The organism is Nocardia sp. NPDC051900 (assembly GCF_044452545.1).
Taxonomy (GTDB): Bacteria; Actinomycetota; Actinomycetes; order Mycobacteriales; family Mycobacteriaceae; genus Nocardia; species Nocardia sichangensis.
This window is the reverse complement of record NZ_JBITBU010000023.1, coordinates 1-113665: the sequence shown is the minus strand read 5'-3', so window position 1 is coordinate 113665 and position 113665 is coordinate 1. Positions and strand designations below refer to the sequence as shown.

At 66.6% G+C, this 113665-nt stretch carries 103 protein-coding genes and 8 pseudogenes; 71 read left to right on the top strand and 40 right to left on the bottom strand.

Annotated features, from left to right (window positions below; translation table 11 throughout):
* Positions 1–510: 510 nt before the first annotated feature.
* The 14 genes and pseudogenes from ACIA5H_RS31760 (at position 511) to ACIA5H_RS31695 (ending at position 15046) form a co-directional block, all read left to right on the top strand.
* Positions 511–1013 (top strand): annotated as a pseudogene (locus ACIA5H_RS31760) (general stress protein).
* 3 nt (positions 1014–1016) lie between these two features.
* Positions 1017–2900, top strand: a complete 1884-nt coding sequence (gene dnaK / locus ACIA5H_RS31755; protein ID WP_397079436.1) for a molecular chaperone DnaK — start codon at positions 1017–1019, stop codon at positions 2898–2900.
* Positions 2901–2908: 8 nt separating this feature from the next.
* Positions 2909–3436 (top strand): nucleotide exchange factor GrpE, encoded by a 528-nt coding sequence (locus tag ACIA5H_RS31750; protein ID WP_379252335.1) that lies wholly within the window; start codon positions 2909–2911, stop codon positions 3434–3436.
* A 6-nt stretch (positions 3437–3442) separates the two neighbouring features.
* Positions 3443–4348, top strand: coding sequence for a DnaJ C-terminal domain-containing protein (locus ACIA5H_RS31745; RefSeq protein WP_397079433.1), 906 nt, complete (start codon positions 3443–3445; stop codon positions 4346–4348).
* Positions 4345–4673, top strand: a pseudogene (locus ACIA5H_RS31740) (chaperone modulator CbpM). The gene ACIA5H_RS31745 and the pseudogene ACIA5H_RS31740 overlap by 4 nt, the downstream one beginning before the upstream one ends.
* Positions 4655–7288, top strand: coding sequence for an ATP-dependent chaperone ClpB (gene clpB / locus ACIA5H_RS31735; RefSeq protein ID WP_397079431.1), 2634 nt, complete (start codon positions 4655–4657; stop codon positions 7286–7288). The pseudogene ACIA5H_RS31740 and the gene clpB overlap by 19 nt, the downstream one beginning before the upstream one ends.
* Positions 7289–7302: 14 nt before the next feature.
* Entirely contained in the window at positions 7303–7755 is a 453-nt protein-coding gene (gene trxA / locus ACIA5H_RS31730) for a thioredoxin (RefSeq protein WP_397079429.1), read from the top strand.
* On the top strand, positions 7752–8018 hold the full coding sequence (locus tag ACIA5H_RS31725; RefSeq protein ID WP_379252339.1) for a UBP-type zinc finger domain-containing protein: 267 nt from the start codon (positions 7752–7754) through the stop codon (positions 8016–8018). Before trxA ends, ACIA5H_RS31725 begins: the two co-directional genes overlap by 4 nt.
* Complete coding sequence (locus ACIA5H_RS31720) at positions 7996–9720, top strand: FAD-dependent oxidoreductase (protein ID WP_397079426.1); 1725 nt, start codon at positions 7996–7998, stop codon at positions 9718–9720. The genes ACIA5H_RS31725 and ACIA5H_RS31720 overlap by 23 nt, the downstream gene beginning before the upstream one ends.
* Before the next feature lie 13 nt (positions 9721–9733).
* On the top strand, positions 9734–10174 hold the full coding sequence (locus ACIA5H_RS31715; RefSeq protein ID WP_379252536.1) for a DUF1931 family protein: 441 nt from the start codon (positions 9734–9736) through the stop codon (positions 10172–10174).
* The gene (locus ACIA5H_RS31710; protein ID WP_397079491.1) at positions 10135–10425 is read left to right on the top strand and encodes a hypothetical protein; all 291 of its coding nucleotides are present in this window, start codon (positions 10135–10137) and stop codon (positions 10423–10425) included. The genes ACIA5H_RS31715 and ACIA5H_RS31710 overlap by 40 nt, the downstream gene beginning before the upstream one ends.
* A gap of 510 nt (positions 10426–10935) precedes the next feature.
* Complete coding sequence (locus ACIA5H_RS31705; RefSeq protein ID WP_397079424.1) at positions 10936–12033, top strand: hypothetical protein; 1098 nt, start codon at positions 10936–10938, stop codon at positions 12031–12033.
* A gap of 716 nt (positions 12034–12749) precedes the next feature.
* Positions 12750–13178 carry an SRPBCC family protein gene (locus ACIA5H_RS31700; RefSeq protein WP_397079422.1) on the top strand — a complete coding sequence of 143 codons (429 nt, stop codon included), beginning with the start codon at positions 12750–12752 and terminating at the stop codon, positions 13176–13178.
* A gap of 524 nt (positions 13179–13702) precedes the next feature.
* Complete coding sequence (locus ACIA5H_RS31695) at positions 13703–15046, top strand: amidohydrolase family protein (protein WP_397079420.1); 1344 nt, start codon at positions 13703–13705, stop codon at positions 15044–15046.
* A gap of 57 nt (positions 15047–15103) precedes the next feature.
* On the opposite strand, the gene ACIA5H_RS31690 is transcribed toward ACIA5H_RS31695, so the two are convergent.
* On the bottom strand, positions 15104–15814 hold the full coding sequence (locus tag ACIA5H_RS31690; protein ID WP_397079418.1) for a TetR/AcrR family transcriptional regulator: 711 nt from the start codon (positions 15812–15814) through the stop codon (positions 15104–15106).
* 112 nt (positions 15815–15926) lie between these two features.
* Between ACIA5H_RS31690 and ACIA5H_RS31685 the strand changes: the two genes are divergently transcribed.
* From ACIA5H_RS31685 to ACIA5H_RS31660, 6 genes are all read left to right on the top strand, one after another.
* Positions 15927–16781, top strand: a complete 855-nt coding sequence (locus ACIA5H_RS31685) for an alpha/beta fold hydrolase (RefSeq protein ID WP_397079416.1) — start codon at positions 15927–15929, stop codon at positions 16779–16781.
* The gene (locus ACIA5H_RS31680; RefSeq protein ID WP_397079414.1) at positions 16778–17674 is read left to right on the top strand and encodes an alpha/beta fold hydrolase; all 897 of its coding nucleotides are present in this window, start codon (positions 16778–16780) and stop codon (positions 17672–17674) included. The genes ACIA5H_RS31685 and ACIA5H_RS31680 overlap by 4 nt, the downstream gene beginning before the upstream one ends.
* Positions 17671–19260, top strand: coding sequence for an FAD-dependent oxidoreductase (locus ACIA5H_RS31675; RefSeq protein ID WP_397079412.1), 1590 nt, complete (start codon positions 17671–17673; stop codon positions 19258–19260). Before ACIA5H_RS31680 ends, ACIA5H_RS31675 begins: the two co-directional genes overlap by 4 nt.
* Positions 19257–19625: a hypothetical protein gene (locus ACIA5H_RS31670; RefSeq protein WP_397079410.1), complete on the top strand. Its 369-nt coding sequence runs from the start codon at positions 19257–19259 to the stop codon at positions 19623–19625. Before ACIA5H_RS31675 ends, ACIA5H_RS31670 begins: the two co-directional genes overlap by 4 nt.
* Positions 19626–19924: 299 nt before the next feature.
* Positions 19925–21109, top strand: coding sequence for a cytochrome P450 (locus tag ACIA5H_RS31665; RefSeq protein ID WP_397079408.1), 1185 nt, complete (start codon positions 19925–19927; stop codon positions 21107–21109).
* A 12-nt stretch (positions 21110–21121) separates the two neighbouring features.
* Positions 21122–21319 (top strand): ferredoxin, encoded by a 198-nt coding sequence (locus tag ACIA5H_RS31660; protein ID WP_397079406.1) that lies wholly within the window; start codon positions 21122–21124, stop codon positions 21317–21319.
* A gap of 70 nt (positions 21320–21389) precedes the next feature.
* On the opposite strand, the gene ACIA5H_RS31655 is transcribed toward ACIA5H_RS31660, so the two are convergent.
* Positions 21390–22499: an MCE family protein gene (locus ACIA5H_RS31655; RefSeq protein ID WP_397079404.1), complete on the bottom strand. Its 1110-nt coding sequence runs from the start codon at positions 22497–22499 to the stop codon at positions 21390–21392.
* 543 nt (positions 22500–23042) lie between these two features.
* Between ACIA5H_RS31655 and ACIA5H_RS31650 the strand changes: the two genes are divergently transcribed.
* Positions 23043–23540, top strand: a complete 498-nt coding sequence (locus tag ACIA5H_RS31650; protein WP_397079402.1) for a TetR/AcrR family transcriptional regulator — start codon at positions 23043–23045, stop codon at positions 23538–23540.
* Positions 23541–23634: 94 nt separating this feature from the next.
* Here the strand turns inward: ACIA5H_RS31650 and ACIA5H_RS31645 are convergent, their stop codons facing one another.
* Together ACIA5H_RS31645 and ACIA5H_RS31640 are read right to left on the bottom strand one after the other, a co-directional pair.
* Complete coding sequence (locus ACIA5H_RS31645; RefSeq protein WP_397079400.1) at positions 23635–24795, bottom strand: DUF3500 domain-containing protein; 1161 nt, start codon at positions 24793–24795, stop codon at positions 23635–23637.
* Positions 24782–25795, bottom strand: coding sequence for a zinc-binding dehydrogenase (locus ACIA5H_RS31640; RefSeq protein WP_397079398.1), 1014 nt, complete (start codon positions 25793–25795; stop codon positions 24782–24784). The genes ACIA5H_RS31645 and ACIA5H_RS31640 overlap by 14 nt, the downstream gene beginning before the upstream one ends.
* Before the next feature lie 110 nt (positions 25796–25905).
* Between ACIA5H_RS31640 and ACIA5H_RS31635 the strand changes: the two genes are divergently transcribed.
* From ACIA5H_RS31635 to ACIA5H_RS31625, 3 genes are read left to right on the top strand one after another with little or no spacing between them, the layout of a single operon-like run.
* Complete coding sequence (locus ACIA5H_RS31635) at positions 25906–26892, top strand: SDR family oxidoreductase (RefSeq protein WP_397079396.1); 987 nt, start codon at positions 25906–25908, stop codon at positions 26890–26892.
* A gap of 27 nt (positions 26893–26919) precedes the next feature.
* A complete protein-coding gene (locus ACIA5H_RS31630) occupies positions 26920–27855 on the top strand; it encodes a dihydrodipicolinate synthase family protein (RefSeq protein WP_397079394.1) in 936 nt (311 codons plus the stop codon).
* A 49-nt stretch (positions 27856–27904) separates the two neighbouring features.
* The gene (locus ACIA5H_RS31625; protein WP_397079392.1) at positions 27905–28810 is read left to right on the top strand and encodes a LysR family transcriptional regulator; all 906 of its coding nucleotides are present in this window, start codon (positions 27905–27907) and stop codon (positions 28808–28810) included.
* Positions 28811–29144: 334 nt separating this feature from the next.
* On the opposite strand, the gene ACIA5H_RS31620 is transcribed toward ACIA5H_RS31625, so the two are convergent.
* Together ACIA5H_RS31620 and ACIA5H_RS31615 are read right to left on the bottom strand one after the other, a co-directional pair.
* On the bottom strand, positions 29145–29498 hold the full coding sequence (locus ACIA5H_RS31620) for a DoxX family protein (RefSeq protein WP_397079390.1): 354 nt from the start codon (positions 29496–29498) through the stop codon (positions 29145–29147).
* 582 nt (positions 29499–30080) lie between these two features.
* Positions 30081–30728 carry a TetR/AcrR family transcriptional regulator gene (locus tag ACIA5H_RS31615; RefSeq protein WP_397079388.1) on the bottom strand — a complete coding sequence of 216 codons (648 nt, stop codon included), beginning with the start codon at positions 30726–30728 and terminating at the stop codon, positions 30081–30083.
* Positions 30729–30823: 95 nt separating this feature from the next.
* On the opposite strand from ACIA5H_RS31615, the gene ACIA5H_RS31610 reads away from it, so the two are divergent.
* The 3 genes from ACIA5H_RS31610 to ACIA5H_RS31600 all read left to right on the top strand — a co-directional run bounded on the left by ACIA5H_RS31610 (position 30824) and on the right by ACIA5H_RS31600 (position 33304).
* Positions 30824–31666: an alpha/beta hydrolase gene (locus ACIA5H_RS31610; RefSeq protein ID WP_397079386.1), complete on the top strand. Its 843-nt coding sequence runs from the start codon at positions 30824–30826 to the stop codon at positions 31664–31666.
* A gap of 5 nt (positions 31667–31671) precedes the next feature.
* Complete coding sequence (locus ACIA5H_RS31605) at positions 31672–32358, top strand: VOC family protein (RefSeq protein WP_397079384.1); 687 nt, start codon at positions 31672–31674, stop codon at positions 32356–32358.
* Between the two features lie 85 nt (positions 32359–32443).
* Positions 32444–33304, top strand: a complete 861-nt coding sequence (locus tag ACIA5H_RS31600; RefSeq protein WP_397079382.1) for a fumarylacetoacetate hydrolase family protein — start codon at positions 32444–32446, stop codon at positions 33302–33304.
* 237 nt (positions 33305–33541) lie between these two features.
* Here ACIA5H_RS31600 and ACIA5H_RS31595 read toward each other — a convergent pair whose 3' ends face one another.
* Positions 33542–34180, bottom strand: coding sequence for a polysaccharide deacetylase family protein (locus ACIA5H_RS31595; RefSeq protein WP_397079380.1), 639 nt, complete (start codon positions 34178–34180; stop codon positions 33542–33544).
* Positions 34177–34845, bottom strand: a complete 669-nt coding sequence (locus tag ACIA5H_RS31590) for a TetR/AcrR family transcriptional regulator (RefSeq protein WP_397079378.1) — start codon at positions 34843–34845, stop codon at positions 34177–34179. The genes ACIA5H_RS31595 and ACIA5H_RS31590 overlap by 4 nt, the downstream gene beginning before the upstream one ends.
* A gap of 100 nt (positions 34846–34945) precedes the next feature.
* Here ACIA5H_RS31590 and ACIA5H_RS31585 point away from each other — a divergent pair, with 100 nt between their 5' ends.
* A complete protein-coding gene (locus tag ACIA5H_RS31585; RefSeq protein WP_397079376.1) occupies positions 34946–35575 on the top strand; it encodes a hypothetical protein in 630 nt (209 codons plus the stop codon).
* Positions 35576–35928: 353 nt separating this feature from the next.
* On the top strand, positions 35929–36876 hold the full coding sequence (locus ACIA5H_RS31580; protein ID WP_397079374.1) for an anti-sigma factor RsbA family regulatory protein: 948 nt from the start codon (positions 35929–35931) through the stop codon (positions 36874–36876).
* A 227-nt stretch (positions 36877–37103) separates the two neighbouring features.
* Here the strand turns inward: ACIA5H_RS31580 and ACIA5H_RS31575 are convergent, their stop codons facing one another.
* The 3 genes from ACIA5H_RS31575 to ACIA5H_RS31565 all read right to left on the bottom strand — a co-directional run bounded on the left by ACIA5H_RS31575 (position 37104) and on the right by ACIA5H_RS31565 (position 44330).
* Positions 37104–39485, bottom strand: coding sequence for a SpoIIE family protein phosphatase (locus ACIA5H_RS31575; RefSeq protein WP_397079372.1), 2382 nt, complete (start codon positions 39483–39485; stop codon positions 37104–37106).
* Positions 39485–44014, bottom strand: coding sequence for a HAMP domain-containing protein (locus tag ACIA5H_RS31570; RefSeq protein ID WP_397079370.1), 4530 nt, complete (start codon positions 44012–44014; stop codon positions 39485–39487). Before ACIA5H_RS31570 ends, ACIA5H_RS31575 begins: the two co-directional genes overlap by 1 nt.
* A 121-nt stretch (positions 44015–44135) precedes the next feature.
* Complete coding sequence (locus tag ACIA5H_RS31565; protein ID WP_397079368.1) at positions 44136–44330, bottom strand: hypothetical protein; 195 nt, start codon at positions 44328–44330, stop codon at positions 44136–44138.
* 459 nt (positions 44331–44789) lie between these two features.
* On the opposite strand from ACIA5H_RS31565, the gene ACIA5H_RS31560 reads away from it, so the two are divergent.
* Positions 44790–45341 carry a VanZ family protein gene (locus ACIA5H_RS31560; protein WP_397079366.1) on the top strand — a complete coding sequence of 184 codons (552 nt, stop codon included), beginning with the start codon at positions 44790–44792 and terminating at the stop codon, positions 45339–45341.
* A gap of 219 nt (positions 45342–45560) precedes the next feature.
* On the opposite strand, the gene ACIA5H_RS31555 is transcribed toward ACIA5H_RS31560, so the two are convergent.
* Positions 45561–46313: a hypothetical protein gene (locus ACIA5H_RS31555; protein ID WP_397079364.1), complete on the bottom strand. Its 753-nt coding sequence runs from the start codon at positions 46311–46313 to the stop codon at positions 45561–45563.
* A 238-nt stretch (positions 46314–46551) separates the two neighbouring features.
* Between ACIA5H_RS31555 and ACIA5H_RS31550 the strand changes: the two genes are divergently transcribed.
* The 5 genes and pseudogenes from ACIA5H_RS31550 to ACIA5H_RS31530 all read left to right on the top strand — a co-directional run bounded on the left by ACIA5H_RS31550 (position 46552) and on the right by ACIA5H_RS31530 (position 51547).
* Positions 46552–46776: a hypothetical protein gene (locus ACIA5H_RS31550; protein WP_364425536.1), complete on the top strand. Its 225-nt coding sequence runs from the start codon at positions 46552–46554 to the stop codon at positions 46774–46776.
* Positions 46777–47161: 385 nt separating this feature from the next.
* A complete protein-coding gene (locus ACIA5H_RS31545) occupies positions 47162–47830 on the top strand; it encodes a GntR family transcriptional regulator (protein WP_379252362.1) in 669 nt (222 codons plus the stop codon).
* 63 nt (positions 47831–47893) lie between these two features.
* A pseudogene (locus ACIA5H_RS31540) lies at positions 47894–49157 on the top strand (amidase family protein).
* Positions 49157–49908: pseudogene (locus tag ACIA5H_RS31535) on the top strand (cysteine hydrolase family protein). Before ACIA5H_RS31540 ends, ACIA5H_RS31535 begins: the two co-directional pseudogenes overlap by 1 nt.
* Positions 49883–51547, top strand: coding sequence for a regulator (locus tag ACIA5H_RS31530; protein WP_397079361.1), 1665 nt, complete (start codon positions 49883–49885; stop codon positions 51545–51547). The pseudogene ACIA5H_RS31535 and the gene ACIA5H_RS31530 overlap by 26 nt, the downstream one beginning before the upstream one ends.
* Positions 51548–51647: 100 nt before the next feature.
* On the opposite strand, the gene ACIA5H_RS31525 is transcribed toward ACIA5H_RS31530, so the two are convergent.
* Together ACIA5H_RS31525 and ACIA5H_RS31520 are read right to left on the bottom strand one after the other, a co-directional pair.
* The gene (locus tag ACIA5H_RS31525) at positions 51648–52304 is read right to left on the bottom strand and encodes a hypothetical protein (RefSeq protein ID WP_355079521.1); all 657 of its coding nucleotides are present in this window, start codon (positions 52302–52304) and stop codon (positions 51648–51650) included.
* Positions 52305–52365: 61 nt separating this feature from the next.
* Positions 52366–52776 (bottom strand): helix-turn-helix domain-containing protein, encoded by a 411-nt coding sequence (locus ACIA5H_RS31520; protein ID WP_355079519.1) that lies wholly within the window; start codon positions 52774–52776, stop codon positions 52366–52368.
* Positions 52777–52856: 80 nt separating this feature from the next.
* On the opposite strand from ACIA5H_RS31520, the gene ACIA5H_RS31515 reads away from it, so the two are divergent.
* Complete coding sequence (locus ACIA5H_RS31515; protein WP_397079358.1) at positions 52857–53765, top strand: NmrA family NAD(P)-binding protein; 909 nt, start codon at positions 52857–52859, stop codon at positions 53763–53765.
* Positions 53766–54202: 437 nt separating this feature from the next.
* Here ACIA5H_RS31515 and ACIA5H_RS31510 read toward each other — a convergent pair whose 3' ends face one another.
* A complete protein-coding gene (locus tag ACIA5H_RS31510; RefSeq protein WP_397079356.1) occupies positions 54203–55909 on the bottom strand; it encodes an FAD-dependent oxidoreductase in 1707 nt (568 codons plus the stop codon).
* Positions 55910–55920: 11 nt separating this feature from the next.
* Positions 55921–58167: a molybdopterin-dependent oxidoreductase gene (locus ACIA5H_RS31505; protein WP_397079354.1), complete on the bottom strand. Its 2247-nt coding sequence runs from the start codon at positions 58165–58167 to the stop codon at positions 55921–55923.
* A 38-nt stretch (positions 58168–58205) separates the two neighbouring features.
* Between ACIA5H_RS31505 and ACIA5H_RS31500 the strand changes: the two genes are divergently transcribed.
* Positions 58206–58913: a TetR/AcrR family transcriptional regulator gene (locus ACIA5H_RS31500; protein ID WP_397079352.1), complete on the top strand. Its 708-nt coding sequence runs from the start codon at positions 58206–58208 to the stop codon at positions 58911–58913.
* Positions 58914–59112: 199 nt separating this feature from the next.
* Here the strand turns inward: ACIA5H_RS31500 and ACIA5H_RS31495 are convergent, their stop codons facing one another.
* A complete protein-coding gene (locus ACIA5H_RS31495) occupies positions 59113–59772 on the bottom strand; it encodes a TetR/AcrR family transcriptional regulator (protein WP_397079350.1) in 660 nt (219 codons plus the stop codon).
* Positions 59773–59905: 133 nt separating this feature from the next.
* Between ACIA5H_RS31495 and ACIA5H_RS31490 the strand changes: the two genes are divergently transcribed.
* From ACIA5H_RS31490 to ACIA5H_RS31465, 6 genes are all read left to right on the top strand, one after another.
* Positions 59906–61039 carry a VOC family protein gene (locus tag ACIA5H_RS31490; protein ID WP_397079348.1) on the top strand — a complete coding sequence of 378 codons (1134 nt, stop codon included), beginning with the start codon at positions 59906–59908 and terminating at the stop codon, positions 61037–61039.
* The gene (locus tag ACIA5H_RS31485; protein WP_397079346.1) at positions 61036–61974 is read left to right on the top strand and encodes a fumarylacetoacetate hydrolase family protein; all 939 of its coding nucleotides are present in this window, start codon (positions 61036–61038) and stop codon (positions 61972–61974) included. Before ACIA5H_RS31490 ends, ACIA5H_RS31485 begins: the two co-directional genes overlap by 4 nt.
* Positions 61971–63887, top strand: coding sequence for an acyl-CoA synthetase (locus ACIA5H_RS31480; protein ID WP_397079344.1), 1917 nt, complete (start codon positions 61971–61973; stop codon positions 63885–63887). Before ACIA5H_RS31485 ends, ACIA5H_RS31480 begins: the two co-directional genes overlap by 4 nt.
* Positions 63884–64240 carry a DoxX family protein gene (locus ACIA5H_RS31475; protein WP_379252377.1) on the top strand — a complete coding sequence of 119 codons (357 nt, stop codon included), beginning with the start codon at positions 63884–63886 and terminating at the stop codon, positions 64238–64240. The genes ACIA5H_RS31480 and ACIA5H_RS31475 overlap by 4 nt, the downstream gene beginning before the upstream one ends.
* A complete protein-coding gene (locus ACIA5H_RS31470) occupies positions 64237–65871 on the top strand; it encodes a bifunctional 3-(3-hydroxy-phenyl)propionate/3-hydroxycinnamic acid hydroxylase (protein ID WP_397079342.1) in 1635 nt (544 codons plus the stop codon). The genes ACIA5H_RS31475 and ACIA5H_RS31470 overlap by 4 nt, the downstream gene beginning before the upstream one ends.
* A 254-nt stretch (positions 65872–66125) precedes the next feature.
* Positions 66126–66263, top strand: a complete 138-nt coding sequence (locus ACIA5H_RS31465; protein WP_397079485.1) for a hypothetical protein — start codon at positions 66126–66128, stop codon at positions 66261–66263.
* Positions 66264–66443: 180 nt separating this feature from the next.
* On the opposite strand, the pseudogene ACIA5H_RS31460 reads toward ACIA5H_RS31465, so the two are convergent.
* The 3 genes and pseudogenes from ACIA5H_RS31460 to ACIA5H_RS31450 form a co-directional block, all read right to left on the bottom strand.
* A pseudogene (locus ACIA5H_RS31460) lies at positions 66444–66767 on the bottom strand (pyridoxamine 5'-phosphate oxidase family protein); the annotation flags it as partial.
* A 153-nt stretch (positions 66768–66920) separates the two neighbouring features.
* Positions 66921–67709 carry an IclR family transcriptional regulator gene (locus tag ACIA5H_RS31455; protein ID WP_397079340.1) on the bottom strand — a complete coding sequence of 263 codons (789 nt, stop codon included), beginning with the start codon at positions 67707–67709 and terminating at the stop codon, positions 66921–66923.
* Between the two features lie 52 nt (positions 67710–67761).
* The gene (locus ACIA5H_RS31450; protein ID WP_397079337.1) at positions 67762–68223 is read right to left on the bottom strand and encodes a MarR family winged helix-turn-helix transcriptional regulator; all 462 of its coding nucleotides are present in this window, start codon (positions 68221–68223) and stop codon (positions 67762–67764) included.
* A gap of 103 nt (positions 68224–68326) precedes the next feature.
* Between ACIA5H_RS31450 and ACIA5H_RS31445 the strand changes: the two genes are divergently transcribed.
* The 5 genes from ACIA5H_RS31445 to ACIA5H_RS31425 are packed head-to-tail and all read left to right on the top strand — an operon-like array spanning position 68327 to position 74292.
* Positions 68327–69415 carry an NAD(P)-dependent alcohol dehydrogenase gene (locus ACIA5H_RS31445; RefSeq protein WP_397079335.1) on the top strand — a complete coding sequence of 363 codons (1089 nt, stop codon included), beginning with the start codon at positions 68327–68329 and terminating at the stop codon, positions 69413–69415.
* Positions 69412–70842, top strand: a complete 1431-nt coding sequence (locus tag ACIA5H_RS31440) for an aldehyde dehydrogenase family protein (protein WP_397079333.1) — start codon at positions 69412–69414, stop codon at positions 70840–70842. The genes ACIA5H_RS31445 and ACIA5H_RS31440 overlap by 4 nt, the downstream gene beginning before the upstream one ends.
* A 21-nt stretch (positions 70843–70863) precedes the next feature.
* A complete protein-coding gene (locus ACIA5H_RS31435; protein ID WP_397079331.1) occupies positions 70864–72453 on the top strand; it encodes a bifunctional 3-(3-hydroxy-phenyl)propionate/3-hydroxycinnamic acid hydroxylase in 1590 nt (529 codons plus the stop codon).
* A 31-nt stretch (positions 72454–72484) separates the two neighbouring features.
* A complete protein-coding gene (locus tag ACIA5H_RS31430; protein WP_397079329.1) occupies positions 72485–73357 on the top strand; it encodes a fumarylacetoacetate hydrolase family protein in 873 nt (290 codons plus the stop codon).
* An 8-nt stretch (positions 73358–73365) separates the two neighbouring features.
* Complete coding sequence (locus tag ACIA5H_RS31425; protein ID WP_397079327.1) at positions 73366–74292, top strand: VOC family protein; 927 nt, start codon at positions 73366–73368, stop codon at positions 74290–74292.
* A gap of 58 nt (positions 74293–74350) precedes the next feature.
* Here ACIA5H_RS31425 and ACIA5H_RS31420 read toward each other — a convergent pair whose 3' ends face one another.
* Both ACIA5H_RS31420 and ACIA5H_RS31415 read right to left on the bottom strand, forming a co-directional pair.
* Positions 74351–75154 carry a DUF3533 domain-containing protein gene (locus tag ACIA5H_RS31420; protein ID WP_397079483.1) on the bottom strand — a complete coding sequence of 268 codons (804 nt, stop codon included), beginning with the start codon at positions 75152–75154 and terminating at the stop codon, positions 74351–74353.
* 215 nt (positions 75155–75369) lie between these two features.
* Positions 75370–76053 carry a hypothetical protein gene (locus tag ACIA5H_RS31415; protein ID WP_397079325.1) on the bottom strand — a complete coding sequence of 228 codons (684 nt, stop codon included), beginning with the start codon at positions 76051–76053 and terminating at the stop codon, positions 75370–75372.
* A gap of 336 nt (positions 76054–76389) precedes the next feature.
* Between ACIA5H_RS31415 and ACIA5H_RS31410 the strand changes: the two genes are divergently transcribed.
* The 9 genes from ACIA5H_RS31410 to ACIA5H_RS31370 are packed head-to-tail and all read left to right on the top strand — an operon-like array spanning position 76390 to position 84445.
* On the top strand, positions 76390–77988 hold the full coding sequence (locus ACIA5H_RS31410) for a bifunctional 3-(3-hydroxy-phenyl)propionate/3-hydroxycinnamic acid hydroxylase (protein ID WP_397079322.1): 1599 nt from the start codon (positions 76390–76392) through the stop codon (positions 77986–77988).
* The gene (locus tag ACIA5H_RS31405; RefSeq protein ID WP_397079319.1) at positions 77981–78910 is read left to right on the top strand and encodes a VOC family protein; all 930 of its coding nucleotides are present in this window, start codon (positions 77981–77983) and stop codon (positions 78908–78910) included. Before ACIA5H_RS31410 ends, ACIA5H_RS31405 begins: the two co-directional genes overlap by 8 nt.
* A gap of 1 nt (position 78911) precedes the next feature.
* Positions 78912–79745, top strand: coding sequence for a fumarylacetoacetate hydrolase family protein (locus ACIA5H_RS31400; protein ID WP_397079317.1), 834 nt, complete (start codon positions 78912–78914; stop codon positions 79743–79745).
* Complete coding sequence (locus ACIA5H_RS31395; RefSeq protein ID WP_397079314.1) at positions 79742–80713, top strand: TAXI family TRAP transporter solute-binding subunit; 972 nt, start codon at positions 79742–79744, stop codon at positions 80711–80713. The genes ACIA5H_RS31400 and ACIA5H_RS31395 overlap by 4 nt, the downstream gene beginning before the upstream one ends.
* Before the next feature lie 20 nt (positions 80714–80733).
* The gene (locus ACIA5H_RS31390) at positions 80734–81732 is read left to right on the top strand and encodes a hypothetical protein (protein ID WP_397079312.1); all 999 of its coding nucleotides are present in this window, start codon (positions 80734–80736) and stop codon (positions 81730–81732) included.
* A complete protein-coding gene (locus tag ACIA5H_RS31385) occupies positions 81729–82826 on the top strand; it encodes an alcohol dehydrogenase catalytic domain-containing protein (RefSeq protein WP_397079310.1) in 1098 nt (365 codons plus the stop codon). Before ACIA5H_RS31390 ends, ACIA5H_RS31385 begins: the two co-directional genes overlap by 4 nt.
* 32 nt (positions 82827–82858) lie before the next feature.
* Positions 82859–83533, top strand: coding sequence for an MBL fold metallo-hydrolase (locus ACIA5H_RS31380; protein WP_397079307.1), 675 nt, complete (start codon positions 82859–82861; stop codon positions 83531–83533).
* A 2-nt stretch (positions 83534–83535) separates the two neighbouring features.
* Complete coding sequence (locus ACIA5H_RS31375) at positions 83536–83697, top strand: hypothetical protein (RefSeq protein WP_397079304.1); 162 nt, start codon at positions 83536–83538, stop codon at positions 83695–83697.
* Between the two features lie 16 nt (positions 83698–83713).
* Complete coding sequence (locus ACIA5H_RS31370) at positions 83714–84445, top strand: class II aldolase/adducin family protein (protein ID WP_397079302.1); 732 nt, start codon at positions 83714–83716, stop codon at positions 84443–84445.
* A gap of 174 nt (positions 84446–84619) precedes the next feature.
* On the opposite strand, the gene ACIA5H_RS31365 is transcribed toward ACIA5H_RS31370, so the two are convergent.
* Positions 84620–85018 carry a chromate transporter gene (locus ACIA5H_RS31365; protein WP_397079300.1) on the bottom strand — a complete coding sequence of 133 codons (399 nt, stop codon included), beginning with the start codon at positions 85016–85018 and terminating at the stop codon, positions 84620–84622.
* 108 nt (positions 85019–85126) lie between these two features.
* Here ACIA5H_RS31365 and ACIA5H_RS31360 point away from each other — a divergent pair, with 108 nt between their 5' ends.
* From ACIA5H_RS31360 to ACIA5H_RS31350, 3 genes and pseudogenes are all read left to right on the top strand, one after another.
* Complete coding sequence (locus ACIA5H_RS31360; protein ID WP_397079297.1) at positions 85127–85708, top strand: YncE family protein; 582 nt, start codon at positions 85127–85129, stop codon at positions 85706–85708.
* Positions 85709–85879: 171 nt separating this feature from the next.
* Positions 85880–86008 (top strand): annotated as a pseudogene (locus tag ACIA5H_RS31355) (peptidase M23); the annotation flags it as partial.
* 91 nt (positions 86009–86099) lie between these two features.
* Positions 86100–86591 carry an RDD family protein gene (locus tag ACIA5H_RS31350; protein WP_397079295.1) on the top strand — a complete coding sequence of 164 codons (492 nt, stop codon included), beginning with the start codon at positions 86100–86102 and terminating at the stop codon, positions 86589–86591.
* Positions 86592–86810: 219 nt separating this feature from the next.
* Here ACIA5H_RS31350 and ACIA5H_RS31345 read toward each other — a convergent pair whose 3' ends face one another.
* From ACIA5H_RS31345 to ACIA5H_RS31330, 4 genes are all read right to left on the bottom strand, one after another.
* Positions 86811–87182, bottom strand: coding sequence for an ArsR/SmtB family transcription factor (locus ACIA5H_RS31345; protein WP_397079293.1), 372 nt, complete (start codon positions 87180–87182; stop codon positions 86811–86813).
* A gap of 3 nt (positions 87183–87185) precedes the next feature.
* The gene (locus ACIA5H_RS31340) at positions 87186–88430 is read right to left on the bottom strand and encodes an MFS transporter (protein WP_397079291.1); all 1245 of its coding nucleotides are present in this window, start codon (positions 88428–88430) and stop codon (positions 87186–87188) included.
* 158 nt (positions 88431–88588) lie between these two features.
* Positions 88589–88774, bottom strand: coding sequence for a hypothetical protein (locus tag ACIA5H_RS31335; protein ID WP_397079289.1), 186 nt, complete (start codon positions 88772–88774; stop codon positions 88589–88591).
* Entirely contained in the window at positions 88771–89430 is a 660-nt protein-coding gene (locus ACIA5H_RS31330; RefSeq protein ID WP_397079287.1) for a class I SAM-dependent methyltransferase, read from the bottom strand. The genes ACIA5H_RS31335 and ACIA5H_RS31330 overlap by 4 nt, the downstream gene beginning before the upstream one ends.
* 86 nt (positions 89431–89516) lie before the next feature.
* Between ACIA5H_RS31330 and ACIA5H_RS31325 the strand changes: the two genes are divergently transcribed.
* Positions 89517–90155, top strand: coding sequence for a TetR family transcriptional regulator (locus ACIA5H_RS31325; RefSeq protein WP_397079285.1), 639 nt, complete (start codon positions 89517–89519; stop codon positions 90153–90155).
* A 691-nt stretch (positions 90156–90846) separates the two neighbouring features.
* On the opposite strand, the pseudogene ACIA5H_RS31320 reads toward ACIA5H_RS31325, so the two are convergent.
* Together ACIA5H_RS31320 and ACIA5H_RS31315 are read right to left on the bottom strand one after the other, a co-directional pair.
* Positions 90847–91296: pseudogene (locus tag ACIA5H_RS31320) on the bottom strand (alpha/beta hydrolase fold domain-containing protein); the annotation flags it as partial.
* Between the two features lie 152 nt (positions 91297–91448).
* A complete protein-coding gene (locus ACIA5H_RS31315) occupies positions 91449–91721 on the bottom strand; it encodes a hypothetical protein (RefSeq protein WP_397079283.1) in 273 nt (90 codons plus the stop codon).
* Here ACIA5H_RS31315 and ACIA5H_RS31310 point away from each other — a divergent pair.
* Positions 91720–92262: a hypothetical protein gene (locus tag ACIA5H_RS31310; RefSeq protein WP_397079281.1), complete on the top strand. Its 543-nt coding sequence runs from the start codon at positions 91720–91722 to the stop codon at positions 92260–92262. The genes ACIA5H_RS31315 and ACIA5H_RS31310 overlap by 2 nt on opposite strands.
* 18 nt (positions 92263–92280) lie before the next feature.
* On the opposite strand, the gene ACIA5H_RS31305 is transcribed toward ACIA5H_RS31310, so the two are convergent.
* Both ACIA5H_RS31305 and ACIA5H_RS31300 read right to left on the bottom strand, forming a co-directional pair.
* The gene (locus ACIA5H_RS31305; RefSeq protein ID WP_397079279.1) at positions 92281–92421 is read right to left on the bottom strand and encodes a hypothetical protein; all 141 of its coding nucleotides are present in this window, start codon (positions 92419–92421) and stop codon (positions 92281–92283) included.
* Positions 92422–92878: 457 nt separating this feature from the next.
* Positions 92879–93784: a class I SAM-dependent methyltransferase gene (locus ACIA5H_RS31300; RefSeq protein WP_379252405.1), complete on the bottom strand. Its 906-nt coding sequence runs from the start codon at positions 93782–93784 to the stop codon at positions 92879–92881.
* Positions 93785–94150: 366 nt separating this feature from the next.
* Between ACIA5H_RS31300 and ACIA5H_RS31295 the strand changes: the two genes are divergently transcribed.
* Complete coding sequence (locus tag ACIA5H_RS31295; RefSeq protein ID WP_397079277.1) at positions 94151–94492, top strand: hypothetical protein; 342 nt, start codon at positions 94151–94153, stop codon at positions 94490–94492.
* 1256 nt (positions 94493–95748) lie between these two features.
* Here ACIA5H_RS31295 and ACIA5H_RS31290 read toward each other — a convergent pair.
* Positions 95749–96027: a hypothetical protein gene (locus ACIA5H_RS31290; RefSeq protein ID WP_397079275.1), complete on the bottom strand. Its 279-nt coding sequence runs from the start codon at positions 96025–96027 to the stop codon at positions 95749–95751.
* A gap of 208 nt (positions 96028–96235) precedes the next feature.
* On the opposite strand from ACIA5H_RS31290, the gene hxsA2 reads away from it, so the two are divergent.
* The 4 genes from hxsA2 (at position 96236) to hxsC (ending at position 99825) form a co-directional block, all read left to right on the top strand.
* Positions 96236–96832: a His-Xaa-Ser repeat protein HxsA2 gene (gene hxsA2 / locus ACIA5H_RS31285; protein ID WP_397079273.1), complete on the top strand. Its 597-nt coding sequence runs from the start codon at positions 96236–96238 to the stop codon at positions 96830–96832.
* 81 nt (positions 96833–96913) lie between these two features.
* Complete coding sequence (gene hxsD, locus ACIA5H_RS31280; RefSeq protein ID WP_397079271.1) at positions 96914–97210, top strand: His-Xaa-Ser system protein HxsD; 297 nt, start codon at positions 96914–96916, stop codon at positions 97208–97210.
* Positions 97211–97213: 3 nt separating this feature from the next.
* The gene (gene hxsB / locus ACIA5H_RS31275) at positions 97214–98668 is read left to right on the top strand and encodes a His-Xaa-Ser system radical SAM maturase HxsB (protein WP_397079269.1); all 1455 of its coding nucleotides are present in this window, start codon (positions 97214–97216) and stop codon (positions 98666–98668) included.
* Positions 98656–99825: a His-Xaa-Ser system radical SAM maturase HxsC gene (hxsC, locus tag ACIA5H_RS31270; protein ID WP_397079267.1), complete on the top strand. Its 1170-nt coding sequence runs from the start codon at positions 98656–98658 to the stop codon at positions 99823–99825. The genes hxsB and hxsC overlap by 13 nt, the downstream gene beginning before the upstream one ends.
* 117 nt (positions 99826–99942) lie before the next feature.
* Here the strand turns inward: hxsC and ACIA5H_RS31265 are convergent, their stop codons facing one another.
* The 3 genes from ACIA5H_RS31265 to ACIA5H_RS31255 form a co-directional block, all read right to left on the bottom strand.
* Positions 99943–100098, bottom strand: a complete 156-nt coding sequence (locus ACIA5H_RS31265; protein WP_397079265.1) for a transposase — start codon at positions 100096–100098, stop codon at positions 99943–99945.
* A 749-nt stretch (positions 100099–100847) separates the two neighbouring features.
* Positions 100848–101465 (bottom strand): hypothetical protein, encoded by a 618-nt coding sequence (locus tag ACIA5H_RS31260; protein WP_397079263.1) that lies wholly within the window; start codon positions 101463–101465, stop codon positions 100848–100850.
* 553 nt (positions 101466–102018) lie between these two features.
* Positions 102019–102699, bottom strand: a complete 681-nt coding sequence (locus ACIA5H_RS31255; protein WP_364425593.1) for a TetR/AcrR family transcriptional regulator C-terminal domain-containing protein — start codon at positions 102697–102699, stop codon at positions 102019–102021.
* Between the two features lie 69 nt (positions 102700–102768).
* On the opposite strand from ACIA5H_RS31255, the gene ACIA5H_RS31250 reads away from it, so the two are divergent.
* Positions 102769–104139 carry an FAD-dependent monooxygenase gene (locus ACIA5H_RS31250; RefSeq protein ID WP_397079260.1) on the top strand — a complete coding sequence of 457 codons (1371 nt, stop codon included), beginning with the start codon at positions 102769–102771 and terminating at the stop codon, positions 104137–104139.
* A gap of 279 nt (positions 104140–104418) precedes the next feature.
* Positions 104419–104625, top strand: a pseudogene (locus tag ACIA5H_RS31245) (recombinase family protein); the annotation flags it as partial.
* 299 nt (positions 104626–104924) lie between these two features.
* On the opposite strand, the gene ACIA5H_RS31240 reads toward ACIA5H_RS31245, so the two are convergent.
* The gene (locus tag ACIA5H_RS31240; protein WP_397079258.1) at positions 104925–106034 is read right to left on the bottom strand and encodes a tyrosine-type recombinase/integrase; all 1110 of its coding nucleotides are present in this window, start codon (positions 106032–106034) and stop codon (positions 104925–104927) included.
* A 354-nt stretch (positions 106035–106388) separates the two neighbouring features.
* On the opposite strand from ACIA5H_RS31240, the gene ACIA5H_RS31235 reads away from it, so the two are divergent.
* The gene (locus ACIA5H_RS31235) at positions 106389–106874 is read left to right on the top strand and encodes a hypothetical protein (RefSeq protein ID WP_397079256.1); all 486 of its coding nucleotides are present in this window, start codon (positions 106389–106391) and stop codon (positions 106872–106874) included.
* Positions 106875–108265: 1391 nt separating this feature from the next.
* On the opposite strand, the gene ACIA5H_RS31230 is transcribed toward ACIA5H_RS31235, so the two are convergent.
* The 3 genes from ACIA5H_RS31230 to ACIA5H_RS31220 form a co-directional block, all read right to left on the bottom strand.
* Entirely contained in the window at positions 108266–108706 is a 441-nt protein-coding gene (locus ACIA5H_RS31230) for a hypothetical protein (RefSeq protein ID WP_397079254.1), read from the bottom strand.
* A 42-nt stretch (positions 108707–108748) separates the two neighbouring features.
* The gene (locus tag ACIA5H_RS31225) at positions 108749–109210 is read right to left on the bottom strand and encodes a hypothetical protein (protein ID WP_397079252.1); all 462 of its coding nucleotides are present in this window, start codon (positions 109208–109210) and stop codon (positions 108749–108751) included.
* Positions 109211–109444: 234 nt separating this feature from the next.
* Positions 109445–110380 carry a tyrosine-type recombinase/integrase gene (locus tag ACIA5H_RS31220; RefSeq protein WP_397079250.1) on the bottom strand — a complete coding sequence of 312 codons (936 nt, stop codon included), beginning with the start codon at positions 110378–110380 and terminating at the stop codon, positions 109445–109447.
* A 563-nt stretch (positions 110381–110943) separates the two neighbouring features.
* Between ACIA5H_RS31220 and ACIA5H_RS31215 the strand changes: the two genes are divergently transcribed.
* On the top strand, positions 110944–112782 hold the full coding sequence (locus tag ACIA5H_RS31215) for a serine/threonine-protein kinase (RefSeq protein WP_397079248.1): 1839 nt from the start codon (positions 110944–110946) through the stop codon (positions 112780–112782).
* A gap of 268 nt (positions 112783–113050) precedes the next feature.
* Here ACIA5H_RS31215 and ACIA5H_RS31210 read toward each other — a convergent pair whose 3' ends face one another.
* Positions 113051–113623: an FHA domain-containing protein gene (locus tag ACIA5H_RS31210; RefSeq protein WP_397079246.1), complete on the bottom strand. Its 573-nt coding sequence runs from the start codon at positions 113621–113623 to the stop codon at positions 113051–113053.
* Positions 113624–113665: the final 42 nt, after the last annotated feature.

Below are 113665 nucleotides of genomic sequence, written 5' to 3'. Positions count from 1 at the left end.
CCGCGAACTTTGGTACGCGAGTCCGCCGAACCTGTCGGATTCTCGGTGCGCAACGACGAGGTGAGCGCAACAGATGACGATGCCTCGTCGGTGAAGTCCTCGCGCAGGCGACCGCTGTTCTTGGCGCGACCGGGCACGGAGCCGTGACTCCCGGTGCTCCCGTGGCTACACTGTGTGGCGTAGTTGGCTTCCACTTCCGACCTGCTGGGAGCTTGTCACACCGCTCAGCAGTCCCGATCTTTCGTATCGGAGTTCTACTCGTGGAAGCACCGAAGTAGTGGCTGATGCCCGGAGTGCGCGCACCGGCCGCCTCGAGCGGGTTCCGGCACTCCTATGCCCCAGCCGGGGTGTGGACGCCACCGCCTCCCGTTCTGTCGACGCCTACAGGCGGATGAAGAACTTTCAGCGGTTGAGCCGTCCGTGAGTTCGAGCGGTTGACCGACCGGCCAGACGCCGAACTGGTTCACGCAGGCTCGGCGAACACCGAATCATCGACGCCCAGGGGGCGTGATGTCAGAGTCCAATCGCGGAGCCTCGCCGATACGTCTGAACCAACCTGCCCGCCAGGTAATGGCAACGTTCGACGACTACGCCGACGCTGAAAGCGCCGTCGACTACCTCTCCGACCAGCATTCAGCAGTCGACGAACTGGCCGTCGTCGGACGCGATATCGAGCTGGCCGAGCAGGTCGTCGGCCGATTGAACTACGGCTGGGCCGCTTTGCGAGGCACCGCCGCGGGCGCGCTGACGGCGCACTGTTCGGCTGGATCTTCGGATTACTCGACTGGGTCCAGCCGTTGCTCACCGGCCTCGTGCTCGCCTGCTACGGGCTGGTGTTCGGCGCTGTTGTCGGCGTCCTGCTCGGCCTATTCATGTACGCGCTGCGGGGCGGTCGGCGCGACTTCACCTCAATCCAGTCATTACAACCACGTCACTACGAAGTCCTTGCCGACGTCGAGGTCACGGACGAAGCCGTTCGCCTGCTCACCGGCCGGACCGATCGAAAGGAATGAGTCATGGCGACCGCTGTAGGTATCGACCTGGGCACCACGAACTCGGTCATCGCAAGCTGGCAAGGCGGCGAGCCGGGGGTGATCTCCAATGCCGAGGGAGCGCGGACGACGCCGTCGGTGGTGGCCTTCACCGAGAGCGGGGAGCGGCTGGTGGGTCAGCTCGCCCGACGGCAGGCGATCTTGAATCCGAAGGGCACAATATACTCCGCGAAACGCTTCATCGGACGTCACTACGACGAGGTCTCCGAGGAGGCCAAAGCGGTCAGTTTCGACGTCGTGCCGGGCGACAACGGCGAGGCTCGATTCGACGTGCGGGGCAAGAAGTACGCGCCGGAGGAGATCAGTGCCCTCGTGCTGCGCAAGCTCGTCGACGACGCGAGCAAGTTCCTCGGTGAGAAGGTCAAAGAAGCGGTCATCACCGTTCCCGCGTACTTCAACGACGCACAGCGCAACGCCACCAAGGACGCCGGCCGGATCGCAGGCCTCGAGGTTTTGCGGATCATCAACGAGCCGACCGCCGCGGCACTGGCATACGGCATGGACAAGCAGACCCACGAGACCGTACTGGTCTTCGACCTCGGCGGCGGCACCTTCGATGTGAGCCTGCTCGACGTCGGCGAGGGAGTGGTCGAGGTTCGTGCCACGGCCGGCGACTCCCACCTCGGCGGCGACGACTTCGACCGACGTCTGGTGGACTACCTCGCCGACGAGTTCCAACGGGCGGAGAACATCGATCTGCGCAAGGATGCCCAGGCGTTGCAGCGCCTCTTCGAGGCAGCGGAGAAAGCCAAGGTCGAGCTGTCCTCGGTGACACAGGCCCAGGTCAACCTGCCCTTCGTCACCGCTGATGCGAACGGTCCCAAGCACCTCACCACCACGATCATGCGATCGAAGTTCGAGGATCTGACGGCGGATCTGGTGGAACGCTGCCTCGGCCCGGTGAAGCAGGCGATGAGTGACGCCAAGGTCACCGCCAACGACATCGACGAGGTGATTCTGGTCGGTGGTTCGACACGTATTCCGGCGGTGCAGGCGCTGGTTCGCCGGCTCACCGGCGGCAAGGACCCCAACATGAGTGTCAACCCGGACGAGGTCGTGGCGCTCGGTGCCGCAGTCCAGGCGGGTGTGCTCAAGGGCGAGGTCTCCGATGTGCTGTTGCTCGATGTCACCCCGCTGTCCCTCGGCGTCGAGACCCAGGGCGGGGTGATGACCAAGATCATCGAGCGCAACACGACGATCCCGGTCCGGCGCAGTGAGGTGTTCGCGACCGCGGAAGACAATCAGCCCGCAGTGGATGTCGTGGTCCTGCAGGGCGAACGCGAACGGGCCGCCGACAACCGGGTGCTCGGTCGCTTCCGGCTGGAAGGCATCCGGCCCGCACCCCGTGGCGAGGCCCAAGTCGAAGTCACGTTCGACATCGACGCCAACGGCATCCTCCACGTCACCGCCCGCGACAAGGACACCGGTAAGGAGCAGAGCATCACGATCAGCGAGCAGAGCAACCTGGACCAGAGTGAGGTCGAGCGCATGCTCGCGGAGGCCGAACGGAACCGGGCCGAGGATGAGGCGCTGCGAAAGGCGGTCGACGCGCGCAACGCGCTGGATTCGGTTGCCTATCAAGTGGAACGGCGACTCGCCGAACTCGGTGACAGTGCTCCGCCGCACGACAAGGCACGCGCCGAGATGCTGATCGCCGACGCCAGGAAAGCCGTGGAAGACAATGCTCCCCCCGCCGAGGTAGAGCCACTCGCCTCCGAGTTGCAGCAGCTGCTCTACGGGCTCGCGCCGGTCCAGTCCGGCGGCGGAGACGGACACAGGGCAGGCGGCGGAGACGCTGCGTCGTCGGATGACGACGACGTGATCGACGCCGAATTCGATCGAAGCTGAGGCACACGATGGAAAGGTCCGCAGATCATTCGACGACCGAGTCGGCTGCCGAGTCGGCTACCGACGGGGATCAGACCGAGACGGCGCCGGATCGCACCGACACGGGGGCCGAGCTGGCTCAACTCGAGGACCGCTGGCGCAGGGCCCTTGCAGATCTGGACAACCTGCGCAAGCGGTTTGCCAAGGATCTGGACCGTGCCCGCGCCGCGGAGGTGGCGAAGGTTTCCGCTGCGTGGCTCCCGGTGCTGGACAATTTGGAGCTCGCGCTGGCCCATGCGGGCAGCGATCCCCAGGCCGTCGTCGAGGGCGTGAAGGCGATCCGAGACCAAGCGGTGCAGGTGCTGGCGCAGTTCGGCTTCGAGCGCCACGACGAGGTCGGTGTGCCGTTCTCCCCGGAGCTACACGAAGTAGTCAGCGTGGTGGCCCAACCGGACGTTCCCTCCGGGACCGTGATCGAGGTCTTGCGCCCAGGCTATGGAGAGGACGGTCGGCAGTTGCGTCCCGCCTCGGTGGTCGTCAGCCGACCCGAGGGGTGAGCACCGATGGCGCGTGACTACTACGAAGTGCTCGGTATCCCGAGCGGCGCGGGCACCGACGAAATCCAGCAGGCGTACCGCAAGCTGGCGCGCAAGTATCACCCCGACGTGAATAAGGACCCCACTGCGGAGGACAAGTTCAAGGAGGCCAACGAGGCCTACCAGGTGTTGTCCGACCCGGACACTCGGAAACGTTACGACCGATTCGGTGAGGACTTCCGGCGTGTGCCCGAGGACTACGACGAACGGGTCCGGGCCGGCGCCGGTGGGTACGGCGGCGGGGGCAGAAGGGTGCACTTCGGTCGAGGTTTCGGTGGCGAGGGCGCCGTCGACTTCGAGGATCTCTTCGGGCAGATGTTCGGCGGCGCCGGCGGGTACGGGCCGATTCCCGGTGCCGACCAGGAAGCGGAACTGGAACTGACTCTGGAACAGGCGTATCGGGGCGGCAAACGCACACTCAGACTGGACGGACGCCAGTACGACGTCGACATTCCCGCCGGTGTCCTGGACGGCCAGAGAATCCGGCTGGCCGGGCAAGGCGGGCGGAGCAACGGTGACGCGCCGCCCGGGGATCTGTACCTCGTGGTGCGGATCAAGCCGCATCCCCGGTTCCGGGTACAGGGCCGGGACATCTATGTGGACCTGCCCGTATCGCCATGGGAGGCGGTGCTCGGGTCGACCGTCGTCGTTCCCACCCCGGGTGGCGAGGCGAAAGTCAAAGTGGTACCGGGCTCGTCGACGGGAAGGAAGCTGCGGCTGCGCGGAGAAGGAATGCCCAATCCGCGTGGCCCCGACGGCAACCTCTACGCCGAGATCAAGGTGATGGTGCCGTCGAAACCGACAGCACGCGAGCGCGAGCTGTTCGAGCAGTTGGCCACCGAATCGAACTTCGATCCGAGGAAAGAGACATGAGCACCCCGAGCCCGGTCACCCGGTACGTATTGGTTCGCCGTCCCGGATTGTCGCCAGATGCCTTCGCCGAACGTACCGGGCTGCACCCGGACCTGGCACGAAGGCTTGTGGCGCTCGGCCTGCTCGACGCCCACCGAGACGCCGGCGGCGAGATGTCGTTCCAGCCATCCGAAGTGGCCCACGCCGCCCGCATCCAACGGCTGCGGACCGGTCTGGGCCTGAACTACTCGGCAATCGGGCTCGTACTCGATCTGCTGGATCGAATCGAGAAACTCGAAGCAGCTTCCCGCGGAAGGAGGGCACCCCATGGACACCGGCAGCCTGACTGAAAGGTCACGAGAAGCCCTGCAGGAAGCCCAGAATGTAGCGACCAGAATGAGTCACACCGAGGTCGACGGAGAGCACCTGCTGCTCGCGTTGATCGATCAGCGGGAAGGGCTGGTACCCCGACTGCTCGAGCAGGCCGGCGCCAACGTCGATGCCCTGCGATCCGATCTGGAACGTGAACTGTCGCATAGGCCGAAGGTCAGCGGCCCCGGCGCGACGCCCGGACAGGTGATGATCACCCAGCGCCTGGCCAGGCTGCTCGACGCCGCGGAACGGGAGGCGAAGCGACTCAAGGATTCCTACGTGTCGGTGGAGCATCTCGTGATGGCGCTCTCCGAGGAGGGGTCGGCCACTGCGGCAGGCAGGGTCCTCGCCAATCATGGGGTCACGCGAGAGTCCTTCCTCGCCGTATTGACCAAAGTGCGCGGCCATCAGCGCGTCACATCGGCGACCCCGGAAGGGGCCTACGAGGCGCTGGAGAAGTACGGACGCGATCTCGTCTCCGAGGCCCGGGTAGGCAATCTCGATCCGGTCATCGGCCGAGATGCCGAGATCCGCAGGGTAACGCAGATCCTGAGCCGGAAGACGAAGAACAATCCGGTGCTGATCGGCGACCCCGGCGTCGGTAAGACCGCGATCGTCGAGGGACTCGCCCAGCGGATAGTCCGCGGCGACGTGCCCGAGGGCCTGCGCGACAAGACGATCTTCTCGCTCGACATGGGTTCCCTGGTGGCCGGCGCGAAGTATCGCGGCGAGTTCGAGGAGCGACTGCAGGCGGTGCTGTCGGAGGTGAAGGCGGCCGAGGGGCGCATCCTGTTGTTCGTCGACGAGCTACATACCGTTGTGGGCGCGGGATCAGTCGGCGGCGACGGGTCTCTCGACGCAGGCAACATGCTCAAGCCGATGCTCGCCCGCGGCGAACTACACATGATCGGCGCCACCACTCTCGACGAATATCGCAAGCACATCGAATCCGATGCGGCACTGGAGCGTCGCTTCCAGACCGTTCTCGTCGACGAGCCCAGCGTCGAGGATGCGATCTCGATTCTCCGCGGACTTCGGGAACGCCTCGAGGTGTTTCACGGCGTGAAGATCAAGGACGGCGCCCTGGTCGCCGCCGTGACCCTCTCGCACCGGTACATCACCGACCGCTTCCTTCCGGACAAGGCGATCGACCTGGTCGATGAGGCATGCGCTCGGCAACGCACCGAAATCGACTCGATGCCCGCCGAACTCGACGAGCTCACCCGGAAAGTGACCCGGCTGGAGATCGAAGAGGCCGCGCTGTCCAAGGAAACGGACGCGGCCAGCAAGGCGCGCCTCGAAGAGCTGCGCAAGGAGCTGGCCGACCTACGGGCCGAGGCCGACGCCAGGCACGCTCAGTGGGAGGCCGAGCGGCAGGCGATCCGGCGGGTGCAGGAGCTGCGGGGAGAGCTGGAACGGTTGCGCCACGAGGCCGAGGAGGCCGAGCGCAACTACGACCTCAACCGGGCCGCCGAGTTGCGATACGGCGAGATCACCGAGCTGGAACGCAGACTCAGGGCGGCGGAGGAGCAACTGGCCACCAGGCAGGGCCGGAATCCGTTGCTGCGTGAGGTCGTCACCGAAGACGAGATCGCAGAGATCGTGGCCGCATGGACGGGTATCCCGGTCGCCCGGCTGCAGGAAGGCGAGCGGGAGAAGCTGTTGAAGCTCGACGAGATCTTGCACGAGAGGGTCGTCGGTCAGGACGAGGCGGTGCAACTGGTCGCAGACGCGGTGATCCGGGCGAGGTCGGGTATCCGTGACCCACGCCGGCCGATCGGTTCGTTCATCTTCCTGGGCCCGACGGGCGTGGGAAAGACCGAGCTCGCAAAGACGCTGGCCAGTGCCCTCTTCGACAGCGAAGACAACATGGTGCGGCTGGACATGAGCGAGTACCAAGAGCGGCACACGGTGAGCAGGCTCATCGGTGCGCCCCCCGGGTACGTCGGCTACGACGAGGGCGGCCAGCTCACCGAGGCGGTACGCCGCAAGCCGTACTCCGTCGTACTCTTCGACGAGATCGAGAAGGCCCACGCCGACGTCTTCAATACCCTGCTGCAGGTGCTCGACGACGGCCGGATCACCGATTCTCAGGGCAGGCAGGTCGATTTCCGGAACACGGTGATCATCATGACCTCCAACATCGGATCCCTGTATCTCCTCGAGGGAGTCACAGCCGACGGCGAGATCAAACCGGATGCCCGGGAGCGGGTGCTGGCGGAGCTGCGCGGGCACTTCCGCCCCGAATTCCTCAACCGGGTCGACGACATCGTGTTGTTCACCCCGCTCACGCTGCCCCAGATCGAGCACATCGTCGAGCTACAACTCACCGATCTTCGCAACAGGTTGTCGCAGCGGCAGATACATCTGGATATCACGCCGGAAGCGCGCCGGCTCATCGCCGAACACGGTTTCGACCCGGTCTACGGCGCGCGGCCGCTGCGGCGGTACATCGCCCACGAGGTGGAGACGAGGATAGGTCGTGCGCTGTTGCGCGGCGAGATCGAACCGGGTGGCACCATCCGTGTCACGGTGGCCGGCGACGAACTCGCCGTCGCGTATGCGGAACCCGCCGTCGCGGCGGCCTGAGAAGAGGTGTCGTCGTGGGATCCGAAATGGTGAAGTGCCCGAACTGCGGCAAGGTCAACAGGGTGGCGGCGGCCGGGGAAGGAAAACCGCGCTGCGGGAACTGCCACGAGCCGCTGCCCTGGATCGCCTCGGCAGGGGACGACGACTTCGCGGAGGTCGCCGAGAAATCCTCGGTGCCTGTGCTCGTCGACCTCTGGGCGACGTGGTGCGGCCCGTGCCGCATGGTCAGTCCGGCGCTCGAGCAGCTCGCCAGGGAACGCGCGGGTCGAATCAAGCTGGTGAAGATCGACGTGGATGCTGCGCCCAGGACGGCCGAACGATTCACCGTCCGCGCCGTACCGACTCTGCTGGTGATGGACCGAGGCGAGATCCTGGCTCGTCACGCGGGCGCCGCTCCGGTACCACAACTGCGCACATGGCTCGACCAGGCGCTTTCGGAAAAAGCAGGCAAGGAGACGAAGCCATGACATCTGTCCATGTCGACCCACACGTGACCGCGATCCGTCCCGTCGTACCCCGGACTCCGCAGGGCTGCGAGGAATGTCTTCGCCTCGGCACCCCCTGGGTACATCTGAGGCTGTGCCTGACGTGCGGACACGTCGGTTGCTGCGACTCCTCGCCGGGAAAGCACGCGAGCGCGCACGCTCACGCCATCGGCCATCCGATCGTCCAGTCGATGGAGCCAGGTGAAGATTGGCGCTGGTGTTATGTCGACCAGAACCTCGTCTGAGGACGCCGCTCCCGTCCGCGACATTCCGCCGCTCGACGAGACTCCCGATGAGCTCGGAGGATACCCGCGGCTGACGGACGACCAGGTCGCGACACTCGAGGTCGGTGGCACGCGTCGAGCGGTTCGCCCCGGCGAGCTGCTCATCCGAGAGGGCGAACCCTGCAACGACTTCTTCGTTATCCTCTCGGGCAAGGTCGCGATCATCGACGAGGGCGACGGAGACGGCGAACGCCGGATACTGCGCGTGCACGGTCCCGGCCGATTCCTGGGCGAGCTCGGACTGCTGGAAGGCCAGGTGGCGTTCTTCACCGCCGAGGCGATCGAGGACGGCGAGATACTCGTCGTCCCGGCCGACCGGGTGCGCCAGCTGGTTTCCCACGATCCCGTGCTCAGCGATCTCATCCTGCGCGCCTACCTGGTGCGGCGGCACCTGCTGATCGGGCTCGGTTCGGGATTCCGGATCATCGGCTCCTGCTATTCACCGGATACGTTGCGGCTTCGGCAGTTCGCCATTCGAAACCGATTGCCCCACAGATGGATCGATGTGGAGCAGGACGAACGGGCGGAGCAGCTGCTGCGCAGCCTGGACGTCGCCCCCGAGGACACCCCCGTCGTGATCTGGCACGGCGAGAAGGTGCTGCGCAATCCCACGAACGCGGAACTCGCCCGCATCGTCGGGCTTCCGGTCCCGGACTCGGTCCACGACGCAGCCCAGGACGTGTTCGACCTCGTCGTGGTGGGTGCGGGACCGGCCGGTCTGGCCGCGTCCGTGTACGGCGCCTCGGACGGGTTGAACACGGTGACACTGGAGTCGTTCGCCGCAGGCGGCCAGGCCAGTACCTCCTCCCGGATCGAGAACTACCTCGGCTTCCCGGCAGGGATCTCCGGCGCCGAATTGGCGGAGCGAGCCGTGATCCAGGCCGGCAAGTTCGGCGCCCGAATCCTGGTGTCGGCGGAGGTGACCGGTTTGGGGTCCGAGGACGGCCACCACGTGCTCCGGCTGGCGGACGGCGGCACGGTTCGCGGCCGGGCCGTCGTGCTCGCCACCGGGGCGCGATACCGCAAGTTGGCGGTTCCGGGAATCGAGGTCCTGGAGGGGACAAGCGTGTACTACGCCGCAACCCATCAGGAAGCGCGGATGTGCGGCACCGACCCGGTGGCCATCGTCGGCGGCGGAAACTCCGCCGGACAGGCCACCGTTTTTCTCGCGGACCGTGTCTCCCACGTTCACCTGCTCATCCGCAGCGGTGACCTCGGAAAGAGCATGTCCCGGTACCTCGTCGACCAGATCGAGCGCCATCCGCGCGTGACCGTCCACCGGCATACCGAGATTCGCGAGGTCCACGGTGAGAAGTACCTCGACCAGATTGTGGTCGAGAACAATCAGACGGGCGAACAGGACACCCTCCGGGTACACGCCTTGTTCGTCTTCATCGGGGCGGTGCCGCACACCGGGTGGCTGGCCGACGCGCTCGCACTCGACGACCACGGCTTCGTCCTCACGGGCATGGACGCGGTCTACGCCCGTGAAGACGGCAACCGGCGGACTGGCGACCGGCCGTCGAGGACGCTCGAAACAAGCCTGCCCGGCCTGTTCGCTGCCGGTGACGTCCGCACCGGCTCGGTGAAACGTGTCGCCTCCGCTGTCGGTGAGGGAGCGATGGCGGTTCGCCAAATCCATGAATACTTCGACAGGAGCTGACGACATGCCAGTGATGGGTACCGTGAAATTCCAGCAATTCTTCCGGGCAGCGGCCGGCCTGCAAGTCGACCGGAACGACCTCAAGCGCTACACGGATTTCATCGACGACAAGATCTACGATCTGATCCTCATCGGCAAGGCCTCGGCAAAGGCAAACCTGAGGGACGTGATCGAACCGTGGGACCTGCCGATCACCAAGGGACTGCAGGAGAGCATCCACCGGTTCGAGAAACTGGATGAGGAGATCGAACTACATTCTGTGCTCGATCAACTGGCGGCCCGGCCGCCGTTGGACATGGCCCTTTCCGAGGCGACCGAGCAGCGGCTGCCGCTGATTGCCGGAGGCTTGAGCGTGGCGCTGGCGCACACATTCGTCACGATCGAACCGGACCGTAAGAACCCCGGGACCGCCGAATGGAACGTCGCCTTCGACATCTTCCATCTCCTGCTCTGACCACCGCCCCCGCCCGGCGAACCGATAGACCGCCGCTGGCCGTCGCGGCGGCGATCGTGCTGCTCTATGCCCAGTCCGTCAGCCGCATCATCCGGCTCACCATAGACGATGTCCTCGACGCCGACGGCCATGTGCTGCCGAACCTCGGCGAACCACCATCACCGGTCCCCCGACCGGTCGCCGAGCTGCTGCTGTCCTGGATCGACCAGCGCGCCAACATGAACACCGCCACCAATCGCGACTCCCGCTGACTGTTTCCCGGCCGTCGCGCCGGCCAGCCGATGCACCCCACGACCCTCAGCGACCTGATCAACGCCCTCGGCGTTCCCACCCGGCCGGGCCGGGTCAGCGCCCTGCATCAGGACGTCCTCGAACTCACGGGGCGGTCGTCGCCGAAGCGCTCGGCTACCACCACACAACCACCCGCGCCGCCGCCCAGGCCGCCGCGACCTGGGGCCGCTACGCCACCGGCCCTCGTCCCCGGAAACCGGCTGGCTGGACACCTACTCGCGACAGTTGATTACGAGAGCCTGCCAGTCATCAGGGCGATCTTCCGTCGTGAGGTCTCCGGACCTGCGTCGACTCGGGAATTTATCTGCGGCAGAGCTTTCGCAGGCTGCCTTCATCGGATATGGCCGCTGCAAAGTGGTCACGCGCCCGCGACTCTTGGGCGGAGCGACGTCCGACCAGATATTCCCAACCGTGGGATTCGACATTCTCCGAACTACAGTTCGAACGCCCGAATCCGAAGAGGTTTGTCGATGACCCGCACCACGCCACCCCGAGCCGTCGATGTCGCAGCCGCGTGTCCCGCACTGGCGCCGCTGACTCGTCCCGCGACCCGGCTCCACCCGCGCAGCGGCACACCGTCGGTATACGACAGTTCGATCGGCGGCCCTTTGCTGTGGCCGACCGATGAACCGTGGCCGCACTGTCACGGGCCTCACAACTGGGACTTCTTAACCAACGCGTGGAATCCCCACGAGCTCAACCCGTTACAGTCGCTGGTGGATGCGAAGCTGACGCGACACGATCCCGAGCCGTGGCCGTCGGTGGCCGATGTCCCGAGTGCCATGTTGTCAGCAGTGCCGCGTGACATCTGGGAATTCGAAGCCAGCGGGTTTGATCTCGACAACCTCAACCTCCCCCCGTCTCAGCCGTTGGCGGGTCGGTGGAAGCCGACGGCCCATGTCCCGAATGCCATGTTGCCGGTAGCGCAACTTTATACGCGTGACGTCCCCGGGTTACGTCCGCCGCCGGGCAAGGATCTGCTGCAGATACTCTGGTGCCCATTGGACAACGCCGATGCCATGCCCGAGACCGCGCTGGTGTGGCGCACCGCCGCCGACGTCACCGACATCCTGAATACCCCACCGGTACCGGCAGCGGTGGAATACGGCTACGACTACATACCCTTGCCATGCACGGTGGAGCCGGAGCGCATCATCGAATACCCGAGCGACTTCGAAGAACTCGGCGGCGAGCCGCTGGAGCAAATGCGACAGTGGGCGAGCAGGCAGCACACCGGGATCGATCCGGATGAAATCGAGAGCTGGTTCATCGACAACATATGCGTTGCACCCGGGTGGAAGGTTGGCGGCCATATCCGGTGGGGCACCACGGACCCCTTTCCACAGCCATGCCCCACCTGCGGTACCGAGACCGAACCGCTGCTCACCGTCGCCTCGTCCGAATGGGACGCCGGAACCCACAGCTGGATACCGTACGAAGATCAGGCCCTCGCAGGCGATTACGGCACGACCACAGGCCCCGACGTCACAATTGCTCGCGGTTACAACATGATCCTTCGCGTCTGTCCAATCTCACCCGATCACCCCCACATCCAACTGATGCAGTAGGCCCGTAGCAATGGCCAACCAGTCAGCCCGATGGCCACTGACACATCGCCCGCCGTGACATCGACATCCGCGAGAAGACCCTGTCGCGGATAGTCTGCGAAACCTGCGCCCGCCGAGCCGATCACACGGCCATCACCGCCCCCTCGGTTCCGGTCACCCGCCGGTTGGAAACCATCGACAACCCGCGGCAGTTGAATACGCGATCTCACCAGTAGGCGTCACCGCAATCGCCACCACCCGAGCCGCAGAATTCGACGTCGACGGTGGTCTCGACCGTGCTGGAAACGCTGTACGCGCCCATCGAACTGTCGATCGACATCGACCCGCGACAGGCCGGCCTCACCATCGACGGGCTCGTCGAGGCACGCGGGCCCATCATCCTTTCCTACACCGGGGAGCCGGCCAGGATCCGCATCAATATGCCAGAGGGGGCCGCTACACCTATGCCGAGATGGGCAACGGCAAAACCACGGCCCGGGCGGGAATCGAACTCGATTTCAAGGACAGCTACGGCCAGTTCAACATCCTGCACATGAGGGCGGAGTCTCGTCGACCTGCCGGCTCGGCGCGGTCGGTCATCAGTTCTGCCGTCGGGCAAGGTGGAGACCAACGCCTCGCGTCGCGCCGACGACGTTCCGTCCGTTACCCTCTCAACCCTACAGTCATATTGGCAACGGTGTTGCCGATAATTGAAGTTTGAGGAGAGGGTGATCGGCATGCGTACTGTCGAAGTGAACGCCAGGTACGGGGCCCGACCGGAGGAGGTTTGGGCGATCCTCTGCGATCTGCACCGCTGGAGTGAATGGTTGATGATTCACAAGGCGTGGAAGAGTGACGTCCCGAATCGGGTCACCAGAGGTGATGCGGTGACGGCGGCTGCGACGGTCATGAATATGCCGATCTCCATCGATTGGACGGTCGAGGATGTCATGGAGCCGCACTCCCTCGTGCTGGGCGGAACCACCAGGGCTGGCGTCAAGCTGGCCTTGGCCGTCAATCTTCGGGCCGAGTCGGAGGGTACGACTGTCGCCATGACGGCGAATATCGAGGGGGGAATGATCGACGGGCCGATGGGGGGCATGTTCAAGCGATCGCTGGTCGGCGCGCTCGACAAGTCCCTGAAGAAGGCCGAGGCGCTTCTGTAGGCGGTGCAAAGTGCCCTCGATGTGGTCGCCGGGCGAAGTTTGCCACCCGGTTCGAGCGAGGATTGCGCGAGCGGGCGACCTCGGCGATCGAGAGCGACGGTTGTAGTCGACTCCTCGTTCGCGCCGAACTGTTCTCGTCGCCGGTACTTGTATCGGTAACACCGTTGCCGATATAGTTGGCCTGCGCTCGCGAGGACGACCGGAGGCCAAGGTGTCGTGTCGGCGAGTCACCGCATCGGCTATCCGGTCCGGGCAACTCGCCGGCTCGCCGGTGCTGACCGGCATGGATGACCTCCGTTGTCCCCTCGGCTTGCCCTCACCCTCCTTCGGCCGACGCGCACGGCTCGGCTGAGGGAGCGTGGACATCACGCAACTGCCCCGCTGTATCCGAACTGGAGGAGAACTTTGGACGGCCGAACGCTCTCGCTACACCGCTTGCCGTACGGCACGACTCGTTGTCGGCGTCGGGCTTCGGGTGGTGCTACCAGTAGCGGCTGGGGTCTGGCGATGGTGGTGGACGAGCGATGACAACCGGGAATCGACTGCTGTTGCGTGGCGGGATCGTTCTCACCATGGATGCCGGTCTCGGCGATTACGAACGCGCCGACGTGCTCATCGAAGACGGCAGGATCGCAAGTGTCGGGGCGGATCTGGGCGCCGACGGCGTCACGGTCGTCGAGTGCGAAGGGAAGATTGTCCTTCCCGGGTTCGTGAACTCACACCATCACATGTTTCAGACCGCCTTACGGTCGTACTGGTCCGATGCGCTGGACTCCGACTATTTCCTGCAGTCACGCTTCGGCGCCGACGGGCTGTTCCATCAGTACACGCCCGAGGACGTGTACTGGGGTGAGTTCGGCGGAGCGCTGGAGAATCTGTCAGCGGGCACCACGACCGTCGTCGATACCTCGCAATGCTCCTACACTCCTGAACACACCGACGCGGCGCTGGATGGCATCCGCCGCTCCGGCATCCGTTGCGTTTTCAGTTTCTCGCCGTGTTTCGGCGACCATGAACCCTCGCCGTCGTACGCCCATCCGGAAGACATTCATCGTCTGCAACAGACCGCCGCTACAAGGGACGGAGACCTTGTTCGCATGGCGTTGGGCTATCACGTCGATGAAGACCTGTTCCAACTCGCCAAGGAACTACAGCTGCCCGTCTTCGCGCATGTCAACGATGTCAACTGGGGGCGTGCACTCGAAGAGTTCGAGAAGCAAGGCCTCCTCGGGCCATGGATCACCTACATCCATTGCCTCGGCCTGGAGGATTCGGCGTGGCGGGTGATCGAGCGTACCGGTGGCAAGGTATCGGTCTCGGCCGTCGCCGAACAGTCCCTCGCGATGGGACGGCCTGCGCTGCAAGCCGCACTCGACCACAGAATTTCGGTGAGTTTCGGCACGGACGCCGTCAGCATTGCGCCCGTGGACTTCTTCTCGCAGATGCGCGCGGCGTACGTGCTGCAGCGAAGCGGTATCCCGCCACTGGTGGATGAAGCGTCGGAAACGATGTCGCCGGTATCGACCCGCGACATCCTTCGGATGGCGACGCTCGGCGGAGCCCAGGCTGCTCATCTCGACCATCTCGTCGGCTCGCTCACCCCGGGTAAACGAGCCGATGTCATCGTCTTGAACGCACGCACGCTCAACGCAGGCCCGATCAACCACGCACCCGGCGCCATCGTCCAGTTGATGGACACAAGCAACGTCGACACGGTCATCGTCGACGGGTGGGTGGTCAAACGGGGCGGCCGACTGGTCGGGGTGGATGTGGAGGACGTACTCGAGCATCTCCATCGATCGGCGGCCGGTATCGTGCGACGCTCCGGCACAGCAGATGTCCTCCTAACCGGTTGCAGACAGCGATAGCTGCTCGGGTACTGCCGACTCGGGCGTGACGTTCGAACGCGGAAACGAGCACCCGCTTCAGGTTGAGCCAGTCGAGTCCCTTCCTGTGGCGTGCAGGTCCACGAGGCCTGCGATGAGCAATCGCAGACCGAAGCGGAACTCGTCCTCCAAAGTCTGCGTGGGTAGGCAGTCGGCGACGGCGACCGTGGCGGGAAACTGCGCCGGATCGAGCCGGCGATACAGAGCGGTGAGGCTGGCGGGCTCGATGTTGGCTTCGGTGTTGTGGCCCTGTAGCTGGGCGGCGAACCCGATGACGTAGCGGGCCACGGTGGCGTACACCAATGCCGCGCGTTCCGGGGAGAATTCGTTGGCGAGCAACATCGCCAAGATCCGCTCACGCAACATGAGCGCATTGGGGCCGGTCGGTACCTGCTCGATGAACAGGGGTGCGACACCGCGGTGCCGGTGCAGGGTCGAGAACATGGCTTCGGCGGCGGCCGCGCACGCGCGCTGCCAGTCGCCCTCGGGTGCGTTGTCATCGATCTCCACCTCGCCGAGCACCCGGTCGACCACGTGCCCGATGAGTTCGGCGCGATTGGCAACGGCCCGATACAGCACCGCCGTGCCGGTGTCGAGACGTTGGGCCAGGGTGCGCATCGACAAGGCGTCGGCTCCTTCCTCGTCGACGATGCGCGTCGCGGTGGCCACGATGCGGTCGAACGGCACCCGTGGGCGACCAGGGGAGCGGCGTGCCGGAGTCTCGGCAGTATCTGAATCGGAGGCGGTCACAACCTCATTCTCTCGTACCGGCGTACCGGGGCAACCGATCACCGCAATATCGGCCACGTCGTTGCCGTTACGGGTTGACCCAGGGGGAATTATCGGCAACACTGTTACCATTATGAGTAGACGAGTAGCCGTCGATGACTACATCGACCCTGATTCGCGCTTCGCGCTCGTCGAGGGCCGCAAGCTGCACTACAAGCGGGCTGGTGCGGGGCCCTCCGTGCTGCTGCTCCATGGCAGCGGCTCATCACTGCACTGCTTCGACCACGTGGCCTCGGCGTTGTCGTCGTCCTTCGACGTGATCCGGCTGGACCTGCCCGGGTTCGGCCTCACGGGGCCGCGCGCAGACCGCGACTACACGGTGCGAACGTTCGCCAGAACTGTCGCCGCGTTCTTGGACTCACTGGGGGTGCCGAAGGCTTCGGTGGTGGGCAATTCGCTGGGTGGCAACATCGCCTGGAACTTCGCTCTGGATTACCCGGGACGGGTGGATCGTCTGGTATTGATCAATGCCACGGGCTATCCGGGTAAATCGCTTCCGGCGGCGCTGCGTCTGGCGAGGAACCCTGTCGGGCGGGTGTTGCTGCGGCGCTTGTCATCTCGCGCGGCTACCGCACGCAATCTGCGCTCCGCGGTGGGGTCGCGGTCGTCGGTGGTGGACGACGCGATGGTCGACCGGGTGCACGCCATGCTGACCCGGCCTGGTAACCAGCAGGCCTTCATCGACTTCGCCAATACCGACCAGATCGACCGCACCGCCGAGATCCCGGCCATCACCGCGCCCACGTTGGTACTGCGCAGCGCGTCGATCGACGGTCAGCATTTCGCCCGCGACATCCCCGGCTCCCACGAACAGGTGCACCCCGGCGGCGGGCACCTGCTTCCCGACGAAGACCCGGGGTGGGTGGCAGGCGCTGTCCTCGACTTCTTGACCACCGGGCCGACCTCCCGGACGAAAGGCAGGCGATGAAGTACTTCGTGGCCCGCGGCGAAACCCGCCGCTTGAACCAGAACAGCCGCGCCGGACTGCGCGGTGACTTCCTCCAATGCCGCGACGGAGTCACCCACTACGAGCTGACCGGACCCATCGGAGCTGAGACTGTCGTCTTCGTGGGCGGGCTGACCATCCCCCTGTTCTACTGGGACGACCTCGCCGCCGAACTCCTGCGGCGCGGATTTCGCACCCTCACCTACAGCGCCTACGGACGCGGTTACTCCGAGCGTGTGCGAGCCGCCTACGACGAATCACTGTTCGTGCGGCAACTGACCGATCTGACCGAACGACTAGGGCTTTACGAGCCCTACCACCTCGTCGGAACCTCGATGGGGGCACTGGTCGCCATGGCCTTCGCCGCACAGCACACCGACCGACTGGCGACACTGACCTTGGCGGGCCCGGCTGGGTTACAGCCCGAACCTGCCGCCGCACGGCTGCTGCGCCACGAGCGGTGGGGGACCGTCCTGGCCAGAATTCTGGGCAGCAGAATGCTCGACCGGCACCTCTCGCACAATGTTCGCGACCGGCAACGATCTGCGGCACTGACGGCGATGGTGCGGGAGTGCTACCAGTTCGACGGCTCGATCTATGCCCTGGCTGCCACGCTCGCCGATTTCCCGCTGTCCGCCCGCCACGACCTCTACCGGAGTACCGGACACCTACCGGTGCCGCGCATGTTGCTGTGGGGCGACGAAGACCAGGTCACACCAATCACCAGTTACGACGAGGTGTGCGCGCTGCTGGCTCCCACCGAGTCGCACATTCTCTCGCCGTGCGGGCACATGGTCCCCTACGAGGAGCCGGTCGAAATGAGCAAAAGGTTCGCCGCTTTTGTCCACGGCGTCAAGGACGGAGTACAGCGATGACGACATCGCCTGATACAGGACTCGTCGACGTCCTCGTAGTCGGCGCCGGGCCCGCCGGCACCGGCTTGGCGATCGATCTGGCCCGTCGCGGGCTGGCGATACGGATCATCGACAAGGCTGCGCACGCCTTCGACGGTTCACGCGCCAAGGGCATCCAGCCGCGCAGCCTGGAAGTGCTCGAGGACCTGGGCGTCCTCGACGACATCCTCGCCGGAGGAGCCACCTACCCACCGTTGGGCATCCATGCCGGTCCCGTGACCATCCCTTGGCACATGCAGTCGCGTAACGAGGTGACATCCGATGTGCCACATCCGAACACGTGGCTGATCCCCCAGTTCCGCACCGACGCGGCGCTGCGCGCCGGGCTGCGGCGACTCGGCGGAACGGTCGAAACCGAGTGCGAATTGCTCGGATTCGAGCAGCGTCCGGATGCGGTGGTGGCGACCGTAGCCGGACCCGGCGGCGTGCACGAGATCGCCGCCCGCTATCTCGTCGGCGCCGATGGCGGAGCCAGCGCAGTCCGCAAGAACTCGGGTATCGCGTTCGAGGGCTCGACAGACGAGTCCGATCGGATGATCATCGTCGACGCCGTGGTGGAAGGTCTTTCCCGGGACCGCTGGCATGTGTGGCCCCGGCCTGGTGGTCGATTCGTCGGTGCGTGCCCGCTACCGCATTCCGAGCAGTTCCAGTGGATGATACGGCTGGCGCCCGACGAGCAGCCATCCCTCGACGACGACGACCTGAACACGCGCATCCGCGCGCACACCGGGAACACACGTATTCGCCTGTCGCAGATCAGTTGGAAGACGGTGTTCCGCCCCAATATCCGTCTGGCCCAGCAGTTCCGGTCGGGACGGATACTCCTCATCGGCGACGCCGCTCATGTACACACCCCGGCGGGTGCGCAGGGACTCAATACCGGCCTGCAGGACGCCTACAACCTCGGCTGGAAACTCGCTCAGGTGCTCGCGGGAGCGCCCGACAGCCTCCTGGACAGCTATGAGGCCGAACGGCAGCCGATCGCGGCCGGTGTACTGGGCTTGTCGACCAAAAAATACGAGGGGCTGTCCAAACTCGACCCGTCGTCGGTCAAACGCGGCAATGACGAACGCCAACTCGGCCTGCATTACCGTGGTGGACCGTTGACAACGGCCGAGGCCGAACGGACCGCGACCCTGCAGGTCGGTGACCGTGCTCCGGACGCGAGACTGCTGAACGCGACGGGGGGAGCGCAGCGGCTGTTCGACCTTTTCTCCGGTCCGCACTTCACCGCGCTCGCTTACGGTCCCTCTGCGGCCGAGGACCTGGCAGCACTACCCTGGCCCGCGGCTGGTGCGGAACTGAGACGAGTCGCCGTCGACAGCGGGAAGCAGGCAGCGGTCGATGTGGCCCTTGTCGACATCACCGATTCCTTCGCTCGGATCTACGGCGTGAGTGAGTCCACGCTGCTGTTGATCCGCCCCGACGGCTACATCGGCGCAATCGCCACCACCGACCGGACGTCACGGACGCTGAAGGCCCTCAGCGCGATGACGCCGGAGTTGGCGGCTAACTCTGCGCTGCGTACCCCGGAGACGCAGGCATGACTCGCAACGTCATTCGCTGGAATCGCTCTCTCGCCAGGTGGGAGTGCGAGGACAGCGATACGGCGATCATTTCGGCCAGGACTGATTCTTCGAACGTCTTCGACTTCGCCGAAGAGGACGCGTGCAGGTGGGGGGCCTCGATGCTGTGGCATCTAGCGGTGGACTTCGGACTGGGCGCACCCCTGCATTTCGTCGCCTCGCGCGAGGCTGCCGTCGCATTCGCCCGCGAGTCCACCGAAGGCGGTTGGGCGCGCGCGGCTGCGGTCGACCAGCAGGTGGACGAAAGCTATCCAGCGATGCCGTGTCAGAGACTGTACCCAGTACAGAGCGCAGCGGATCGCACCCGCAGCAGCCATCGACTCTGACACTGTGCGAGATGGCATATGGAATGCCGGGCTGTGCGGGCGGCTCGACAGGTGCGCCACCCGATCCCGCGTGAAATTCGGTAGCCGTGAGGCGGCCGCTGGAGTCGGTCTGAACTGACCACTGCTCGTTGGTAGACCTGGCGGCCGCGGCTGCATAGGGCTGGTTGTCGACGTGCATCGGCACCCAGGTGACTCGCCGAATTTCCGGCGCCGAGCGCAGCGCCAGCGGGCTCCGCCGTCGCGCGGAGCCGGGCTCGGTCGCCACCGGCCGTTGACTGTCCTATTTTGGAGGAGTTTCGATGCGTAATCGCAGTGCGGCCCCGGCTTATGAGCCCGATCTCTACTCCCGGCCGGCGATACACGATCCTTATCCGCACTATGCGCGGCTGCGCGAGCTCGGGCCGGTGGTGTGGCTCGCCAAGCAGCGTGCTTACGCGTTGCCTCGTTACGCGGAATGCAAAGCCGTGCTGCTGGATGACGAGACCTTCGTCTCCGGCGCGGGCGTCGCGTTGAATCCGGTGGCCAACCGGCTCTCCCGCGGCACCACCCTCAACAGTGACGGCGAGGACCACAGCCGTCGGCGTGCCCTACTGGCGCACCGACTCACACCCAGGGCGCTGCGCGCGATGCGCGCAACGGTTGACCAGCAGGCAGTGGCGGCGGTCGAGGCCGCGGTCTCGCGCGGTGCGATCGACGGTGTCGAACTCGCGACGGCCCTCCCGATGTCGGTCGTACCGGATCTGGTCGGCTGGCCACAACATGGTCGCGAGCACCTACTGCGATGGTCCGGTGCGACCTTCGACGCGTTGGGTCCGATCAACGGCCGATCGATCCGGACCGCCCCGGCGAGCGCGGAGATGATGCGCTTCACCCGGCGGCTCGCCCGCGATCGAGACCTTCTCCCCGGTAGTGCGGGGGAGGACGTCCTGCGGGCTGCCGATGAAGGCAGGGTCCAACGCTCGGAATGCCCGGCGTTGCTGATCGACTACCTCGCTCCATCGCTGGACACCACGATCGGCGCCATCGCCAGCGCCTTATATCTCTTCGCCACCCACCCCTACCAATGGCAGATGCTGCGGGCGGACCCGGCCAAGGTTCCGAACGCCGTGAACGAGGTGGTGCGGTACGAGTCACCACTGCGCGCCTTCTCGCGCCAGGCGATTCGCGATACGACGGTGTCCGGCACCACGATCCCCGGAGGCGCGCGGGTGGTCGTCATCTATGCCTCCGCCAACCGAGACCCACGCGAGTGGAAAGACGCGGACACGTTCGACATCCGCCGCGACGCTTCCCGTCAACTCGGTTTCGGACACGGCACCCACGGGTGCGCCGGACAGGGCCTGGCTCGGCTGGAAACCCAAGCCGTGCTCCGTGCGCTGATCGACCGCGTCGAACGCATCGAGCTCGCCGGTCCGGGCGAATGGGCGGTGAACAACATCATCCATCGCTTCGAACACCTTCCCCTCCGATTGATTCCCGCCTGAAAGGCACTCGCGATGAAGATCTCCGTCGACTACCTCCGCTGCGAAGGCCATGGCCTGTGTGTCGAACAGGCCCCGGCTGTATTCGGCCTCGACGACGATGCCGAACTGATCTACCGATTCGAAGGCACCGACGTCCCCGGCGAGTACGTCACGGTTGCCCGAGCAGCCATCGACTCCTGCCCGGTAGCCGCCCTGCGAGAACAGTCATGAAACCGTTCGGCTGGAATCTCGGCGATGCCGGATCGACTGTCGTGACTTATGGAAGGCGACGATCGCGACGCTACTTAGTCAGTCCGAGCAGCGCGGCGGTCAGACCGTAGTCGGGACCGAAGTCCTGCATGTTCCCGGTACGGCAGCCGTCGGCCTTCATCTGTATACGCTCGCAGAACAAGCTGATGATTTCACCGTTGAGCGCGGTGGGAATAATGAAATGAACTCGCGCACGACGGTTCTCGCGGTCGATGAGATTGTCGAAGTTCTGCAGCACCATGGGTGCGAGGTCGGCGACTTCGGTAAGACCGGAGGCGTTGTCGCGAAGCTGGCGGGTTACGTTCGTAAGTCCGGTCAAGGTGCCCGCGAGTTGGTCCTGGTACTGCCCGAGCGCGCCGGAGGTATTGGCCAGGAAGGCGGCCAGCTGGTCGAGTGTCGCCTGCAAACCGGGGGATTGCTCGGCGAGCAGACCGGACATCTGGGTCATCCGGTCGCTGAAATCGCGGATCATTTGATCATTCTCGGCGAGTATCGTGGTGAGCTCGTTGAGCCTGAGGACGATGTTCGAGACCGCGTCCTTGTTGTCGACGCCGACTTTCAGTGCGGCCGACAGCGCTTCGAGGGTGTCCCGGATCTTTGCGCCGTTGCCGTCGAGCATGGGGTAGAGCACCCGACCCGACATCGGGCCGAGGCCCTCGGCTCCTTCCTGCGGCTTCAGTGCCGCCGCGAACTGATCGATGGTCTTGATCATGGTGTCCAACTCGACGGGGGTCTTGGTCTGCGACTTCGGCAGGTGAGCACCGTCGGAGAGAGTCTCGCCGTGGGTGTAGACCGGAGTGAGCTCGATATGGCGATCGGTGACAATGGACGGCGAGATAATCGCCGCCACTGCGTCCTTCGGAATCTTCACCTGAGGTTCGATCGACAAGCGCACCTCGATGCGCGTGCCTTTCGGGGTGACCTTCTCGACCTTGCCGACCTCGAGTCCGAGGACGGTGACCGGGTTTCCTTCGTAGATGCCGGCGATGTTGTCGAAATCAGCGGTGATGTGCGTGGTGTCCCGCCACACGCCGTCGGCCGCGTTCGGCAGTAGCGAGCAGCTGCCCACCGTAAGTGCCGTCGCGCTGATCGCGAGAGCTTTGACCGGCCCGAACTTGATCGCCGAATGGAACTTCAGCACGAACACGCCTCACTGTCTTGCCTGATACGCACCCCCTTTGGGGATGAAGATTGCTCGGTTGTAGGGGAGCGATCTTGCGGAATCCCGCCGGGTGCCTTCTCCTGTGCTCGGACACTCGGGGCGGGAACGTTCCTCGCTCGACGGTCCAACTAATTCGGCTACACCGTATCCGAATTAGCGGGCGTTGCCAAGCCGCTGACGGGTCCGTCGACGTAAATCGCACCAACGGGTGGCCCCGCCCCGGCTGTGCCCGCGGCCGCGCCGGTGGAGCGGCGATCGAATCGTGCGCGCTCGCCGAGGCGGGCGGCGACGTTGCGGTGGTCGTCCATTGACGGCCGCAACTATAACGGAGACACTGTAACCATTATGGGTGGACGCGTTGCTGTCGGTGAGCAGATCGGCCCGGACCCAGTCCTTCGGGGCCGGGCCCTCGACGGAAGTACCAGCGCGCCACTGCCGCAGCAGATCGCCGGTCGGTCGGACGCGCGGGCGCGCAGCGCTCTTCGTACACGTGCGGCACTGATCCGCTCCGGGCGGTGGGCATTGGGTAGCGACCTGGCTGGGAGGATCGGCATCGCCGGCCTGGCGCAGGAGGCCGGTGTCGCGACCGGATCCTTCTACAACCACTTCAGTAGCAAAGACGAACTTTTCGATACAGTCATCGCCGAGGTGATCGAGGAGTTGGCGGGGATCCTCGACAGCGCTGCTGCGGGTATCGATGACCCCGTCGGTATTGTCCACGCGCATTTACATGCGCTCGGCGGGGTCGGCATCGGCCACCCTGATATCGCCGCGATCGTCTTTTCGATGAGATACCGGATCCTCGAAGACCCGGACATCAGATCACGTCTGGCCGCGGGCATTCGGTCCGGGGTGTCGGCGGAGCGCTTCCACGTCCACGATCTGAGCGCCGCTCTCGATCTGCTCGGCGGAGTCGTCCTGGCGATGCTGCGAACGTCGCAGCGCGATCCGGCCGCCTTGACAGCGGCATGGATGGATACCCTCGCGCAGCAGGCGCTCAATTCGCTAGGCCACCGTTGAGGGCGCAGCGAACTGACGTCGTGCTGAAGGAATCAGGTGGAGCCCATCGACCGGTCTCCGCCGCCGTTCCTGCCCGCGCTCCCCGCTGCTCTTCTCAATGCGCGGAGCGCCGGCGATGTTCGGCCAGACTGTCCAGCCCGAAATCCGAGCGCGGATCGCGCCAGACCGAGTGGGCGTGGTTGGCCTGGCGCTGAGTGTTGTCGTATTCGATGAGCAGGTCGGGGCCTTGGATCCGGTAGTAGTGCGGTTCCCCGGCCTCGAGGCTGCCTGCCCATCCGAAGTGCACCGCGTCGAGTACGTCGTCGGCTGCATAGTGCGCGGCGTGGACTTCGGCGAGCGCGCTGGGCGCGCGACCGGTGTACAGGCTGATCAGCTGCCGTAGTAGGTGCCGGTGTTCTGGGTCGAGCTCGCGTGCGGCCAGACCTTTGGGGGGAATGGAGATCGCCATGGCCGCATGGTCGGCTGCGGTGTATCCGCTGGCGCTTTCGGCGCGTATGTCGATGTCGTCGACCAGCTTTCGCAACGCTGGGTCGGTGAACGTGCCGCGCCAGAGATCCTGCATGTGCATCATCGCGTCGCCGTGGGCGATGGTCGGCCGGTTGCCGGAGACGATGTCGGATATGGCGCTGGGGTGTAGTAATGCCGTGTGGTATCGGTCGGAGTCCAGGGACAGGGCCAGGTGCCGCGCCGTTTCCTCCGGCCCGCCCAGCGGCCGTAGCGTGCCGCCGAGCAAGGCGGTGCCGGCTGGATCGGCTCCGATGAAGCACGGTGTCGTCGAGACGACGCGCCCGCCGATGACGAGGTTGTTCAGCGAGATGTGGTGGCCGCCGAAGCGCCATGCCCAGACCGAGTCGCCCGGTCGGCCGAACAACCTCAGCCAGTACAGGCCGGGGTCTCGGCCTCGTTGCCGTCCCCAGCGGACTTGCCATCCTTCGACCTGATCGAGGACGTTCTCCAGGCCCATCACGGTGGCGACGGTCGCGTACCCGGCCTCGGACAGTCCCGAGGCGACCAGTCGCATCGCCAGGCCCTGCTGACGTGCGGTCTGGTCGCGCAGGGCGAGTCCACCGTGGTCGGTCGGGGTGTAGAACCAACGAAGCCGCTCGGCCTCCGCGTCCGGAGCCAGAGGCGAGTCGAACTGCGCTCGGGTCAGTTGATCCGGGGCGAGCGATTCCAGCCATGCTGCCGCGCAGGCGGCCATGTCGGTGGCGACCAGCTCGCGGACCGGAGCAAACGTGGCCTCATCCGGTGACATCGAGCATGACCTTGATCGCGTTGTCTCGCCGTTCGGCGTAGGTGTCGAACGCTTCGGCGATGTCTTTCAGCGGGAAATGGTGGGTCACCAGGGCGCTGGTGTGCAGTCGTCCCCGCGATGCCAGCGACAGGGCCCTCGCCACCGAGCGTGCACCTTCGCCGCGGACGGTGTGGATCGAGATTCCGTTCATGACAGCGTGATTGAGGTCGGCGGTCACCGGTTGTTCGAAGAATCCCGTCAGAACGACTCTGCCGCCGCGCTTGACCATGTGGATCGCGTCGTCGACGGCGCCCGCAGCCCCGGAGCACTCCACGACGATGTCGGGGCCCAGTCCGCCGGTGATCTCCCGAACCGCGGCGACGGCGTCCTCCTCGCGGGAGTTGATCAGATAGTCGGCGTCGAATTGCTTCCCGATCTCCAGTCGGCTGTTGCGGGTGCCGACGAGCATCACCGGGTCGGCTCCGAGTTCGCGGGCGACCTGGACGGCCATCAATCCGATCGGGCCGGGACCGATCACCGCGACCCCGGCGCCCACCAGCAGCGAGTCGAGCACGTCGAAAGCGTGCATCACGGTGCCGACGGTGGTCAGCACGACGGCCGAGTCGAAGTCGATGTCATCGGGAAGCCGGTACAGCGTGGAGACGTGGTTGACGACATATTCGGCAAAGCCGCCGTTGACCGTCATCCCCTGTACCCGATGGCCTTTGGCCTGGTTGCCGTAGTTCAAACAGTTCGTGTAGGAGCCGGACAGGCAGTTCACGCATCGCATGCAGCCCCGATGCGCCTCGGTGACGACGCGATCGCCGACGGCGAACTCGTCGACGGCGCTGCCGACCGCGGCCACGACGCCCGCGTACTCGTGGCCGGGGATGAAGGTGTCCGGCGCTGGGCCGGCTCCGTGGAAGAAGCGACGGCTGCGGACCTTGAGGTCGGTGCCGCACAGTGACGCCCGGTGAACTCGTACAAGAACGTCGTCCGGGCCCGGATGGGGCACCGGCATGGTTTTGGTCCTGATAATTCCCGGCTCACCTATCACTGCCGCGAGCATTGTTTCCGGAAAGGACATCACATTGCCTTTCATTGTCCTTTTATGGTCCACCAGGAGGCTAGGTGAGCGATTTCTTTCCTGTCCAACGGCGCGTGGGTGGCATATGGCGGAGAACTCGCGACGATCGTGCGCTGTACTGCACGTATAAGTTCTCCCTATGGGGGATGGCAAATATTCGTATTGGGCGCGCTCGTCGGCGTGCTGTTAGTGTGCGGAATATCTGGAAATGCCGGAATTATCGGCGCTCGGTCGAGGAGTGGACTTTGGATCTCGAGATTGCCGGTCGAACCGCACTGGTTCTGGGCGCGGGCGGTGGCCTCGGTGGCGCCATCGCGGAAAAATTGGCGACCGAGGGCGCCGAGGTGGCCGTCGCCGATATCCATCGCGAAGCCGCCGAATCCCGCAGCGACGCGATCGTCGCGGCCGGCGGCCGGGCCATACCGGTGGCGTGGGATATCGCCGACCTCGATGCCATTGAAGGCAACGTCGCACTGATCGAGCGAACCCTAGGACCGGTCGACATTCTGGTCAATAACACCGGCGGGCCGCCGCCCTCGCCGATCCTGGGCCGGCCATCTGCGGTATGGCTCGATCATTTCCGTTCCATGGTGCTTTCTGTGATCGCTATCAGCGACGAACTCGTCCCGGGTATGCGGGCGCGCGGATGGGGCCGTGTCATCACCAGCACCAGCTCGGGGGTCGTCGCTCCGATTCCCGGCCTCGGCCTGTCGAACAGTCTTCGTGCCGCACTGCTCGGCTGGTCGAAGACGCTGGCGCGGGAAGTCGCCGCGGACGGTGTCACATGCAACATCGTGGTGCCAGGTCGGATCGGCACCCGTCGCGTCGAGCATCTCGACCGGATCAAAGCTGAAGCCGAGGGCCGAACCGTCGAACAGGTGGTGGCCGACAGCGTCGCCACCATTCCCGTCGGCCGCTACGGCGACCCGGACGAGTACGCGGCGACGGTGGCGTTCCTGGCGAGCGTTCCGGCGTCGTACATCACCGGCGCGGTGGTGCGCGTCGACGGTGGTCTCATTCCCAGCCTCTGATACTCACTGCGACAAAGGATTTCCACCATGGCCGTGCTCACTCGTGAGGCGAGCGGCGTTTTCGCCATCGCGCCCACCCCCTTCGACGAGGAAGGAGCGGTGGACTTCGACTCGCTGCACCGGTTGGTCGATTTCTATGAATCGGTCGGCGTCACCGGGATCACTTTGCTCGGCCAGATGGGCGAGGCGCCCAAACTGGCTCATGACGAGGCGATCCGAATTGTGCGGCACGTGCTGAGCAGGACCCGACTTCCGGTCGTCGTGGGAGTCTCCGCTCCCGGCTACGCCGCGATGCGCACCCTCACCGGTGCGGTCATGTCGGCGGGCGCGGCAGGCGTCATGGTCGCACCGCCCAACACCTTGCGCACCGACGACCAGATCGTCGGCTATTACGAGGGCGTCGCGGCCGTACTCGGCGACTCGGTTCCCCTCGTCGTACAGGACTATCCCTTGTCGTTCTCGGTGGTCATGAGCGCCCCGGTCATCGCGCGTATCTCTCGCACCGTACCGAACTGCGTCATGCTCAAGCACGAAGACTGGCCCGGACTGGAGAAGATCAGCGCACTACGGCACCTCGAAGCCGAGGGCGAAATGCCACGACTGTCGATTCTGTGCGGCAACGGGGGACTCTTCCTCGATTTCGAGACCGCGCGGGGCGCCGACGGCGCCATGACCGGATACTGCTTCCCCGAGATGCTGGTCGACGTGGTCGGTCATACCGCGGCGGGCCGTCGCGAGGAAAGCCATGACATCTTCGACGCGCATCTGCCGTTGCTGCGATACGAACAGCAGCCGGGTGTGGGCCTGGCCGTGCGCAAATACGTCATGCACCGGCGCGGCCTGCTCACCTCCGACAACCAGCGCACACCCCGCAGCGTGCTCTCGAGCCGAGCGCGGTCGGAAGTCGACCATCTGCTCGCCCGGCTCGCTCGCCGAGACAGCCGAGCGAATCGGGTCGCGTGACTCGCTCGCTGTGTGCTGCGGTCGGCGGGGCCGGCGGTAACTTCATCTGATGCGCCTGCGCCAGCTGGAGTACTTTCTCGCCGTCTGGAAAAGTGGATCGTTCAGTGCCGCCGCGGCACGGCTGTATGTCTCCCAGCCGTCGCTGTCGCAGCAGATGCGTTCGCTGGAGAAAGAACTCGGCGCGCAACTGCTCGAACGGGGCCGCCACGGCCTCGCCCTCACGCCCGCGGGACGGGTCTTCCTGCCCCACGCAGAGCGTGTGTTGCGGGCTGTCGGCGAAGCCGCGGATGCCGTGCATCAAGTGGTCGAGGGGCGAAGCGGCGACGTGCATGTGCTGACCGTCCGGTCGATCGCCTCCGGCATTCTGCCACCGAGCGCCGTCCGATGGCACTCCCTGTTCCCGACGGCTGTCCTGCGGGTGCACGACTTCTCGCACCGTCGTGCGCTCGAGGAGGCGGTTCGCGGCGGACAAGGCGACATCGCGGTCGGACCGCGGCCCCAACTGTGGGAGGGACCCGTCGTGTCACTCGGTTACGAGGAGATGGTTCTGGTCGGCCCGGCGGGGCAGGACACGGGTTCCTCGGCGGAACTCGACGAACTGGCCGCAGCCGACTGGATCCTCTATGAGCCCGAGCAAGGCATGAGCGAGATCGTGGACCGGACGGCCACCGCCCTCGGATTCACTCCACGCGCGGTCGCGCGTACCGGACAGGTGGCCGCCGCACTGCTGTTCGCCATGGAGGGCCTCGGCGTAGCACTGGTGCCCAACAACGCCGTACCGGGCGGCTGGATACGGCACGCCAGAAGGATCGGGCCGGGGGTTTACCGTGAGATCGTCGCCTACAGCCGCAGCACGCCGACGCAACTGGCGCAGCGGTACCGGGATCTGCTCACGTCCCTCGAGTTGCCACTCACCTCGGCCACGGATCTTCCCGCAGGCGCTTTGCGCTGCTAGTAAGCCGGGTCATCGTCCGGGCCGGCGGAGATCCTCGCGCTTCCCTTCACCATCCACGGCCTGACCTTGGCGTTGCCGATGACCGGCATGCACTACCCGGGCGGAATACCTGGGCCGGACGTCGCGTCGTTCGCCACGACGCGGCCTCGGACGTGGGTCTCATCGTCCCCGAGGGCACCTACGTGGGCCACCGATCCGCTGGCGGCAGCGAGCACAGATCCGGCCCGCTACCCGGCGGCCAGAAAAAACCGTGGCAGGTCAGCTCGCGAAGGCGCATTTGGTGTGGCATCTCAGACGTCGGCGAGGACGCCCGAGCGCCTTCGGTGACCGGCGCTCAGCGGGCGAGTGATGCGACGACGAGGTAGGTCACCGCCAACAGGGCGGTGACGATGGCCGGGATCATGTCGGCGAGCTTGTCCTTGGTCCGGACGTGGGTGATGAGCGCCCCGACCATCAGCAGCACGATCGCGACCCCAGCGAGCCGGCCGATCGGATGCCAGCCGATACCGATCAAAAGCCCTGCTGCACCGACGATTTCCAAGGCTCCGATGACTCGGAAGCCGGACACGGGGATCTCGGCGTGGGCTGCGCGTTCACGCATGGCCTGGACGGCGAGCACCTTCGGTGCTCCCACGGCGATCATCTCGAGCGCCAGCAAGGCGGCTAGGGCAATTGATGCGATCGTCATCGATCGCTCCTTTTCTCTCAGACGTGTTGGTCTCCAGCGCGCGGTAGGGGTGCCACTCGAATCCGGGCGAGGAGAACCAGTCCTCGCTCAGCACCAGGAACGGATCGGTCCACTCCCGCCGCGTGGGTCTCGGCACCGCCGCAGCGCGGTCGGCAATCGACGCTTTCCGCACGATCGTCGACGCGTCCTCGTTGACGTGCCCCAACACCAGCTTCAAATGTTGACGGCCATCAATATAATGTGCTTTATTGATTACCGTCAACATTTGGTGATGGGGCTACGCGTCAGGTGCCCATCGCGGGGCACGGCAGCGTGAGCGAGCAGTGCGCGACCACGCCGAGTCGGGTGGACGAAGTCATCGATGAGTGCGCCGGCCCAGGTTGGTCGGCCGTGAATCCTGTCCAGATGCTCAGTTGTCGGGCGCTGTGATCGGGTGATCGAGCGAGCCCTGCAGGCGGCCGCGCCGGATAGGACGCAGGATTCGGGGGATTCCTGGACGATCTCGACATCGAGGGCATCGAGCCGTTGCAGAGAACGGGGCAGGAAACTGAGCGTCACCTTCGTCGCAGTTGCCCTCGCTGGTCAGGCGCCGCGGGCTCGGAGCCCGGCCACGACCATGCCGGCGACGAATTCGGCGTGCCTGCGAGCCGCCGCGGGGTCGAGCGGATCGAGTGGGTTCAGCCTCGCCGCCAGCGGGACCAGACTGAACGGCGCGGTAGCGCCGTGCGCAACCAGGAAATGTACGGTGCGGATGTCTTCCTCGGCCAGCACGCCGCGGTCGACGAGCACCTTCAGCGGCGCGGTGATCCGGTGATACAACGGTCCGACGTGCGCGTCGAACAGATACGTCAGCCGAGGCCCCTCGGTGGCGCCTTCGACCGTGACCAGCCGCAGGATCTGCGGGTGGGTGGCGTGCAGTTGAAGGAATTGCACGATCGTCACGCGTACCGCTTCGAGCAGGTCGCGCTCGGCCAACTCCGCATCCACGCTCATGTGGTCGGCGATCTCGCCGAACGCCCAGTCGACCGTGGCGTACCACAGCCTCTCCTTGGAGCCGAACCGCTGATGGACGAGGTTGTGGCTCACTCCGAGCTCGCGATTGAGCGCCGCCACCGAGGTGCCGTCGAATCCGCATTCGGCGAACACTCTCAACGCCGCGGCCAGGATATCGGTCAACGAGGCTGGTGACAGCTCGGCCGGTGGTCGCCCTTTTCGTGTCTGCGTCGCCATCCGCCCAGTTTAGGACAATATGTTGACGATCATCAACTTGTATGGTTTATTGATTGCCATCAACTTTTATGACGCGGGACACATGGAGGTGGCCGATGCGCAGAGAAGAACAGATAGTCGGCAACACATTCGCCTATCGATTCGCTGATCCGGCCGCGGACCACGTGCTGCTGGTTCAGCACGGAATCGGCGGTCACGGCGGCATCTACGACAATTTCGCCGCACACTATGCCCGGTTGGGCGCCGAGGTCTGGTGCATGGATGCTCCCGGCCACGGCCGCTCGTGCGTGGACCGGCGCGCTGGCCAGTTCACCATCGAGGAGTGGATCGAAGCGGCACTGCGGCTGACCGATCACATTCGTGCCGCCACCGGGCTACCGGTGTTCATCAAGGGATCCTCGCTCGGCGCGTCCGCCGCCTACGGCGCCTACGCCGCGTCGCAGGATTTCGCGGGCGCGATTCTGATGGGATTCGCCATCCCGTCCTCACCGCTGATCCCGACCGAAAACGCCTTCCGCACACAGGCGTTCGATCAGATGGTCGCCCTGTTCGGTCCGGCGCTGCGTTTCGATATCGACCAGTACATCGATTTCGACACCGACTACGGGTTCCGCGGCGCGGGCAAGCAGAAGCATCAGGATCCGCTCAACACCTGGACCTACGACCTGGCCTCGTGGGCGTCGATCCTGCGCTACGACCCGGCCGTGCCGTTGTCGGCCAACACCAAACCGATCCTGTTCGCCGTCGGGGAGAAAGATCCGATCTTCACTCCCGCCACGGCCCGGGCCGTCGTCGACGCCACCACCGGCCCCGTCGAACTGCACATTCACCCCGAAGGGGTGCACCAGCTGATGTTGTTCCACACCGCCGACTACGCCGATGTCGTGCGGACCTGGTGCCACAAGCAGCTGCTCGACTCCGCCACCGAAAAGGACTGACCATCATGACCGTCACCCAACCCATCGGCGTAAACCACCTGGCGATCGCCACCCGCGACATCAAATCTCAGATCGCGTTCTTCACCGATGTCATCGGCCTGCCGCTCAAGGCGCTGTACCGCATGCACGGAGCCGAAGGCGCCTGGCACGGGTTCGTCGAACTCAACCCCACCTCCTACATCGCGTTCGTGTACCACCCCGACAACCCCGACACCCGCGAGCTCGGGGTCACCCACGCCGCCGAACCGACCGGACCGGTCGCGCCCGGTGCCATGCAGCATGTCGCACTGCACGTACGCGATCTCGACGAACTGCTGAGTTTGCGCGACCGCATCCGCAGTCGAGGGATCGTCGTGCTCGGCCCGATCGACCACGGGTTCTGCCGGTCGCTCTACCTCGCGGGCCCTGAGGGTCTGCTTGTCGAACTCACCACCGGCGACGCCATCGACGACCGCGCCTGGATCGACCCGGAAGTGGTCGAGATCAACGGCATCAGCGCCGACGAACTCGAAACCTACAAGCACCCCGCACCATTCACCCGACCGGCCGAGCCGGTGGCCCAACCGGCCTACGACGAGACCAAACCCCATATGGCCTATCCCGACGAGGTCTACCGGCAGATCATCGCCATGCCTGACGAGCTGGTGTGGCAGATGGCCAGCCAGACCGATCCGCCGGTCCGCCTCGACTGATCGCAGCGACCCGATGGCCGACCGTGCACCGCACCGTCCCCGCGGTGCACGGCCCACCCGACCGAAAAGGACATCCGCCCCTCTCATGAAGCTCGCCAATCTCGACGGCCGTGCCACGCTCGTCACCGATACCGGCATCATCGACCTCGCCAACGCCTCCGACGGCGTCCTGCCCAGCGATCCCGATCAGGCCGTCGCGCACATACGGCAGATCCGCGCTTGGTTCAGCGGCAATCGGCCCCGGGTCGATGCCCGTGTGACGGGCGCACAGTTGCTCGCCGATCTCACGCGGCTCGGTCCGCCGGTGCGTGCGCCGCGCCAGATCTTCGCCGTCGGGCTGAACTACGCCGACCACAGTGACGAAACCGGGCTCGCCCTGCCCGAAAACCCGCTCGTGTTCACCAAATTCGCCTCGGCGATCACCGGCCCCGGTGACGTGATCCCGTTGCCTACCCGCACCTGCGACTGGGAGGTGGAACTCGTCGCCGCGATCGGTGTCGGCGGACGTCGCATCGCTACCGAACAGGCCCTCGACCACGTCGCCGGATTCTGCATCGGTCAAGACATCTCCGAGCGTCGATCACAAATGGTCGGCACCCCACCGCAATTCAGCCTCGCCAAAAGTTACGAGCGGTTCGCGCCGATCGGCCCGTGGCTGACCACTCTCGACGAACTCGACGACCCCGACGATCTGGCCATCGAAGCCGTCCTCGACGGCGAGACCGTGCAATCGGGCCGCACCAAGCAGATGATTTTCGACGTCGCCGCGCTGGTCTCCCACCTGTCAGGCATCTGCGAGTTGTTCCCCGGCGATCTGATCTTCACCGGCACCCCGGCCGGCGTCGGCTATTCCCGCACCCCGGCACGGTACCTCGCCCCGGGCAACATGCTGCGCTCGTCGATCGAGGGCCTCGGCGAGCTGCGCAACCCCTGCACAGTCGCATAGCGACGCGAAGACCTCGACAGACCGGCAACACGGGACGCAAATGCGGCCAGTCACGCCTTCTCCGTCCACACCTGGGTCGCGCCGTGTGCCTCGAGTGCCGACCTCGAACACGTTGTCATGAACGGAATCTCGATCGACATCGCCCGCGGCCAGTGATCAGAATCGACGAACAGTTCGCCGGATCGGGGGATTCGGATATGTCAGGGGACTTCTTCCGATCGAATTCTCGGTGAGTGGTCAGTTCGTGGTAAAGGCGGTGAGGTCGCCGGTCAGCACGCCGTCCCGGATCGGCATGCAGGTGTGCGGGAATTCCTGGACGACCTCGACACCCAGGGTGTCGAGACGATCGAGCAGTTCGGGCAGGCGCTTCATGGCGCCGGTCGGCAGATCGTGGATGACGACCAAGCTCCACTGCTGGTTGCTGATCTGGTCGAGACAGCGCCGCACCCACCGGTCGGGCTCATCCCAGTCGTGCGGGATCGCCGACCACAGCACGCAGGTGTAGCGGTGTCGGCACAGGTAATCGATGGCCGGCGTGCTGAACACCCGGCGGCTCAGCACACCACCACCGGCGTAGGGACGGAACAGTTTGCCCGGATGCGCCAAAAGACCCAATAGCTGCTGGGCCGCGCCGATCTCGCGGTCGGGCAGATCCGGATCGTCGCTGTCGCCGAATTGCACCGAGTGGCTCATAGTGTGGTTGCCGATCCAATGTCCCTCGCGGGCAGCGCGTTCCGCCAGCGCACGTTCGTCCTCGCCGACGAGCCGATCACCGATGACGAAGAAACTCGACTTGATACCGCGCTCGGAGAGAACGTCGAGCACCTCGGCCGTCGCCTCGGTCGGCCCGTTGTCGAAACTGAGGGTGAGCTTCACGCGATAGTCCCATCGTTGTTCCAGGCACCCCGGGCGCGCAGTCCCGCCACGATCATGTCCGCCACGAACTCCGCGTGCTGCCGCACCGCATCCGGACCCATGGGGTCGAGGGGGTCGAGCATCCGTGCGAACGGCACCTGGCTGAACGGCGAGGTCCCCCCGTGCGCGACCAGGAAATGCAGACTGCGCACATCGGCGCTGGTCATCACCCCGGCATCGACGAGCACCTTCAGTGGCGCGGTCAGTCGCGTGTAGAGCGGTTGCACGTGCACCTCGAACAGGTAGTCCAATCGAGCGCTGGCCGCCGCGCCCTCCACGGAGACCAGGCGCAGGATGTCGGGGTGGCGTGCGTGCACCTCGAGGAATCGCACGATCGCCAGGCGCGCGGCGTCGAGAACGCCGACCGCGGCCAACTCCAGATCGAGTTCCTCGGCGACCGCGCTGAAGGCCCGGTCCACCGCCGCGCGCCACAGTCCCTCCTTGGAACCGAAGCGCTGATGGATCAGATTGTGGCTTACGCCCAGCTCCCGGTTGAGCGCGGCGACGGAGGTGCCCTCGAAGCCCTGCTCGGCGAACATCGCCAGCGCCCGAGCCAGGATGTCGTTCGTCGCGGCGGGTGATTCCTCCGCCGACGAGGGGCGCCCGCGGCGCTTGGCAGTGGTCATGCGGCCAGTCTAGAACAAAATATTGACGATCATCAATTTTTCCGTCTAATCTGGGTTATCCCAGTTAGTTGATGGTCATCAATTTTAGGAGGGATGGACCATGACACGGCAACGTAGCCGTCGACCGCGTGCACAGCGATCCGCGCTTCGGCCATTCGGTGTGCTGGCGACCCTGGGTGGGACCGGGCACAACTGGTTCGAACGCTGGGCCGGGGTCGGGGTCTTCTTGGAACCGTGGCTGGGCAGGCGGGCCACCAACGTCCTGTGGGCAGTGGCACCGGCCTTGCTGCTGCGCAGCGCTCGTCCGCGCGGGCGAGCCGACGAAGCGGTACTGGCGTTCAATGCCGGGGTATCGATCGCATCGGTAGTGGTCCACTTCGTGGACTGGCCGTGGTCGCGCCGACTGGGCATCTTCCCTTGGCTGGACGAGGCCGAGGGCATGGAGCAGAATCTGCTGCCTCCCTACAACACGGTGCTGTGGCTGTGGGGAATCGGCGGCGTGGGGGCGGTCTTGACCGAGACACGGCGCGCCGACCTGAAATTCGTCGCGGCCGGTCTGCTCACCGGGCCGCTGCTGCTGGCATCGGCGCGCCACCACTTCGCCTGGGCGCGCGAACAGGCAAACCACACCTCTGGTGAGGACGGCCAGTGGAGTTCGGCGTTCATCGACACCACGGACCGGACCGAGTCCGGCCGGCCCGGATCTGTGCTCGACGTACCGCGTTCCTGATCTGCCCGCCACCTCGCCGCGAACACGGTGAGCGGCTCGACAACGGCACGGCGACCTCCGGAAGGAGACGGCGATGAAACGTGAAGAACACATCATCGGCGACAGCTTCGTCCAGCGATACGCCGACGCCTCGGCCAATCTGCGCTCGAGCCCGCGACCGGCGGCTGCGAACGCAAGCGTAAGATCCTGCGCGTCCTTACGTTCATCGACACTTACGGAACCTCGATTTTGGTAGAAGCCGCCACCCGATCCTCGGAGGTTCGACGAATCGTGGTACATCGGCCCCCGGCGATGATGCTTCGGGTACTCGCGGTGTTCTGGCCCTCTCTACAGACGATCGAGGTAGTGCACACATGAGCTTGCCTGGCGTTACCGACCCATTCGTGCACCCCGCGCTGTTCTACCGCGACACGGCGGAATACCTCGCGGGCACCCTCGGCTTCATCCGCCAAGGACTCGCGAACGGCGAACCGGTCGCGGTGGCGGTCCCCGGTCCCAATCTGTCGCTTCTGCGCACTGCACTGGGCTCCGACGCCGCCTCGGTCCAGCTGATGGACATGACTGTCGAAGGCCGCAACCCGGGCCGCATCATTCCCGGCGTGCTTCGCGCCTTCGCCGACAAGCACCCCTCCGGACGCGTGCGAATCATCGGCGAACCGATCTGGGCCGGACGCTCGTCGCTGGAGTACCCAGCGTGCGTTCAGCACGAGGCTCTGATCAACGCGGCATTCACCGGGCGGGAAGTGAGCATCCTGTGTCCCTATGACACCGAGCGTCTTTCGACCCAGGTCTTGAACGACGCGCACGCTACCCACCCTGTGCTCATCGATCACGCGGGCCGGCGAACGAGCAGCGCCTACAACCCGGACCACATCGTCGACTTCTACAACAGAGAACTGCCTTCCCCGCCCGCGACCTCCGCAACCGTAGCCTTCGACGCGACGTCGCTGCCCCACATCCGGCGCCTGGCCATCGATTACGCCCGCGACGCCGGCATGCCCGAGCACCGCGAGATCGATCTCGAACTGGTGATCGCGGAGACCACCACCAACTCGGTCGTCCACGGCGGCGGCCACGGCAGGCTCACGATGTGGGCCGAGCAGAACCAGATCCGCTACCAGATCAGCGATCAAGGACACATCACGAATAGCCTCGCGGGCCGCCTGCCCGCACAGTCCTATCGCCCAGGCGGCCGCGGGCTGCTGATGGTCAACCAGCTCACCGACCTCGTCCGAATCCACACCACCCCGCACGGCACCACCATCCAGCTCCACTTCGGCTTGGATCGCGATTCGCCTTAGCACTGCGCTCTGCACCGGGCGGCACCGTCCGTGCGCACCAGCACCTTGCGGCGCGCCGACGCCCCAGCCGCTCTGCGAGCCGGAGCGCGCAAGGGCTGTCGGCGGACCGGCCCGTGACGAGTTCACTGCACTTTCGGCCTCCCGAAAGATTTCGGAGGCAGAACTTCCACCGTCGCCGGGTGCCGAATCCGTACCGGACTCGCACCGGAGTCTTCGGTCGGCCGCTCTCAGCTGCCCGGGGAGTCTTGACCCGGCCCCACTTGAATACCCACCACGCACGTGTCGTCGTCGGTATCGGCATCGCTGCCGTCGAGCAATTCGTCCAGACGGTCGTCCAGGGTTCCGCTGAGCTGTGCCGACCTCACGAGCAACCGTTCGATGCAGTCGTCCAGCAGCCGGTCTCGGCGCTCGATCAGCCCATCGGTGTAGAGCAGGAGAGTGTCGTCCGGCTCCAGTTGCAGTTCGGCTTCCTCGAACGTCGTCTCCGCCACAGCGCCGAGGAGCATCCCTTGGAGCAGGGGCAAGCTGGACGCCTGGCCAGCGCGCACCAGCACCGGCGGCAGGTGGCCCGCGCGGGCCCAGCGCAAGACGCGGGTCTGTGGATCGTAGAGCCCGCAGATGGCGGTGGCGAAGATGTTGTCGGTCAGGTGGTGGGCCACCAGGTTCAGCCACGTCAGCATCTGCCCTGGACCTGCGCCGGTGGCGGCGAGGCCACGCAGGGCGTTGCGGAGCACCACCATGCCTGTGGCTGCCTTGACGCCGTGGCCGGTGATGTCGCCGACGGACACCAGGATCTGCTTGGAAGGCAGCACGACCGCGTCGTACCAGTCTCCGCCGACGGTGTATTCCTGCTCGGCGGGCCGGTATCGCACCGCTATGCGCAGACCGAACGCCTCGATGGACGGCTGCGCGTCCGGCATGATCGCCTGCTGGAGCTGCCGTGCCAGCTGGCTTTGTTCGGCGGCGTGCTGCTCGGTGTGCGCCAGCCGGTCGCGTGTCGCGGACAGCGCGACCTCGGTCCAGTGTTGCGCGGAGATGTCTTGGTAGGCGCCGCGGATGGCGGCCAGGTGGCCTGCCTCCAGGACCGGTTCGGCGACGATCCGGATGTGCCGGGTCACGCCGTCCGGCCGGATCAAGCGGAAGGCCGTGGAAGCCGAGCGGCGGTAGCGCAGCAAGGTCCGCAGGAACCGGTCGACGGCATTCGCGTCGTCGTCGTGGACGTGCCCCGGCAGTTGCGCGAGCGGGATCGGCTCCGCGGTGGGCGCGAGCCCGTAGAGAGCGAAAAGTTGACTGCTCCAGGTGATCTCGCCGCTTGCGGCGTTCTCTTCGAACCCGCCGACGCGGCCGAGGCGCTGTGCGTGCTGCAGCAGCGCCGCCAGCCGCGCCGTCTCGTCCTCCACCCGCCATACCAGCAGCACGGTGTCGCCGTGGCGGCTGATGCTGAGGGCGGTCGAGACGGTCAGTGGTACTTGGCCGACCAGTTCGGTCAGCATCATTCGGTCGGTACGGTAGGTCTCGCCGGTGGCGAAGACGTGCTCGATCCGCTCGAACAGCTGCCCGTCACTCGCCGCCATGGGGTACGCCTCGAGCAGCAACGCGCCGTTGACCAGGCCGCGCGGACGCCCGGCCGGGTCGACGAAGCAGCTGTTGACGTGGTGGATGCGGAAGTCGGCGAGCGCGCCGTCGTCGCCGAGGTGGGGCAGCAGCACGAGCGCCGGGTCGAAAAGGCCGTCCGCGAGTCGCACGAGGTCCGCGACACCGGGACGGTCCGGCGCCCGCACAGCGGCGAGGTCCGACTCCAAGGTGTGTGCGCACAGCTCGGCCAGTGCCTCCAACTGCCGGTGCACCTGGGGCGGCTGTGGTTCGAGCGGTTGCGGCCAGCACACCTCGAGTACGCCGAGCAGCTTGCCTCCCGCGCCCGCCGGAATCGCCGCCCTGCCGCCCTCGCGGTCACCGATGGACGGCGGCCCGGCCCGGTTCAGGTCATCGATCCATACCGCGTTGCGCTCCATCAGCGCCTGCCGGGCCGGAGTCACCACACCGGGCGGCACGTATCGCCAGCGCTCGGCCTCGTGGGGGCCGATGCCGGCGAAACCGGACAGGGTCAGCGACGCGTCGGCGCCTGCGGACCAGATCGCCACGGCGGTGGCGCCCAGCGGCGTCAGAGCGTGCTCCAGCACCGACTCCGCGACACGTTGACTGTCACCGGCTGCAAGCAGCCCGCTTTCGGCCGTACGCAAGCGCACGGCCGCGGATGGCTCTCCCGGTGAGGCGGCGCGCAGCAAGAACTCGCCCACCACCGCGCTGACCTTGTCCTGGGCCGACTGGTCGACCAGTTCGGCAGCCAACTCGAGCGGTGTGATGCCCGCTCGCTCGGCGAGGGCCTCGAGTTGCCGTGCCGCCTGCGCGGGCCCGCAGTGCAGCCGTTCGACCAGAACGCCCTTGGCCATCTCGATCAGCGCGCGTCCGTCGGCGGTGGCTTGGGCCTGTTGGATTTGCGCACGCAACCGCTCTACGGTGGCCGCGAGGCGGTGGACCGCGGGGCCAACGGGCGAGTGAGCGTCAGCTGCCGCGCCGGCCTCGGTGTAGGGGTTTTCCAGGTCGGTCATCAGGCATCCAGCCAGTGCTGGATGCACGCGATCAAAGCGTCCGCGTCGACCGGTTTGGTGACGTAGTCGTTGGCTCCGGAGGCGAGGCTCTTCTCGCGGTCGCCCAGCATCGCCTTGGCTGTCACGGCGATGATCGGCAGGCTCTCGTACCGTGGCATCTCGCGGATCGTCGCCGTCGCGGTGTAGCCGTCCATCTCGGGCATCATCACGTCCATCAGGACCAGGTCCGTCTCCGGGTGGGCGATGAGCTTGTCGATGCCCTCCCGCCCGTCCTCCGCGTGTAGAACGCTCATGCCGTGCAGTTCGAGGATGCTGCTGAGCGCGAAGAGGTTGCGGGCGTCGTCGTCGATGATGAGCACCGTGCGGCCGGCGAGCTTGCCGTCCGGCCGCTGTGGCGCCGGGGCGGATGCGTCTTCGCGACGGACCAAGGGCAGCATGTCGCCGGGTGCCTCGGCGGTGACGTGCAGCGCGATCCGCTCCCGCAGATCGTCCAGGCTGGACAGCAGCTCCAGCGGCTGGCTTGTGGCGCGATGTTGCAGCATGCGTTCCTGCTCGGCGTCGAGCCGGCGGTTGTGAACCAGTACCGGGACGCTTCTCAATGCGACGTCCCCGTCCATCGTCTCCAGGAACCGCAGCGCGGCGCCGTCGGGCAAGTCCAGCTCGAGCACGACGCAATGGAACGCTTCGGCGGCCATCGCCGCCACCGCCTCTTCCACCCCCACCGTAGTGACGACCTGAACCGGACCACGCGGGTCGTTGCTGTCGGCCAGTTCGGCGACAGCGCTTTGCGCGACCAGCGACAGCAGGCCTTGCGGGCGCTCCTCGACGACCAGGAGCCTGCGGTGCTGTTGAGGTGTGGGAGCAGGGGTGCGCTCCGGCCGACTGTCGGCCTGCTGCGTGTCGTCCCGCTCGCGAGGCGGCGCCTCCTGGAAGTCCGGCCGCGCGACCGGGAGGTAGAGGGTGAACGTGCTGCCCTCGCCCAGCGTGCTTTCGGCGCTGATGGCGCCGCCGAGCAGGTAGGCGATCTCCCGGCTGATCGACAGACCCAGGCCGGTGCCGCCGTACTTGCGGCTGGTGGTGCCGTCGGCCTGCTGGAAGGCGCCGAAGATCGACTCGAGCTGGTGTTCGGCGATGCCGATCCCGGTGTCGATCACCCGGAACGCGACAGCCGGGCCGTGCTGGCGCACTGCTGCGGGCAACTCGCTCGCCTCCGCCGGTTCGATCCGCAGCTGTACCGACCCGGTCTCGGTGAACTTGACCGCGTTGGACAGCAGGTTCCGCAGCACCTGCCGCAGCCGCGAGTCGTCGGTGAGCAGGTCCGACGGCAGGCCGGGTGCGGTCGTGACGCGGAAGCGCAGACTCTTCTGGGTGGTCATCGGCCGGAAGGTGGCCTCGAAGTAGTCCAGCAACTGACGCAACGACACGCGTTCAGGCGTGAGGTCCATCTTGCCCGCCTCCACCTTCGACAGGTCGAGGATGTCGTTGATCAGCTGGAGCAGATCCGAGCCCGCCGAGTGGATGATGCCCGCGTACTCCACCTGCTTGGGCGTGAGATTGCGGCTCGGGTTCTGGGCCAGCAGCTGGGCGAGGATCAGCAGACTGTTGAGCGGGGTGCGCAGCTCATGGCTCATGTTGGCCAAGAATTCCGATTTGTACTTCGACGCGAGCGCGAGTTCTTGGGCACGGGTCTCGAGTTCCTGCCGCGCCTGCTCGATCTGAAGGTTCTTGGCTTCGATGTCGCGGTTCTGCATGGCCAGCAGTGCCGCCTTGTCCTCCAGCTCGGCGTTGGATCGCTGCAGTTCCTCCTGCTGCACTTGCAATTCCTCGGAGCGGGCTTGCAGTTCGGTGGTCAGGCGCTGGGATTCCACCAGTAGCTCGTCGGTGCGGGCGTTGGCGATGATGGTGTTGACGTTGACGCCGACCGTTTCCATCAGCTGGTCGAGGAAATCCCCGTGGATGCGGGTGAAGCGGTGCACGGAAGCCAGTTCGATCACGCCGAGGACCTGTTCCTCCACCACGATCGGCAACATGAGCAGGTTGACCGGTGCGGTCTGCCCGAGCCCGGAGGAGATGGTGACGTAATCGCCGGGCACATTCTCCACCGCGATCGTGCGGCGACTGCGTGCGGCCTGGCCTACCAGGGACTGGCCGAAGGCGAACCGCGAAGGGCTGCCCGGTTCCTCCGGGCTGCCATAGGAGCTGATCAGCCGCAGCTCCGGCCGCTCGTCGCTGTCGTCGGCGAGGTAGAACGCGCCGAACTGCGCGGAAACCAACGGCACCAGCTCGTCCATGATCAGCCCGGCCACCACGTGCAGGTCGCGTTGACCCTGCATGAGACCGGAGATACGAGCGAGGTTGGTCTTCAGCCAGTCCTGATCCTGGTTGGCCTTGGTGGTCTCGCGCAGCGACTCCACCATCGCGTTGATGTTGTCCTTCAACTCCGCGACCTCACCGGAGGCCTCCACGGTGATGGAGCGGGTCAGGTCGCCCTCGGCGACGGCGCTGGTGACCGCGGCGATCGCGCGGACCTGGCGGGTCAGGTTGCCCGCCAGCTCGTTGACGTTCTCGGTCAGCCTTTTCCATGTGCCCGAGACGCCCTCGACCTCGGCCTGGCCGCCCAGCCGCCCCTCCGATCCCACCTCGCGGGCGACGCGGGTGACCTCGGCCGCGAACGCGGACAGCTGGTCGACCATCGTGTTGATCGTGGTCTTCAACTCGAGGATCTCGCCGCGCGCGTCCACGTCGATCTTGCGGGTCAGATCGCCTTGCGCGACCGCGGTGGTGACCTGGGCGATGTTGCGGACCTGGTTGGTCAGATTGTTCGCCATGGAGTTGACGTTGTCGGTCAAGTCCTTCCACGTGCCCGCCACATTCGGCACGCGTGCCTGGCCGCCGAGCATGCCCTCGGTGCCGACCTCGCGGGCGACGCGAGTGACCTCGTCGGCGAACGCGGACAACGTGTCGACCATCGTGTTGATCACCCCGGCAAGCGCCGCGACCTCGCCCTTCGCCTCCACGGTGATCTTCTGACTCAGATCACCGCGCGCCACCGCCGTGGCGACCTGAGCGATCGAACGCACCTGGCCGGTCAGGTTCGACGCCATCACGTTGACGTTATCGGTCAGGTCCTTCCACGTGCCCGACACGCCCCGCACAGTCGCCTGGCCACCGAGATTGCCCTCGGTGCCGACCTCGCGGGCCACGCGGGTGACCTCGTCGGCGAACGCCGAGAGCTGATCGACCATCGTGTTGATGGTCTCTTTCAGCTCCAGGATCTCGCCGCGGGCATCCACCCTGATCTTCTGACTCAGATCGCCACGGGCCACCGCGGTGGTGACCTGGGCGATCGAACGCACCTGCGCGGTGAGGTTGTCGCCCATGACGTTGACCGACTCGGTGAGGTCCTTCCAGGTACCTGAGACGCCCTTCACGTCCGCCTGCCCGCCCAGCCTGCCCTCGGTGCCGACTTCGCGGGCCACGCGGGTGACCTCGTCGGCGAACGCCGAGAGCTGGTCGACCATCGTGTTGATGGTGCTCTTCAGCTCCAGGATCTCGCCACGGGCGTCCACTCTGATCTTTTGAGACAGATCGCCCTGCGCCACCGCGGTTGCCACCTGAGCGATCGAACGCACCTGCGCGGTCAGGTTGCCCGCCATGAAGTTCACCGAGTCGGTGAGGTCGCGCCAGGTGCCGGAGACGCCCTTCACATCCGCCTGGCCACCGAGGATGCCCTCGGTGCCCACCTCGCGCGATACCCGCGTGACCTCGTCGGCGAAGGACGACAGCTGATCGACCATCGTGTTGATGGTGTTCTTCAGCTCCAGGATCTCGCCACGGGCGCTCACTGTGATCTTCTGGCTCAAGTCGCCTCGCGCCACCGCGGTCGTCACCTGCGCGATGTTGCGGACCTGGTCGGTCAGGTTGCCCGCCATGAAGTTCACCGAAGCGGTGAGGTCGCGCCACACGCCGCCGACGCCGGGCACCTCCGCCTGACCGCCGAGCCGGCCCTCCGAACCTACTTCGCGCGCGACGCGGGTGACCTCGTCCGCGAACGCGGACAGCTGGTCCACCATCGTGTTGACCGTGTTCTTCAGCTCGAGGATCTCACCGCGTGCGTCCACGTCGATCTTCTGGGACAGGTCGCCCCGCGCCACCGCGGTCGCGACCTGGGCGATGTCGCGCACCTGGCTGGTGAGGTTGCCCGCCATCGCGTTCACCGAGTCGGTGAGGTCCTTCCAGGTGCCGGACACGCCGGGCACCTCGGCTTGACCACCCAGCCGCCCGTCCGTGCCGACCTCGCGCGCGACCCGGGTGACTTCCGAGGTGAACAGCGACAGCTGGTCCACCATGCCGTTGAACACCGTCGCGATCTCGCCGAGCAACCCGTCGGCGTCCGTCGGCAACCGGGTGCCGAAATCGCCGTCGCGCACGGCTGTCAATCCGGCCAGTAGCTGGCGTAACTCGACCTGATCCGCGGCCGTGACAGCCTGCTTCGATGCGGTGCGGGCAGGTGCCGCCGTGTCTGTCATGCTCATCCTCGCTCTGCCCCACCCCATTCGGACGCGATGCCGCGCACGACGGGATCGCCGACCAGCGGTGCTGTGCTGGCTGCTGAACACAGAGACACCCGCGCATATCGCTTTGAAACTATCATTCACGAGACGCGATGCCCGGCGTCCGGTTTCCCGGAACCGATTTGGAAGGGCCCAACGGCCCAGCCCGCAGCAGCATGGCCACCCCGTGCGGGTTGTCGAGGGTGACGGTGGTGGCGGGGCCGCGGTCCAGCAGCGCCTGCACCTGTTTGCGCGCCTCGACCTGCCGCAACTTGCCCAGTAGCTCGGCCACCCATAAAGGGTCGGTGAGGGGGATGAGAAAATTCCTGCAGGGATTATGGCGGCGGGGTCTACGGCTGCTACTACCAATGACCATCAGGTTCGGCACGCGAAGGGAGCGCTGCATCCAGCCATGCGGCTGTGACGCGTGCGCGGCATGCAAGGGGACGGAGGTCGCCAATGGTAAGCATGCGAGATTGGTCGAGAGAGGGACCTTCGCCAAGGCTCGTTCAATCCAGCTGAGTTGGGCGTCGGGCACCGCCCCGTGACCGCTTCGCTCAGCGCGCACGGCGGCTACTTAAGACTGGTGTATGGGCTTTTGCCGCTCACCTGACTTCAGGAACGTCCGCCGGGCATGGGTGGCGATGGGTGGAGCTGTGCGGGTGGCGATTTCGGGCAGGTCTGTGGCGCTGGTGATTTGGGTGATACTGGCGGGGTGAACGGGACGTGGGAGGCGTGGGGTGGGGTCGTGGTGGCCGCGGTCGCCGCGATACCGGTAGCCGGTCTCGTGGCCTGGTGGCTGGTTGGGCGGCGCGGGTGGCGGGCGGCGCTGTGCGATGTCGGGATGGTGACGGGTACCGCGCCGTGGTTGTGGATGATCCTCACGCCGACCGGAACGGGTCGTTCGCTGAATCTCGTGCCGCTGCGTGATCTGGCCGAGCAACTGGCCGACGACCGGGTGATCGAGCAGTTCGGCGGGAATCTTTTGGTCTTCGCCGCACTCGGCTTTTTGTTGCCGGTGCGCCGACCCTGGTTCGCCCGCTCGTACCGCATCCTGTTGGCGGGAGCAGCGGCTTCGATCGCGGTGGAGGCTGCACAGTTCGCCCTCGCTATCGGCCGTCACTCATCGGTCGACGACGTGCTGTTGAACGCGGCCGGTGCATGCCTGGCGGGCCAGCTCTCACGACATCTGTGGGCGTCGCGCGCAATTACCGACCGTTCCGAGCCGGCTTTACCCGAAGAGCCGACACGGGGCATCGTCTCCGAGCGATACGGCGTCCTCCAGCCGACCTTCCCCGAGTAGGGAGATCGTCGAGAAAGTGCGTGGCCGCTGGGGCGATGCCAGCCATCCACGACGAGCTGCCCTGATCAACAGATCCCACACTGGAGACCGATCCCGCTGGATGCACGGAAATCGGCATGAGCGCGCACTCGAGTTCACTAGAGCCAGCTTGGTGATCGGCCGGGGGAGTGGTTCCGGTGTTGCCGAGCGGCGGTTGGACCCGTGAGTCGCCTGTAGAGACTATTCGGCTTCTGAACGAAGAGTTGAGCTCTCAACAGGGGTTTGACGTGCAGCGCGAGCGAAACCCTGTTCCCCGTCGGGTGAAAGCCGTTCGCTGCCGGGTGGGTGGATGGGCTCCGGGCTAGTGATGACCAAGCGGCGGATGGCTCGCATGTACTCGTCCTCGGGTGAAAGCGGTTCGCTGCCGGGAGGATAGAGCGGCTCCGGGCGAGTCCCGAATAGGTAGTCGCGGAAGGCCCGCAGGTACTCGTCCAGGTCCCGTCGATCGGCGAACCTGGTTTCGGTCGCGTCGAACCATTCATCCGGTGTCGGGTGCCAGGCGATCATGTAGTCGAGAGCTTCGCGCACCATGTCCCCGTAGGTCGGATCCGTGGCGCAGACGGCGCGTAGCGCTGGGGCGCTGAGCCGCATTCCGCGGCCGTACTCGGCGTGGTGCATGGTCACCAGCGGCCACAGCAGCCCATTGATATGCGGGATTTCGTCCCACCATGTGGTTTTCGTGTGCAGTGTCTCGCTGACCCGCATTCGGCGACCCGATGCTGTGACGGGTGTCGGGTATTCGGAAGGCGCGCCTCTTCGGTCGATGGCGCGGGTCGGCCCGGTTTCAAGGTTCACGGGTGGATACCACACGCCGCGCCACACCGGGACTCCGAGATAGCGAGGATTCACCGGCAGTGGCTCGGCCAGTGAGATGTCGGCCGTAATTCGGTGCACAGGTGGCATCGGTTCGTCGGGGAACAGCTTCACCACCATCGACAGGCAATCCGGTACGTCGAATCCAGTCACGCCGACGCCCTGCCGGAAACGTGGGTCGGAGCACTGCTGTGGGTCGAATCTGATCCAGTACCGCCGCGGCGTGGTCATCCGCGATGTCCTTCCATCGGCATCAATGTCGAACGCTGACCCGATGGTCCCAGAGCCGATCAGCGTCTACCACTCGATAATCGGCAGAAGCGGATGTTCGTCGAGTTCGGACGTAGGGTGAGCTCCCGTGGAGTCGGACAGCAAGCTAGAGGACTTACGGTCAGTGCTCTCCTGCGTTTTCGAGAAGCTCGGTGCCGAGAGCCTCACCGAGCCCGACCGGATCGAGTTGGTGGCGCGCGCCGAGGTGGTTCAGGACCAGATCGACGCGATCGAGGATGTCATCGATGACGAGGAGCGCGTACGCGTGGGAACGACGCCCGTGCCGGAGCCTTCGGGTGATCGGCTGTTTTGAGGCGGCGCTGAACCGTCCGGGTCGCGACAACACAGTGCACTCGAAGCCGAGACTCGGAGTGCTTGCGCAGCGCAGTCCTCGTTCGGTAGCGGTGGCCGCCGATGCGCGCGGCGCCAGTGTCGAATTCGGTGAACCGCTTCAGATTGTTCATGCCGCACGTGGCGCTCCCCGAGGCCGTGGAACAGGGTCGAAGCTGCAACGGGATCTGGCTGCCGACCGATGGCACCGCGCGCGGGCACGGCATCCAGTGATCGTCGCCGACACCTGGAACGGCTGGTACTACAGCTCCGCCGAGGTCTGGGTGACCACGGCGGCCTTTCTGTCCTGGGCGGGTCCGGGGCAGCGGCCGCCGTGCCGCCGACCACCCCGTTCGTAGACTCGAAGCATGACGGTGCGTGCGGAGGAGACCGTGCTGCCGCCGAGCCTGGTGGATTTGGCGGTGCGGCATGTGCGGTCGGAGGTACTGAGCGGGGCGTACGCGCCGGGGGATCGGATCGGCGAGGAGGCGCTGTGCGCCCGGCTGGGCACCAGCCGGGCGCCGGTGCGGGAGGCGCTGCGGCTGCTGGTGCAGGAGGGGCTCATCGAGCATCTGCCGCGCCGCGGCTTCCGGGTGGTGGTGTGGTCGGCCACGGACGTGCTGCAACTGTTCGAGCTGCGGCGGGTCCTGGAGCGGCACGCGGTGGAGAGCGCGTTTCCGCTGCCCGCCACGGGAGATCCGCTGCGCGCGGTGCGCGCCGCGCTGGCCGACATGCGGGCGGCCGACGGCTGCGGCGACGACTTCGAGCGGGACAACGCGCACCGCCGCTTCCACGCCGCGATCGTCGCGCTGGCCGGCCATCGGCAGCTGGATCTGGCCTATGCGCCGATCCTGCTGAAGCTGCAGCTGCCGATGGCCCGCAACCTGCGGGAGGAGGCGCGGGCCACGCACCGCCGCGACGGGGTGCGCCGGCACGCCGCGCTGCTGGCCGCCTTGGAGACCAACGACCGGGACATCGTGCTGGAGGAGATGCGCAGGCACGGCGAGCTGGCCTACCTCGATCTCGAATTCCGCTGACCGGCAACACAGCCGAAACACGCGAATACACTGGCCTTCACGCATTCTGTCGACAATCGACAAATGCACAGCCCGGGGCCCAGCATCGCCGAGATTCTGCATTCACACGAAAGCGGTAGCGGCTCACCGACGGACACCGCGGCGCGGGTCGCCGACGCGATCGCCGCCAACGGCGACGACGGCACCTGGATCACGCCGGTGCCCCGCGCGCAACTGCTGGCCGCGGCGGCCGAGATCGAGCGGCGGCCGGGCGCGCGCACGCTGCCGCTGTACGGCGTGCCGTTCGGAGTGAAGGACAGCATCGATGTCGCGGGCTGGCCCACCACCCTGGCCTGCCCCGACTTCGCCTATACGGCAACCGGAACCGCCCCGGCGGTGCAGCGCCTGCTGGACGCGGGCGCGCTGTTCGTCGGCAAGACCAACCTGGATCAGTTCGCCACCGGGCTGAACGGCACCCGCACCCCATACACCATCCCGCGCAGCGTCTTCGGCGGCGACCTCGTCTGCGGCGGGTCCAGCTCCGGCTCCGCGCGGGCGGTGGCCCTGGGCGAGGTGCCGTTCTGCGTGGCCACCGATACCGCCGGGTCCGGCCGGGTCCCGGCCGCGCTCAACGGCATCGTCGGCTGGAAGCCGTCGCGCGGGTTGATCAGCGCGGTCGGGCTGGTCCCGGCGTGCAAGTCGCTGGACTGCGTCACCCTCACCGCGACCTCGATCGAGGACCTCGACCGGGTCTTCGACGTGATCGCGGCGGTGGACCCGGACGATCCCTGGAGCCGCCCCCGCGGGCCGCGCCACCGCGGCGGGCGGCTGCGCGCCGGGCTGCCCGCCGCGGCGGAGCTGGAGTTCTTCGGCGACACGGTGTTCCGTGATGCGCACCTGACGCTGCGGGAGCGCCTGTCCGGGCTCGGATTCGACTGCGTGGCGACCACTCTGGAGCCCTTCTTGCTACCGGTTCGACGCGGTGGACGTGTTCCGGGCGCAGCAGCGGCTACAACGGCTGCGCGCGCGGGTGGCCCGGATGTGGGCCGACTTCGACGTGCTGGTGCTGCCGGCCATCGGCACCACCTTCACCGTGGCGCAGGTGCTGGCCGATCCTGTCGCCACCAACACCGTGCTCGGGCACTACACCCATTTCGGGAATCTGCTCGACCTCACCGCCGTGGCGGTGCCGGTGGGCGTGACCGGCGACGGACGGCCGCTGTCGGTCATGGTGGCCGGTCCCGCGCTCGCTGACGACACCGTGCTGGCGGCCGCGGCGCGCATCCTCGACGAACCCCGCATGGTGGTGACCGCCGCGGCCGCCGCCCGAGCAGCGAAGGAGCGATAATGACCGCCACACAGTCCATTCCGGCGCGGCCGGGACCCTTCCGATACGAGCCGGGCACCCTGGCCCTGCTGATCATCGATATGCAGCGCGACTTCCTGCTGCCCGGCGGCTTCGGCGAGAGCCTCGGCAACGACGTCGGCCTGCTGCGCACGGTGATCGAGCCGCTGCGCGCGCTGCTGGCCGCCGCCCGCGAGGCGGGGTGCCGGTGCTGCACACCCGGGAGGGTCACCGGCCCGACCTGTCCGACTGCTCCCCGTCGAAGCTGTTGCGCGGCAACCCCTCTCAGCGCATCGGCGACCCGGGGCGGTTCGGCCGCATCCTGATCCGCGGCGAGTACGGCCACGACATCGTCGACGAGCTGGCGCCGCTGCCGGACGAGGTCGTGATCGACAAGCCGGGCAAGGGCGCCTTCTACGCCACCGGCCTCGCCGACGAACTGCAGCGCGGGTGCATCCGCTCCCTGCTGGTCACCGGGGTCACCACCGAGGTGTGCGTGCACACCACCGTGCGCGAAGCCAACGACCGGGGCTACGAGTGCCTGGTCGTGTCCGACTGCGTCGGTTCCTATTTCCCCGAATTCCAGCGAGTGGGGCTGGAGATGATCGCGGCACAGGGCGGCATTTTCGGCTGGGTCGCCGATTCGGCCGCGGTCGTCGCCGCGCTGACCACCCCCGCCCAGCTCGATCCTTCCGCCGATACGCCCGGTCTAGTGAACAGGAAAGCCGATGTCCCTCGAAACGCAACCCAGTGACACTGCACCCGCCGAGGAACCCGCCGCCCTCCGCTTGCCCTGGTGGACGCGCGGCGACACCAACGCCTACTTCGGGCTCTGCTTCAACATCCTGGTCAACGTGCTCACCCTCACCACGCTGTCCATCACGGTGGTGAACATCTCGAGCAGGGACGTGCTGGGCAGCGTGCTGCCCGCGCTGGGGGTGGCCCTGGTGCTCGGCAACCTCTACTACGTGCTGCTGGCCCGCCGCCTCGCCCGCCGCGAACAGCGGGCGACGGTGACGGCGCTGCCGTACGGACCCAGCGTGCCGCACATGTTCATCGTGGTGTTCGTGGTCATGCTGCCGATCTATCTGGGCAGCCACGATCCGCTGAAGGCGTGGTCGGCGGGCCTGGCCTGGGCGTTCCTGATCGGCGTGATCGTCATGATCGGCGGCTTCGTGGGCCCCTACATCCGCCGCATCACCCCGCGCGCGGCAATGCTCGGCACCCTGGCGGGCATCTCGATCACGTTCATCTCCATGCGCCCGGCCGCGCAGATGTGGGAGGCCGCGTGGATCGCGCTGCCCGTGCTGGCGATCATCCTGATCGGCTTCTTCACCGACGTGCGGCTGCCCGGCAACGTCCCGGTCGGCCTGGTGGCGCTGCTGGTCGGCACGGCGATCGGCTGGATCGGCGGGTTCATGTCGGTGCCGGACGTCAGCAAGGCCGCGCACGACATCGCGATCGGGCTGCCGACCCTGCACCTGCACTTGCTGTTCACCGGCCTCGGCAATCTCAGCCCGCTGCTGGCCACGGCGATTCCGCTGGGCGTCTACAACTTCACCGAGGCGATGAGCAACGTGGAGAGCGCCGCGGCGGCGGGCGACAACTACAACCTGCGCAGCGTGCTGCTCGCCGACGGGCTCGGCGCCGTCGTCGGCTCAGGCTTCGGCTCGCCGTTCCCGCCCGCGGTCTACATCGGCCATCCGGGCTGGAAGGACGCCGGCGGGCGCACCGGGTACTCGCTGGCCAGCGGCGTCACCATCGGCGTGATGTGCCTGCTGGGGCTGTTCGGGATGCTCGCCACCCTGCTGCCGATCCCGGCGATCGTGCCGATTCTGCTGTACATCGGCCTGCTGATCGGCGCACAGGCGTTCCAGGCGGTGCCCAAGTTGCACGCCGTGGCGGTGGTCGCGGCGCTGATCCCCAACCTCGCCGAGTGGGCGGTCGGCCAGATCGACAACGCGCTGACGGCGGCCGGTACCACCGCCGACAACGTCGGCGACGCCGCGCTCGGCCAAGCGGGCGTGGTGTACGACGGGCTGAAGACGCTGGGCTCGGGCGGCGTGCTGGCCGGTCTGGTGCTCGGCGCGGTCGTGACCTTCATCCTGGACAAACGCTTCGTCGCCGCGGCCACCGCGTGCGCCGCCGCCGCGGCACTGAGCTGGATCGGCCTGATCCACGCCGCACAGGTCGCCTGGGCTGCGGCACCGAAGGTGGCGCTGGGCTATCTGTTATGCGGGCTGGTCTGCCTCGCCTACTCGCGGCCGGCCGGGCCTCGGAAGCCGCTCGCGGCGGACCCGGCAGCGCCCGAACGGCCGACGCGACCGGCAGGGGCCACACCGGCGCAGCCCGAGCCGGCGGCCGTGGAGCCCGCCGCGACGCCGCTCGACTGAGCCGAGGCGAATTCGCCGATCGGCAGTGGTCTACGACGGTGAGAGCGAACTCAGCTGCCGACGAGCGGTCGGCTCGGAGGAACACCGACGGGTTGCGGTGCTATCCGGCGAACTCGTCGGCGAGGGTGTTCCAGAACATGAGTTCGTAGTTCTGGAAGAGTCTGGCGTAGAGGTGGGCGTCGTTCGGATTCAGTCGGTCGGTGTCGATTCCGGCCTGGATTGCGGCGAGGGCCCGCTGTTCGTATCCGGGGCTATCGGCCGCGAAGAAGTCGAAGAATGCGCAGGCCGGGTCATCGAACTTGTAGTTGGTGCGCATGCTGTCGGCGACCACACGGCAGTAGCGGCCGAATGCGGCGACATTCGCGTAGATACCGGCAGTCGCTGCGGAGGGTTCGGCGTTGAGCGCCAGCCACGCGACATACGCGGGATAGGCCTGACAACCCGCCCTGGGCGGCTCCATGCCCTGATCTGGTCCGGCCGCCGCCACGAGTGCGTCCAATAGAGCCAGTGCCTGCTGCTCGCCGGGCGGGAGGGCGTCGAGGAACGCTCTGACGTTCGGGTCGTCCGCCCGCGCCGCCATGGCGTGGAAGCTGCGCCAGTCGCTGCTTATGATGCGCTGTTCCTCGGCGGCGATCGCCGCGAATACCGCGCGTGGCGCCTTGCCCACCGAGATCAGCGGAACCATGCGATTGTCGTCGTCGTGCGGGGCCAGCTCGGCCTGGATCCCGTAGAGCAGGTCACGAGCGGTAAGGGTCATCGGGAGCCTCCCTGTGGGAATGCTTCCATTCAAGCGCTGTTCGCCCGCCCGCGACAGGTGTTCAGTCGCCGTGCTCGGCATCCCAGCGTCGGCGCGCGTCGGCGATGCGGTCCTTGTGCTCGCGCGACCAATCGGCGAGTGCGCCGATGGCCGCGGCCAGGCTCTGGCCGGTCTCGGTGAGCCGGTATTCGACCTGCGGTGGGATCGTCGGGTACGCGATCCGCTCCACCATGCCGTCGCGGCACAGGCGCTTGGTGGTCAGTGTCAGCATCCGCTGTGAGATGCCCGGAATCGCCCGCTCCAACTCACGGAAACGCCGCACTCCTTTACTCAGTTCGACGATCACCAATACCGTCCACCGATCCCCCAACCGGTCGAGCACATCGCGGATGCCGCAGTCGTCATCGCCACAGGGCCCGTCAGGAATAGTGCCCGCGACCTGCGCGGTGACCGCAGTGTTCGTGACCGACATGAAAGTGCCTCCTTATGCCGCGCGCCGCGGCCGCCGATGCTGGGTCGAATCCAGCAACTACAACAATCGGGAGTGTTGCGATGATCCTGGTAACCGGCATCTCCGGAGCCCTCGGCGGCCTCGTCCACCGCGGCCTGTCCACCCTCGACGACCTGACAGTAGCGGCGGGCAGCCGCTCCGGTGACGACATCACCACGCGCCGTATCGATTTCGACGACCCGGCGACGCTGTCCGCGGGACTGCGGGATGTCGATGTCCTGGTCCTGATTTCGGCCGGATATGCCGAAGACGATGTGGTGTTGGCCCGTCACGGTGCGGTGATCGACGCCGCCAGCGCGGCCGGTGTCCGGCACGTGATCTACACCGGTCTCGCGGGATCCGGCGATCTGACGACCATCGCCCTGCCGCACCGCTGGACCGAAAAGCGTCTCGCCGCAGCACCTTTCGACGCGACCGTCCTGCGCAATGGCCTCTACGCGGAGGTGCCGGTCGGCCTCGCCGTCGCCGGTGCCGCCTCCACGGCCGAATCGGGTGTATTCGCGGCGGCATTCGGCACCGGCCGGATCTCGGTGGTGGCGCGCGAGGACCTGGCCGAGGTAGCCGTTCGGGTAGCCGCGGAATCCGAGCGTGATCTGGCCGCGGGGCGGCCCAGCAGACATGCGGGCAAGGTATACGAGCTCGAGGGTGTGACCGCGATCGGCGGCCCGGATATCGCCGAGATCCTGAGCGAATCCCTCCGTCGCCCAGTGCGATACGTGCCGATTTCGCTCGGCGAAACGCGGGATATGTTGCAGGGCAGTGGATTGGAGCCGTACCAGATCACGCATACCCTCTCGTTGTTCGCAAACCTTGGTGCCGGACTACTCGAGGCATCGAGCACCGACCTCCTCGAACTGCTGCCGAGCGCACCGCGCGACGTTCGGGCACTCATCACCGACGCGGTGCGCGCGGGCGGGTTTCAGTCGGCATCGGTGAACGCGTCGCGCTGAACAGCAGGCCGGGCGAGGTCGAGAATGTCCAGTTCCCGTGCGATATCGCTGTAGCGCAGACGCACGTTGCCACCACGTGCCGACAACTCCTGCCGCCGCTCGTGAGAGCCCCACCCGGCATCGCACGCCGGGTTCGCGCTCGCATTCGTCCAGCAAGGCCGCAGAGTCGAATATCAGGCACCGGATGCCGAACTGGCGTCGCACCGGCCCGCGCGGATCGCCTAGCACCTCTGTCGACACCCCCGCGAACGCCTCGGCGCTCGCCTCAGCATCCGAAGACCTTGCTGGGCGAGCGACGTAGCCAGGTGCGCAGAATACTTGCGGCAGAGAGGATTCGGCGGCGTCGTCCGCGGTCGTGGACGACGAGCAAGGACCCGCACTTCGTCCCGAAAGAACCCACATCGTCAGTCTCTACACGCGGCATTAGCAGGAATTGGTCAGAGGCGGAACCCGTCTGCGTCGATCGGCAGTGGAATCGTCGGCATCGAGTCCTCTCCATGCGCAACGGCGAGCAAGGCGGGGAACGAGGCGAGTTTGCGCCTCGGCCGTCCCTGAACCGCGCCGAGGTCGCGCTCGGTCCGATCGATCGCCCTCCACTCGTGCACACCGACGGCGGTGGGCCGGCGGTGCCGGACCAGTGCGTCGAGGTCCTGCGGGGTGGTTGCCGGGGTGGGAAGCAATCCTGCGGAATGGTCGGAGAGGAGTGCGGCGACAGTGTCCAGTGCGCATTTCTTGTTGGCGCCGATGCCTCCGGACGGGCCCCGCTTGATCCATCCCGCCGTGTAAACGCCGGGGATGGGTTCGCCGGTCCCGGCGAGGACTCGGCCGAAGTCGTTGGGCAGCACACCGCGGTCATGGTCGAAGGGGAGGCCGGACAGCGCAGCGCCGCGGTAGCCCACCGCCCGGAGTACCAGGCCCGCCTCGATGGTCTCTTCGATTCCGGTCGGGACAGCGCGGACGTCGCCGCCGGGGCCGTGTTCGAGCCGATTGCGAGCCACACGCACTCCGGTGACTCGTTGATCGCCTGAGATCTCCAGCGGAGAACACAAGTAGCGCAGTACAATACGGCGCGACGCGCCGCAGTGGCGTGTGGTGAGTTCCGCGGCAGCCTGCGCTTTGGCCAGCCCGATCGGGTCCGAAGAAAGTGCGGCGAGCTGGTCGGGATGCAACCTGGCCTCGTCGGGCAAGGCGAGGGCATCGGCGCCGTCGAGGTCGGTCAGGGCGAGCAGCTCGGGAGTGGTGTACGCGGCCTGCGCGGGGCCGCGCCGGCCGAGCACCACGACTTCCTCGATCGTGCCTGCGGCCAGGGCGGCCAGCGCGTGGTCGGCCATATCGGTGGCGGCGAGCTCCGCGGGATCGGCGACCAGGAGGCGGGCGATGTCGAGGGCGACGTTGCCGTTGCCGACGACGACCGCACGGCGACAGGAGAGATCGAACGTGCGGTCGATGAAGTCCGGGTGGCCGTTGTACCAGTTCACGAACTCGGTTGCCGACGCGCTGCCCGGCAGGTCCTCGCCGGGAATCCCCAGGCGGCGGTCACCGGAGGCCCCATAGGCATAGACGACGGCGTGGTGCGCTGCGGCCAGCTCGTCGTGGGTGATGTGGGTACCGACCTCGACGTTGAGGTGGAAGCGGAAGCGGCCATTGGCGGCGGCGCGCTCGAATACCTCGGTGACGGATTTGGTGGACGGGTGGTCGGGGGCCACGCCGCCTCGCACCAGACCCCACGGTGTGGGCAGCCGGTCGAACATCGTGACTGTCGCGCCCGGATGCTCGAGCAGCTCGAGTGCGGCATACGCGCCCGCGGGCCCGGAGCCCACCACCGCGACTCGAAGCTCCTCGATCTCGGCCCGCGCAGCGGGCGGCGAGGCGTCGGGGATGCCGGGCGGCAGCGGGTTTCGCTGGTAATAGGCCTCCGCCAGGTCCAAGAACCGGCCTGCGGCGGGCGCGGTGTCGCGGGTGATCGCCCCGACCGGGCACTCGGCGACGCAGGCGCCGCAATCGATGCAGCTGGCGGGGTCGATGTAGAGGGCTTCGGCGGAGGCGAAGCCCGGTTCGTCTGGGGTGGGATGGATGCAGCCGACCGGGCACACCGGCACACAGGAGGCGTCGTTGCAGCACGGCTGGGTGATGACGTGGGGCATGGCGTTCCTTGCTAGCGGGAGTCGGGGAGCGGTTCCACGGTGACCGGGATTCCGTTGAGGGCGGCGTTTCCGCTGACGGTGTCCAGGAACAGCGGGTCGGTGACATCGTTGGCGCTCGCGCCCGCGACGCGGGAGGCCACGGACAGCCGACTTTCCGCCGCCGCGTGCCCGTACCCGTGCGGCAGGCTGACCGTGCCCGCCATGATGTCGGTGGTCTGCCTGACGTCCACCCGCACGGCGCCGGTGCGCGAGCGCAGCACGGCGGGCCCGTCGGCCAGTCCGAGGCGGGCCGCGTCGGCAGGATGCATGAGCAGATGGTGCCGTTGCGGACCGGCGACGAGGCGGGCGTAGTTGTGCATCCAGGAATTGTTGGAGCGCAGGTGCCGTCGGCCGATCAACAGCAGCGACCCTGGATCCGCCGGAGCCGTACCCAGGTCGGAGCGCAGGGTGTCGAGGGCGTCCGCGATTTCCGGTGGCACGAGGTGTAGTCGGCGGTCAGGAGTGCGCAGGCGATGCTCGACGCCCGGCCGCAGCGGGCCCAGGTCCAGCCCGGCCGGGTGCGCGAGCAGTCGCCGCACGCTCAGTTTGTAGCGACCTGTGCGCAGGAGCAGGTCCACCAGCCGGCGCGGTGGTGTCCGCAGCCGAATCTCGGTGGCCACGGCGGGCCTACTGAGGCGACGGCGCAATACCCGCATCCGGCCGCCTCCGAGGTGGCGTTGGTAGGCCGAGCCGAGGTCGCGGAAGATCTCCCAGTCGTGCCGCGCGCCGCGCGGCTTGGGCAGCACCGCGGGCGAGTATTTCGCGGTATTGCGGACGGCGAAGGACCGGAAAACCAAATCGTAGTGGTCTCGTTCCAGCGCGCTGGTCGGCGGCAGGATGACGTCGGCGTGGCGAGTGGTCTCGTTGAGGTAGAAGTCCACGGCCACCATGAAGTCGAGGCCGCCGAGCGCGGTGCCGAGTGCGGCTCCGGCAGGAGTGGACAGCACCGGGTTTCCCGCGATCGTCAACAGCGCCCGGACCTGCCCCTGGCCCGGCGTCGTGATCTCCTCGGCAAGGGCGGCGACCGGAAACTCCCCGGCGAAGGAAGGAAGCCCGCGCACACGGCTGCGGCGTCGGCCGAAATGGCCCGGGCTCAGCAGCCGTGTCATGTCGATGGCCGGGTCGGTGAACAGCGTCCCGCCCTCGCGCCCCAGGTTGCCGGTGATGATATTGAGCACCTGGATGGCCCACTGGCACACAGTGCCGTGCCGCTGGGTCGACACGCCGAACCTGCCGTAGCAGGCGGCGGGACCCGCGTCGGCGAAGGAGTGGGCGAGGCGGGTGATCGTGGCGGCGGGCACGCCGCTGAAACGGCCAGCGGCTTCCGGCGTGAACTCGGAGACCGCGTCTCGGAGCGCGTCCGCACCCGTGATGTAGTCGGGCAGGCGCGGTGCCCGGTCTCGCAAGACGACGTGCACCATGGCCAACAGCACCGCGGCGTCCGTGCCGGGCCGGATGAATACGTGCTCATCGGCGTCCGCGGCCGTCTCCGTGCGGCGCGGGTCGATGACGGTGACCCGCCCGCCGCGCTCGCGGATCTCCCGCAGCCGCCGCGCCATATCCGGCGCGGTCATCAGGCTTCCGTTCGACGCACGCGGGTTGGCACCGAACATGAGCAGGTGCTGTGTCCGGTCCAGATCCGGCTCCGGCAGCAGGAACTGGTGCCCGTACAGCAGTGCCGAAACGACCTGGTGCGGCAACTGGTCGACCGAGGATGCCGAGAAGTGGTTGTGGGTTCGCAACAATGAGGCGAACGCGGACCCGTGGGTCATCGTGCCGAGGCTGTGGACCGAGGGGTTGCCCAGGTAGACCGCCACCGCATTCGCGCCGTGCCGCCGACGGGCCTGAGCGAGTCCGCGGGCCGCCGCACTGATCGCCTCGGACCAGTCCACCTCCACCCATTCTCCGTCGATCTTGCGCAGCGGCCGCCGTAGCCGGTCCGGGTCGCTGTGCACGTCGGTCATCGCTACGGACTTGGGGCACACGTGGCCGCGGGATAGGGGGTCGTCGCGGTCGCCGCGCACACCGACGGCCCTCCCGCCCTCGATGGTGATCTCGATCCCGCAAATCGCCTCGCACAAGTTGCAAGCGGCCTTCGCGGTGCCGCCGCCCCCGGAGCCGCGTATCGCCCGCCCCGCCTTGGTCAACGCATCGACGGCTGCCCCGGTCGCACTCATGGTGTAGTCGCCTCCGCAAGAGATCCGCTGAAACATGAACATGACGTCATGTTATTTTTTTCGTGTCTACCATGGATGCCGTGCCCGACGCCAGCCCTCTCCGCCGCGAACCGGTCCAGCAGCGCAGCCGCGAGCGGGTCCAGCGGATCTTGGACGCCGCCATGGAGATCATCACGGCCGAGGGAACCGACGCGGCGACGGTCCGTTCCGTGGCGGAACGTGCTGGTGTCCCGTCGGCGACGGTGTACCAGTTCTTCACCAACCGCGACGCCATCTTCGAGCAGCTGCTCGCCCGCGAACTCACGCGCCTCGATAGCGAACTGGAGGAGTCTCTCGCCACCGCCCGGCCACACCCGGACATCGCGGCCGCCGTCGAGGCGTTCATCGCCTTTCACGGCCGCCACTACATGTCGCACCCGGACTTCGTCGCGCTCTACTACGCCTCCCGGCACAACGAGGCTCTCCGCGACGACATCAGAAAACACCTCGGCAGGCTCACCGACCTGCTCCACCGCCACCTGCTTGCCACCGGCCTGCTCGCGCCCGGCACCAGCCGACGCGTCGTCGAAGTGGCCGTGGAGCTGGGCGACCACGTCTTCGAGCTGGCCCACCAGCGCGGCGACGAGAGTGACGCGCTGACCGACGAGGGTCGGATCGCCATCACTCGCTACTTGCAGGTCTATGCGGCCGCCCGCCGGCACGACGAGCCGATCGGGCTCGGTGAGCAGATGGTCCGTGCCGAGCCGATGGCTTCGGCTGTTTCACCGAGCGCGCAGGCGTCGTCGTAGCGGCGCGCATGCACCGTATGCGCGCCAGCACTATTCCCCCTGACCAGCGGCTGGAGTCGCGCGGCGCGTGGCCCACCGACCGGCGTTCGGTGGTGTGCCGGCCCCGGTAGAGCATGCGGTGCTCCGGCCGCGATGGCCCAGTTAGCGTTCCCCCCTCGAGATGGTTGCCGCAGGCTCCCGTCGCTGACGACCGCTGAGTCTATGGAGTCGAGCCGACGCGCGGCAGGTCCAATGGCGGTAGCGGGCGTCGGCAGATCTCGTGGGCTTCCTCGGAGGAGAGCCCGAACATGCGCAGCAGGTCCTCGGCCACCTGGTCGGCGGCCTCGGCGTCGTCGCGTTCGGGATGGTCGTGCAGCAGGCGGCCGAGGCCCAGGGCCGCGCCGGCGACGATGGTCATCGACAGTTCCGGGTCGCGGATGTCGAAGCGCCCGGCTTCGGCCGCGGCCTCGATGTCGCGGCGTGCGCGAGGCGCGAGCCCGCGGTCCGAGTTCGTCAGGCTGAGGCCGTCATTGAGCAAGACCTTGCTGAGGGTGGGATGCAGGCGGTGCAGGCGGCCGGTGAGGCGGAAGCTCTGCGCGAAGACCTGAGCCGGATCCTCGACGTCTCCGCACAGCAGATCGAGCAGTGCGCCGTGCCGATCGAGCGCCTCCTCGACGGCAGCATGGAACAGCTCCTCGCGGCTCTGGAAATGGTTGTAGAACGATCCCATGCCGACGTCGGCGGCCTGGGTGATCTCGAGGATCGGCACGTTGATCTTGCCCTCGGCCAGCAGTGACTGCGCCGCGCCGACCAGCGCGGCGCGCGTGCGGGCCTTGCGGCGTTCCAGGCGATTGGGTTCCGACCCATTGTGCGTGGTCATCGATGCATCTCTCCTACTGGACAGGCTCACCATCATAGCCGCTCGATTCAATTTTGACGGAATCGTCAAATAGTATTGACTGACGCTACTCTCTTAAGTGACGATATCGTCAGTACTTGGAAGGGAGTGGTCGATGAGCGGCCATCACGATGTACACAGCGGTCTGCACAGCGAGCAGGGGGCGCACGCGGGTGAGCATTCGGGCCGGGCGCGCAATCCCGTGATCAAGGTGCTGGACTTGGCGTGGCTGGAGTTCGAGAAGCCCGACCTGGACGGAGCGGAGGCTTTCGCCCACGCCTTCGGGTTCGCGACCGCCATGCGGACGGCCGACGAGTTGCAGCTGCGCGGGACCGATCCGGGCGCGCCCTGCGTGCTCATCCGGCGTGGTGTCCGCTCGCGCTTCGTCGGTCCGGCCTTTCGTGCCGCCGATTCCGCCGATCTGCTGCGACTGGCCGCCGCGACCGGTGCGCGAGCCATGCCATTGCCGGAGTCACTGGGCGGACTGACCGTCGACCTGGCCGATCCCAGCCGCCTGCGGGTGCGAGTGGTCGCCGAGACGCGCGAACTGGAGGCTTTGCCGACGCAACGGCCCCACATCTTCAACTTCGGGCACGAGGTGGCCCGGGTGAATGCCACGCAGCGACCGCTGCGTGCACCGGCACGCGTGCGTCGGCTCGGACACGTGGTGATCCAGTCGACGAGATACCGCGAGAGCCTTGACTGGTATCTGCGGAATCTGGGCCTGATCGTCAGCGACTTCCTCTTTTACCTGGGCCAGCGGGAGCGTGGTCCGGTCATGAGTTTCATTCGCTGCGACCAGGGTTCGGTGCCGACCGACCATCACACGCTCGCGTTGACGCTCGGGCCGTCGAACCGCTATGTGCACTCCGCGTATCAGGTCGCCGACCTGGACGCGCTCGCGGCGGGTGGAGAGTACCTGCGCGAACAGGGTTATCGCCGATCGTGGGGGATCGGCCGCCATATCCAGGGCAGCCAGATCTTCGACTACTGGCGCGATCCCGACGGGTTCATGGTGGAGCACTTCACTGACGGGGACATGTTCGATTGCACCCTCGAGCCGGGCTGGGCGCCGATGAGCGCTTCCGGTCTGGCGCAGTGGGGCCCGCCCGTGACCAAGGACTTCCTCGGCATCAAGCCCGGAGCCGAATCGCTGCGCGCACTGCGCTCGATCGTCGACGCGCTGCGTGAGGACAACGAATTCGATATCCGCCGCCTGCGCGGCCTGTTGAAAGTGGCCAACTCATGAGCACATCCATCCTCCGCACCGCCGACGCCTGGTGGGTGCAGACCCCCGCCGGTGCCGCCCGTATCGATACCACCGCGACGACCACGCGGGAACTGCTCGCCGACCGTGAGGCGATCGCCGCGGCTGCATCCGGCGCGGAAACAATAGCGGTACAGAGCCTTTCGTTGATTTCCCCAGTGACCGCGTCGTGTCGGGTGGTGGCGCAGATGACGAACTTCGCCTCGCACGTGAAGGACTCGGGGATGGACCCCGAGACGGTGCCGCTCACGTTCTTCCGCAAGTCGTCCGGATCGATCAGTGGCCCCCACGACGACGTCATCCGGCCCGCGCATGTGCAGCTGCTCGACTACGAGGTGGAGATCGGCCTCGTGTTCGGTCGCGAGATGCCGGTCGGCTCTGATGTCTCGGCGGAGAACCTCGCGGATTACGTCGCGGGCCTGGTGGTTACCAACGACATCTCGGCGCGCGACGTGCAGCTGCCGAAAACGCAGTTCTACGAAGCGAAGTCGTATCCGACCTTCACCCCGGTCGGCCCGGCGCTGGTGCTGCTCGACGCCGATGAGCTGAAGCGGTTCGGAGATCTGCGGCTGCGGCTGTGGGTCAATGGACAGCTGCGGCAGGACATGACGGTCGCGGACATGATCTACCGGCCGGTCGAGACGCTGCGCGCGCTGACCCGATTCCAGCGCATGGACGCCGGAGATCTGCTGCTCACCGGAACCCCGATCGGCACCGCGCTCAGTGCCCCGCCCAAGCCGGTGGAGATCATCGGCTCGCTGCTGCCGCCGAAGGTCAAGTGGAAGATGTTCTTCCAGGGCCAGGCCAAGAACCCGAAGTACCTGAAGGACGGGGACGTGGTCGAGGCCGCGATCGGCACCGACGACGGCGCCCTCGACCTGGGCCGCCAGCGCACGGTCGTGAGGTACGCCCGATGACCGACAACACGACCCTCGAGACCTCGACCGAGGACTTGCTCTGGCCCCGGTACACCGGCCCGGAGGACCTGGCCGCCATCGAAGCGGTACCGCTCGAGGCGCGCGGCCTGCCCGAATCGACCTACGCCCTGCTCGTCCGCGCGGCGACGCGATGGCCGGAGCGCACCGCGATCACCGTGCTGCCGGATGCGGCGCGATGGCGAGAGCCGTTGCAGCGCACCTACTCCGAGCTGCTCGCCGACGTGCACAAGTACGCGAACCTGCTGCGCGAGCTGGGTGTGCGCCGCGCCGATGCGGTCGCGCTGATCGCACCCAACTGCGCGGAGCTGATCCCGGCCACCCTCGCCGCGCAGCTGGCGGGCATCGCCGCACCGATCAATGGCGGCCTGTCGCACGAGCACGTCGCGGAGCTGCTGCGCCGCTCGGGCGCTCGGGTCTTGATCGCCGCCGGTCCGGAACTCGAGCCTGACACCTGGACCGCCGCACGCGAACTCGCGGCGCGCGGCCTGTTAAATGCCCTGCTCGTGTTGCGTCCGACGGCATCTCCGGAGCCGCCGCCGACCCTGCCCGGCATCGGCGGCCTCCGGATCGGCTACCTCGACACCCTTGCCGTCGAGGCGGATTCGAGCCGCTTTCACGGAGAGGCACCGGCGGAATCGGATCTGGCGGCGATGTTCCACACCGGCGGCACGACGGGTGTGCCGAAACTGGCGGCGCACCGACATTCCGGTGAGGTCTCCAATGCGTGGATGATCGCCGCCAACTCGCTGCTCGATGAGGAATCGGTGGTCTTCGCCGCGCTGCCGCTGTTCCACGTCAACGCGCTGGTCGTCACCCTGCTCGCGCCGCTGTTCCGCGGTCAGCCGGTGGTATGGGCCGGTCCGCTGGGATACCGGGACTTCACGCTCTACGCGGAGTTCTGGAATATCGTGGCGCACTACCGGATTGCCGCGATGAGCGCCGTGCCGACGGTGTACGCGGTACTGGCCCAATGCCCGATCGACACCGACATCACCAGCTTGCGCTACGCGATGGTCGGCGCGTCCCCGCTGCCGCTCGCGGTCCGCGAAAACTTCCAGCTGCACACCGGGGTCACGCTGGTGGAGGGTTACGGCCTCACCGAGGCGACGTGCGCCACCGCACGCAGCTTCCCGGATGTTCCCCGGCCCGGCGCGGTCGGGCAGCGCATGCCCTATCAGCAGGTCGCGGTCGTCCGCACGGCTGAAGACGGGGTGTGGGAGACACTCGCGGACGGGGAGACCGGTGTCCTGGTCATCAGCGGCCCCACGGTCTTCGCCGGATACGTGACCGGCCGCGACGAACACGGTCACCGCCTCGATGGACTGGGCACCGTGGTCGACGGCTGGCTGAGCACCGGCGACCTGGCCCATATCGATGAGGAGGGATTCATCCATCTGCACGGTCGCGCAAAGGATCTCATCATCCGCGGCGGCCACAACATCGATCCAGCGAGCATCGAGGACGCGCTGCTGAGCCACCCGCAGGTGAGCGCGGCCGGAGCGGTGGGCCGCCCGGACGTACACGCCGGCGAGGTTCCGGTCGCCTACGTCGCGCTCACCGCGGGCGCCGAGGTCACCGAGGACGAACTGGTGGCGTGGGCGGCCGAGCGGGTGCACGAGCGCGCCGCAGCCCCCAAGACGGTCACCATCCTCGACGCGCTGCCCGTCACCGATGTCGGAAAGCCCTACAAGCTGGGCCTGCGCGCCGATGCGACGCGGCGCGAACTGCTCGACGCGCTCGCCGAGACCACCGGTGTGGCGGGTATCTCCGCCGCGGTCGAGGACGGCGCGATCGTCGCCACCGTCGTACTGGACCCCGATGCCGACCCAGCCGCGGCCGAGGCGATCCTGGGCCGCTATGCGATCGACGCGAGAATCGAGGTGCGGCAATGAAAACCGTGACGAAGGTGCTCGGGGGCCTGCTGGCAGCCGAATTCCTATACCTCGGGACGGCCAAGGTCGCGGCGGTCGCGTCGATGCGCGAGCGTGCGGCGCATCTCGGGTACTCCACCACCGCTTATCGCGGCATCGGCGCGGTCGAACTCCTCGCGGCCGGTGGGGTGCTGCTGGGACCGGTCCGCCCCGCGATCGGCCGGGCTGCCGGGGCCGGGCTGGTGCTGTTGATGACCGGTGCGGTCGCCAGCCATCTCAGAAACGGCGACGGCGCAACCGAAATCGCGCCCGCGACGGGTACGGCTGTGGTCGCCACGGCCTACGTGGCCACGTTGATCGGTGGATCCCGATGACTTCGCCGACAGTTCCGGTGGTGATCGTCGGAGCGGGCCCGTCCGGGCTCACCGCGGCCACGCTGCTCGCCCAATACGGCATCGAATCGCTGGTCCTCGAGCGGTGGGAGGGCGTCTACCCGCAGCCGCGCGCGGTCCATCTCGACGGTGAGATCCGGCGGATCGTGGAACTTCTCGGCATCGGGCCGGGGTTCGACGCGATCACCCGGCCCGCCCCGGGGTTGCGCCTGGTGGATTCGCGGCATCGGGTGCTGGCGCAATTCGACCGCGATCCGGCCGGGGGCCGCAACGGATTCCCCGAAGCCAACCTCTTCGACCAGCCGGAGCTGGAGGCGCTGTTGCGGGCCAATCTGGCGCTGCATCCGACCGTTTCGCTGCGCGGCGGGGTGGAAGTCACCGGGCTGACGGTCGAGAAGGACTGTATCCGGGTCGATTTCGAAGACCGTGCGACCGGCGCGTCCGAGTCGGTGCGCGCCCGCTACGTGCTGGGTTGCGACGGCGCGAACAGCCTGGTGCGCACCGCGATCGGCGCGCGCATGCGGGATTTGCGATTCGAGCAGCGCTGGCTGGTCGTCGACCTCGCGACCACGGTCGATCCTGGGCACTGGGGAGGCGTGCATCAGGTATGCGACCCGCATCGAGCCGCGACATACATGCGCATCGGCACGACCCGCCACCGGTGGGAATTCCGTTTGCGGCCCGGCGAATCCGCCGACGACTACCGTGATCTGGCTCGACTGTGGCCCCTGCTGGCCCCATGGCTGGCCGACGCCGACCGCGAGGGCTTGGAGCTGGTCCGGGTGGCGGAGTACACCTTCCGCGCGCAACTGGCCGACCGATGGCGTGCCGGACGCGTATTCCTGCTCGGCGATGCCGCCCACCTCACCCCGCCGTTCATCGGGCAGGGCATGGGCGCGGGCGTGCGCGATGCCGCCAATCTCAGCTGGAAGCTGGCCGGGGTGCTGCGCGGCGAGCTTCCTGAGCCGGTGCTCGCCACCTATGAGACCGAGCGGAAACCGCACGCGCACATGATGATCCGGCTGGCCAAACTCATGGGTTCGACCATGACCGAGGGCGGCGAACTGGGCAATCGACTGCGCGGCCTGCTCGCTCCGCGACTGCACCGGCTGCCCGGGCTGACCCGGACGATCATCAGCGGAGAGTCACCGCCGCTGCACCGCTCCGCGCTGGTGACCGCACCGCCGCTGCGTCGAGGTCTGGCCGGACGGCTGGTCCCGAACGAACGGATGGCCGATGGGCGCCGGGTCGACGACCTCATCGCCGGGCGTTACGCCATCATCACGACATCGGCCCCATCACCGGTGCAGGCGGCGACCGTCGAACAGCGCGGCGGTGTGGTGTTGCGGGCCGTGCCGGGCACCGCGCTGCACCGCTGGCTGCGCGGCGGGCGCGCCGACGCCGTGCTCGTCCGCCCCGACGGCACCGTGCAGACCTGCGGGAGAACGGTGTCGGATCTGTACTCGTCACTGCCGAGTTTCGCGCCGAGTGCACGTCCGGCGCAGACCGGCTCGCCAACCCCGAAAGCCGCTGAACGCGTCGAACCCATCAGTCGCCCGCCCAGTTCCGACGGCATTGTGCAGGCAGACGCGCTGACAGTGAGCGACTCCTAGCTAGGCGAGGGACCAGCCGAACGGGTCATCCCGACTGATCGACCTCGACCGCTGAACTCGGCTCGGATGCCTTGCGGTGCTCGTCGTTCTCGTGCTGAGCGATCACGGCCAGGAGTTCACGCACCCACGCCGGTTACTGCTCGCCGGTTCCGGCCTCGGCCACGTCGCGTTCGATCAACGAACGGATTATCGTTGTCGCTCCCGAAGGCGGGGTGGACGCGGCTGTTGCCGCGTGGCGCGAGACCACTCAGTTCATGCGGCAGCGCACGGGGCTCCTGCGCGCGGACCTCTATCGCGAAACCCTCAGCAGCACTGTGCTGATCAATCTGGCGGTGTGGGAGTCCGCTGCTGCGCTGCTCGATGCGGTGCGGGATCCAGGTTCGCCGAGGTGACAGGCGGTTACCCGGCGGGGTGCAGATGTACGCGCCACAGCATGCGGACCCCATGATCGGCCCACAGCGCTCTTGTCGGTGTGATGCGGTGAAGACCCGTTGGCCTTGGTCGGGCAGTTTGATGTTGTTGTACATCGACGTGTCGGCGAGCCAGGGGAACTGGGCGAAGCTCAATCGCACGGCATTCTGGATCTCGTCGGCATCGGTGACCAATGTTGCGCGGCCCTGCATTTGCAACGAGCGGGTCAGGCGGCGCCCGGCGTATCCGTCGTCGGGCAAATCGTTCACGACGTAGCTGACATTCGGATTGGCCTGCAAAGAGGCGTGCTTGCGGTTGTATTGAAAGGCGTGAATGTAGGCGATGAGCCCGTCACCGGCGATATGCATCGCCGCGGCCGAGGGAAATCCGTCGGCATCGATCGTGGCCAGGGTGGCGAGTTCCTCCGTGCGCAGCAGCTCGGCGATCGAGTCCCGGATCTGTTCGAGGGTCGGTTCGGCTTTCATGCGACGAGAACTCCCGTCGCGGCGGGACAGGTCAACCGGCGCCCGTGGTCGAATTCGTGTAGCGCGATCATCCAGGTCTCCTCTTCGATGGGGTGGCCGATTCGGCCCATCGTAGAAATCAGTTCCTAGATATCTGTACGGATGTCCTGATATTCAGGAGTCATGAAGTTCGAGCTGGCGTGAGATCTCCGCAGCAGCGTCTCTCACCGCGGCCTCCACATCGCGCAGCCGGCTGCGGGGGACCCGGGCGGCGAGGGCGGCGACGCTGACGGCGGCGCAGACCGATCCCGCGGCATTGCGTACCGGTGCGGCCACGCCGAGGATGTGGGGGTCGAGTTCGCCCTGCGACACCGCGATTCCGGCTTTGCGAATACGAGACAGCCGCGTGCGCAGCGCCGCGGGATCGGTGAGAGTCTTGGGGGTGAACCGTTCGAGCGGGGCCTGTTCGAGTACCGAGGTGACCTCGTCGGGGTCGGCCCAGGCGAGCAGGACTTCGGCCGCCGCGCCCGCGTTGATCGGCAGCACCTGGCCGCGCTCGTAGGAGAGCCGAACCGCGTGCTTGGCTTCGACGAGATCGAGGCAGACCACCGAGCGGCCGGAGCGGCGGGTCAGCAGCACCGTTTCGTCGACGTGTGCGGCCAGCGTTCGCATCACCGGCAAGGCGGCCTCGGAAAGCCCGAGGCCGGCGCGGGCGAGGCGCGCGAGTTGAAATATCCTGGGCCCCAGTCGGAATCCGCCCGGAGTTTCCTCGATGAATCCGTTGCCGGACAGGCTCTGCAAGTACCGATAGCCGGTTGAGCGGGCGACGCCGAGCCCGGCGGCGACTTCGGTACCGGTCCACACCGGCTTTTCCGCGGAGAACAGCAGCAGGATATCGAGCGCACGGTCGGCCGTGGAGTTGCGTTCCCGGTAGGTGCTCGGCGCAGCGTTGCGTTCGGTCATACGCACACGCTAATCACCGTCGTCAGTCCTGTAAAGCAGGATGCTTGTGCTGTTATATAGGATTCTGTTCGCCGAGCGCTTCGGCCAGCGCACGCAGATCCGGCAGGGCCGCCGCGATGCGCGCGCGGGACTGCTCGCTCAGCGTCGCCAGCGCATCGGAAACCCCGGCGTCGAGACGGTCGGCGAGTTCAATGCTCGCGGCGCGCATCTTGGCGGTGGGATGGAGTTGGATCACCCGGCGGTCTGCGGGGTCGGGGCGCCGGTCGAGGAATCCGTCCTTGGTCAGGTTCGAAACCAGGGTGCTGACATTGTTGGGCTGCATGCGCAGCGCTTCGGCGATTTCGCGGACGGTGATGCCGGGGCGGCTGTCGACCAGTTTGAGGACCTCGACCTGGGCGAGTGGTCGCGGATTCTCGCCACGGGGCGTGCCCTGGCTCTGCCGGAGCGCTCGATGCAGTGTCCAGCTCGTGCGGGTGATCTCGGCCGGCAGGTCGCCGTGGTTCGTAGGAGGCACACCCCGAGTTTAGCTCTAGTGGTAGATCTTCTTGATATCCTCCGTGTCCTGCATTACAGGATGATGCTTTTGCAATGCAGGACACAATCGTAGCGTGGCCTTCATGCCGATCGATTCCCTCGCCGCCGTGGCCCGTGCGGCCACGGACAATTTTTCCTGGGAGAACGTCATCCTCGACGACCCCGGCCCGGGTGAGGTGCTGGTCCGCATCATTGCCGCCGGGGTCTGCCACACCGATCTCTCGGTCCTCGCGGGCCGGTTACCGACGCCCCTGCCCGCCGTTCTCGGACACGAAGGCGCCGGTGTGGTGGAAGCGGTGGGCGCTGGTGTCACCACCGCGGCGGTGGGTGACCGTGTGGTGTTGTCGTTCGCGTCCTGCGGCGCGTGCGCCCGCTGCCGGACCGGGCGTCCCACCCAGTGCCCGACCTACTTTCGGCTCAATTTCGGAGCCCGCAGGCCTGATGGGACAACGTCGCTGCGGGATCGGTCGGGACAGCCCATCGGCGGAATGTTCTTCGGTCAGTCCTCGCTGGCACAGTATGCGGTCGCGTCGCAGCACAGTGTCGTGCCGATAGCCGTCGAGGACGACGACGAACTGGCGATGCTCGCCCCGATCGGGTGCGGAATCCAAACCGGTGCGGGCGCAGTGCTCAATCTCCTTCGCCCGCAGCCGGGATCGCGTGTCGCCGTGTTCGGGGCGGGGGCGGTCGGTCTGTCGGCGGTGATGGCCGCGCGGTTGTGCGGTGCGAGCGAGATCGTGGCGGTGGACCGGGTTCCCGCCCGGCTCGGTTTGGCGCGCGAGCTCGGCGCCACCGCGACGACGACGGACGCGGGCGAACTCCGTGAGTTCGACTTCATCATCGAGACGACCGGGGTTGCGAGCTTGCTCGAAGGTGCACTCGAACAGATCCGGGCGGGCGGCACCGTCGCCGTCATCGGCGCACCTGCGGCGGGAACCCGCATCGCGGTCGACGTCAACGCCATGATCGACGGTCGGACCCTGCTCGGTGTCACCGAGGGCGGCAGCGACCGGATCACCTTCATCCCGGCCCTGATCGAGCTGTACCGAGGCGGACGGTTGCCGCTGGATCGGTTCGTGCGCTTCTACCCACCGACCGAACTGCAACGCGCTGTCGACGACACGCGCGCCGGTATCACCGTCAAACCCGTCATCCGATTCGAGGCCCCATGACACTCCCGCACGCCCGCAACCTCGTCAACGGCGAATGGCGCGACGGCCACGCCGTCGGCACCAGCCTCGACCCGGCCACCGGCCTGCCGTTGGGCACCTTTGCCGACGCGGGCGCCGTCACCGCCCGGGCGGCGATCGACGCTGCCCGGCGAGTATTCGACACCACGACGTGGTCGCAGGACCGGCACGCCCGGGCAACGGCGCTGTTCGCGCTCGCCGACGCGATGAAGCGTCGCCGCGGCGAACTCGTCGAGCTGTTGTCCCGGGAAAACGGGAAGAAGCTCGCCGATGCCGCCATGGAGGTCGACGCCACCATCCCCAAGCTGCGATACAACGCTGCCCTCGCCCTGACCGACAGCGGCCGGGCCGCGCAGCTGGCGCCGGGGATGTATTCAATGGCGTTGCCCCAGCCCATCGGTGTCGCCGCGGTGATCGTGCCATGGAACTCGCCGATCATCCTGGCGGTGCGCTCGTTCGCGCCCGCGCTGGCCGCGGGGTGCACCGTGGCGATGAAGATGCCGGCGCAGACCGCACTGACGAACGGGCTGCTCTACGAACTCATCGCCGAGGCGCTGCCGCCCGGTGTCGTCAACGCGTTCACCGAATCGGGCAACACCGGTGCGCCGGTCCTGGTCTCGGACCCGAACTCCGATGTGATCAGCTACACCGGCTCCACCGCGGTGGGGCGCGCCATCATGGCGGCCGCGGCACCCGGCCTCAAACCGGTCTCCCTCGAACTCGGTGGCAAGTCGCCGATGATCGTGTTCGACGACGCCGATCTCGACGCGGTCGCGCCGGCGCTGACCGCCGCGATCACCACCTTCAGCGGCCAGTTCTGTATGGCCGGTAGCCGAATTCTGGCGCAGTGCGGCATCGCCGACGAACTGCGTGAGTTGATGGCCGAGGCGTTGACCCGGGTGAAGGTCGGTCCCGGCAACGATCCCGGGACCGACATGGGTCCGCTGATCGACCGCGCCGCGGCCGAGCGCGTCGACCGGCTCGTCGACGAAGCGGCCGGATACGCGAAGGTGCTCGTCCGTGGCGGACTGGTCGAGCCGACCGGCGCGAGCGCCTTCCTCCGTCCCGCGCTGATCGAAGTGGCGGACGTGACGATGCCGGTCGTACAGGAAGAGATCTTCGGTCCGGTAGCGACTTTCGAGATCTTCGATACCGAACTCGACGCGATCGAGCGCGCCAACGCCACCCAATACGGGCTGGCCGCTTCGATCTGGACGCGGGATGTCGACCGCCCCCTGCGGGTCGGACGCCGGATCGACGCGGGCACCGTGTGGACCAATACCTGGGGCGTCATCCACGACCAGATGGAGGAAGGCGGCTTCAAGCACAGCGGGGTGGGCAGGCTCAACGGCCGCCGCGCGATCGAGGAGTTCCAAGAGATCAAACACCTTGTCCATCAGGACAACTGAGAACCATTCGAGCGAGGATCAATGCGCAATCCAGATCACGACGTGGTGATCGTCGGCGCGGGACCGGTCGGGTTGGCCACCGCGCGCATGCTCGGGCTCCGCGGCCACGATGTGGTCGTCGTGGAGCGCTGGCCGCAACCGTATCCGCTGCCACGCGCCGTGCACTTCGACGACGAGATCGGCCGGGTATTCGGATCGATGGAGCTGACCCGGCAGATCCGGGCGATTTCCGACCCGGTGCCCGACCATTACGAATGGCGCAACGCGGTCGGCCAGGCCTTGCTGCGCATCGACTGGTCGGGCACCGGACCCAACGGCTGGCCGACGGCCAACTTCTTCTCTCAGCCCCAGCTCGAACAGGTGTTGGCCGACGCTGTCGAGACGATGCCCAATGTCGCGCTGATTTGCGGGACCGAGGTCCGCACCGTCGACGAGCAGCCCGGCCACGTGGTGGTCGGCGTGGCCGACACCGTCGTCGACTCCGGGCATGCCGCCCCCGCCTCGACCGTTGATCGGACCGTGACTGCCCGCTATGTCATCGGCTGCGACGGAGCCAACAGTCTCGTGCGCAAGCGGATGGGCGCGACGATGCACGATCAGGGCTTCTTCTTCGACTGGCTGATCGTCGACACGATCCCGACCGACGAAATCGTCTGGTCGCCGCAGAACTGGCAGCTGTGCGATCCCGCCCGCCCGACCACGATCGTTTCCGGTGGGCCGGGTCGGCGCCGCTGGGAATTCATGCGGCTACCCGGTGAGGACCCCGCCGAACTCGGCACCGTCGAGCGGGCCTGGGAGTTGTTGTCGGCGTGGGGGAGAACCCCGGCCAACACTCGCCTGGAACGGCACGCCATCTACACCTTCGCCGCCCGCTGGGCCGACCACTGGCGCACCGGGCGAATGATGATCGCCGGCGACGCAGCCCACCAGATGCCACCCTTCGCCGGCCAAGGGATGTGCTCGGGGCTGCGCGACGCGGCCAACCTGGCCTGGAAACTGGATCGAGTCCTGCGCAGGGTGTCGCCGCCGGATCTGCTCGACACCTACACCAGCGAACGCAGCGTGCACGTGCAGCACGCGATCGCGATGTCGGTGGAGTTGGGAAAGGTGATCTGCGTGCTCGACCCGGACGAGGCGGCTCGGCGCGACGCCCGCATGCTCGCCGGAAACGCCGATCCCGCAGTGGTATTGCCCGTCACTGCCCGGCCCGTGCTCGGGGCCGGAGCGGTGCGGGCGAGCGGGGAACTGTCGGGGACGATGAGTCCGCAATTCCCCGTCGAAGTCGACGGCGCCGCGGTCCTGCTGGATGGTGCCACCGGATGCGGGGCGCTGCTGATCCTCGCCGCGCAACGACCGGCCGCCGACCTGCTCGACGAGCGACTGCTCGCGTCGCTGGCCGAGGCGGAGGTGACAGCATTGTCACTGGCCGACCGCGGCAACCCTGACCTGCGTGATCACAACGGAGCCTGGACGGCATGGCTGGCCGCCAATTCGCTTGCCGCCGTGCTGATAAGGCCCGACCACTACGTATTCGGCACGGCCGAGGCCATCGACGGCGCCGCGACCCTGGCGGCCGACTACCTCGCCTGCCTGACGACCAGCGTCTCCTGACGCACCCACATTACAGAGGAGAACACCTGTCATGCGTATTGCGAACCTGCGGGGCCGCGCGGCCATCGTGCACGGCGAGCCAGGACAAGAGCGTGCCGTCGACATCGCCACGGCTTCGGCGGGCCGATTCAGTGGGGACTTCGCTGAGCTGTATGCCGATTGGGGTGCAGTGCGGGACTGGGCGGTTGCTCTGGCATCCGAAGAGATCGAAAAGCACTCGGTCGCACTCGACCGCTCCGAGCTGGGCGCACCATCGCCTGCTCCGCGACAGATCTTCGCGGTCGGACTGAACTACCGGGCCCATGCCGCCGAATCGGGATTCGATGCGCCCGAATATCTTCCGCCGGTCTTCACTAAATACGTCTCCAGTTTCAGCGGCCCCGACACCACGGTGACCATCCCTGAAGAGGGAAATGTGGACTGGGAGGTCGAACTCGTGGTGGTGATCGGGCAGACATTGCGGTGCGTCGAGGCTTCGCAGGTGTGGGTCGGGGTAGCGGGCTTGACCGTGGGGCAGGACATCTCGGAACGCGTTTCCCAGTTGCGCGGTCCCGCACCGCAGTTCGGGCTCGCCAAATCCTGCCCCGGGTTCTCGCCCCAGGGCCCGTGGCTGGTGACACCGGATGAGTTCGCCGATCCCGACGACCTCGAGCTCGGGTGCTCCATCGACGGTGAGGAAGTGCAGAAGGGACGCACCAGGGACCTGATCTTCCCGGTCCCGTCCCTGATCGCCGCCCTGTCGCAGACGGTCACGTTGCTCCCCGGCGATGTGATCTTCACCGGCACGCCTGCCGGAGTCGGTGTCGGCCGCGAGCCGAAACGGTTTCTGCGGCCCGGTGAACGTCTCGATTCCTGGATCGAAGGCATCGGTACGTTGCAGCAGACCTTCGTCGCGACGCGGTAGCGGCCGACATGGCACTGCACGGACTGGGCAAAGTCACCATCGGGGTTCCCAACCCCGCCGAAACCATCAGCTACTACACCGATTTCGGGCTCGATCATCTCGGTGAGGGACGATTCGCCACCCGCGACGGCGGTGAACAGCTTCAGGTGGTGCACGCACCGTTGCGTAAGCTGCTCGACCTGACCGTGGCCGCCGACGACAGCGACGACATCGCCTCGGTGGCCGCCCGGCTCGCGGCGATCGGGGTGCCGAGCGACAGCAATCCGCTGTCGGTACGTGCCGTCGAACCGATCACCGGCACCGTGGTGCGGGTGCTGGTGCGACCGCGCATCGTCACCGAGCCGGCCGTAGCGGCGACGCCGTATAACGGCCCCGGCCGCATCGACCGGTGGGGCCGGGCACCGTTTCTGTCGCGCACCGAACCGGTCCGGCCGCGCAAGCTCGGGCACGCGGTGCTCGGTAGCACCGACCTCGCCACCACGATGCGCTTCTTCGTCGACGGCCTGGGGTTCAAGGTCAGCGACTACATGGGCGACAAGGCCGCGTTCTTGCGCTGCTCGGTCGAGCACCACAATGTGCTGGTGCTGGCCGCGCCGGTCAACTTCATGCATCACACCAGTTGGCAGGTCGACGACATCGACGAGGTCGGCCGGGGTGCGCGCGCGATGCTCGAAGGTCATCCCGAACGTCACATCTGGGGTCTGGGCCGCCATTTCGCCGGCGCCAACTTCTTCTGGTACCTCAAGGATCCCGCAGGCAACTTCTCCGAGTACTACTCCGATATGGACACGATGCCCGAAGACGAGCTCTGGAGCCCTGCGGTACTGGAAGGTCTGCAAGGCCTGTACGCCTGGGGTCCGCCGCCACCGCCGTCATTTCTGGAACCCGAAGACCTGGCCGCACTGATGAGCGGCGCCCACTCCACCCGGGGGTGAGTTCCGCGCGCTGATCCACGTCGCCGAGTCCTTCGACAGAGGGGCTCGGCGACGTGGGTCATGAGACGGGTGCTGTGGTCGCTTGGCTGCCCGACGCTGTGGGTGCAGTCGGATCCTTGTGCTGGGGTATACGGTGCAGGAACTCCTGAATATGGGCGATGGCCCGCGGATGGATTCGGTGCAGACGGTGCCGGTCGTAGTACAGGTTGCCGAGCAGGCCGGCCGCGAGTCCGGCGAGCAGACCGACCACCAGTAGGACGAGTGCACGGCTCAGGCCCGCGTCGGCGTGCGCGTCGAAGTAGATGATGGCGCGGATACCGTCGGCGACGGCCCGAATTGCCTCGAACGAACCGAGGAAACGCCAGAAGGGCGGCATGGCCTGCTGTGGAATCGTGCCGCCCGACACCTGAATCGACCAGCCGATGAAGACCATGCTCACCACGATGCCGATCGGGCCCCACAGGGTGACCACTGTCAGCGTGCCCGCCCCGATCGCGTTGATCGCGAGCAGGCTGAACAGCCACAGCACGCCACAGTGCGGCAGATCCAGATCGAGCACGAACACGCTCGCGGCCAGAATCGCGGTGGCCGTGGGTACCGAAGCGATCGCCAGGGTGAGGCACTTGGCCACGTACCTGCCGACGCGGGTGATCCGACGCGGCGGCAGCATGCGCCGCTCGGGTCCCATCTCGGTCGGGCCGAAACCCAGTTCGGCATCGACGAGTCCGTTGACCACATTCGATCCGAGGAAGCCGACCATCATCAAGAGCACGGCATAGAAGAAGGCGGTCATGCCGTTGCCGGTGCGATCGCCGAACGGCAATGCCCGATGATGGGCGATGGTGACCGGGTCGGTGAGCAGAACCGCGTTGGCGGGGCTGATCGCGCCCGGCGCGTGGGCCAGAATTTGCCCGGCGGCCGCGGTCTAACTGGTGCGTGCCGCCGATTCGGCGATCCGGGTGCCTGGTTCTATCGGCCATCTGTGACGTCACTCATCGGTGGATGTTGACGCCGGTCGAGAGCGGGAGAGCTTCGTATCGGCGAATTCCGACGTCGTGATCCCCGGTCCCCCCGGGGTTAGTGGCCGCTGAGGCCCCATGCGTCGAGTCCGCTGTAGATGTGGGCCTCCTGGCAGGGGGGAGTGGTGTAGCCGACGGCTTCACCGCGGTAGATGGCGATGAGCGAGTCTTTGCCCCGCCACCAGGTGTCGGTGAGCCCCTGAACCTCGGGCACGGGCTCGAATCCGTCGAGATCCACCTCTTCGACGGCGTCGCCCTTGATTCTCGTGGTGGTCCGGGCCCAGCGGCCGGCGTGGTGGGCCAGTGCCAGGGCTTCTACCCATCCCTGTGTGCTGGCGTGCAGAGGTGTCCAATGGTTGGCGTCGATTCCGAATTCGCCTCCGGGCCCGATCATGAATCCGTAGCCCATCGATACGCGGCAGTCGCCGGCCGGAAAGCACCACCCGTCCGTGCCCCGGTCCTCGGGGAAGTCGGCTTCGAGAACACGCGGGCCGCCCTCGTACGCGGGGGCAGGGGGCAGGGCGATGCCGCCCCAGACTTCTTGAAAGGCCACGGCCCGGTCGATCTCTGCAGCGGGTATCCCGTGCTCGAGCCATATGTCCCGATAGGGGCGGAGATCCTGGCAGGGCAGACGCATCCCGTGCGTTTCAACGAAGCCCCGGGCCCGGCGGCTCAGGCTTTCCGGCGTTCGAGGCGGCAGCGGCACGGCACTCATGAGCAGATAGCGAAGGCCGAACAGCACGAACAGAGGAATCCGAGATCACCGATCATGATGCGAGCCTAGATCGTGGCTCTCGGCGATCTGCGGCAGTCCGCAACCCGGCGCCTGTAAGCGTCAGTTTTCACCATTGGTGGCTGCTTCGACGGAGTCGACTGGCCGAGGGGGCTACGGGACATTATTTAACTCTAACATTATATGTATAACACTAGAGTATTATTGCCCGGGTGAGCCTGCTCGTGTGCCCGCGAAGTGCTGAACGTGAGCGTCCTGTAATACAGGACGATACTTTTGTAATGCAGGACACCGTGTCAGGGTGGGGCTATCGAGTTCGTACCCGAAGCGGGAGAAGGTGAGGTGATGGCGCCGGTGAAGTCGCCAGACGAAACCGAGGTGGTGATCTGCGGTGCCGGGCCGGTCGGTCTCACAGCCGCAGCCCTGCTCGCCGCACGAGGTGTCGACGTGGTCGTGGCCGAACAGAATCACTCGACCAGCGACGAGCCCAAGGCCATCAGCATCGACGACGAATCCCTGCGGGTGTATCAGCGCGCGGGCATCGTCGATCAAGTGCTGCCGATCGTGGTGCCGGGCACGGGCACTCGTTACTACGACCGCCACGGGGCGCCGCTGTTCCAGGCGCGTGGTCCGCAGCCGTTCCGCCTGGGGTACCCGTTCAAAAACCCCTTCGCGCAGCCCGATCTCGAGCGGGTGCTGGTCAAAGCGCTGGGGCAGATGCCGAATGTGTCGTTGCGGTTCGGCGTCGAAGTGACCGGGCTCGGCCAATCGGCCGACTCCGTGCGAGTTCACGCGCGCACCGACAGCGGCCCGGTGACCCTCGACGCTGCCTACGTCCTCGGCTGCGACGGAGGTCGATCGGTGACCAGGCTCAGCCAGGGCATCGAGATGACCGGGCGCAGTTACCCCGATGTGTGGTTGGTCGTCGACACCCTCGACGATCCGCACACCGAACGCTTCGCCATGCACCACGGCGATCCGGCACGCCCGCACGTCATCGTGCCCGGGCTCGACGGCCGCTGTCGGTACGAATTCCGGCTCTTCGACGGCGAGGGGACACCCGCCGAGGCCCCATCTTTCGAGCTGATCCGCGCCTTGGTCGCGCCCTATCGCGACCTGACACCGGCGCAGATCGAACGTGCCGTGAACTACCGGTTCAACGCGGTCGTCGCCGACGAGTGGATGCTCGGACGTTCCTTCCTGCTGGGCGACGCGGCGCACATGATGCCGCCTTTCGCCGGACAGGGACTCAACTCCGGCATTCGGGATGCGGCGAACCTGACCTGGAAGATCGCCGACGTCCTCGCCGGCAGGCTCGCGCCGTCGGTGCTGGCCAGCTATCAGCGCGAACGTGCTGCCCATGTGCTGGCCACGGTGCGGATGTCGGAGCGCTTGGGGCGCGTCGTGATGACGACCTCGGCGCGACTCGCCGAGCGCCGCGACGCGGTGATCGAGCGAGCTTTGGGCACCGTGGAAGGTCGCGCCTACCTCGAGCAGATGCGGTACCGACCCGCCCAGCGCTTCACCGAAGGATTGGTTCTCGATGCCGATCGACATCACGGTGTCGGAGTCGCGCTGGGGCAGCCGCTGGTCTTCGACACCGCGAACCACAGTGTCGCCCGGCTCGACGACGTACTCGGCATGGATTGGGCGCTGATCGGTGTCGATGTCGCCGAGCAGGCGTGGGAAGAAGCCGAGCCGGTAGTCCGGCAGCTCGCGACGACTACGGCGCTGCTCGCGCTGGGGGAGTACCTCCCGCGGACCCGTCGCCGGGTCCTGATCGACGTCGACGGGGCAGCCGCCCGCGAATTCGGACCTTACGCGGGGCAATTCGTGCTTCTCCGCCCGGACCGGGCGGTAGCGGCCGCCTGGCACCCCGACCGGACCACCGACACGGTGGCCGCCATCTCGACCTGGACAGAAAGGGCTTCGAGCCATGGATAGACCACAGCGGATCGTCTTGCAGGAACGCGCGGCGGCGGGCACCCTGACCCGCACCACCGTGTCCCACATCGGATTCCGCGTGCCCGACGTCGCGGCGTCGGCCGCGTTCTACGGCCGGGTGCTCGGATTGCAGGTGCACGAGCAGCTGCCCAAGGGCGGTCTTCGCCTGGGCTGGGGCACCGGTCACCACGTCATCGACCTCGTCGAAGGCGAAAAGGGCTTACACCACTACGGTTTTGAGGTCCGCGACCTCGACGGCGTCGAGGGCATCGCGAAACGGCTGACCGCCGCCGGGCACGCCGTCTCGCATCTGGACCCGACCTATCTCGATGCGGGACTCGGCGCCGCCACCGGCATCGTAACCACCGACCCGCACGGCACACCCGTCCACTTCCACACCGCGGTGGCGCGCGAGGGCGAGAATGCCGCCGACACCGGTCGCCGGCCGATCAAATACCAGCACATCACCCTGGCGACCGACGACGTGGTGCCGATGGTGGAGTTCTTCGTCGACACCGTCGGATTCCGCATCTCCGATCAGCTCGAGGACGGCCGATTCGCGTGGCTGCGCAGCGACCGCGACCACCACACCCTGGCGGTGGTCAACGTCGGTGCGGGCGGCGACATCGACCACTACTCCTTCGACTTGGCGGAGTGGGAGGATTTCAAGGCCTGGTGTGACCGGCTGACCGACGAGAACGTCGATGTCACCTGGGGGCCCGGCCGTCACGGCCCGGGCAACAACCTTTTCATCTTCTTCGACGACCCGGCGGGCAACCACATCGAACTGTCCGCCGAGATGGAGAAGTTCCACGACGACCGCGCGAACTATGTGCCGCGCCGGTGGAAGCCGATCCCCAATTCCGTGAACCTGTGGGGCGGCCAGCTCGCCTCCTGGCGCAAGACCAGCGAAGGACACTGACATGGCATATGTGACCTACGAACACCGCGGCGTGCGCCGCGTCGGCGAAGTACAGGGTTCGGAGCTGGTCCCGTTGGGCGGTCTCGCCGAGATCGGTTCCGGGACCGCCTCGGACGTGCTGGCCGACGCCGAACGTGATCCCAGCGGCCGAGTCGCGATCGATGCGGTCCGGCTGCTGCCGGTGGTGCCCAACCCGTCGAAGGTGTTCTGCGTCGGGCTGAACTATCGCGAGCACGTCACCGAGACCAGACGCGAGCTGCCGACCTATCCGGTGCTGTTCCCCAAGTTCGCCGATAGCCTCATCGGCGCCTACGACGACATCGTGTTGCCGCCGGAGTCGACCCAGGTGGACTACGAAGGTGAACTGGCCGTCATCATCGGCAGGCCCGGCCGTCGCATCGCCGAAGCCGACGCCGACGAGCATGTTCTCGGCTACAGCACGGCCAACGACATCACCATGCGCGACTTCCAGTACAAGACCCACCAGTGGATGCAGGGAAAGGCGTGGCAGGCCAGCACGCCACTCGGTCCCACGCTGGTGACGCCGGCCGAGGTCGACCTGTCGACGGCGGGCATCCGCACCGTGCTAAACGGCGAAAAGGTCCAGGAATCGGAATTGTCGATGCTGATTTTCTCCATTCCTCGGCTCATCGCCGACATCTCGACTTTCACCACCCTCGCCCCAGGCGACGTCATCTTGACCGGAACCCCCGGTGGCGTCGGCTATCGCCGCGATCCGCAGTTGTTCCTGCGCGACGGTGACCAGATCAGTGTCGAGATCGATGGCGTCGGAACGGTCCGCAACCTGGTGCGCAGCGAGGTGGTTCCGGCATGAGCACTCGGCCCGCCGAACCACGCATCGACCGATCGCTGCGAGTGCAACTGCAAGGTGACTGGGGCACGGCCAATCTGCACCGGGTGTGTGGCTGGATCTCTCAGGAACTGACCGACCGGGCAGGCCCACATACTCGGGTCGGAATCTGGAACGGGCGCGGGTTTTCCGACAATGTGCGAGCGGTCGGGCGCGGTGAAGTCGATATCGCACTGACCACACCCGCCGCGTTCACCGCTGTCGCGCTCGACGGCCGCGGCGCCTACCGTGACGAGTACTATCCCGACTTGCGCGCGCTCGGCGTTGTGCCCCAACGTGATCGGCTGGTCTTCGCCGTGCACGCGGATCTCGGCGTCAGCTCGTTCGCCGAGCTGCGCGAGGTGAAGCCGGCGCTGCGGGTGGCGACTTCGGTCGACGACGGGGTCAACGCCGTCGGCCTGGCCGCCCACGAATTGCTCGAACGATCAGGCGTCGATGTCGAAGGCTGGGGCGGGGAGTTCCTCGGCGACGAACGGCCCTTCGAGTCGCTCGATCACGTCCTCGCCGGCCGCGCCAACGCGATCGTGCACGAAGCCGTGATGTTGCCGCATTGGCAGCAATTCGGCGCCGACTACCGCTTCCTCGAAGTCGAGCCCGAGGTGCTCGCCTCCTTCGACCGGGACTTCGGGTGGCCCTCCGCCACCGTTGCCGATGAGTTCTTCCCCGGCCGCGCCGCGTTCCAGACCCTGGACTTCTCCGATTTCCTGGTCGTGACCCGCGCGGACATGGCCGAGGACCTCGCCTACGCCGTCGCCTGGATTCTCGGGGAGACCCGCCACCTCCTCGAGGCTCAATACCGGCACCTGCCGCCCGAGCGCAGCCCGGTCACCTACCCGCTCGACCCGCCGACCATGGGCATCACCCCGATTCCGCTGCACCCCGGCGCAGCAGCCTACTACCAGGCACTGCCGACCGCCGAATTCGTTTCCTGACGAGACAAAGAGGTCTCTCCATGAGTGTTGTCATCGAAGACATCGTGACCATGACGTCCGAGGTGCCCCTGCGCAGCATCCGCCGCGACGAAGGCCAACTTCTCTCCCCACCACGCCCGGGCAAGATGCCCATGAAGCTGTGGCGCGATCATCCGCCACTGACGGTCGTCCACTTCCCCCAGCGGTACCAGGCACAGCCGTTCGCCCCACCGCGCGGGGTCTACGAGAACGACCAGATCCGCATCGAATGGCAGACGATGGACAACCGCCAGCCCTTCTACCACCGCAACTGCGACGTAGACGAGATCTCCTACCAGATCGACGGCGAACGCACCCTGATGACCGAACTCGGCACCATCGAACACCGGCCTGGCGAGTTCTCCTGCATCCCGCGCGGTGTCGCGCACGACAACTACGGGCGCACCGAAAGCCATCTGCTGTTCTACATTCCGGCACCGGTCACCGAAACAGGCAGTGCGGTTCGCGCATCGGCGGCAGCGCTGCCGCCATTTCCCGGATGGCAGCCAGGACAGGTCAACGAGGCGGTCACCCAGTGCATGGGATCGCTGGGCCACGACATCACCGTGTTCCCCATCGACGAGCATGAGCTGCTCGACCGTGTCACCGACGAACCCGACCGGATCTCTGTATTCGCTGTCGGCTCAGGGGCGAACCCGCTCTACGCGACCGACCAATTCAGTTTGGGCACAAAAACATTCACGGCTGAGCAAGCACACGTGCGGCGCTACACACGGACCCTCGACGCCGACGAGATCCAGTATCAGATCAGCGGCTCGCGCACGCTGGTGACCCAGCGCGGGATCGTCGAACTCGGCCCGGGCGACTTCGTCCGGATCCCGCTCGGCATCGCCCACACCAGTGTCGGCCACGAGGACGGCGCCTACCTCAGCGTGCTCTCCCACCGCGAACTACCCCAGGTCGCCGAGACTTCACGCACCGCACAACGCTGCACACCCGAATACCTCGATGCCCTTGCGGGGGAAAGAAGCTCGCGATGACCATGCTCGCCGCACGCGCCACCCAAGGCGCGCACACTCTGACCCTCGAACAGATCCCCATTCCCCAGCCAGGACCACTCGACGTCGTCGTCAAGGTCGTCTCGGCCGGGCTGGCACCCGGCATGATCGCCCTCCTGAAAATGGGAGCGTTCAAACACCTTCCGACGACCCTCGGGCACGAAGCGGCCGGCACCGTAGCCGCGGTGGGCGAGCAGGTCACCGACATCACGGTCGGCGACCGAGTACGGGTCCATCCCAACCTCAACTGCCGCAGCTGTGACTACTGCCGCACCGACAACGACATGATGTGCCCGCAACAGGCGATGATCGGGCACGCGGGCTTCGGCACGGTGCCGATGCCGCTCTATGAGCGCTACCACGATGGCGGCCTCGCCGAATACGTCCGAGTGCCCCACTGGCTGATCGACCAGCTCCCGAGCAACGTCGGCTTCGACGTGGCCGCCAAGGTGCACGATCTGGCGAATGTCGTGCGGATCTTGAAGTGCGCGCAGTTGCCGCTGGGCTCGACGGTTGTCACCACCGCCGCCACCGGGACGATGGGCACCGCGACGATCAAACTGGCCGAGCATTTCGGCATCGCCCGGTTGTTGCTGGTCGGCCGCTCCGCCGAACGGCTCGCCGCGGTGACGCCGCTGGCGGGCAATGTCGAGGTCGACACAGTCGCCCTTGATGAGTTGCCGACCGACTGGGAGAGCACCGGCGGTCTCACTCGCCGACTGCGCGAGCTGGCCCCGGCCGGTGTGCACGCGGTCGCCGACTACATCCCGGCAGGCGCCGCCACCAGCCAGGCGATGGCTGCTCTGCGCACCGGCGGCGCCATCGCCCACATGGGCGGCAACACCACGCCGTTGTCGCTGCCGCCCCTTGCCTTGATGGTGAACTGCTGGCGCTTCGTCGGCACCCGCGCCTGCACGCGGTCCGACGCCGAACAGGTCCTCGCCCTGCTCGGATCCGGCGCACTGAACGTGGACGAGCTGATCACCCAGCGGTTCCCCCTGGCCGATGCCGACACCGCGGTCGAAGCGATGGTGAACCGCAAAGAGCCGATGTGGATGACCGTGGTCAACCCCTGAGTACGCAGTCTCCGAACGGAAGGCGAAAAGTTATGAACATCACGCACTTCGGGCACGCCTGCGTTCTCGTGGAAATCCCCGGCGAGGCTGCCTCGACGCGAATCCTGTTCGACCCCGGCACCTATTCGCAGGATTTCGAAGGCTTGACCGAGCTCGACCTGGTCCTGATCACCCATGCCCACCCCGACCACCTCGACGGTTCTCGGCTCGCCGCGCTGCTGGCAGCCAACCCAGCCGCCCAACTGATCGTCGGCGAGGGCACACTCGCGGCACTGGACCACCCGGACTACCCCGAAAACATGCGTCGGCCCGCGCACGTGGCGCAGCCGGGCCAGAAGCTATCGGTGCTCGGTCACGACATCGTGATCACCGGCGGCGAGCACGCCTGCGTCCATCCTGCATTGCCCACCTCGGAGAATGTCGGCTATCTGATCGACGACGCCGTCTTCCACCCGGGCGACGCTTTCGACGAGATCGCTACGACCGTCGATGTCCTGTTGCTGCCGATCGGCGGGCCGTGGATGAAGATCGGCGAGGGTATCGACTATCTGCGGTCGATCGCTCCGCGCGTCGTAGTGCCGATCCACCAGGCAGGTCTGGCCCCCGCACACCAGAGCATGCATTGCCGGCTGCTGAAGAACCTCGCACCCGAGACCACCGAAGTACTGGTTCTCGACCACGCGACCTCGCACCCGATCTCGCCCTAACGGTGGCTTGCGATCGGCTCGCCGTCCCCGACGACTGGGACCGGCGGGTGAACTCGTTCTGGCGCCCCGAACCCGGGGAAGTCGTGTACACGATAGGCACCGCCCAGGCCGAAGCGCCCGGCACCGCCGTCGTGCTCGACTCTGCTCTCGCCCACTTCCTCTGAAAACCCAGGAGACACTGTGACCGATCCCCGAACCCATATCGTGCAGGCGAGCCGCGCCCTGGCCGTCGCCGGGTTGGGCGATATGGTGTGGGGACACGCCTCGGTCCGCGATCCGCAGGGTCGTGGCGTCTGGATGAAGGCATCCGGGTGGGGATTCGAAGAAATCGACGATGACAAGGTCGTCCTCGTTTCACCCGCGGGCGTCGTTCTCGACGGAAACGGTCGACGCCACCTCGAATACCCCATCCACACCGCCATCATGGCAGTACGACCCGACGTCGGCAGCGTCGTGCACACCCACGCGCCAGCGCTGTCGGCGTTCGCGTCACTGAACTGCGAAATCCGCCCGATCTCCCACGACGGGGTGCTGTTCGCGTACTCGCGGCTGTCGCGTTTCACCGAGACCGGTGCCCTGATCGACACCCACGACCTGGGCGACGCGTTGGCCACCACACTCGGCGACGGTGCCGCGCTCCTCATCCCGAATCACGGCGCGGTCACTGTCGGACCCGACGTCGCGACTGCCGTCATGTATTCCGTACTGCTCGAACGCGCGTGCCGGACCCAGCTCATGTCCCTGGCGGCGGGCGGTCCGAAGACCTGGTCGAGCGAGTCCGAGGCCGAATACAAGCGAAGCCAGGTCTGGGACCCGACGCAAATCCAAGCCGGCTTCGACTACCTGCTCCGCAGCGCCGCACGCGGACCCGAGGTTCCGCGCTCGGGTGAGACCGGTGAGGGCCCACGATGAGCGATGACCAACCAGTGGCACAGTGGTTGCCCACTCCGGAAGACATCGCCCAGGCCCAGCTCACCGCGTTCGCCGACTTCGTCATGGCTCGGACCGGCCTGGGTCCCGAGCGCCAACAGCACCGTGGCCGTTATGGATCGGGCCTGTGCGGCTGGAGGTTGTTCGTCGTCACCGTCACGGGAGTCGCCAGGGGTGGGGGTGTAGCCGGGGGTGGGCGTCGATGGCGATCATCAGCAGGCCTGCGCCGAAGATGACCAGGATGGGTTCGGATCCGGTGGCGGCGGTCAGGGCGAACACTGCCGCGCTGATGGTCCACGGCCGTGGGTCGCGGCGGTCGGTGAGTTTTAGCAGGTTGATCGCGGCCAGGGTGATGATGGCCATGACGGCGGGGGCGATGCCGTAGAACAGCGACGCCACGATGCTCAAACCCGAATACCGCGTGTAGACCGCGCCCACGACCACGACCAGCAGGAACGAGGGCGCGACGAACGCAGCGGCGACGGCGACGGCGAGCGCGCCGCGGCGCAGGTAGCCGACCCGCATCGCGACTTGGGTAGCCAGCGGGCCGGGCATCGCTGACCGAGCGCACACCGTCGAGGAAGTCCTGGCGGCCCATCCAGGCGCGTTGTTCGACGAGGTCGCGTCCCCGACGGGCTCGCTTATGACCCGGTCCGTCATGCGGTGTGGACGACCAACGAGCACGCCGGCACCGAGACCGTCGCCGACGCGGACACCGGCGCGGTGCGCGCCACCGTCGGGTTGGGTGGTGAGGTCGGCAACGTCGTCTACGACCCGGTCACCGACCGCATGGTCGTGGCGGTCCAGGGGCGCGACGATTTGGCGGTGATCGATCCCGCGACTTTCGTGGTGACCGACCGGATCCCGACGCCGGGCTGCGACCATCCGCACGGCCAAGCCCTCGACGCCGCCGATCGAGTGATGTTCGTCGGCTGCGAGGCCAACTCCAGCATGGTCACCGTGGACCTGGCCGCCCGCACCGTCACCGGACAAGACCGTGTCGGTGAGACTCCCGACGTGCTGGTCTACGACCCGGGCGCGCACCGGGTCTACCTCGCGGCCGAAAGCGGCTGGGTCAGCGTGTTCGACCGCCGCGACGGCCGCACCCTCGCCGTCGGCTCCGCGCATCTGGCCGACGGGTCGCACTCGCTGGCGCTGGACCCCGCCACTCACCACACCTACTTCCCGATCCCCCGGGGCGCCGACGGTGCGCCGGTGCTGTGGGAGTTCGAACCCACCCACTGAACCGTCGGGCACAACATCTTTCGACGACAAGGACATGCCAGGGCAGTTTCGACACGTCGACCCCCATTATGCGCGGCCACAATGGCCCCGTTGCTGGCGCTCACCGCGGCGGCAGGATGCGCGAGCGCCGACACCTCGCCCACACCCGCGACCACTTCCGCCGCGTCCGGGCGCCAACCGGTGACGACCACCGACGCGGACTGGAAACCGGTCACCGACACTTTCGGGCGCACCGGCAAGTTCGGTGACAACAACACCGCCTACCGCATCCCGCTGGTGCGCACCGATCTGCAGGTCACACCGCGGGCGTGTTGTCGTTTTTCAGCGTCCCGCACGGGTGCGACCTCCACATCCCTGGGGAGAGCTGGTGGGCGGCGGCACAATACGTGGCGTGAACGCAACGCACCCTGGTCCTCACCAGAGCCGATCGCCCGCCCAGTCGCCCGAACCTCGGGGGGTCGGTGTCCCGGAGCAGGCGGGAGAGAACCGCTTGGTCCTGGCCGCGGTGACCGACGCCTTCGTCGCGCTGGTCATGGGTTTCGCATTGTCACAACGTGCCTTTCATGCTTTCAACGGTGTCGCGGAGTTCCTGGGCGCGTTCATTCCGTGTGTGCTCGCGGTGTCATTCGCCAACCACGTCCTCGGCACACTGCTGCTGCGGGGCAGTGTCGCGAAGCTGCTGTTCGGAATGCGGGTCCTCCGATGGAAGGACGGCCGACGCCCCCGGTTGTGGCAGACGGTCGCACGATGGCTGTTCGGATTCGTGGTGATAGGACTGCAATACCTGCTTGAAGGCGCGAGCGTGGGCCAAGCCTTCGGATTGCGCACAGTGCGTCGACGCGACCAGCGCCACCCGGTCGGCCAGTCGGCAGCGAATCGTTGACCGCATGCACCACGGCAGTCTCGGTGACCGCAGCTCGCATGATGAGTTCGGCCGTACGCCGGATATTTCGGCGGCATCAGGCGGCTCCTGCTGTCGACCCGACAATCGGTACCGATGTTCCCGCTGCACTGTGGCTGCGAGGTGAAGTGTGCACACCTGTCGTGTCCAGCCTGATCGGCGAAGGCCATGGCATGGCGAAGTCGGCTCGGACCGAATCGGTCAGGCGTGTGGTGGTTCGCCGGTGACGATGTGGTCGGCGAGGTTGAGTCCTTCGCGGACCAGTCGGGTGAGGTGGCCGTCGCGGACGCGGTAGATGATGCGGCGGCCTTCTCTTCGGGTGTCGACCAGGCCGGTGAAGCGGAGTTTGGCGAGGTGTTGGCTGACCGCGGTGCGGGAGGCGCCGACTGCTTCGGTGAGGGCGCTGACGTCGGCTTCGCCGTCGGCGAGGATCCACAGGATGTGCAGCCGGGTGGGGTCGGACAGCATGCGGAAGGCGCCGGTCGCGGCGTCCAGACGCGGTTGGTCGGGGCTGATCGGGTGCAGGAGGCTGGGCACGGGAGGGTCAGCGGCCGGATTCGGAGGCCCTGCCATCGTTCACCGCCTTCCTGCTGGCACCGCCTCCGGTTCGGTCGGCGTGGTCGCGGGCCAGACGCGGGCGGCTGTGGTTGCTGCAAGTGTAGCGATGGCGGCCAGGGTCAGTGCGGCGGTGAGCTGGCCCGCTCCGGCGCCGACCCATCCCGCGATGGGGTAGGTGAGCAGGAAGCAGGCATGGGAAAGCGAGAACTGGGCGGTGAAGACCGCTGTGCGGTTCTCCGGTGTCGATTCCGCGCGCAGCAGACGCGCGGACGGTGTGTTGATCATCGAGGTGCACGCGCCGAGCGCTGTCCACGCCAAGGCCAGCAGAAACGAGCCACGCTCGGCGGAGGGCTGAATCGCGGCGATCGCGGCGGCGGCGAGCAGCCCCACCGGCAGCGCAGCGCTGCCGGTGAGCATGACTCGGCGGTCGCTGAAGCTTGACAGCAGCCGCGGCATGGTGAGCGCGATGAGCATCGAGCCGCCGCCGTAGCAGGCCAGGAGGAGGGCGACACCGGTAGCGGAGCCGTGCAGCAGGTCCTGGACGTAGATCACGGTGTTCACCATGACCAGCGCGGTCGCGGCGGCGACGGCGAGGTTCATGGCCAGCAGGCCGCGCAGCACGGGCCGCTGGACCATGACCTGAGCGCCGTGGGTGATCCGCTCGATCAGCGGCACGGTCCGGTCACCGGGCACCAGGCGCGGCAACGGGGTCCTCACCACCAGCGCGGCGGATGCGACGAACCCGGCGGCGGTGCCGACGAACAGCAGGTTGTAGTCGATCAGCGTCAGCAATGCGGCGGCCAGCACCGGGCTCAGCAGCGACTCCAGGTCGTAGGCCAGCCGCGACAGCGACAACCCGCGGGTGTAGTCGTCCTCGTCGACCAGCACCGCCGGGATCACTGCCTGGAAGGCGGGGGTGAATGTCGCCGAGGCGGCTTGCAGCACGAAGATCAGCAGATAGATCTGCCACACCTCGGTGACGAAAGGTAGCGTCACGGCGATCACCGCCCGGATCGCGTCCGCGGACACCAGCAGCACCCGGCGTGGCACGCGGTCGGCGACCGCCGCGATCACCGGCGCGACGAAGACGTAGGCGACCATCTTGATCGCCAGCGCGGTACCCAGCACCGCCCCGGCATCGCTACCGGCCAAATCGTAGGCCAGCAGCCCCAGCGCCACCGTCAGCAAACCGGTCCCGACCAGCGCCACCACCTGCGCGGTGAACAACCGCCGGAACCGGCGACGCCGCAATACCTCGATCACGCTGACCTTCCCGAACTCGCTCGACTTAGGGCGACCTTACGCCAATAGGTGCGCAGATGCGAACCTATTGGCGAGTAGGGTGCCGCGGACGGTCACACGCCTCGGCTGGTCGCGGCGGATGGGATGGATCGCGGTTCATCCCAGAGCCGTTGACGCGGCTATCTCGAGGAGGGGCGGTGCAGCCATCGACGCCCGACGGCGGCGAGCGGCAGATGCGCGACCAGTATCAGGCCCACGGCGGCAGCTCCGAGCCCGGCCATGCTGCCCAGCCCCACATGCACGGCCAGGCCGATGACGATCAACACAACAGCCAGGACCCGCAGCACGCCCGTCGAGTGGCTCATCGAGTGGCTCCCGGCTTCAGGGCTGTGATGTAGCGGATCCAGGGATGCAGGTCGCCTGAGCCGATTTGCTCGAAACCCGCTTCAGCGACCATCGGCTCGAGCAAATGGATGGGATTGTGCCGCATCGAAGGACCGGTCAACGCACCGACCAGATGGCGGCCCAGAGGGTTGGCCGGTGGCCGGAACTCGCCGATCAACAGGCGGCCCCCAGGACGCAGCACCCGCCACATCTCCTCCAGCGCTGTCGCGCGCACATCCTCCGGCAGGTGATGCAGCATCAAGCAGTTGGTCACCACATCGAACGAACTGTCCTCGCCGGGAAGCGATTCGGCGACACCGACGGAGTAGGTGCAATTCCGTTCGGTGGTGATCTTGCGGGCGCGCTCGAGCACCGCGGCCGACGCATCGACACCGACCACCGTCCCCGCATCGGCGACCGCGGCCAAGCGGCGAGTCAAATACCCGGTCCCACAACCGATATCGAGCACGCGGTCACCCGGGCGGGCGCCGCTCAACTCCGCGAGGCGGCGATAAACCCGGTCGCGTCGTCCGCCGAAGAACACCGCGCCGAACACGTCGTAGGTACCGCCGTGGTCGATGGTGAGTCCCGCGGTGTCCGGGTTGGGGGTGTGATGCATCAAATGTCCGAGGCCCATGGCCCCTCCTTAACTTAGTGACGACTAAGATGACGAATAACTTAGTCGCAACTAAGTTGTTGGGCAAGGACGGATACGATGACTGCATGGCACGCGCACCCTCCGATCCCGCCGAACAGCGGCGCACTCGATTGCGCGCCGCCGACCGGCGCGCGTCGATCATCGGCGCCGCCACTGTGGTGTTCGCCGAGTCGGGGTTCCAGCGCGCCACCATGGCGCAGATCGCGGCTCGTGTCGGTGTCACCGAGCCGGTGCTGTTCCAGAATTTCGGCTCCAAAGCCGCGCTCTACGCCGCTGTCGTGGCACACGCCTCCGAGCAGATGTGCGCCATGATGCGCACCGTCGCCTCCGAGACCGACTCCGTCGCCACGTTGCTGGCCCACCTGCTCAGCCCCGGCCACATCGACGAACTCCACGCACCCGGCTCGCTCGGAGTGATCTTCGCCGACGCCATGACCATGACGGCCGAGCCCGCTGTCGAGCAGGCGGTCCGCCACCACATGGGCGAACTCGCCGACGTCCTGGCCGAGATGATCACGCGGGGCCGGCGAACCGGGGAACTGCGCGCAGACCTCGACCCGCAAGCGGCCGCATGGGCGGTGCTGTTCTTCCTAGCGGGACACCGCTTCCGTGCCGCCGTCATGCCCGACCGGCAACGACTCGAAACCCACATCGCCCACATGACATTGCGCGCACTACTCGACGACGGCGCCAACCAAGTCTGATACCGGCCTCCCCGACGCTTCCGAACCGGCGCGAGGGATTGCGGTCGCGGATGGCCACCAAGTCCTGCGGCACCGCCGGGTTGGGCGGTGTTTTGCACCGTAGCGGCCTTGCCAGTCGTGGCTCCTGATTCGCCGGGAGTCATCGGCGAGGACGGGCCGCCCGGCCGGCTGCCACAGTCCCCGGAGTGGAGGCGGGTGTAGTGCTCCGGGCTTCGTCGCGGGGTTGCTGGTGGCCGTGGTGACCACGTCGCCCGGTGTGTCCGGGGCGGTGTTCCTGCTGCAGGTCCGGCGGCTCCGAACCCGGCGAGCAGATCAACCCCCGCCGCTGCCGAAGCCATGGACCGAGGAAACCCTCCAGGCGCCGACGTGAACATCACCATGGAGTCCGAGCGCCAGCATGTTCAGCAGCGCACCCGAGCGAGCATGGACGCTCGAGTTCTCGAATGCGCGAACGTCCCGCAAGACGTGGGCCCCTGAGGATACTGGGCGCGCGTGGCGGAATACGGGCCGTTTCATCATGCCGTGGGGAACTGTCGTCACCGCAGGCTTCGGAGCGACGGTGTGGCTGGTGGTCATCGCCGTACTCGGACTCTTCGCAGCTTCATTTTCGATGAAAATGTCAATTGGCCCGCCCGGTCGCCGGACCTTCGCAGACGTCAACAGGGCGCCTTGGAAACCCCCGGGTGCGGAGCTATGCCCGCGCGATCTCGCGCAGGTACAGGCACACTTGGTCGATCGCCTGTTTCGCTTGCGCGAAGACGCCGACTTCGGTGACGAAGCCGTGGAAGACGCCGGTGAACCTGGTCAGCGAGACAGGGACGCCTTCGCCCCGGAGCCGCGCCGCGTACGCCTCGGCATCGTCACGGATCGGGTCGACCTCCGCGGTCATGATCAGCGTGGGCGGCAAGCCGCGCAGCGACTCGGCGCGCATGGGTGCCGCGAGGTGATCGCCCCCCGGATGCTCCGCGCCGACGTACTGCTCCCAGCACCAGCGCGTGTCCGCGGCGCTGAGCAGCGGCGCGTCGGCGAATTCCGACCACGACGGCGCGGTGAATGTGTCGTCGACGGCGGGGTAGGCGAGGGGCTTGGTGGCAGCGGATGGAGCCCGAGGCCGGTATCTGCGTTTGCTGCACAGAGCGCGGTTTGCACCCGCCCAATCTGAGGACGCTCCTAGATGGCCCTCGGCTGGGTGATATCAGCGCAGTGCTCGCTGCGGGAGATCCGGCCGATAGATCGACTTGCGGAAACGGTGAGTAGAGGCGTGCTACACCCCTTCGCTTCGCAATCGGCTTCTCAAAACAGCCGCGGAGCGGCGGCCGCGGCACCCACATCCGGCAGGCTTCCTGTGGTGGCATGTCCGTCCAGCGCCCAGAGCCATCCCTCGTGGACTGCAGCCCTGTCCAGGTTGAACGCGTCATCGTCGAGCATCAGCCGGCTGCGGCTGCCGGCCCATCCGTCGGTCCATCGAGGTATGTCGGCATGGCATGCGACAGTGAGATCGACGTGGTCGATGGCGACGTAGTGCCGAAGACTGATACGGGGAGATGGTGTGGGATACGGGATCATGCCGTACGCGGTGGATGTCGAGGTGCTATCGGCGCCCTCCGCGCATACCGGCGACCCACAAGGCTTTTTCGACTGGATGGTGGATGTCCATCGGGCCACGACTTGCTCTGAGGCCGTCCGGACGGCGTTGCGGGAGCTGTTCTTTTCCGAGAAGCACAGCGGCAGCGACGGCGCGCCCTATGGGATGGCGTTGCAGATTCTGTGCGCGCGGTTCGGCGGCGCGTTGAGCAACCGGGCCTGGTATCCGATCAGTACCTCGTGGTTCGACAAGGTCGGCGACGTCCTCGACGGGCTGGGTATCGACCTCGATCCCCATCATCTGGCCTTCTCCGGATCCCCGATCTCCCTGCCGGAGATCGAGGACTTCCCGGCTATCGGGCACTTCACCCGCGCCGAGCTGGAGCCGGTCGCCCGCGCGTTCGCGGCCGCCGACCTGTCGGGGATCGGAGATGAGGAGCTCTTTGAATCAGTGACCGAGCTACGCGACTGGGTCCACTGGTGCGTCGACAACGACCTCGACCTGGTGAGCTTCCACTACTGATCGGGCCCGCACCGTGGTTCACATCCGCCAGGAGTCCAGGGCGCTGGTGTCGAAATCGCTGAGTGTCAGGCCTGCGGTGAGTTGATCGAAGCGGTCCAGCAGGTCGTCGAACTCGTCGAGGATCGGCTGGGTGCGCCAGCGAGCTGCAACGCCACGCATGTAGTAGTCGGCGGTCCGGCCACTCGTTCTCCGGCAGTGTCAGGTGGGTGTTGTAGGTGCGCAGGGTGCCCTCGGACAGGCGGGCGCGGACCTGGGGGACGTACTCGGCGAAGGTCGGCGCGTCGGGTGGGGAGGGGAGCAGGTCGCCCGGTGCGATGCTCATCTGCCGTAGCAGCAGCCGGTTCGCGGCGATGTCTCCGTCGTGGCGGTCGCGGTGGCGCTCATCGGCCGGTCTCGCTGGCTTCCCAGGCGCGCCGGCCGAGTCCCTCTCTCTGCGTCTTGTCGGGGCCGGTAGCGGGCCGGTTCTCCGATGACGACGGCGTCGAATCCTCGGTCGGACTGCTTGAGCAATTCGAGCACCCCAGGCTTCGGGGCCGGCGTTTCCCACGGAATTGAGCACGAAGGAACCGCTCCTTACCGGTTTCAGGGACCTCCAAACCGGGTGGCGCGGGCAGGATCAATGTGGTGGGGGTTGTATTGCGCCGGGTTTGGTGAAGGTGAACTGCATGACGTTGAGGTGGCCGTGGCGGAAGTGGTCGGCGCACTCGGTCAGATAGCTGATGTAGGCGTTGTAGGTGTGTTGCCCGGCCAGTTCGATCGCCCGGTCGCGGTGCTCATGCAAAGAGGTGGCCCAACTGTCCAGGGTGGTGGTGTAGTGGGATCCCAGTTCCTGAATGCGGGTGAGGGTGAATCCGGCGTCCTGCGCGTACTCGTTGATCCCCCTGGGGCTGTGGCCGGTCGATCGTGGGAGCTGGCTACTCGGGAAGACGGTGCCGCGCAGGAACGCGAATTCGGCTTCGGTCGTCAGGGCCGGTGCCTGGTGCGCATCCGCGTGATTCGAGTCTTGGACGACGACGGTTTGTACCAGCAGCACTCCGTCGTCCGGCATCATCCGGTAGGCGAAGTCGAAGAAGGCGGGGTATCGCTGGCGGGGGATGTGTTCGAGCGCGCCGATGCAGACGATGCGGTCTACAGGGCGGTCGAATTGTTGCCAGCTTTGCCGTCGCACACCGCCGTAGGGGCAACCGCGGACGAGCCGATCGACGAGGCGGTCGCGTACGTACCGGTGCTGGTCGCGGTGGGGCGTGAGCCCGATCGCATTGACGCCGTAGCTGTCCATGGCGCGCAACATGGTCGAACCCCAGCCGCAGCCGACGTCGAGCAGGGTCATCCCCGGTCGCAGATCGCATTTGGCCAGCGCAAGGTCGATCTTGGCGGACTGGGCTTGTTCCAGGGTGTCGTCCGGGTGAGTCCAGTACGCGCAACTGTAGGTGCGAGTCGGGTCGAGGAACTGCGCGAAGAACTCATCGGGTAGCTGGTCGCGGGACGGGATCTGACGGTCGAAGAGGGCGTAACCGGTCATGGTGCGGATCTTCCTTGCATGCAGGGCCGAATCGCGTCGGTGTCGGTGCCCTCCCGCCACACAGGCTGAGGTCGGACCGCCCTTCGGGGCGCGAATGTCTGCCAGTCGCCGATCGGGCGGCTGTGGGTGCCCCTGGATCGGGTGGCATCCGGATCCGAGACTACAGATCTCACAGCTGCGCCAAACAGTGCGTGAGCAACATTTAACCAGGCAGTAACTGTAATGCTCGTCAAAGAGACGCCGGTGCGCGGCGAGCACGAAGCGCGGTCTTGTCCGGGTTATTGGCCCGAGCTTGTTGCGGGCTGCCCGCGGCGGATCGGGCTCAGGTTCACGCCGTGGCGGTCGGGGCGGCGGTGCGACCCCGTTGTGGACATCGGGGTTGCCGCCGACATCGAGCTGATCGGGTTCAGCAACAGCAACCGTGACCCGTTTCTCCAGACCTGGACGCTGCGGCAAACAGTGGCGGAATGGATACGCTGCGTGTGGCGCGATCTCGAGTCCGCGGCAGCGCTCGAAGCGCTCACCCGAGTTGTCGCGACGTCCAAGTTCGGCGTCCCACGCTTCGCTCACCTGGCGTTGCGAGCGCCGGACCGGATTCTCACCGCTACCGCCGACCATCTCCACGCAGCCGGTCTGGGCGAGGAGACCGACATCACCGAGACGGCGGCTTTTGCGCGACTGTGCATCTCGCTCGCCCGCGTGCTCTAGTGCGGCTCGGTAGCGCCCGGTCGGCGACAGAGAAAACCCACTGCGTCCGGCGACTCACGCGGAGCCCGCCTACCGGCCGCAGCCAGCCGCGCGGATCCGGAGATCCGTTGAGCGATACTGGTATGCGGCCCGAAACGGGGACTTCGGATGCGAAATTGCAGTGGCTGACGCCCAAGTTTTATTCATCGCCGGGTTCGAGGCGTCTCCCTAGGTCCGCCAAATCTGTGCGAGGACTCGATCGAGCCGGTCGATAGGTACACATGTCGCAATCCCCGATGTAACCGGACTATCGATCCCGACCCGGGCAACTCGGGAGGGCGACCCCGAACAACCTGCTCAGCTCGTTGCCGAAAGGCCCCGTCTCGCACGTTGGCTCGACGAATACCGCGGGGGGGGCATCGGGAAGCCTCGACTACGAGCAGCTCTCGGGTGCTGTTGCTGAGTCGTCGTCAGCAGATGAGGGCGGCTGCGAGGCTGAGGAATCCGTGGCGATGTCGGGTATTGGGGCACCAGGGCGAGGGATTGTTCGACAATCCACCGCCCCGAGACTTTGTCGCGGGTGCCGCGGCGCGGGATGTAGCCGGTGATTCGTCGTCGCCGTAGTTCGTCGTGGACGCGCGGATAGTCTTAGCCCTTGTCCGCGATCAACGTGGTGATCCGTCGGCGAGGCTGACCCGGTCGCCCGCGCAGCGGACGAACCTTGTCGAGCAACTCTGGGCGCACCAGGTGGTCGTTGACGTTGGCCCCCGACGACGTGATCGCGAGCGGTAATCCGTTGTCACAGGGCAGGATATGGTGTTCCGATCCTGTCTTGCGGCGGTCGACCGGACTCGGGCCGATGTCGGCGCTCCTTTTTCTCCCGCACGTGCGAGCCGTCGGGGATGGCCCGGTCGAAATCGATCAATCCGGCACGGTGGCAGTGAGCGAGCATCGTTTCGTGCAGGGCCTCGAACACACCGGCTTTCTGCCAGTCCCCGGTCCACCCGCGGGGCCAGGTTCTGGATCGAGACGGCGGTGGAGTAGACGTTGGCGAAAGACTGATCGGCCTCGCGGACCACCAGGATCAGGAAGAAGGCGGCGCCGAGGGTGACCGACAGGAACGGCCCGTAGGTGCTTTCGCCGGTGGACAGGGCCAGGGCGAACAGTCCGAGGGTGTAGGCGACGATCTGGGTGAGGGCGTAAGCGCCGCCCGCCGCGCCGAAGCGAGAGCACCCGCGGCGCGAATTTGTCTAGGGTGAGGGGGGATTCGCGCCCTCTCAGCCCGGCCTCCGCCCGAGCTCCAGCGGTGGTGTGTCCGGCGAACCGTACACGCGCGGTAACACATGTTTGGAGGCGAGTTCGGCGTCGGTCAGGCGGTCGCCGATCACCGAGTTGTCGATCGACTCGATGCCCGCCACCTCCCGCAACGTTGTTCGCGTGGATCCGGGGTCAGTGCTCCAGCCGGACTTCCGGATCGCGGTGTGATTCGGTTCGTCGCTGGTAGTAGCTGTGGCGGGCGTGGTATCGGCGTCGGCGTCGCCAGTGTGACGGCGCATCCTGTGGCCGATGGGTGCGGTCGTCGACGTTACCGGAACGTTGTGCGGGCGCGTGAGGCATCGATGTGTAACGGTCCGGCGCCGGGCGAGATACTAGTTGCGGTAACGAGTTCGAAGCTCGTCGGGTGGTGATGGAGGGCAGTGACGATGGAACGCACGGGCATTTCGTTCGCCGTGGTCGACTCGGGTTCGATTCTGGGAGGTACGAATGCGTGAGACGCCGAAGATCGTGAGTCTGACGGCGGCCCTCGCCGCCCTCGCGATCCCCACGGCCGCACAGGCAGTGGCGGAGGCGTCCGTCTCGACGGGAACGGACGAACCTCGCGTCACGGCGGCACCGGAGGAGGCGCTGCCGGAGCCTCGGGTTGCCTTGCCGGACGACGTCGAGTTGATGAGCTTCACGACGCATCGCGCCGGCGATGGCAGATTGTTCGCGCGGCATGGTTCTCATTCGTCTCATTCATCCCATTCGTCTCATGCATCTCATGCGTCTTCCAGTCCGGGGTTCGGCAGACCGGATGTGCCGAAGCCGGGTTACATTCCACCGTCTGCTGTGACCCCACCGGCCGCTCCGCCGCCTGCAGCCGCTCCGCCCCCTACCACCACCCCACCGACCAGCTCGCAGCCTGCTTCCGATCCGTTCTCTCTGGCGTGCACGCGAGCAAAGGAGGGCCTTGGGCTGAATGAGATCGCGCGCGAGCTGCAAGAGGTCTTCGGCCTCGCTGCGACCGAGGCTGAGGATCTTGCCCAGCGAGCATTGGACATGTGCACGGAGGTTGACACGACCGCGGTGCCCCCTCGGTGACCGAGCAGTGCAGTTGCCTTCGCAACTATGTCAGGTGCTCTCGGCGAGTGCGGGTTCCGCGTTCTGTGATGGGATCGAGTGATGTCAGCGTCTGATTTGGTTGTCGACTTCAGCAGGTCGGTGCAGTCGCTCGACGCACTGCGGGAGGCCGCTTACCGTTTGATCGGGCAGGCGGCATGCCAGATCGACGAAGCGGACGGACGATACGTCTGTCGGCTCTCACCAACGCAGTCACAGCTTCGGGGCGATGAGTTGCGCACTCATTTCCTGAATCTCGTGACGGACGAGAACCTGCGCGAGAAGGTCGGTCGCGAGACCGGCCGGTTGCGCGATGTCATCGTCGCGTTGGCATTCGGATCGCTGGCCGAGGAGGAGTGACCGTTGGCCGGCTTCGCCTCAGCGGACTCGTTCCATCCCGACACGTCCCGGCTGCGACTCCTGCCCATTCGATTCGAACGGCTCGGTGCAGACCGCTTCCTCGTCGGCAACATCGTTGGCGACATGGCGGAAATGACGGCAACCGAGCTGGAGCGGTTGTGCGCGCTCGATCTCACCCCTGGCGACGGGCTCTATGAAAGGGCTTTCGAGAAGCTCTTCGTCGGATCGGCCGATCAGCGCGCACCGCAGCAGCTTCTCGCCCTTCGTCTGCGTAGCCGCCTGAGCTTCCTGCGCGCCGCCACGCCATTGCACCTATTCGTCGTCACGCTGCGATGCGAGCACTCCTGCCCGTACTGCCAGGTGTCGCGTCAGAGCAAGGACCGCGTCCGCTACGACATGGACAGCGCCACGGCGTCCAGAGCACTGGATATCGCTCTGTCCGCGCCGGCGCCGATGATCAAGATCGAGTTTCAAGGCGGCGAGCCGCTGCTGAACTTCGAGCTCATCCGGTGGATCGTCGTGACCGCTGAGGAGCGGGCGATGTCCCTGGGCAAGCAGTTGCAGTTCGTGATCGCGACGAACCTGGCGCTCCTTGATGACGAAGTGCTCGAATTCTGCGCTGAGCACGATGTTCTGCTCAGTACCTCACTGGACGGGCCGCGCGATCTGCACAACAAGAATCGGCCCCGTCGTGGCCAGAACAGCTACGAGCTCGCGGTGGCCGGAATCGGGCGCATTCGAGAGCGGCTCGGCCCGGACCGGGTTGGTGCGTTGATGACCACCACCGAAGCGAGCCTGGATCGTGTGGAGGAGATCGTCGACGAATACCTCGCGCAGGGTCTCGACGGCATCTTCCTGAGGCCGTTGTCTCCGTACGGTCATGCGATCAAGACCAAACAGTTTCACAAGTACGATGCCCGAGAATGGCTCGAATTCTGGAAGCGCGGTCTTCGCTACATCCTGGAGATCAACAAGTCCGGCCGCCGGTTTCCCGAGTTCTATTCGGCCCTGATCCTTCGCCGGATGCTGAGTGATGAGCCCATCGGGTATGTCGATCTGAGAAGTCCTGCGGGGATCGGTCTCGGTGCGCTGGTCTACAACTATGACGGCACCGTATTCGCCTCGGACGAGGCACGGATGCTCGCCGAAATGGGGGACCGCAGCTTCGAACTCGGCAACGTACATGAGCATAGTTACCGAGATATGGTGTTGTCCGACACGCTGGTGTCGGCGGTGGCGGATTCGCTGACCCAGACGGCTCCACAGTGCTCAACGTGCGTATTCGAGCCCAACTGCGGCGCGGACCCTGTGTATCACCACGCGACGCAGGGGGACCTGCTGGGGATCAAACCGCTATCCGAGTTCTGCGAGCGACAGAAGGGCGTGATCACGCACTTGTTCGAACTGTTGGAACACTCACCCGAAGACGCCGCCGTTCTCCGGGCGTGGGCGTCGTGAAACCTCTTCTGCTTGTGGGACGATCACCGGCGGCGGACATCGTCGGACTCGGTGACGAGAACCGGATCGTGCGGCTCCGCCCCCCGAACAGTGCCCCGTCGGATGATCGCGATGCCGCGCTGATCGTCGACGATTGCGACTGGACGGCGGCGCAGGCGAATGGATTCCGGATCGCGGTCGGGCGCGACGCATGCCCGGACGGCGCATCGTCGAGCTACATCCGACTTCCGGCGGGTTTCGCCGAGGTCGGCGATGGCGATGTGATGAGCATCTACCCGCGGTCGGGTCGAGTGAGGCTGCTCTACCGTCGGTCGTCGCGACACAACTTCTTCCTCGTCACCGAACGCTGCAACAACTATTGCCTGATGTGTTCGCAGCCGCCGAAGAAGGTCGATGATGGCTGGCTGATCGACGAGATCGCAGAGGCACTGCCACTGCTCGACCCGGCGACTCCCGCACTGACATTCACCGGCGGGGAACCGCTCACCGAATGGCGCCGATTCATCGGGCTGCTGGAGCTGTCGCGGGATCTGCTCCCGGGCACTGCGATCCACGTGTTGACCAACGGGCGCGCCTTCTCCGTTCCCGAGGTCGCGCACGCCTGGGCCGAGATCGGGCATCCGCAGCTCTCAGCAGGTATACCGATCTACGCGGCGGTGGATTACATTCACGACTATGTGGTTCAGGCCGCGGGCGCGTTCGACGAAACTGTTCTCGGCGTGCTCCGACTCAAGAACCTCGGGCAACGGGTCGAGATTCGTATTGTTCTGCACGCCATCACCGCACCGCGCCTCCGTGAGACCTGCTCGTGGATCGCGCGTAACCTTCCATTCGTCGATCATGTGGCTCTGATGGGCATGGAAAACACCGGCTTCGCGGTCGCCAACGACGCCACACTGTGGATCGATCCCGTCGATTACCAGGAGCAGTTGAAGGCCGGTGTCGGCGCCCTGTCCGTCGCCGGGGTGAACGTGTCGATCTACAACCTGCCCCTGTGCGTCCTCGATGTCGGCATCCGGCCGTTCGCGGTGCAGTCGATCTCGGATTGGAAGAACGCGTACGTCGCGGAGTGTGACGACTGCTCGGTGCGCCACGAATGTGCCGGCTTCTTCTCGACAGGGCGACCAAAGTTCAGTCGCGGGATAGCCGCTATCTAGCCTAATTCTTTCACGAGGTGGGTGTGCTGGCATGAGGGGTTTCTAATTGGTGTTTCGATCGTAGATTCCCGATGAGTTCCCCCGTTTTGTTGGAGGGTCCTCCAGAGAAGCGGGGTCTCAGGTCGCGAGGGTGTCGGCGGTGCGGTCTTCCAGGACATCGACCGGGCGTCGTGTCTCGATGTCGATCAGGATCGTGCCGTAGTTGTGTCCCCGGCGCAGCGCGAAATCGTCGACTCCGAGCACACGCGGTGTCGCCCGATCCGGATCCGGCACGCCCTGATCTGCCGCAACAACGTCATCCGGCTGACCGAGGCTGCTAGGTGCCGGGTCATCCGAGCTCCCGCCCGACCACCCAACGCCAGCGCCACCGCGCACAACAGACGTTCCAGGGTTCTCGTGCGTCGGGCGTACCGTGGTGCCAAATCGTATACCGGTTCGGCGAAAGTCCTTCTCCCGCAACCGGACTTGTCACAGAACAACCGGCGCAGCCGCACACCGATCACCACTTCACGCCCGGTGACCGCCGTGTCGGTCAACCGCCGCCGATACCGACTGTGGACACGATGCGACATCATCACGCAACCCGTGCAGGCCACCGCCTCGTCGCAGGTGCTGACCTCCAGATTCACCCGGACCCCGACCGAGGTCGCACGATCGATGCGCAACCCGTGCAGGTGCGGGAACAACACGTCCAACGGTTCGGGATCACGACGCCGGCGACATCATCGATCACCAAGCCCCGTTGGCAATCCGGCAAGGGGTAATCACGCAAACCGTGCCAGATCCAGCATTCAACCGACGCTGACAACTACGACAGCGGGGGAGTACGGACTGCGCGAGTTGTGCATGTCGAGTCAGCCGGTGGGTGCGAGGGACGCTAGCCGAGTGTCAGGTCGCAGCCTTCATCGAGCCGCATGGAGGCCGGTTGAGCAGGTAAATAAGGTGTTTCACTGACGCCCGCATCTGCGATGAAACTCGTCAACACTGCTCCGGCCCCGTGTCGTAGCCAGTACTGGCGGTGGTCAGTTCAGCGCGTGAGCGAACCAGCCGCCGGGTGCGAGATCGGGGCGTGGGGAGGACGGTAGGTTCCACGTCGAGGTGGGTTGTTCCGGCCACAAGACCTGTGCCCGTTCGGCAGCGCTGCGGAAGGGTTGTGCGTCGAGTTCAACGCGATGCTCGTCGATTCCGGCGGTCGGCCAGGCGACGATTATCGAGAGGCGTCCTGGTGGCGGGACGGGTGTCAGGTAGTAGGTGTAGCTGCTGAAGTCGGGGCTGCCACCGCCACCACACGACATCAACACCGCGGTTGTGCTGTTGTCATCCGAGGAGGAGTCGTCGATGTTTGTCGCGGTGCGGCCGTCGGCGAACTCGACACCGAGTAGATACTGGTCGCTACCGCCTCCGTGGAGTCCTCCGAAAGCCGCGGTAGCGGACACAGCGCCGGGCTGGCGAACGTGCAGCCGGAGGAATAGTTCGATTCCCTGGGTGTAAGCGCGGGCACCGCTGAGCGCGATCACGATGTCGTCGGTGCGTGCGAGCACAGCGTCGAGGACCACGATCGCGGGAAGCTCGTTCGACGGCCTGGTACGCCTCCGCAAGTCAGACGCCAGTTGCTCAGCGGGGGAGAGCTTTTCGTCCAATGGTGGCTCCTTTTTCTTGTCGCCCGTCTCGGTGCAGGCGCGTATGAGGGGACGGTAGCGTTCCCCTCCGACAGCCAGGCGGCGATAGCTCCACCATTCGGGACTTTCTGGCATATAGGGCGGGGCAGAACTGTCCGGCGTTCATCCGCCGGAGTGGTGGTGCGCGGAGACCAGCGACTACACGTGGTGGTTGTACTGGAACCAGGCGGCCCCATGGTCCCCGCCGGAACACCACCCTCATCCGAGCTTCGGAATCCACTCGATAGTGTGAGGTTCTGGCCCATCTGGCCGCTGCGCTCAGGTGCTCTGACCTGGCTGTGCGGTGACCCGCCCGCAACGGCAGCCGTCAATTGCTCCCACCCCACCGGCGGCCGGCCCCGCAGCCGCCGCGTGATCCGGCAGAACGCGCGCCGGGGTCGGGCTGGCCACCCTGTCGAGAAGGCCGTCACCGCCGCGGAATAGTGACTTCAGGCGTTGGAAGTCGCGTCGTCTCAGCGCGTCAACGCCGAGTTGGTGCCATGGGCGGCGCCTATCTTGGTCTCTCGGCTGAGTGTCAGCTCGCGATGTGGCCTTGGATGCCGTCGAGGAGAAACTCTAGGCCGGTGCGGAAAGTTTGGTCGGCGTCCAGGTGGGCGGCGTCGCGTATGACCGTGGCCAGCGCGGGGAATCGGCCGGTGGCAAAGGTTCGCTCCAGATAGGGCCCGGAGATGGCCTGCCACTGCTTCTCGTTCATCCCGGTGGCCCGCTCGGCGCGCCGCTCGGCGATCTCCCGGCGCACCGCACCGACCGCATAGGCATTGACCGCCGCGACCACCGGCATCACGATGTCCACGTTGACGCCGCTCATCGCGGCCACCACAGCTTCTCCTCTGGCCAGCGCGTGCGGCCCGAGCTGGGGCCGTCCACCGATCAGGTCGGCGAACCATTCGTGCTGGTGCGCGGCCTGCCGGGTGGTTTCGGCCAGAGACCGCAGCACCGCTCGCCAACCGTCTCCGACCGGCCGCATCTCGGCATAGACCGCATCGACCATGAGATCGAGCAGTTCCTCCTTGGTGGCGATGTAGCCGTACAGCCGCATCGGCCCGACCTCCAGATCGGCGGCAACTTTGCGTAGCGATACCGCCGCCAGCCCGCCCGCGTCGGCCAGCCGGATCGCAGCTCGTACGATCCGCTCCCGGCTCAGCGGGGCCAGCACTCGTCGATCCGGCGGCTCGGGCCGCTCCCACACCAACATGCTGCTGACAATACATCGCATACTTCGATACAGTGTATTTCGTAATTCACTGTATCGAAGGGCTGAACTATGAAGCAGGCTGTATCCACGGATGTTTTGATCGCGGGCGGCGGATCCGTCGGGCTGATGCTCGCGGTGCTGTTGCGCCACCACGGCGTCGAGCCCCTGGTCGTCGAGGAGAAGCCGGACCTTTCGCCCCACCCCAGGGCAACCGGCATCGGGTCGCGGTCGATGGAGATCTTGCGCGAGGTCGGCCTGGATCACGCCGTCAACGAGGCTGCGGTCGACTTGCGGGCGGGCAAGATCAGAGGGCGCACGCTCGCCGAGGCCGACTTCGCCGAAGGCGTGGAGTGGAAGGCGAAGACCGCAGCCGAACTCACCTACACCCCGGCCCGGATCCGCGGCACGTGCGGTCAGAACCTTCTCGACCGCGTGCTGATCGCCAAGGCCGGCGACGTGGAGTTCGGCGTGGCGCTCGACTCCTTCGAGCAGGACTCCGGCGGCGTCACCGCGACATTGTCCGACGGGCGTGTCGTGCGGGCGCGCTATCTAGTGGGGGCCGACGGGGTGCGCAGCCGGGTCCGGCAGGTCCTCGGTGTCGGCCTCACCGGTCCCGGTGTGATGGGTCGGGAGACGACGAGTGTCCTGTTCCGCGCTGATCTGCGTCCGAGCGAGCCGTTCGCCATGTGCAATATCGAGCATCCGGACGCGACCGGCCTGCTGGTGACCGTCGACGGCGCGCGCGAGTGGGTGTTCCTCACCGGCCTCGACACCGAGCCGACTCCCGAACTCATCCGCACCGCGCTCGGCGACCCGTCCATCGAAGTGGAGATCCGGAGTGTGCTTCGGTTCCGGGGACGCGGCCAGGTCGCCGATCGCCTGTCCGTCGGCCGGGTCTTCCTGGTGGGCGACGCGGCGCACGCGATCCCCCCACTGGGCGCGTTCGGGTTGAACACCGGCATCGCCGACGCCCACAACCTGGCGTGGAAACTCGCACACGTGCTGCGCGGTGAGGCCGGGCCCGAACTGCTGGAGACCTATCACGCCGAACGCCATCCGGTGGCCCTCATGACGATGGAACAGGCACGCCTGCGGTTCAACGATCCGTCCCTGCACTGGGGCAAGGACATGGCACAGGCGCGCAAGAAAGCAGGGGCGATCAACGCGCCGGTGGTGCACCTGGGCTACCGGTACGGCGGCGCGGAACTCCCCTCCACCGAGGACGTCGGCCTCGACCTCGACGGGTCCCCAGGATCTCGCCTGCCGCACATGTGGGTGGCCGACGGGGTGTCCACGCTGGATCTCGTCGGATCGCAGTGGTGTGTACTCACGGCCGATCCCGGCGTGGTGGCCGACATCCCAGTGCACCTCGTTGATAGCTGGCCATACGGGACGGTGCTGGTCCGCCCCGACGGTTTCGTGAGCCGCTCGTACAGCTAGCGCCGCCTTCGGGCAGGTGGTCGGTATATCGCGGAGGCCCTTCTTCTCCGACGCGGTGTTCAACACGCGGCCATCCCATCCCGACCGAAGTACGAACGACGTCGCTGGGCGTGGTGTTCCGTTGGCCGATCGGTCAGCGGAACACCGCAGCCGCTGCACTCCGGCCCTCGTCACGGTGTTCCGTAGAGGTTGTTCCGCGAACTGTTCCGATGAACCCCCTCCGGCACTACCCGCCGCAACCGCACCGGGCTCGACAACGCACTCGCCGCGGTCACCTCCTCCGCCGCGGTCAGTAACGGACGCCAGGTGGTGCTGACCACGGCGAAGTTCGACCGGTTCGCCCGCAACATGGCCGAAGCCAGCGAGATCCTGACCAGCCTGCGGAAGCAAGACGTATTGTTCGGGCTCGGCAACTCGGTCTACGACTGGCACGACCCGTTCGGCAAGGTGTTTCTGCAAACCCTGGCCATGGTCGCCGAGTTCGAGGCGAACCTGAATCACCTGCGCACCCGCGAGGGCATGGCCAAAGCCCGCGCGAAAGGCCGGCTCAAGGGCAACAGCCGAAACTGCCTCTGGCAGCACGCAAAACAATCCACCGCCGCTACCACGACCCGGATGACGACGCGAGCCTGGCCGACCTCGCCGAGGAATGCAGCGTCGGCCGCTCCACCATCCACCGCATCGTCAGCGGCCCCACACCACGGACGTAGCCCCACCCGGATCGCAACACGAAAACTGCTCTCTACCAGCCGATTACGGCATATCCGCCCGATTTTCGGCGAAAGCTACCGGAATCCCTTTTCGTACTCGAAGACGACACCCACGCCCTCGTCGAGTCTGTCCTCGAGGCACCGGGCCGCTACCCCTTCAGCGTCTGTATCGACTCCCTCGTACCCGCAACAGACGCGTAGCGCGCTGTTCGGCGCCACGCGTCTACATCGCGATGTCGCCGAACAGGTCGAGTTGCTCGCTGCCGGTGAGCGCGAGGCGGTTACGCGGGCGCGCTGCCGTGCCGCCGAGCAGGGCGCGGACCCGGTCGCGGTCGGGTGCTTACTGCCCGAGGCGGGCGGCGACGACCGCGGGTGGGAGGCCTTCGCGCAGCATGCGTGTTCGGCGGTGGCGCGCAGCGTCCCGGGGGAGATGTCGAGGCCGGCGTCGGCGCCGACCGCGCGGATGGCGTCGTCGACGGTGCGTACGGCCAGCCGCCGGTGCGGCGCGGCCTCGGTGAGGAACAGCGCGACCTGTTCGGGCTGGCCGCGCAGCAGGCGGCGGCGTTCGGCCAGCCAGGCGACCAGCGCGGCGCGGGTGCCCGGCTGCAGCGGCACGGTCCGCGAGCCGCCGGTGGAGTCGGTGATCGCGAGGGTGCCGGGCCACTCGGCCAGATCCAGGCCGGTCAACGCTAGGGCGGCGATCTCGGACTTCCGCGGCCCGGCGTCCAAGCCGAGGACGATCATCGCGAACGCGCGCGGCCCGCGCGCCGCGGCGGCGCGCAGCAGGGCGCGTTGCTCGGTGGGGCCGAGGGTGCGGGGGTTGATCGGCTGCACCACCACCCGCGGTGTGGCCGGGGCGCCCAGGCCGAGCCAGGTGTAGAAGACGGTGAGCGCGGTGAGGGTGAGATTGACGGTGCGCCCGACGATCCCGCGTTCCTCGATGGCCGCGGTGAGGTAGGCGTCGATGGCGCGGTCGCGGCCGCCGGGGGAGTGCAGGGCGTCGTCGTGGCCGCGGTCGGCCGCCAGCCAGCCCAGGTAGTGTCCGACGCGTTCGAGGTAGGTCTCCCGCGAGCGGGTGGCGAGGTCGTCGCGGTCGGACAGCGCGGCGGCGAACCCGGCCAGCATCGGGTCGGCGGCGATCTCGATGGAGAACAGCCCTGGCATGTCCTGGCCGTTGTCGTTCACCGCCGCCCTCCATGCCGAAACCTGTTGAGTATCAGCATCGCAGCAGGCACTGACAGGACCACGGCGGAGATCAGCGGTGGATTGGGCAACTGGGGTCGCCGCTAATCTCCCATCGCGCGGGCCGCGCGGGGAATATGCGCTGCCGTGGGGCCGATCCGCACCATGTCGCCGACCTGGGGTTCGCTTACCCCGGGACTCGCGCAAACCCCTCTGGTGTCACTTATGGGACTCGTGCATAACTGCTGTGTGGCGTGGTCTAGGCTGCTGTCCGCTCGACGGATCTTTTCCACCACCTACCGACACCGAAAGGCGCACATAGTGGTTCGTGGAAGACTTTTCGCTTCGATACTCGCGTTGACCGCCGCTGTACTGGTCAATGTGGCCGGGCCGGCCGGCGCAACGACCAGCATATGGATCGGGAGAGCGTTCCCAGACGCACACGGCGACTACAGCTGGTGGGTCGTCGCCGAGATCACCTACGTCTGCGAACCCGGCCAGGCCAACGCCCTGTGGGTCAAGGTCGAGTCCGAACGGTTCAAAAGCCCGGAAGGCCGACCCGTCCGTATGAAAGACGAGGCCCTGGATCGGGTGACCTGTGACGGCGAATCTCGGCAGACGAAGGTCAGGGTGCCATTGGGCTACGACTACGGCGAGGGCCCGAATCGCGCAGATGCTCACGACGGCGACGGCATTGAACTCATGACGTATTACTACGATGGCCGTGCGGTCGAGATCACCGCCGCGTTCGCCTACCTGCCGCCTGACGCCGAGGACATGAGCCAGGTCGAGATCCAGAAGGACACCACCGAGAACCGGACCCTGACTCTGACTCAGGAATAGTCCTCGGCCCGCAGCGGTCCGCACCGGACCGCTGCGCAGCGTGCGAGCTGAACGTGAAGAACCGGCCAGATACTCTGGCCGGTTCTCGTTGTGTTCGGGGGCCTCAGGCGTTGAGCTACCAGAACCAGGGTGCTTCTTCGCGCCGGAGTGCGTCGCGCGGTCGCCCGCTGTCCAGCAGGATGTCGTCGACCCGGCGGCTCACATCGAGGTTATCCGGTTCGGACCACATGGCGAGCGGTGCGACCGTGAACCGGCCATCGAGTGCGAACCACAGGACACATCCATGTACGGGTGCAGGCCTCGTGCGTCCAGGAGCCGGTACGCGGCGGCGACACCGTCACCGCCGGCGCCCATGTTCACCTCCAGCACCCCTGGTCCCCGGGGTAGCCGTAGTATCGGCGAGTCCGGCGCGAGCCTGCTCGAACTCATGGCGAAGTCCGGCACCGCAAGGCCGAGAACCTGCGCCGCTACTTCAAACCGTCCCCCAAGCCATGCGCGAGCTGACCTCGATCCTGAGGCCGGGAGCCGACCGCCGCCGCTGACCAGCAGCTCCGCCATATCTTGGTTTTTCGGCGGCTACTACCGGAACCCCTGGACGAGGCGATCGCGCTGCGCGAGCGAACCCGCGCCGACTCCGAGCGAGTATTAGGGACCGAACACCGGATCACCGACACGGTCCGCAGCAGTCTTGCAATGGTCCGGACCGGTCTTCCAGTGACCCGCGCTCTCCAGATGTCAGGCTGAGGTACGGCCCAACACCACACCGGGAGACGTTGCGGAGAGCGTCAGAGTGAGGCGCTGTCCGCGTCAGTCTGACGCTGTCCGGCTGGGCTCCTGATCTTCTGGTCTGTGGTTCCGCGTCCCGAACGGGCCTGCGGTGGGGGACGAAGTCGTCGCTTTAAACCTCACCGCTGGCGCCAGGGACGGCGACGTCGAGTTCAGGAAGCAAATTGCCACGGCTTGCCTTCGAGGCTTGCTGTCACGCGCAAGCACAACTTTCGCCGATGCCTGCGGCTGATCCTCACCCACCCGAAAATCCGTAGATCAGGGGCTGAAGTTGCGCATCGTCAGCTGCGTCGCCGCGCGGCGGGGTCGGTAGCGTCCTGCCAAGCCAGCAGTGCCTCTTTCGACGGGCGGGCGTATTTCGCCAGCGAAAAGGTTCTGACGTCGACGACGGCCCCTTCTACTGTCTGATCTACGGCGTTATACCCGGTGTAGTGACCGGCGGTCCTGCTTTGCAGCCGTTTCGATAGCACTGACGCGACAAGGTGCCGATGCGCGTGAAGATCGGTGGCCTCAATTCGACCGCCACCGTGCCCGGCCGACTCCACGGCTGGGCACGCTACACCGACGGCAGTTGGGTCGGCTTGGTCGAGCTCCTGGCCGCACGGTCACGCCGACCGCCACGGCAGGAGCCGACGAACCGCCATTCGTCCCGAGGTGATGTGCGGGGGTTGCGACATCAGGGAATCCTTGCCCCGAATACACCACCCGAACGCCACCCACCGGTCGTCGTCATCGGTGATCACATACTCTTCGGCGCCCCCGAGAATGATCGCCTCGACCGCCGCGGCCGCCTGGGACGGCTTGTCCTCGAATTGGATTTCGTAGTCGGCGATGGCGCGGACGCACCAGCCCGTTTCGATGCGCACCGCGGCGTCGCCCATATCCACCAGTTTGATGTGTGGATTTGCCCCGCGCACTTCGGCTTCCGTGGACGAGGATCCGCTGGAGAGCACCAGGGTGCCGGGATTCGAAAACGTCTGGATGGCGTAACGCTCGGCGATGGCCAACACCTCCGAGCAGAACATCTCCCATTCCGTCCCACTCACCCCGGCCTCCCAGCCCACTCGCAATCTTGCCCCGCCTCGACACTACTTACCGCACGGATTCACCACCGTGTCCGAGTACTTCCACGCCGAGGATTGCGAGGGTACTCCCCCGTACACGCCGCCCCCGCGAGCAGCTGTCCGGTACTCCCCGTCCGCGCAGGTGGTGGCGCCTTGGGCAACGAGTTTGGTCCCTGCGGTGGGTTTGATGGCCTCGTTGTGGCCGCCGTCGACCCGCTTCCAGCTCCCACCCTCCTTGCGCTGAAGTTCGACATCGATGTACAGCGAGTCGATGTCCGCCGTGCACTTGATACTGCCCTTTCCGACGATGTCGGTCGGCGTGCCCTTGGAATTGTGCGGATTCATGGCCTTCACGGCGTCCACATGGCAGTTCGCGTCGCCCGGCCCGGGCGCCGCGTCGGCGGCGGGCAATGCCACACACGTGGTCATCAAGACCGTCAGCACGCCACCTACGACCACCCCGATGTTCTTCGCGTACTTCGTCATTCGCGTACCCCCAGTTGATGGAACCTTCGGTTCTTCATCTGGTTGGACGTCGAAGCACCCCGATCGGTTCCATCGTTCAGCGAGTCCTTCTCATCCGTCCTCCGCTATCGCCCGAACCCCCAGCACATCGGGATACCACCGCAGATGCACACCCCGTTGAGATCGATTGCCGCCTCAGTCATCCAGGCCGCTTTGTCGTAGACCACCCGCGCGTGAAGAGCCACACCCGCAGGTCTACCTCCGGGACTCGCGGAGACGACGTGCGGCGCGGATCTCGGTGTCGGCGACTCGGTCGGCGAGCAGGGCATAAATCTGGGTGGTTTCGGTGGAGGCGTGCCCGAGGCGTTTGCGGACGACTTCGATGGAGACGCCGGCGTTGATGAGCTCGGTGGCGTGGGAGTGCCGCAGCTGGTGGATGTCGATGTCCACTCCGGCCACCACGCAGTACCGGCTCCACCGGTGATGGGCCGCGGAGTAGGACAGCGGTCCGCCGCGGCCGTTGATGCTGGCGCGGAACATCGGTCCGGCGGTGTAGCCGGTGCGCTGCAGGTAGAGCCGGACCATGGCGACGTAGCCGCGGTCGTCCAGCAGCACGGCGCGCACCGAGCCGCCCTTGCCGTGCAGCCGGACGTGCTCGTCGTCCAGGCGCAGGTCGAAATCCTCGACATACAACTCGCACACCTCGCTCGCGCGGGCGCCGCACACATACGCGGTCTCGAATAGCACCCGATCGCGCAGCACGTCCAGGGCGACGTCCTTGCGCGGGCGGCGCGCGCAGATCGCGGCGAGCACCTTGGCGATGTCGGCGGCCGGCGCCGGGCGCGGCAGCGTCTTGGGCACGGTGATCGTGTCGACCCGGTCCATCGGGTTGGCCGCGAGCAGGTCGTGGCGCACTGCCCACCGGCAGAACGCCGCGACCGCGGCCCGCTTGCGCTTGCGGGTGGCCGGTGCGAGATTCGCGATCGCGGACAGGAACCCGCGCACCGCGGCGACGGTCACCCCGTCGATGCCGCCGTCGACGTACTCGGCGAAGCCGGTCAGGTCGCCGCGGTAGGCGCGCAGGGTGTTGGCCGGCCGGTTGGCGTTCGCGAGATCGGTGAGGAACTCCTCGATGTGGGTCGCCAGCGGCACCACGATCTCTTCGTCGATGCCGACCGTCTTCTCGCGCACCGCGCCCTCCTTCGCCAGGTTGCCCGATAACCGGGAAACGAACGGCCCGCGCCGAACGCCGTCGCGCCAGGTCGCTCTCCCCGCTTCGGCTCTATCTTGCCCGATAACCGTGGTTATCAGGCAACTCCTCCCGGCGGTACGTCGCTACGAAGACCTGGTTTCGGCGGGAATGGCAATCCCGCCGCCGATCCCCGCGATCCCGAGCAAGGTGCTCCGTGGAGGATTCACGCGGCACCCACGATCGAGCTGACCCGTTCTCCCACCACCACGACGCGCCAGCAACGCTCCGCGCGGTCGGCTTCTGGCACCGCTGCCTGTGCATGACCGGCCGCACGTATCCGACCTGCGAAGAGATCCTGACGCCGCAGGTTGACACCGCTGCGGTGTTGATTCGGCACCCGAGATATAAGCGCCGAGGCATCGAACCCTCCCGTAGCAATCGTGGAGAATTCAGCTGATATGGAAATATCCGCTGGTCAAGCCATCGGTTCAGCGCGGAATCGCGCCGATGCTGGCGTTAGCAACCCTCGTGCACAGTGGCGGCGTGGACGAGAATGGTATGCATGCGGAAACTGGCCGAAGGTCAGAAGTTCGCGGGTTACAAGATCCAACGCAGACTCGGCGGTGGAGGGATGGGCGACGTGTATCTGGCCCGCGACCGCGAATTCTCGAGATGGATCGCGCTCAAGCTGCTGAACAGCGCGGACGAGGAGTTGCGTAAAAGGTTCCGGAGCGAGGCCGAGCACACCGCCAAGCTTGAGCACCCCAACATCGTCACCGTCTACAACCGCGGCAGCGTAGGCGACCAGCTGTGGATCGCGATGCAATACATCGACGGCTGCGACGCGGCCACGGCGGTGCAGGAAAGCGGTGTGCTACCTGCGGCTCGGGCGGTGCGAATCATCTCCGAAGCCGCCAAGGGCCTCGACTTCGCACACGCACAGGGTGTGCTGCACCGAGACGTCAAACCTGCCAACATCCTGCTAGGCCAGCTACCCGGCGGCCAGGACGAACGAGTGGTCCTTGCTGATTTCGGCATCGCGAAGGCACTCGAGGACACCCAGGGGCTGACCGGCGAACTGATACGGGCCACGTTTCCCTACACGGCGCCGGAACGGTTCGACTCCTTCGCCGCAGTCGATGCTCGTGCGGACGTGTACTCCCTCGGCTGCACGTTGTACCACCTGATCACCGGATCCCCACCCTATTCGGGCACATCGAAGCAACTGATGCGGGCGCACTGTGATGAGACGATCCCGCAGCCCAGCCGGGTGCCCGCGGCTCGCGATGCCGGGCTGCCCAGCGCCTTCGACAGTGTCATCGAACAGGCCCTGGCGAAGGACCCCGATGATCGCCCGCAGAGTTGTGGTGCCCTCGCCGAGGCCGCTCGAAAAGCCCTGGACTCGGCCGAACCTGTCCAACTCACCGGTGACACCAGGCCACGCTCGCAGCCATCTGTCACCCGTTCTTCCCGGGACCAGCACACCCAAAGCCAGACCTCTGTACCGTCTTCGCAACCATCGACACAGCTGCCCGAGACGGTGGACGATCGACCGGAGGACCGCACTCCCGTCCCCACGAAAAATGGCTTCTCGACACGTTGTCGACAACTCCTCGCAGCCGCGCAGAAGGCCCTGCGCTCGGCACCGGAGACGCCCTGGTGGCGGAGGCGATCGACCGCCGCAGCGATCGCGGTCGTCCTGCTGGTCCTCGGGGTGAGCGCCGCGGTGAAATACCTGATCCCGTCGCAGTCCGACAGTGGCGTCATCGAGAAGACGCTCAGAATTACCAAACCCGGTGGCACAGATGAGTTGGCATTCACCGGCACCAAAGGGCAGAAAGTGTTCGTCGAGGTGGCCTCGTCGAACCTGCCCGACCAGTGTTACCCGTTGTCGTTGCGCGACCCAGTCCGCAAGGAGATCGCGAATGGATGCATCGGCCTCTCGCGCAACAGCGGAATCGATACCACGGCTCTGCCGGCCGGCGGCGAGTACACCGTGGTATTGAGTCCGTCGTCGAAAGACTCCACCGGCGACGCCACGCTACGCGTGTACACCGTGGTCGACCAGGACACGACGATCTCCCCGGACGGAACACCGGTCACCAGCAAGATCGACACCCCCGGCGCGGTCAGCCGTTTCCGATTCGCCGGCACCAAGGGACAGAAAGTGTTCGTCGAGGTAGCCTCATCGACCCTGCCCGCCCAGTGTTACCCGTTGTCGTTGCGCGACCCGGTCGGCAAGGAGATCGCAGAGGGATGCATCCGCAGTGACGGCAGCGGCTCCATCGACACCACGGCCCTGCCGGTCGACGGTGAGTACACCCTCGTCATCGACCCGGAGTACACCGACTGGATAAGGAACGGGACCGGCGAGTCGCAGGTGCGGCTCTACACCCGATGAATCCTCGCGCTTCCGGCCCCTGTCGGCACTGTCGAACCCAATGCGGGCATACGTGTGCGGGGCCGGTGCTCAGGCACGAAGTCCAGACCGCTGGAGACACCCCGACACTGTGCCAGGTCACTCCTGCGGGATCGTTGTCGTCGAACTCGCTGATCTCGGACCGACGATCGGCGGTGTTACCGAGGCGCTGTTCGTGCCACACGAAGTATTGGCACACGGCTGTTCGCCGCCAACGTTCTGCGGTGGGGGAAGCGCCCTACACAGCAGGTCATGTTTCTTCGAACGTCATTGTTGTCGAACCGATCCGGATCACGGTTCCCGTCGACAGCGGGGTGGCGAGCTTGATGCGTGCACCGTCGACGTAGACACCGTTCCTCGAGTTCAGGTCCTTGATCGCCAGGCCTTCTTGTTCGGGGAAGATCTGTGCGTGGGGGTCGCGGCTGACTTTCGGATCGTCCAAGTCCAGATCGTGCCCGGGACCGCGTCCGATCCTCAATCCGCTCGGGGGGACCTCGACGATACGGCCGCTGTCGAACCTCAGCCGACCACTGCGGTGGGTCCTCGGGATCTCGGCCACCGTGGTGAGCAACGCTTTAGCCTGCATTGTGGCGGCTGGCTGCGACCCGAGTATCGGTTTCTGCTGCAGCACCTGCTGCTCCAGCCAGACGAGCTGCGCACATCGGTCGATTCCCAATTTGTCCGCCAGGATCTGCTTGACCCTGCGGCACGCCTCTAACGCATCGTTTTGTCGGTCCGACCGGTACAGGGCAGTGATCAGTTGCGCCCATAAGGGACTGCCCCGAGTTCGGTTGACTCGCGGGTGTGGTGTTTCAGGCCGCAAGCGCGGGCTGGTTTATTGTCTCAAACTCGATCGGCGTCAGGC

Excerpts from the sequence above, each read along its gene's own strand:
- dnaK (WP_397079436.1), top strand. The coding sequence starts at position 1,017 with ATGGCGACCGCTGTAGGTATCGACCTGGGCACCACGAACTCGGTCATC.
- ACIA5H_RS31750 (WP_379252335.1), top strand. The coding sequence starts at position 2,909 with ATGGAAAGGTCCGCAGATCATTCGACGACCGAGTCGGCTGCCGAGTCG.
- ACIA5H_RS31745 (WP_397079433.1), top strand. The coding sequence starts at position 3,443 with ATGGCGCGTGACTACTACGAAGTGCTCGGTATCCCGAGCGGCGCGGGC.
- clpB (WP_397079431.1), top strand. The coding sequence starts at position 4,655 with ATGGACACCGGCAGCCTGACTGAAAGGTCACGAGAAGCCCTGCAGGAA.
- ACIA5H_RS31725 (WP_379252339.1), top strand. The coding sequence starts at position 7,752 with ATGACATCTGTCCATGTCGACCCACACGTGACCGCGATCCGTCCCGTC.
- ACIA5H_RS31720 (WP_397079426.1), top strand. The coding sequence starts at position 7,996 with ATGTCGACCAGAACCTCGTCTGAGGACGCCGCTCCCGTCCGCGACATT.
- ACIA5H_RS31715 (WP_379252536.1), top strand. The coding sequence starts at position 9,734 with ATGGGTACCGTGAAATTCCAGCAATTCTTCCGGGCAGCGGCCGGCCTG.
- ACIA5H_RS31710 (WP_397079491.1), top strand. The coding sequence starts at position 10,135 with ATGGAACGTCGCCTTCGACATCTTCCATCTCCTGCTCTGACCACCGCC.
- ACIA5H_RS31705 (WP_397079424.1), top strand. The coding sequence starts at position 10,936 with ATGACCCGCACCACGCCACCCCGAGCCGTCGATGTCGCAGCCGCGTGT.
- ACIA5H_RS31700 (WP_397079422.1), top strand. The coding sequence starts at position 12,750 with ATGCGTACTGTCGAAGTGAACGCCAGGTACGGGGCCCGACCGGAGGAG.
- ACIA5H_RS31695 (WP_397079420.1), top strand. The coding sequence starts at position 13,703 with ATGACAACCGGGAATCGACTGCTGTTGCGTGGCGGGATCGTTCTCACC.
- ACIA5H_RS31685 (WP_397079416.1), top strand. The coding sequence starts at position 15,927 with ATGAGTAGACGAGTAGCCGTCGATGACTACATCGACCCTGATTCGCGC.
- ACIA5H_RS31680 (WP_397079414.1), top strand. The coding sequence starts at position 16,778 with ATGAAGTACTTCGTGGCCCGCGGCGAAACCCGCCGCTTGAACCAGAAC.
- ACIA5H_RS31675 (WP_397079412.1), top strand. The coding sequence starts at position 17,671 with ATGACGACATCGCCTGATACAGGACTCGTCGACGTCCTCGTAGTCGGC.
- ACIA5H_RS31670 (WP_397079410.1), top strand. The coding sequence starts at position 19,257 with ATGACTCGCAACGTCATTCGCTGGAATCGCTCTCTCGCCAGGTGGGAG.
- ACIA5H_RS31665 (WP_397079408.1), top strand. The coding sequence starts at position 19,925 with ATGCGTAATCGCAGTGCGGCCCCGGCTTATGAGCCCGATCTCTACTCC.
- ACIA5H_RS31660 (WP_397079406.1), top strand. The coding sequence starts at position 21,122 with ATGAAGATCTCCGTCGACTACCTCCGCTGCGAAGGCCATGGCCTGTGT.
- ACIA5H_RS31645 (WP_397079400.1), bottom strand. The coding sequence starts at position 24,795 with ATGTCACCGGATGAGGCCACGTTTGCTCCGGTCCGCGAGCTGGTCGCC.
- ACIA5H_RS31640 (WP_397079398.1), bottom strand. The coding sequence starts at position 25,795 with ATGCCGGTGCCCCATCCGGGCCCGGACGACGTTCTTGTACGAGTTCAC.
- ACIA5H_RS31630 (WP_397079394.1), top strand. The coding sequence starts at position 26,920 with ATGGCCGTGCTCACTCGTGAGGCGAGCGGCGTTTTCGCCATCGCGCCC.
- ACIA5H_RS31625 (WP_397079392.1), top strand. The coding sequence starts at position 27,905 with ATGCGCCTGCGCCAGCTGGAGTACTTTCTCGCCGTCTGGAAAAGTGGA.
- ACIA5H_RS31620 (WP_397079390.1), bottom strand. The coding sequence starts at position 29,498 with ATGACGATCGCATCAATTGCCCTAGCCGCCTTGCTGGCGCTCGAGATG.
- ACIA5H_RS31615 (WP_397079388.1), bottom strand. The coding sequence starts at position 30,728 with ATGGCGACGCAGACACGAAAAGGGCGACCACCGGCCGAGCTGTCACCA.
- ACIA5H_RS31610 (WP_397079386.1), top strand. The coding sequence starts at position 30,824 with ATGCGCAGAGAAGAACAGATAGTCGGCAACACATTCGCCTATCGATTC.
- ACIA5H_RS31605 (WP_397079384.1), top strand. The coding sequence starts at position 31,672 with ATGACCGTCACCCAACCCATCGGCGTAAACCACCTGGCGATCGCCACC.
- ACIA5H_RS31600 (WP_397079382.1), top strand. The coding sequence starts at position 32,444 with ATGAAGCTCGCCAATCTCGACGGCCGTGCCACGCTCGTCACCGATACC.
- ACIA5H_RS31590 (WP_397079378.1), bottom strand. The coding sequence starts at position 34,845 with ATGACCACTGCCAAGCGCCGCGGGCGCCCCTCGTCGGCGGAGGAATCA.
- ACIA5H_RS31585 (WP_397079376.1), top strand. The coding sequence starts at position 34,946 with ATGACACGGCAACGTAGCCGTCGACCGCGTGCACAGCGATCCGCGCTT.
- ACIA5H_RS31580 (WP_397079374.1), top strand. The coding sequence starts at position 35,929 with ATGAGCTTGCCTGGCGTTACCGACCCATTCGTGCACCCCGCGCTGTTC.
- ACIA5H_RS31575 (WP_397079372.1), bottom strand. The coding sequence starts at position 39,485 with ATGACCGACCTGGAAAACCCCTACACCGAGGCCGGCGCGGCAGCTGAC.
- ACIA5H_RS31570 (WP_397079370.1), bottom strand. The coding sequence starts at position 44,014 with ATGACAGACACGGCGGCACCTGCCCGCACCGCATCGAAGCAGGCTGTC.
- ACIA5H_RS31555 (WP_397079364.1), bottom strand. The coding sequence starts at position 46,313 with ATGGTGGTGAAGCTGTTCCCCGACGAACCGATGCCACCTGTGCACCGA.
- ACIA5H_RS31545 (WP_379252362.1), top strand. The coding sequence starts at position 47,162 with ATGACGGTGCGTGCGGAGGAGACCGTGCTGCCGCCGAGCCTGGTGGAT.
- ACIA5H_RS31530 (WP_397079361.1), top strand. The coding sequence starts at position 49,883 with ATGTCCCTCGAAACGCAACCCAGTGACACTGCACCCGCCGAGGAACCC.
- ACIA5H_RS31525 (WP_355079521.1), bottom strand. The coding sequence starts at position 52,304 with ATGACCCTTACCGCTCGTGACCTGCTCTACGGGATCCAGGCCGAGCTG.
- ACIA5H_RS31520 (WP_355079519.1), bottom strand. The coding sequence starts at position 52,776 with ATGTCGGTCACGAACACTGCGGTCACCGCGCAGGTCGCGGGCACTATT.
- ACIA5H_RS31515 (WP_397079358.1), top strand. The coding sequence starts at position 52,857 with ATGATCCTGGTAACCGGCATCTCCGGAGCCCTCGGCGGCCTCGTCCAC.
- ACIA5H_RS31510 (WP_397079356.1), bottom strand. The coding sequence starts at position 55,909 with ATGCCCCACGTCATCACCCAGCCGTGCTGCAACGACGCCTCCTGTGTG.
- ACIA5H_RS31505 (WP_397079354.1), bottom strand. The coding sequence starts at position 58,167 with ATGTTCATGTTTCAGCGGATCTCTTGCGGAGGCGACTACACCATGAGT.
- ACIA5H_RS31495 (WP_397079350.1), bottom strand. The coding sequence starts at position 59,772 with ATGACCACGCACAATGGGTCGGAACCCAATCGCCTGGAACGCCGCAAG.
- ACIA5H_RS31490 (WP_397079348.1), top strand. The coding sequence starts at position 59,906 with ATGAGCGGCCATCACGATGTACACAGCGGTCTGCACAGCGAGCAGGGG.
- ACIA5H_RS31485 (WP_397079346.1), top strand. The coding sequence starts at position 61,036 with ATGAGCACATCCATCCTCCGCACCGCCGACGCCTGGTGGGTGCAGACC.
- ACIA5H_RS31480 (WP_397079344.1), top strand. The coding sequence starts at position 61,971 with ATGACCGACAACACGACCCTCGAGACCTCGACCGAGGACTTGCTCTGG.
- ACIA5H_RS31475 (WP_379252377.1), top strand. The coding sequence starts at position 63,884 with ATGAAAACCGTGACGAAGGTGCTCGGGGGCCTGCTGGCAGCCGAATTC.
- ACIA5H_RS31470 (WP_397079342.1), top strand. The coding sequence starts at position 64,237 with ATGACTTCGCCGACAGTTCCGGTGGTGATCGTCGGAGCGGGCCCGTCC.
- ACIA5H_RS31465 (WP_397079485.1), top strand. The coding sequence starts at position 66,126 with ATGCGGCAGCGCACGGGGCTCCTGCGCGCGGACCTCTATCGCGAAACC.
- ACIA5H_RS31455 (WP_397079340.1), bottom strand. The coding sequence starts at position 67,709 with ATGACCGAACGCAACGCTGCGCCGAGCACCTACCGGGAACGCAACTCC.
- ACIA5H_RS31445 (WP_397079335.1), top strand. The coding sequence starts at position 68,327 with ATGCCGATCGATTCCCTCGCCGCCGTGGCCCGTGCGGCCACGGACAAT.
- ACIA5H_RS31440 (WP_397079333.1), top strand. The coding sequence starts at position 69,412 with ATGACACTCCCGCACGCCCGCAACCTCGTCAACGGCGAATGGCGCGAC.
- ACIA5H_RS31435 (WP_397079331.1), top strand. The coding sequence starts at position 70,864 with ATGCGCAATCCAGATCACGACGTGGTGATCGTCGGCGCGGGACCGGTC.
- ACIA5H_RS31430 (WP_397079329.1), top strand. The coding sequence starts at position 72,485 with ATGCGTATTGCGAACCTGCGGGGCCGCGCGGCCATCGTGCACGGCGAG.
- ACIA5H_RS31425 (WP_397079327.1), top strand. The coding sequence starts at position 73,366 with ATGGCACTGCACGGACTGGGCAAAGTCACCATCGGGGTTCCCAACCCC.
- ACIA5H_RS31410 (WP_397079322.1), top strand. The coding sequence starts at position 76,390 with ATGGCGCCGGTGAAGTCGCCAGACGAAACCGAGGTGGTGATCTGCGGT.
- ACIA5H_RS31405 (WP_397079319.1), top strand. The coding sequence starts at position 77,981 with ATGGATAGACCACAGCGGATCGTCTTGCAGGAACGCGCGGCGGCGGGC.
- ACIA5H_RS31400 (WP_397079317.1), top strand. The coding sequence starts at position 78,912 with ATGGCATATGTGACCTACGAACACCGCGGCGTGCGCCGCGTCGGCGAA.
- ACIA5H_RS31395 (WP_397079314.1), top strand. The coding sequence starts at position 79,742 with ATGAGCACTCGGCCCGCCGAACCACGCATCGACCGATCGCTGCGAGTG.
- ACIA5H_RS31390 (WP_397079312.1), top strand. The coding sequence starts at position 80,734 with ATGAGTGTTGTCATCGAAGACATCGTGACCATGACGTCCGAGGTGCCC.
- ACIA5H_RS31385 (WP_397079310.1), top strand. The coding sequence starts at position 81,729 with ATGACCATGCTCGCCGCACGCGCCACCCAAGGCGCGCACACTCTGACC.
- ACIA5H_RS31380 (WP_397079307.1), top strand. The coding sequence starts at position 82,859 with ATGAACATCACGCACTTCGGGCACGCCTGCGTTCTCGTGGAAATCCCC.
- ACIA5H_RS31365 (WP_397079300.1), bottom strand. The coding sequence starts at position 85,018 with ATGCCCGGCCCGCTGGCTACCCAAGTCGCGATGCGGGTCGGCTACCTG.
- ACIA5H_RS31345 (WP_397079293.1), bottom strand. The coding sequence starts at position 87,182 with ATGGCAGGGCCTCCGAATCCGGCCGCTGACCCTCCCGTGCCCAGCCTC.
- ACIA5H_RS31335 (WP_397079289.1), bottom strand. The coding sequence starts at position 88,774 with ATGAGCCACTCGACGGGCGTGCTGCGGGTCCTGGCTGTTGTGTTGATC.
- ACIA5H_RS31330 (WP_397079287.1), bottom strand. The coding sequence starts at position 89,430 with ATGGGCCTCGGACATTTGATGCATCACACCCCCAACCCGGACACCGCG.
- ACIA5H_RS31325 (WP_397079285.1), top strand. The coding sequence starts at position 89,517 with ATGGCACGCGCACCCTCCGATCCCGCCGAACAGCGGCGCACTCGATTG.
- ACIA5H_RS31310 (WP_397079281.1), top strand. The coding sequence starts at position 91,720 with ATGCCGTACGCGGTGGATGTCGAGGTGCTATCGGCGCCCTCCGCGCAT.
- ACIA5H_RS31315 (WP_397079283.1), bottom strand. The coding sequence starts at position 91,721 with ATGATCCCGTATCCCACACCATCTCCCCGTATCAGTCTTCGGCACTAC.
- ACIA5H_RS31305 (WP_397079279.1), bottom strand. The coding sequence starts at position 92,421 with ATGCGTGGCGTTGCAGCTCGCTGGCGCACCCAGCCGATCCTCGACGAG.
- ACIA5H_RS31300 (WP_379252405.1), bottom strand. The coding sequence starts at position 93,784 with ATGACCGGTTACGCCCTCTTCGACCGTCAGATCCCGTCCCGCGACCAG.
- ACIA5H_RS31290 (WP_397079275.1), bottom strand. The coding sequence starts at position 96,027 with ATGCGCCGTCACACTGGCGACGCCGACGCCGATACCACGCCCGCCACA.
- hxsA2 (WP_397079273.1), top strand. The coding sequence starts at position 96,236 with ATGCGTGAGACGCCGAAGATCGTGAGTCTGACGGCGGCCCTCGCCGCC.
- hxsD (WP_397079271.1), top strand. The coding sequence starts at position 96,914 with ATGTCAGCGTCTGATTTGGTTGTCGACTTCAGCAGGTCGGTGCAGTCG.
- ACIA5H_RS31255 (WP_364425593.1), bottom strand. The coding sequence starts at position 102,699 with ATGTTGGTGTGGGAGCGGCCCGAGCCGCCGGATCGACGAGTGCTGGCC.
- ACIA5H_RS31250 (WP_397079260.1), top strand. The coding sequence starts at position 102,769 with ATGAAGCAGGCTGTATCCACGGATGTTTTGATCGCGGGCGGCGGATCC.
- ACIA5H_RS31225 (WP_397079252.1), bottom strand. The coding sequence starts at position 109,210 with ATGACGAAGTACGCGAAGAACATCGGGGTGGTCGTAGGTGGCGTGCTG.
- ACIA5H_RS31215 (WP_397079248.1), top strand. The coding sequence starts at position 110,944 with ATGCGGAAACTGGCCGAAGGTCAGAAGTTCGCGGGTTACAAGATCCAA.